Genomic DNA, 82,146 nt, shown 5'->3' with positions numbered 1-82,146 from the left:
CCCGGCACGGTGAGCATCTCTCCTTTTATGATCTTAGTGTAAGAGGTTATTTCTATTATGAGGATGAATAAATTCAGAAAAAATGTCCGATTTATAGAAAAAAGACCCCGTGTGGGGTCTTAAAAATTTTCTCTAACTGTAACATTGGTTGTTTGAGTGTCAGAGCTTTTAGTGATAATCAGTAAGTATTTAATATTTTTTTCTCTACTGATATTACCTTGTTGCTCTCGACTTCAGTTATTTCCCATCCCTCACCTTTGAGTTTTTCTTGATATGAAGCACTAAAATTTTCAAAGGACTGAGGAATTTTATAGTTCTTTAAATCTCTAGCAGATTTTTCATCAATTTCGATGGCAGTGCTGGGAACAGGTAAATTGTTAAGTTCCTGAACATTTTCATATTCAGCGCTAACCTCCTTGGTCGAACTGTCTGTTACATTTGAGCATGATGCAAGGATTATTAATAATACTAAACAAATCAAGCGCATAAAACACCTCAGTCATTTGGGCTTCTTTTTGCAGTACTCATTTTCCACGCATAAACCTTGTAGCCATTTGAATACCAAGTAGATAGGGGAGCGTCTTTTCTATCTGTTGTATGCTGAGTCAAAAAGAAACGGCCATTCGTAAACTCAGTTATAATAGCTGTATGATCGATGTCACCATCATTATTGAAGTCAGCATTTACTGGGTCTCCCATTGACATATCATTTGTAATAGATGCTAATTTAGCTCTATACTTCCAGTGATTATAGAAATTATGTGCACCCCCCCAGCTATGAGATGGTTTAAAGGGGACGCCATTTCTAAAGTACCAAGCATCATCACCAGTTAAATATAAACCATCCCATTCCAGTATACCACCAGCGTATAATGCCTGTGAAACAAAGTTGGTGCAATCATTCCAACATGCTCTACTTACAGAACAACCAAAATAATCGGCGTAGTACTTAGAGTAAGTTGGATTACGGTCATCCCACCATTGGTGTTTGCTAAATCCTTTAATGCATCCAGTTGATCAATCTCATCCAAGCGATCAATAAAAGGCTGAAACTCAATAGCTGCTTGATAGTTTTGCTCTTGGTTATCTCCCTGTCTTGCCATAAATAAACGATACTGACATAAAGCTAGTCGTTCCGAGTGTTGACTTTTCTCACTTAAAGCCACACCTTCATAAAGGATAGCCGCAATTGCATATTTGCCATCTTTGAAAAATTCCTCCGCAAGATCAAACAAACATGAGGAATACATCAATTTGTCCAATAGCAGACCGATTACCTGCTGGATGCATCCCTGCTTGTCCAACTCTGCACAACGGTACAAGAAAGGTTTAATTCTGCGCCAATTTAGAGCGATTTGCGCCAAATATTCTTCAATATATTGCTCGTAAAAATATCCTTTAATGTATCCCATGGCTGTCGTAATTCGGTCTAATTGTTCAACGGATAGCGCACGATTGCCATTTACCATGGTACTGATCGAGCCTGCATTTAAACCTGTTATCTTACTTAATTGGTTAATGTTTAGATCATTGTGTTTCATGAAATTTAACAGTTCTGTGCGAATCGTGGTTGTATGGTTCACAATAAACAACCCCTTTAACGTTAACGTTTGTTATGTAGTCAGTCAGATACCGACTCATCGGAACATTACATGTTACAATCTAATGTTAAAATAAAGGGTCCTTTTGACACAGAGTATACCATCTTTTGGGATATATATGTATACTTTTCAATCAATTACTTTATCTAAGAGATACTATGTAAAAAAGGTTGACCAACGGCCAACCTCATCACTGGAGCACTAAATAAAAGGTATTCGATTATTTCTTTTTAACTGTAATTGTTTCTTTTTCTCCATTCCATTGGATCAGGACTGTGTAACAAAAGAATTTTCCTCATCGAAACATTCCTTATATGTCTACTCAGCCCAGTATAATATGCAAAAAGACCGTTAATAGTAACGGTCCATGTCAATTATTCAGTACTTTCTTTGGCATTCGGTATGTACTCCAGAAGATCACCGGTAGTAACACCTAATCCGCGACACAATGCACCGAGTGTATCGTAATCTATACGTTTGGTGGCATTGCCAGCAAGCGAGGTAATTGTGTTTCGACTCACGCCTGTTAACTCCACTACATCTTTGTTTTGTAATCCACGTTCTCTCATCATTTCTCCAAGGCGACAACGTATATTCAAAGGTTCCATAGAAATCCATCCAAAAAAATAAGCACTACATGTTGACTTACTCTGTTTTTTTCGTTTCCATAAGCTCATACCGCAGACGCTGTCCAGATCGTTCAGAGTTGCTTGAGTAATACGTATGCAAGCAACTCCGGATCGCTAATCATGACGTCATGGGCCGCGTCTATTTCAATATAGCGCCAGCCTGAGTCACTCCGCACGCGCGACATTGATCGCTCAAGCAGGTCTCCAGGTGCCTGAGCACAACGTATATAGGATTTTCGTTGAATATCGAACGGGATTTCAAAACGCGTTCGCTCGAAATATGTATTCACTGGTTGCGGCGTCAACTGAGCGTCAACCCATGGCTGATCCGGCTCTCCGACCCCGAACAGGGTTGATGGAAGTGGAGGAATGTTCCAGCTTTCATCTGCGGCTGCCTGTGCCCCATATTCCTCCATGAATGCTGGAGCATGGTCCAGCAGCATCTCACCATCGTCCGGCAGAAAAGCATCGAGCAGCACAAGATGTGAGACGACATCGGGAAGCTGGAGCGCAGCGGCACTCGCAGGAAACCCGCCGTAGCTGTGGCCGACCAAAGTGACATCATCAAGATTCGCAGCCCGAATATGATCCACAATGTCATTGATATGTGTCGTTAGATTCACATCTCGCGAGCGTGCGGGTGCCCGTTCGGCAAGCCCAGTCAGCGTCGGCGCTGCGACAAAATGGCCTTCGGCTTCGAGCAGCGGAACCACACGCTCCCAGCACCATCCACCATGCCATGCGCCATGAACCAGCACGAAAGATGTCATCATCGAACCTCCTTATCTCTTGCAATATACTTATCTCGCAAAGGGGTCATCATTTTTATCGGAATTCCAGATGTATTCAATTTGATTAGCCATCTGTTGAGCTTTTTCAAGACCAAAGTGGTCGGAAACAAAGCCTAAGGACATATCTATTCCAGCGGATACACCCGATGAAGTATAGAACTTTCCATCTACTACCCATCTTGCCTTTGGAATCCACTCAACCTCTGTGTCGATGGATTTCACCCAATCAAAGGCTAATTTATTGGATGTGGCGCGCCTGTTTTTTAACAAGCCTGTTTTGGCAAGCAGCGCAGAACCTGTACAGACGGTTATACAAAAACAGGACTGTTCCGCAATCTCTTTGACCTGTTTCATAAATTGATCGTCATGGATTAAACTTCTTGTCCCCTGTCCGCCCGGGATCATGAATATGCCATCGTGCTTTGCTTGTGCAATAGGTTCTGTAACAATCTTGGTTTTTTGCCGACTCTCAATAATTCCCCCGTTCATAGAGAAATATTTTAAGTCATACTCTTCAGGCAGGCGGCCAAAAATCTCAACGGGTCCGAATACATCCAGTGTTTCAAAATCATCGAACAAGCATATGTTAAAGTCCATACGACTCACCTCCCTCAAAGATTAATCATACTATACACCCTGTTTCCTGGATTAAACAATATAAAAAGCGCCTTTTCAAAGGCAAAGCCGTCTTCAGAAAATTCTGAAGGGCTTTTTTTCCCAGCGATGAGTTAGGTGTTATTTGCGAAGAAAAGGAGGGGCGTGATTAAGAGGAAAGTGTGCAAATTCAACGATTAGCCTCGTCTTTTTCACGTGCTGATTAGAAATTTCATTTTTAACAGAAAATTCATTTTATGATCATGATTTTCAGAAAAATCGAGAAATTAACAGAAAACATTAGAATGGCCTATCTATTTTGGAGTATATGGCTTTATAAACATCTGTATACAAATATATGTAAATATTTGAACATTGAGCAAAATCTGCATTGGGACTATGATGAAACTGGTTTTAATTTCCAATGGAAGAAGGAAGGCGATCGAACCGTCACACTCACCGTCTTAGGCACCATGATATGCCCGCATGTAAATGTATCTTGCAGTCGCTGTACTTCGTAAGGTAAGAGCGGAAATTACGAATGGAATTGCAGTAGTCATGGATGTATTGTGTCTTGAACACAGCGAAAGGAATGTGAATTTTTATGAAAAAAGTGGCTTTAGTAAGCCCGTTGAGAACAGCGGTCGGTTCTTTTAACAAAACCCTTGCGCCCCTAAGCGCTCCTGAATTGGGAGCAACCGTGATGACAGCATGCCTTCAGCAAAGTAAATTAGAGCCTGCTTTGATTGATCAAATTTATTTGGGAAATGTTCTTCAGGCGGGCAATGGCCAAAATCCTGCTAGACAGGCGGCACTAAAAGCCGATATCCCCATTGATGTACCCGAATCAACGATAAACACGGTTTGTGGTTCAGGACTTCATGCCGTTGCTTTAGCCTACGATTCCATATTAGCGGAACAAAGCAACATCGTCTTGGCTGGAGGCATGGAGAGCATGTCGAACGCCCCTTATCTGCTAAGGAATGCAAGAAACGGCTACAAGCTTGGCAACGGTGAATTGGTAGACTCCCTGGTGGCCGACGGCCTAACGTGCCCGATCAACAATTACCATATGGGAATTACCGCTGAAAATGTTGCCGAGAAATATGGAATTTCAAGACTTGAGCAGGATGAGTTCGCCTATGAAAGCCAATTAAAGGCTTTAGAAGCAAAAAACAACAAGGTTTTTGAAGAGCAGATTGTTCCTGTCATGATCAAAACCAAAAAAGAAACTATTTATTTCACGGAGGATGAACACATAAGAGGTAATACAACGAAAGAAAAGCTTTCTCAATTAAAAACTGCGTTTAAGGAGAACGGAACGGTTACCGCCGGAAATTCTTCGGGGATCAATGATGGCGCGGCAGCTATGCTTGTAGTGTCTGAAGACAAATGTAAGGAACATGCGTTAAAGCCGTTGGCATATATCAAGGGTTATTCACTTGTTGGCGTTGACCCTGCATATATGGGAATGGGACCGGTAAAAGCCATTTCGTCACTTCTTAAGCAACAGGGAATATCCATCAATGACATTGATCTTTTTGAAATTAATGAAGCGTTCGCCTCACAAGCATTAGCGGTATTGAAAGAGCTTGGGGTCAGTCCGGAGAAGGTGAATGTCAATGGCGGCGCGATCGCGATCGGACATCCTGTCGGAGCAAGCGGTGCCAGGATATTAGTAACGTTGGTTCATGAAATGGTGCGAAGATCCTCACGTTATGGCATAGCCTCGTTATGCATCGGAACCGGAATGGGAATAGCGATGCTGGTTGAAAATGCACTCATTTAAAATACGTGTTCAAAAGATGACTTTTGAGACTACCTCTCAAAAGGAAGGGAGATCGCTATGAATCAAAAAGATGTACTTTCACTCCAATCCATGCCTGCGGCCAGTGCCAGTTATGGACGCCCGCCATGCCGCTTCATCAACCGGGAATTTTTTATCATTACCTATGAATCCGATCCCGCTGCGATTAGACAAGCGGTTCCAGAACCTCTTCAGCCGGATGGAAGCAATACTGTTTCCTATGAATGGATCAAGATGCCCGATTCATCCGGTTTAGGAAGCTATGAGGAAAGCGGTATTGTCATTCCGTGTACTTTTCAAGGAGAACCCTGTAATTTTGTTGCCCAAATGTATTTGGATAACGCGCCTGCGATTCTTGGGGGACGTGAAATCTGGGGATTTCCGAAAAAATGGGCGAAGCCTCGCCTGAGCGTTGAGGATACAGAGACGCTGACGGGTACATTGCATTATAATAACGTCCTGGTGGCCATGGGAACCATCCCTTTCAAATATAATATTCTTGATGAACAGGAAACGGCTAAAGCCATTGCAAAAACACAAGTTAATTTAAAATTAATTCCTGATGTTGATGGTACCCCCAAAATTGCTCAGTTAGTGGCGTATAATCTCGAAGCCATCACTGTAAAAGGAGCCTGGTCAGGGCCTGCCAGATTAAGCCTGATCCCTCATGTCAATGCTCCTGTGGCAGATTTGCCGGTTAAAGCTTATGTTGGCGGAAAACATTTTATTGCCGATTTAACGCTTCCATATGGAAGAGTCCTCTACGATTATCTCCAATAAAGTTTACTTTCCTAAAAATATATATATAAGGAGAAGGAACCATGAATAACAAAGTAATTTCCGCTGAAGAAGCAGTTAAGAAGGTCAAAGACGGAGACACCGTGATGGTCGGAGGTTTTCTGGCAGGAGGCTTTCCAGAGGATCTGGTGCGTGCGCTTGTCGACACAAATTCCGCCAGTAATCTCACGATTATTTCCAATGACACAGGCACGCCGGAATTATCTATCTATAACCTTGTAAAAAGCGGCAGAGTAAAGCGGATTTTTGCATCCTATATCGGCTCTAATCCGGAAACGGGAAGGCTCCTTATGACGAAAGAAGCAGAGGTTCAGCTCTTCCCGCAAGGAACGCTCGCGGAAAAAATACGCGCAGGGGGAGCCGGTTTGGGCGGTGTTTTAACACCTGTAGGTGTAGGCACCATGGTAGAGGAAGGAAAACAGAAAATAGAAATTGACGAAAGGGAATATTTGCTCGAACTGCCGCTCAAAGCGGATGTGGCGCTAATCAGAGCCCATCAGGCTGATGAAGAGGGGAATCTTGTCATTAACGGCTCTTCACGCAACTTCAATTTGGTTATGGCTACAGCAGCAGAGTATGTAGTTGCTCAGACAGACGAATACGTAAAGGCGGGGGAAATTGACCCCAATCATGTCAACGTTCCCGGAATATTTGTCGACGCAATTGTAAAGGTGGGTGGACACGCATGAATAACAGAGAATTAATTGTTCGAAGAATAGCCCAGGAATTCAAGGATGGCGAAGTTGTCAACCTTGGTGTTGGAATGCCTACAATGGTGGTGGACTATATCCCCGAAAACATTCATATTATGCTGCAGGCGGAGAACGGAATCCTCGGTGTAGGTCCCAAAGCGGCTCAGGGAAAAGAAAGACTCGATTGTATCGATTCAGGCGGAAACTACGTTACATCTGTGGAAGGAGCTTGCTTTTTTGACAGTGCGCTTTCATTTTCCATCATCCGCGGAGGACATGTGGATATCACGGTTTTGGGCGCCCTGGAGGTCGATGAGAAAGGCAATCTTGCAAGCTGGATGATCCCGGGGAAAAAAGTACCCGGGATGGGAGGAGCCATGGATTTGGTGGTCGGAGCCAAGAGAGTGATTATAGCCATGGAGCATGTGAACAAAAATGGGGCGCCGAAAATACTCAAACAATGCAAGCTGCCCCTGACCGCTGTAAATGTTGTAAAGACCATAGTAACCGAAAAGGCTGTCATCGATGTTATTCCGGGTAGAGGGCTGATGCTAAAGGAAATTGCTCCGGGTTTGTCGGTAGAAGATGTTCAAATGGTGACAGAGGCTAAGCTGATGGTTTCACCACATTTGAAGGCCATTGCAGTATAAACATTTTTACAAGTAGGGTTCGCTAATTGCTCAATGAGCCATTGCGAGCCTTTTTTTGTAGATACCCCGTGTCAGCCCATCGTTAACCCTCTGTCCATCTCTTATTGCTCTTCCAGACGATCCACACGGACGGTTTGAGTATTACCCGGGTTGCTGCCCACCTGTACGGTAGCCATACCGTTTGCTTCATCCACATGCTCGATCCAGATTGGTCTACCCTCTAATTGCACGGCAATGTTTTCGGATGAATTGTAAATCGCTTTTGCTCGTTCCACGTTCATACTGATCCCCTCCTGATGATTTGTTTTGTGTACATGTGTTCAGTAATATAGGTTCACCTAGTCCTCATCTACGATCCGTTCGACGTCCAATGAAGGGATGCTATGAGAAGGCGAGGTTGAAACCACTGCCTCCAAATTCACATGACCCACAGCTACAGGAAAAGGCGGCTGGATTCCATGAGAAAGGGCAAACTCGGGCGGCAATGCATCCTGTTCGCCTCCGGCGGGTCCCCGAAAGGCGATATGGCTTTGACCCACGCGATGCCTGATTTGCCGAGGATATGATTTTCCGGGCATAAATTGTACCTCCTTTTGAATCGGATATCCCTTACTATGCACCACAAAAGCTGTAACCATGCGCAAGCGGATTTTTCGTGAGCTTAAACATAAAACAGCCCCAGCTTCTCACGAAGACCGGGGCTATCTATGGTTCCATTCCCATAAATGAGTTATTATTTTTATGCTTTAGCTGCCCAAATTTCAATTTCAATTTTTATTTCTGGCAATCCTAGAGCAGTAAGGTAGCCAATAGTCATTGCTGGATAATCATTCCCGAATAACTTTTCCCATTGGGCATACATGTAATCCCAATCTATCTGCTCCGTTGCCCATACATTTACTTTTATAATATTGTCAGCGGTTAATTGTTCGGCGTCCAAAACTGATTTAATGTTATTAAAAGTATTACTGATTTGTAGGTTAAGGCTTTCTGGGAATTGGCCATTCTGATCTACTCCAATTTGACCTGAAGTTACGAATAGCTCTGAATTTCTGGGAATTTTAGTTATATGTGTGTAATTCCCTACTGGTTTCGGCATACCTGCCGGGTTTTTTCTAGTTATTTTTTCATGTTTCATTGAATCGACCTCGTCACTTTAAAATTTTTCTACCGTTTCTCCTAACCATTTTTAGGCAGACTCCACCCATAAAAATGATTCTAGAAAAAAACAGCAGTAGAGTATCCATATCCAAAAGATATAAAGTTTAATGATCTTTTCTTCATGATATGAACACTCCTTCCTTATAAAATGGCAAGATTATTTATTATCCCTTATCTTAATATAACAAATGTAACTTAACAACCTCAAATCATGGTGGCTTGCTCTTTTCTTTACACCTCATACATTCCTTTCTCCGAAGCATACTAAGTGAAAAATGGATATGCTCACAGCCGAGCGTTGAAATCGAGAGATACAACATGCGGATTAAAGAAAAGGAGGACTGGCGGAATGCATACGGTCTGGAAAGGCGCGATCAGCTTTGGGCTGGTTCATGTGCCCGTTAAGATGTTTTCGGCTACAGAGGATAAGGATATTTCCATGCGTTATATTCACAAGGAATGCGGAAGTCCGCTCAGTTATGTACGAAAGTGTCCCGTTTGTGACAAGGAGGTCGAATGGGAGGAAATTGGAAAAGGCTATGAATACGAAAAAGGGAAGTTTGTCATGTTCGATAAGGAGGAACTGGAGCAAATCAGCGGACAAGCGGATAAAAATATCGTTATTTTGGATTTTGTGGACTTGCAGGAGATTGATCCGATTTATTTTCAAAAAACGTATTATTTGTCCCCGGATCAGGCAGGCTCCAATGCTTACAAGCTTCTTATGAATGCGATGAAGGATACCGGAAAAATTGGCATTGCTCAAATCTCGATCCGATCCAAAAGCAGTCTGGCGGCTATTCGTGTGCTGGATGAATGCTTGGCGGTGGAGACGATGTTTTACCCGGATGAAATTCGCCCAGTGTCCCAGGTTCCTAATCTGCCGGGGCAGGAGGAAGTTAAAGAGAAGGAACTGACCATGGCAAAAATGCTCATTGAGCAGCTATCTACACCTTTTGATGCAGCAAAATATACGGACCAGTACCGCGAGCGGCTGCTGGATCTCATTCAGCATAAAGTGGCTGGAGAAGAGATCCGAATCGCCCCGTCGCAGCCGCAGACCAATGTCGTGGACCTGATGGCTGCACTTCAGGCCAGCATCGAGGCAGTGAAGCCTGTCGTTACTGATCCCGGCCCTGACGTAAAAAAACGCCCTGCGCGTAAAACAGCAGCCACAACAACACAACAAGCAGTGGCAGGAGATGTCGTTTCCCCAACCCCAATCAAAAAGAAAAGAAGCACGGCCAAACGCAAGGAAACCTGAGACTGTGCCCATTCCATATCCAGTAGGGAGCTAAGCATGGTCAACAGAACAGGCAGCTATGGGGTGGAGATCACACTGCTTTGGTATGACAGCAGTTGACTGAACGCCCCACGCTCCTCCTGCACCAATTGACGGTAATTCCCCTGCTGTATAATCTCGCCCTGCTCCATAACGACAATCTGATCGGCATGACGGATGGTCGACAGTCGATGGGCAATGACGATCAGCGTCATTTGGCCTTTCATCCGCTCCAGCGCCGCCTGAATATCGGCTTCATGCTCTCCATCCAGCGCACTTGTTGCCTCATCCAGAATGAGAACCGGAGGGCGATGCAGGACAGCCCTTGCCAACACTAGCCGCTGACGTTCCCCTCCTGACAAACGAATGCCGCGATCCCCGATTACCGTGTCCAGCCCTTTGGGCAATCTGGCAACAAACCCGTCTGCGGCTGCAAAATGTAACGCTTCCCATAACTGCTGCTCACTCGCATCCGCATCCGCCAGCTTTAAATTTTCACGGACGGTGGCATGGAATAAAAAAGGGTCCTGTGACACATAGCCAAACGATTGCCGCCACTGTGGCAACAGCTCGTCGTCCAGTACATGTCCGTCTATTTTAATCTGGCCCTGAGTTGATCGTAAAAATCCCATCAGAACGTCAACCATTGTACTTTTGCCTGCGCCCGATTTCCCCACAATAGCCGTCATTCCCCGAGCAGGGATAAACAGATTTATTTGGTGTAATGCAAGCGCTGCTGTACCCTCATACCGATAATCCAGACCACTGCATTCAATGCCCGTACGTAGATACAAGGGTTGGCGTACAGATGCTGATACAGCTTCATGGGTTGCCGATAAATCGCTTGAAACGCGAGTCTCAAAGGTTGTAAGTGCCGTTAGCGACGGATCTGAGAAAGCTTCGCATTCCTGCTGTACCTTGGTCACACTTTCAAAGGCAGACAGCATGGACATGATATATTCCAGACTCGCTTGAATAAGGGCGAACCTTGGCCATAAGCGGGAAAATATAAGGATGAGCACAATCAGCTTTTCAGGAGAGACATGTAGCCATTGCAGTGACACAAACATGATGCAAGCAACAAATACGGCAGCCGCTGTGCGATGAAAAAATTGTGTGGTTGCATTTTGCCGGACAAACTGGGTTGTATTGTCCTCCATCCGTTGGGTCAAGGAGCGAAACCAGTCTATATTCGCGGCTTCCAGCAGATTGCTTTTAATATCCTTCATCCCGTTCATATGGTCGGTAATTCCGGCAAAATAAACCTGCGAAAGCTCGGTGGTACGGTCGCCCAGTTGTTTAGCGTTTTGAATGGATCTGCGAAACACGACAAACAGCCCCAATCCGCACAGAAACACCAGTCCGGTTAAAGAAGGAGACAGCCAAAAAGCCAGTGCAATCTGGATCAGCGTAAAAATAACGGCTGTGGTCAGCTGGAGAAGCAGGTTGGTTCCCTGACTGACACGCGCCAGCTCGGTTGTCATCACATGGCTGAAATCAGACTTCCGCTGACGCAAATAAAAAGTCCATTGGGCCTTCATAAAAGAGGTATATACCTCTATTCGAAGGGAACGCATGAACCGTTGCTGAATCCGCGAATTCAGAATGGACTGGTAACGCTGAAGCAGAGCCTGCCCTATGAGCAGCAACGCAAAAAGCAGCAGCATTCCCGGCAACAGCCAGCTTTTAGGGATGTTTAACAAGAAATGATCCCATCCGCCTGACAGGATGGCCATCCCTGCATGACCGCCAAATATGCCGATAGCCGCCAGCATGGGAACAAGCATGTAAATACCCAGCCCCTCCAGTACGCTGACGATGATCATACATCCAATATTGAGAAATAACGCACCGCCGTTCACGGCGTACAGCTTAGTCATATACAATCGCAGGTGGTACATAATGCACGCTCCTTATCAGGTCAGTGCTTTGAGAATCGCCGTTTTAGCCAGAAAAATGGACGTAGAGGGATGTACAGAAAATGAAGCTGGCGAGGCAGCGGTAAAACCGCCGGATCGCCCGTAGAAGGAAGCAAGCGGCTGATCAGGTACATCAATCGATGGCTCGGCCCCTTTAGGGAGAGCAAATAGGATCGACTGGTTGGCTGGTGGGTAGCTGGTTCGGCTACCGGGTACGCCGTGGGTACGCTGGCCTGAATGAAGTCCAGCGCGCTCAGCGCGAGCCTGTGCGCCAGCCGTGTAGCCGCTACCTGACGCAGCGGCTCCGGTATCGAGGTGCCCAGCAGCGCAGCGGCGAGCGCCCAAGCCTGCCCGCCCGCAGGCAGGCCCCCATATCGGCGCATCATCGGCAGAAGCGCCTCCCAATCGACGGCGCGTACCGCAAGCCTGTCGATGTCCACCAGCCAGCGCAGCCTGAACCAGCCGTGACGCGCCCCGTGTGCGCTAAGGTACAGAAACTGGTGCTCGCTGCCAAGCGTGTACACACAGGGTACTCCTGTGGCTGTGTCTTCACCGATTTGCCTGTGTTTCCACAGGTCCTCAAAAGAAGGTTCTCCGCCTGCATCCGGGTGGAGCCGCCAATGCAGCTCTATCTCTACCCGCTTATGCGGATGAAGAAAGGATGCATGATGGTCCTTCCATTTCCAACTGCCCAGGACACGCGCTTCTCCGCTTTTGGGTACATACCCGGCTTCCTGCATCCATTGCTCCGCCTGATCCATGTCGTCCGGGGCAATGAGTAAATCTACGTCCTTGGAGGTACGCAGGGAAACATCCCCGTACAATTGCTGCGCCAAGGCAGGACCCTTGAGCATAAGTACACGGATGCCTTGACTCATGAGTAGCCCGGTCACCCGCCCAGCTTCCGCTTGCAGGTGCAGCATACGTAAGGTGTTGCGGTGATATTGCGCTTGGAGGTTGCGCAGCAATTCAGCGGGGATGGCCGGATGATGTATTCTTTTCAGCTGGAGATATACCGCAGGTACCACCCGATGGTGTTCTGCCAGCCGCAGCAAGCGGGCCCAATCCAATCCATACAGATCAGCAGCAATGACTGTATCCAGCCTTGGCGTGGCGTCTTTTCGCAGTAAAAAGAGCAGCAGCGTTAATTCCTGATCCTCATTCCAGCGGTCAGGCTTCAGAACAGTATAGGTGGACTTGCTTTCAGCAATCTTCGTATTTGGGTCCGTCACAGCACGCCTGCCGAAGGTGCCCACCACGGTAAACGCCCCCATCTCCCGTTCGCCCGTAACATAAATCGATCCGCTCCGCACCCAGGCATGTGCCGCCAAACGTCCCGCAGCATTCTTGGCTGTGCCAAGATACAGTGTGCAGTCCAGCTTTCTGCGACCCAGTAATGTCATTGCGGCAGCAGCCTGCACAAGACAGCTACTGCGCCAAGGGGTATACCGGCTTGCCAGCTCCACCGCATGTGAAATATGCCGAACGGCTTGCTTCTGCCGGGCATCACACTCCCAAGAGGTTTCTTCCATCCGTATTCCCCAGCCGCGTGCATAATCTTCAAACGGACGATGCTGGTGAAGACGTGCCCAGCCCAGTTGCAGCCAGGCTTCCGGCAGGAGTCTCCTGACCTCCGGGGATAGACGACGAAGGCGTTGAAGCCACATTTTAAACCGTCTCCCGCAAAAGCTTGAGCAGTCCTTCCCGCTCCAGTTCGGCCACAAAGGTATGTACCTGCTGTCTGCACCGTTCCTCATCCACTTCATATTCATCCGTCAGAGTAGCCACGATCTCCCCGAGTGAAGGGCAGGATTCCACCAGCTCCCAGATTCGTCCTCCCGTGAAGCCGAGATTATAATATTTTCCTGTGTTGATGCTCATCATGACCTTTTCCCCGTCCATGTCACTGACATAGACTTCCTCACCGTGAATGACACGGTCATGATCCTTCATCGAATGAGTAGCTGCCATAGCTGTTTTCCTCCTTACGAATGATATCAAGTACCTGGTCTACAACCTCGGACGCGGTAAAAGCCGAGCTATCCCTCAGTAGTCGCCAGCCCTCCACCTGCCGGGCCATCCGGGCTGCCGTTCCAAAATGCCATTCACCCAGACTCATTCGCGGAATGATCACCCTGCGATATGTATGAAGCAATAACGTATGCAAGCACTCCAGCATGTTCAAAGGTTGCTCCGTAACCGCCGCCAACTCCCCTTGACGTTGGAACTCGCGATTTGGAGACTCTACCACCAACTCGAATATACCTCCTAAGGGAAGCGGTGTGTTGTGGAAGTAGTCCACTCTCGGCACGGCATATTTATTCAGCTCACCTGTAAGCTTACGCAAGTGTCCATATTGGAGCATCGCAGGATTGCCGTCCATTAAAACAAGCCCGTGATTGCTTTTGTGTGCATGCCTATTACCCTGTAAAGCCTCCAGTTGGAGCAAGCTTTCCAGACCCAATTTTTGCTGCGGGTAAGCCGGATAAACTATGGTTTCGGAAGCCGTAGCTTGCATAGCAATAACATCATCACTGACCATCCTATAGCCTGCCTGCGTAAAAGCAGCAGCCAGCGTCGATTTACCTGCTCCGGATTCGCCCACGAAAGCATAGGCCCTGCCTCCGATCACTATCGCACTCCCGTGAATAGGCAGTATCCGTCTCTGCATCAGAAGGACACCCATACATGTGCCCAGCACATACAACCGCACCGTGTCCGGATCAGCGCCAGAGTAAGAACATACTTCAATTTCCCTGCCTCCCCTGACGGCGTAAATGGCTGTGTCCGGTATATGGAACATAAAGCATTCATCCTGCATCACAAAATTAGTCTGCTCCAGCTGATCGCTCCATGCCGTCAAATCAGCCTGACGAATGACCACATCCTCCACCGCTCCCGGCGCTGCGGGTATCAATTCAGGCAGGTACAGCTCGCTGGCAAGCTTGAGTCCAAAGGCTGTATACATCGTCAGGTTAACATGGGTACTCCTGTCATGCACGATAGGACTCACTCCCTCTGCCCTTTAAAAATCCCGTCTTTATTTCTTCGAGCGAAGCCTCCAAGCCCCAAGAAATAAAGACGGCTGTGTATTGAATAATTACCATTTTCTAGCTTGGATTATACAGATCGGCATCGTGGTCAGATACCCAGTCAATCTGTTTCCAGCCCTTACCTGCCATCGTCTGGTTAATATCCAGCACCTCTATGGTTGGCTCTTGCCATTCTTTTTTACTCATGTCATCACCTCCCCTCCAACGAGCGACGTATCTGTCTGACCGGATAGGCTGGATCAGTTAAATCTGCGTATAAAACGATACACAATCAGACTGTGCATTAGCAGCCGTAGGCTGGGATCAGACGCCTGCTCCGGTCGCGGTTGACGAAACTTCGCCATGGCCGTTTTAATGACATCAATATTCAGAAATTCGGCGGCATGTAAATCATGGCACAGCAGCTGAAGCTCCCCCATAAACGTCTCCCAGCAGGGGAGCATACGGTGCAGCCAATCCGCAGGCTGTACACCGCGTACACGCTGGTTCAACCGGACATCATCGGGCAAATAATCCAGCATGGCTCCGCGAATGAGAGCGCGATCCCGACCCTTTTGTACGTATTGCTCAAAGGGCACCGACAGGCAAAAGCGGATCACCCGACTGTCTCCGGTCGGATCACGTTCCCACAGTCCGTAACGCAGCGACAGTTTGGTCGCAACCAAACCATTTTTGTTCGCAATCGCCAAGTTCGTGAACTTCTCTTTTCTCGCCTGATCTGCATTCTTCATCCACCCGGTTCCACTCAAAGTCGGAATGTCCTCTACATTCATCCGTTTGGCAAACTCCGGGTGAATGAGGGAAGGAACCGGACTCCGATTACCGCCGCGTAACCAGGAACGAGAATCGAGCGAGGTCGCTTTTTTCAGCATCACGGGTAATAAATGCGATACTCGCCTTCCGGTTAGCTTGCTGTACTGCCACAATCCCTGAAAGGATTGCAGCCAGTGCATACGACGAAGCTGACGGGCATAATAGTCCAGCGCAGGCCCCCACGAAATGGTAAAATTCCCTCGCGCTCCGGTTAGCAGCACACCCACATTTTGTTCCTGTGCTTTTTCATAAAAGCCTCTGATCCAGAACGAGTTTTCAAAGTATTTATAGGGAGCTTCCATCAATTCCAGCCAGATATCAATTTCTGAAAATGGGCTTTTCCCTTCAAAATCCAGGTAATTTTCGTGAATATTGCCCACATATCGAGCCGTGGATTGGATATAAGCCCGTTCATTTGCCAGCAGTGTCGATGGTGTCCAATCCGTAAAATCCTGAACGGGCACATAGCTGTACGCATGAAGAGGCTTTTGCTGCAAACGCAGCGACGGTGCGGCAAAGCTGGCAACCGCACCGGAATCCAGACCGCCACTCAAGGCCGCTCCCACGCCACGATGCGTGCGCAATCTGGCATTCACCGCCTGTGAGAATACCTCGCGAAAAGCCTCCACGTACTCGCCGCCGGTTTTGAGCCGCAACGGCTCCACATCATCCAAAGAAGCATATTTATGGATGATTGACTTTCCCTCCTCCATGGTGAACCAATGGGCGGGCGGGAGCTGGTTTATATGCTTGTAGCCAGTCGTCCCAATATCGACGGATTCCTGCATGGCGCGGATCGACAGAAATTCCGCCAGCCACGGCTCATGCAATTCTTTTCGCAGGGAAGACAGCGTCAGAAGAGGGGCTACTACTGTACTGAATGCAAACCCTCGGTCATGTTGGTATGTATACAGCGTGCGGCTTCCTGCCATATCACGAGCGCCATATAATCTGTGCCGCCCGGCATCCCAAATGACAAAGGCAAAATCGCCTATCAGATAGCGGGCCGCGTCGAGCGCCCATTTGTCGTATGCCAGCAAAATCAACTCGCTGTCCGTGATGTCTTGCCGCCGTTCCTGTCCCACCCCCAGCCGTTCAAACAGCTCGGTACGATTGTCAATAATCGCATCCGCCGTGATTGCCAAATTCCGTTCCTCGTCATAGAAAGGGAGACGCTCATGGACGGATTCCGGTGTCACATGCTGCGCGTGGCAGCCCAAGAATATGGCCCCCTCACACCAGGCGCAAACGCGGTCGGCGGGATATTTTCGCAGAGCTTGCATCATTTTACCGCCTTCTTCGGTGCATACGGGCTCATGTCCGAAGCTGTATATTCCGGCAATCGCACTCACGTTTTCCCCCCTTTTTCTTTTTCCATACCCGATAACGCTACGGATGCCCAGCGACCCAGCTGACGGGCAAAGGGAATACGAGATCGGAGCCGTCTATCATTTACAACCTGTACAGCATCATTCTGTCGAGAATCTTGAAGTACAGGAAGCTGTCCTACTTTTATTATAAATCCCCTGTTATCCGAATCCTGCTTTTCCAGCATCCTGTAAGCGTCCTTCCACTCAAAGTGATTCCAGTTCCCTCATAGGGATGTGCTTGCGACTGGGGAAGATCATACAGGCTGAACAGAAACCACATTTCCTGCGTGGCGAACAGGCGGGTGTGGCTTTGCAAAATGGTAGTCACTAGCGAGCTTCCACTTCGGGGGACACTAAGCAGGAAAACCAGTCCCTCGCCTTGCTTATCAATCAAGGAAACTCCTCCCCTATCTCTGCTCAATACATTTAATAGATACATTACGTATTTTATTATAAATTTATGATACATATTGTATCTTGTCAATCCCTAAGACGGATAATTTCTGCACATGACGCTCATGTTAATCCATAACTACATCTACAGGTGCACCATTCCGTCTACTCCGTTTCCAAGTGCATTTTTTCGAGTTCAGCTTATAAGAGGTTAAAAGAAGGAGCGTAACACTATGGGACAAGCTGTTAAAGGCATCATTACCATCGAAGGTCTGGAAATTCCTATCACCAATCCGGATAAACCGCTGTGGCCCGAAGCTGGTATCACCAAAGCGCTGTATCTTCGCAAGCTTGCGGTGCTGGCCCCATTTCTGCTCAAATATAGCCACAACCGTTTGCTGACCGTCATCCGTTGGCCGCACGGCATTCACGGGGATTTTTTTTACCAGAAAAATGCCCCGCAGCCTCGGCCGGACTACATCGAAACCTTCCAGCATGACGGCATTGAATATATGGTGCTTGGTGCGCTACCGCAACTGCTATGGCTCGGCAATCAGGCGGCGCTGGAGTTTCACCCATCCCTGCATCAAGCGGGCAGCACGCTACCGTGTGAATGGATGATTGACCTTGATCCTTCTAGAGAAGTGGACCCACGCATTATGGAGGCGGCATCCATCGTCGGTGAAGTGCTGTCTTCGCTTGGTTTGGAATCTGTACCCAAAACGTCCGGGGCCACGGGTGTACAAATTATCGTCCCGATCCGCACAGGCATCACCTTCGACGAGCTTCGCAGCATCGGTCTGCTGGTGGGAAAGTTCGTGACCGAAAAGCACCCTCACCTGTTCACACTGGAACGGTTAAAAAAGGATCGGGGAACCGCTATCTATTTTGATTATTTGCAGCATTATCAAGGAAAAACCCTGGCCGCTCCCTATACCCCGCGGGCACGCCCCGGCGCTACGGTATCCACCCCACTGACATGGAACGAGGTACGAGAAGATGTATCACCGCTTAACTATCATTTGCTGAATATTGAGGAACGGCTAAATCAGATGGGCGACTTGATCGCCATGGTCCCTCCACAGCCCATTGAGGATGTTCTCAAGCATATGCGCGCCAAATAAAAAAGGGGACGAACTCCACAGCCGTAAAATCGGCCGAGGAATCGTCCCCTTGCGCTAGTGTATTCCTTTTTTCTTAAAGCGTCCGCCCTTCACATCATGAATGTTACCAATTGCCACAAAGGCTTGCGGGTCCCAATCCTCAACGATGTTCTTCAGCTTCGCTTCTTCCAGACGGGTGATGACGACGAAAATGACCTTCTTGCTTTCGCCTGTAAAGCCGCCCTCACCTTCCAGATAGGTTACGCCCCGTCCAAGACGGTCCGTCAGGGCATCCCCGATGTCGCGGTATTTTTCACTAATAATCCAGACCGATTTGGACTGATCCAGACCTTCGATGGTAATATCAATCATTTTCATCGCAATATAATAAGCAATCATGGAATACAGGGCATTCGGCCAACCGAATACAAAGCCTGCGCTGCCCAGAATGAAGATGTTAACAAAAAGTACGATCTCACCGACCGAAAAAGGAGTTTTTTCACTGACGAGAATAGCTACGATCTCTGTTCCATCCAGCGAGCCGCCGGACCGGATGACGAGACCTACCCCAACGCCGAGAATGACACCGCCAAAGATCGCGCCGAGCAGCGGTTCGCCAGGGGTCAACGCATTCACACTGTGAAGTAACGTGGTTCCGATGGACATCACGATAATGCCGAATAATGTGGATAAAGCGAAGGTTTTACCGATTTGCTTGTAACCGATAACCAAAAAGGGAAGGTTCAACAGGGTCAGGAAAATGCCGAGCGGGTAGCCAGTAATCTTGGAGGCCATAATGGAAATACCTGTGACCCCACCGTCGATAACGCCGTTAGGAACCAGGAATATTTCGAGGCCCACTGCCATAAGCGCCGCACCGAAAATAATCATGGCCGCACGCTGAAACAGGCGTTTTGCTTTGTTTTTAGGATTGGCTGGAATTTTGCTGATCTTGGTCAACTCTCCGGTCACATCTGTGATCTCAGACAGATTGTGGACTTCCTTGCTTACTACACTCATATATAAATCCCCCCGGTACAGTATGGTATTATTGGACCGAAAAAGGGGCTGCGATCCGCAGTCCCTTCTTCTTTACCGCGCTTGTGTTATATGAATACTATACCATAAAACTGTGATTTTGCGCAAAAAAGTTAGCAAAAAGCACATAAATCTCAATAAAGCGGGATTATATTGATAAAAACGGCGAAAACCGCCTTTAAAGGAGCGGAGAGAGCATACGAGCCAGAATTTCAGCTGTTTTCTGTGATCGTGGCCGTCTGCAGAACACCTTTAAATCAATGTGCGAGGAGTTGGACAGGTCCTCTTCAAAATCGGCTGAAAGGTGTTCCAGCGCTGACCGTGCAAAGAGTACAGCGGTCAACTCAAAATTATAGAAAAAGCTGCGCATGTCCATATTGGCGGTCCCGACCGAGCCGAGTAAATCATCCACAATGATGACTTTAGCGTGAATAAATCCTTTACGGTATTGATAGAACTCCACACCCGCCTCCAGCAGCTCTTGCACATAGGACAGGGACGCCAGATGTACCAGCTTAGAATCCGATTTGTATGGAATAATAATTCGCACATCTACGCCGCTGACCGCCGCCAGCTTAAGCGCTTCATAAATCCCCAAATCGGGAATAAAATACGGTGTGGTTATCCAAATCCGCTTCTTGGCAACCGCCAGCGCACCAAAGCACATTTCCTGAATCGTATCCCATACCTGATCGGGACCGCTGCTCAAAATCTGTACTTCCTCATCCCCTTCACAGGAATGCGGTGGAAATAAATTCTCATCCATCAGCCGTTCCCCAGAGGCCAGCTTCCAGTCGCTCAAAAAAGCATTTTGCAGAAAATAGACGCTATCTCCCTCAATCTGCAAATGCGTATCCCGCCAAAATCCCACCTTGGGGTATTTGCCGAGATAATCGTCGCCCACATTGATTCCTCCAACAAACCCGAGCAGTCCGTCCACCACTACGATTTTACGGTGGTTACGGTAGTTAATCCGGCGATCCAGCGTCGCGAAAAACGGGGGCAGAAAATAATGAAACTCTACACCTGCCTCACTACAGGCACGAATAAAAGAATAGGGCAGATTGTAGCTCCCCACGCCGTCCAACACGAATCGAACCTTCACACCCTCGCGCGCCTTGCGGATCATGACCTCCTGAAGCCGGGTACCGATGTCGTCCGCCCGGAATATGTAAAACTCTACATGGATATGATGCTGCGCCCGTTCCAGCGCTGTCAGCATCGCCTCGAAGGTTTCCTCCCCATTCGTTAGCACGCGTGTGCGATTGCAACCGGTCAACGGATTTTCCGACATACGGATGAGCTGGTTAAAGAGACGCTCTTGTTGCTTGAAATGAGGATTATGCATTTGTTCCACATTCTCAATCACCCTCGATTGCGACCATAGGCGCTCGCGGAATTCACGAAACAGCTGTGATCCCCCTTTTCGCACCATTTTGCGCTTCTTATAATCCTGAGCAACAAAGTAGTACACGACAAAGCCGATCAGCGGGAAGCAGAACAAAATAAATAGCCAGGCTACCGCCTTGGACGGCTTGCGAAATTCAAAGAGCAGGATCGTCCCGGTCTGAAAAATAAAAACAATTAAAACCAACAGCAACCACAGCATGTTTAAGCCTCCTTATACATCTACGTTTTATACCAAGCTCCAATATTTTTGACATGTTTGCCCCTAAATCTGAATAGATAGTAACCAAGCACTATAGGATAGGAGCGATGTCCAGAAAGGAGCGATTATGAAAAAAGGAAGCCTAAATCGCCGGATGACCTTGCTCGTCATTCGAGATGCACAGCAACCGCCCAAGCAGCTACAATGTTCTACAGCCGCTGTCATTCTCGTCCCGACCCTTGTGATCGCGTCCATCTCTACACTCGTGATCGGGCTGCAAATCCGTTCTTCCCATATGATCTCCCAAATGGAAACGAATCTTGCTGTCCAGAGCTTGCAGATGGAGGTTACGGTAGCAGACAAGGATGCGGCAATCGGGCGACTGCGCCGCGAAGTCATGGAGCTGACGAATCAGGCCACCAGTATTCGCGAACGCCTCCAGCGTGTAACGGAGCTGGAGCAGCAAATGCAACAATTTATCCGTAAATACGGAAAATCCTCTGCCACCAGTAGCAGCAAAGCAGCCGTGACCCCACTCTCCTGGGATGCCTCTGGCTATACCGGGGGCGAATTGATTACAGTACATGAAAATACAGCCATGCTTACTCGTCAAGCCATGGATGATTTTCAGGAAATCGAATCCCTGCTGGACACGGTAGAGCGCACGGTTCCCCGCTCTATTCAGCAGGCGAACGCCATACAGCAGAACCTTGAGCAGAAGCAAGCCGCACAGTTGCTCCAGACCCGCAGACTGGCACTTGCCGAGCAAGGCAAGCCTTCAGCGTGGCCTGTCAGCTCACGTCAGTTGACCTCCAGCTTCGGCTATCGCAGTGATCCGTTTACGGGCAAATCGGCTTTCCATTCGGGCATGGATATTGCCGGACAAACGGGTGATTCCGTTTATGCGGCAGGAGCGGGCACCGTGCTGGAGGCTGCCTCCAGCGGGGCACGGGGCAAGTGTATTATCATCCAGCATCCTGATGGATTCCAGTCCTGGTATATGCACCTGAGCGGTATGCAGGTGACTCCGGGGGAACGAGTCCGTAAAGGACAGACCATCGGCCTTCTGGGAAGTACGGGAAGAAGCACGGGGCCTCATCTTCATTTTCAAATTGTCAAGCATAGTCAGCCTGTCGATCCATTACTGTATGTACAATAAAGGATTGGAGGAAAACAACATGTTCAAGGACTCCAAAAAAAAGCTGGCCGCTCCTACGACCGATACGCTGTTGGCTAACGGCACCAGCTTTGAAGGTACAATTGAGGCTGAGGCCAATATTCGGATTGATGGCCATTTTCAGGGCGATATCCGCAGTACTCGCGCCGTCGTGATCGGGGAATCTGCTGTTGTGCGTTCGGATATCATCGCACAAGACGTCATCCTGGCCGGCAAGGTATTCGGCAGCATCACCACAGAGGGACGGCTGACGATCACGCCTACGGGCGAACTGTACGGCAAAGTAGTCGCCGCCGCGCTGGTCATCTCCGAAGGCGGCTTACTGGACGGTACGAGTCAGATGATCCGCACGAAAGACGCGGAATCGTCTGCATCAACTGACGTTTCTGATCTTAAAACACAATCAGAGACGGGATAATTCCATTTACTCCATCCTATCACTGCTATCTACCTCTTTAAACGCAAACGGTCCCTATTGATTGATTTTTGCTGAAAACAGGCTGCAATATACCCCGGCACGCAGAATCTGTCGTGGTCATTGTATAGTTACAGCGCCCAACAGCGCAAAAAGGACGTGCAAATGGGTAGCCATTTAACACGTCCTCTTTGTTGCTTTTAGTATATTGTAAAATCCTCATGTTATAAAAATCAGATCAAAGCAGAATGCTTGGGTTTAGGTTGAAACATCACGTTTTACAAAAACCACCCAGGCAATCGCGATAAAAACTACATAATAGATGGCCAACACGGTGAGCGAAAAGGTCAAATCGGAGCTTACTGTACCCGGCGGCATATCGAGATATTTTTTCAGGTCCATATGCGTAAACAGCACGTATTTGGTCCATTCATAACGATCTGTACTAAACAAACCGATGGAATTATAGATTGTTTTGGTGAACATCATGAACAGAGACAGGCCGATCGCCAAGGCGCTGGAACGAAAAACAGCGGACAGCATAAAAGCAAAGGCCATGGTCACGAATAAAGCAATATAACTGTACAAGAAATTCAGCGTTACATAAGATATCGGATCACTGAACGGTGGAATCGAACCAGCTGGCGCAGCTTTGGATAACATCAACCAAGAGGACAGCGTAACCATCGCAACTAAAATGAACGTTCCGAGCAGACTGAACAGAATGACCGATATATATTTGGACAACAGAATTTTGCTACGAGTCCAAGGTCGGATAAGCAAAAGCTTAATCGTTCCCCATGTAAATTCACCCGCCACTGAATCAGCCGCTACAATGACCGTAAACGTCGTGTTGAGAAAAAATGTAAACATCACTGTCAACACGATACCATCCCACACGCTGACCTGATCGGAAACCAGAGCAATCAGCATCGGAATCACAGCCGTAATGACCGCCAGCATTCCTAGCATAATCCACGTCCGTACGCGCAAATAAATTTTAAGATTTTCGTTATGTACCAGCTTGAAGAAGTCAGTCAATGAACCCGCCTCCCGTCACTTCCAAGAATTGATCTTCCAACGTACGGGCCACCGGGCGAATCGCATATACCTTGACTCCGTTTGCAGCCAGAAGGCTGTTCATCTCTGCTATTTGCTCTCGCTCCAGATGCAGCAGCAGTTGGTTGCCTTCGACGCGCCCTGCACCGGCAAGCGCATAGGCTTGCTGGGCATCATTCACTTCAAAAGCAATTTCCGCCGTCTGGGCTTCTTCACCTGTGCTCTTCAGCTGCTTGATGTCAATCAGCCGTCCGCTTTGGATAATGGCGACACGGTCGCACATCAGCTCCATTTCAGACAACAAATGACTCGATACGAATACTGTAATTCCCTCGCTCCGGCTCAACTGTCGCAAATAATCCCGCAGTTCGCGGATACCCTGCGGATCCAGACCGTTGGTCGGCTCGTCCAGCACGAGCAGCTTCGGCCGATGCAAGATCGCCTGTGCTACCCCGAGTCTCTGCCGCATTCCGAGCGAGTAGGTTTTGACTTTATCGTGAATCCGGTTTCCGAGTCCTACCAGGCGTATCGCTTCATCTATGCGCTCCTTCGTCACCCCCGGTGACATTCTCGCAAAATGCTGCAAATTTTGATAGCCGGTCAGAAACTTGTACATTTCCGGGTTCTCCACAATCGCACCGACGTGGGAAACCGCCTTTTCAAAATCGGTTTTGATGCTGTCTCCACAAATATGGATATCGCCCTTGCTGATCGAAATTAGGCCAACTATCATACGGATGGTGGTTGTTTTTCCCGCACCGTTCGGTCCGAGGAATCCAAATACCTGCCCCGCTGGAACCTCCAGCGTCAGATCATCCACAATCGCTTTTGAGGAAATGATTTTACTCACACCCTCCATACGTATGACGGGAAGCTGTCCTGTCGCTTGCTGCATGCTATGAAACTCCTTCCATCCGGAGTGAAGCTCTATTCTATTTTTCTGTTCATTTCCGGTTTTGGAAGTATTGTACCATATTTAACCTGTTAGAAACACCGCGTCCTATCTATTCCTTATCCTTGTATATCCAGAGCACCCGCCACTCTTCACTTTCCTGCGTCACATAACAAGGCTGTACGATATCAAAATGACCAAACCGGGTCTTATAATGCTGGGTAACCGTAATACGGTAAACCTTCCCCAGCTCGTCTCCACTCTGCTCTGTGCGAATATCATATTCAGCCTGCGGCTCTCCCAGCTCGAATGTGAATGTATCTGTCCCCATATCCTGCATAAACACATGCGCACGCTGCTGCACATACGTGGATTTTTCGAATTTCTTCTTCATTTGCGAATGAAAAAGCTCCCAGGAGCCTCCAAAATTACCTGACTGCTCCATCGTATAGAACTCATTCAGCGCTTCAACCGCCTGATCGCCCTCACCCGTAGACGTCACCCCACGCAGACCCAGCCACAGCAACCATAACAGCCCACATATCAATGCAAAATACAGCAGCTTGCGGACGAACGCGGAAGCCGCTCTTCTTCTGAACAGCACAAATCGCTCCTCCCCTCAGTTGCACCTTCTACTGGATACTACAGATGTATGTGGGACAAGCCTAAGGTGATATGGCTGTGGTGAGCAAATGCTTCTCCATCAGTCCACGGATACGCTGGCGTTCCTGATCATCCACGATGTAATAATACACTCCGTTAATTTTGGTTCCATGGCCCCTCAACTCAACCATATCCGTCTGCCGTAGAGACGGGCCGATCCGGGTCAGAAAGGTCGTCATATCGTCAAAGGTCATATCCGTGCGGATCTGCTCCCCCGCTGCCTGCAATATCGGTTTTACCTTTAACAGTCCTTCCTTGCTGATCCCCTGTGCGACAATTTGCTTGAGCAGCTCCCGCTGACGGGCATTTCTTCCGAGGTCCCCGCGCGGATCATCAAAACGCATCCGGGCATTGGCCAACGCCTCAGTCCCGTTCAGCTTCAAGCTGCCCTGTGTAAAATGATGTCCTTCATATTGAAGATCGAGCGGATTGTTAACCGCGACTCCCCCCAAAAGATCTACCATTTTCGCAAACCCTTCCATGTTCATTTGCACATAGTAATCCATCGGATGATTCAAGAAATGCTCTACCGAACGAATCGACATGTCCACCCCGCCAAAGGCAAAGGTATGATTGATTTTGTCCTCACGTCCCCTGCCGATCAGCTCCGTTCGCGTATCGCGCGGAATGTTGAACATCAATACAGAGCCTTCGGCGGGATTAGCGGACAGGACGATCATCGTATCCGAACGCCCTCGATCATGGGGACGCTGGTCCACCCCCAACACAAGCACGGTGAACGGCTTGAATTGGGATATGGCCGCCGGATTGGGCATACCCGAACCGTTGCCTATAACTGCCGGGCGTCCCGCTCCGCCTGTTGCAAGGGTAGAAATCGCGGCGGGCTGCACGATACTGCGTGGATGGTACATGGCATTTGCCGCCGTTTGAACCGAATGATATACATAAGCGGTGTAAGCACCAGCACCTACCATCAATAATGCAGCGGCCCCTAATGTCATTTTCAGCCATCGTTTCATACAGAGCCTCCCCTTTACGGGTTCATTACAGACCGTTGACGAACCATATCCATATTGTTCATCTGCGGCCTGCCGACAGAATAGTATGCAAAGGCGGACTGTCTGATCTGCTCCTCACGGTACACATTGCGTCCGTCGATCATAATGGGATACTTCATAAGCTCGTTTAGCTCATCTAGCCCCACCTCACCAAATTCCTCCCACTCTGTCAGCAGACACAGCGCGTCGCATCCTTCTGCCGCTTCTCGTGCGCTATCCGCCCACGTTATTTCCGAGCTGTCCAGCATTCTGCGGAAGTTGGCGGTGGCGACTGGGTCATATGCACGTATTTGCGCCCCCGCTTCCAGAAGCGACTGCATAATATCCAGCGCTGGAGCATCTCTTACATCATCTGTATTTGGCTTGAACGCCAGCCCCCATATGCCTATCGTGGCTCCTTCCAGATCACCCAGCGCTTCTTCCAGCTTGCGTAGCACATTAAAGCGCTGCCCCTGATTCACTTCCACCACCGATTTCAGCAGCTTGAATTCATAATCCACATTGCCCGCAATCTGGATTAGCGCCTGTGTATCCTTAGGAAAACAAGATCCGCCATAGCCGATGCCTGCGGACAAAAAAGAAGAACCGATCCGCTGATCCAGCCCCATGCCGTGTGCCACGCGCGTAACGTCTGCACCCACTTTTTCACAGATATTTGCAATCTCATTAATAAACGAAATTTTAGTCGCCAAAAAAGCGTTCGACGCGTACTTGATCATCTCCGCTGAACGGATATCTGTGGTCAAAATATTTGTCGTCAGCGGCTCATGCAGCTTACATAGCACAGCGGCGACATGAGGGTCGGATGCCCCGATCACGATACGGTCCGGCTGGAGCGTATCTGCTACCGCCGAGCCTTCACGTAAAAATTCAGGAACCGAAGCCACGCCAAAAGAGTAGCTTGTGCGGCTCGCGATCAGGCTGTGAATACGATCATTGGTCCCGACAGGCACCGTGCTTTTGGTGACAATCACTTTGTAGCCGTTCATGGCGTCTGCCACCTCGCGTGCGGCTCCCTCAATATAGGACAGGTTCGCTTCCCCGCCCGGTAACGAAGGCGTTCCGACCGCCAAAATAACAATTTCCGCTCCCTCTACCGCAGATGCAGTATCTGTTGTAAAGGTCAGCCGACCTTGCTCGACATTATCCTGGATCAAGCCTTTTAAGCCCGGCTCATAAATCGGTACTTTTCCTTCATGAAGCTGGCTAATTTTGTCCTCATTCTGGTCAACACAGACGACCGTATTCCCGAGCGCGGCAAAACAGACTCCCGATACCAGTCCAACATACCCTGCACCAATTACACATAGCTTCAAAGCGGCTCCCCCTTTTACATACTGTCTCGCTGAATTACGCTTTTACCAGCTTCACTTCTCTATGCCTCTCCCTGCATGCCGATTATGATGGAGCGTAAGCCGTTTGTTCCGCCGATAGGATTTGAGAAATCGGTATACATACACCGGATTGTTATAGGCGTATCTCTTCCATAACCGTTTTGGCTCACTAATCAGGCGGTACAGCCATTCCAGCCCCAGCCTTTGTATCATTAGCGGCGGTCTGCGAACCTTTCCGGTGATATAATCAAAGGCCGCTCCTACACCAATCATCACGCCACGGATGCGGTCTTTGTTACGATACATCCATATTTCCTGCTTCGGGCAGCCCAAGCTGACAAAGATGATATGCGCGCCTGACGCATTGATGTCATGAACAATCTGCTCCTCCTCAGCGGGCCGAAGCTCCCGAAATGGCGGTGAAAACCCACCTGCAATTCGGATTCCTGGGTAGTCCTGCTTCATTCTTTCCTTCAGGCTGTCCAGCGCATCCGGCGTGCTGCCGTAAAAATAGATACTTAATCCTGTCTGCGGCGCGCGTTCGCACAGCTTGAGCATCAGACTGGGGCCGTCCACCCGGTCCTGATGCTCAAATCCATACAGCTTGAGCGCCCATACCAGCGGCATACCATCCGGGGTACACAAATCTGCACGCGCAAGTGCTTCATGGAACTCGGATTGATTTCCGGCTGTAACAATAGAATGCGTGTTGCAGATACATACATAGCTGTCCTTGCGTCCGACTGCCCATTGCTCCACCGTGTGTACGGTTTCCTGAAACGTAAGCGCCGCAATATCTGCGTCTGCAATCCTTCCGACTCTATACTGGGGCAGCTGCTTCATAATCACGCTCCTCTATCGCCTCGCTGTATATGGCCATCAGCTGCTCGTAATTCACTTCTTCCGTGTAGCGTGCAGCATATATTTCCGATACCTTCTGTCTCATAGCTGGATATTTTTCATAGGCTGTCGCACGACGGATTACGGCACTGATATGTTCCATATCATCCTGTTGAAAATGGAACCCGGTTACTCCATCCTCCACCACTTCCTCCAGCGCCCCGAGCCGACTGCACAACACCGGGGTTCCCACGGAATAGGACTCTACGATGGTCATGGGAAAGCCTTCATACCAAATGGAAGGAACCATGACATACATGGCCCGGCTCATGCAATCCAGCACCGTGTCTCCATCCTGCTTGCCGAGAAAACGGATGTCCTCCTGCGGATACGCGGCAGCCAGTTCAGCCTTTTCCGGGCCATCCCCGATGATGACCAGTCTCAAGTCGCCCCGATCTTCCACCTGTGTCCAGGCTTTCAGCAGATTACGCACCCCTTTTTCAGCCGAGATCCGCCCCACAAACAGCAAGTAACGATCATCCGGGTCATACACGGCTTTCACCTCTTTACGTTGGATGAAATTTGGCTTCACTGAGATACGATCCGGTGGAATGCCACTTTCAGCAAATTTCTCCCGCGCAAACTCGGTTAGCGCAATATAGCGACTTACTTTGTGCTGCCATGTGCCGATCAGATCGTTAAACTTGATCATCGCCGCCACTGGAATCGTCTGTAGCGGTGAGCCCCGGTAACACCCGTGGCGAATGGAATGCAGCAAGGTGCCATGCAGGCATTTTTCACAAACCTCATTCCCTCGCATAAAGGTCGCCGCCGGACAAATCAGCCTGTAGTTATGCAGCGTCTGGACGACCGGAATCCCCAGCCGTTCACAGGCATGATAGACGGAAGGAGAAATAACCGGAAAAAAGTTATGCACATGCACCACATCCGGCTTCACCCGCAGAAGCAGCTTTTTGATTCTTTTGAACTCCGGCAGGGACCAAGCCGCCTCCACCGCCAGCTTTGCCATGTTAGCCAGCCCTTTGCTTTGGATACTGTCGTTATGCACATAATAGTGTTCTGTCTCTATCCCTCTGGAGTGCAGCATAGCCAATTCCTGCTCGACAACCTTGTCTTCTCCCCCGCTTTGCTGATAAAAGTTGTGGATGACCAGCACCTTGCCCACCGTTTTTTGGTTATATTCACGTCGATGGACATGACTTGCTGTATCCGATGATGGTGATGATAGGTCGGACTGAGGGGCCTCTTTTTGAACATGATGATGATCTAGGTTTGAAGCCTGTAGATGTACTGGAGACCCCGACTGTATGTTGATCTGTTTGCTCACGTGGCGGTCCCTCGTTCCTGCGTAGATTGCATGGGGTGGTGCATGAGCTGCATCGGTTGTATCCGTGAGTGGCTTAGCATTTCCTCCGCAATACGATCCCACGACATACGCTCAACTGTAAGAAACGCCTGCTCCGCCATACTTTGTCTCAGCTCAGCATTGTCCAACAATTCAGAGACTCGACTCACCCATTCCTCCTCCGAAAAACTGCTCAGGATCACTCCGTTCACCCCGTCCTCGATCAAGGTAACCGAGCCGCCATTTACCGAAGAGATAATCGGGACGCGAAACAGCATACTTTCCAGCAGCACCATACCGAAAATATCGTAATGAGTCGGAAACAGCATCGCATCCGCTGCTCCGTAAACCTGCCATAGATGCCGCTGCTCCACTCTTGTAAAATGCAAAATACTGTCCGTCAGCCCAAGCTCACGGGCATAGGCCCAATAGCGATCCGTATCCGCCTTACGTCCATCCCCGACCATTAACAAAAGGCAACTGGGATGCTTTTGAAGTACCTTTTTGAACACGCCTAGCATAAAACGTATATTTCTCCGCTCCTCCAGCACGCCGACATACAGTAGCACCGGACGACCCCCAAGCCGCCTCAGCTCATCCGTGACCTCAGGATTTTTCTCCCGGCCTTCGCTTGCGTCGTTGCCCCGGTTGCCGCTGTTGTCATTGTTGAACGTTCCCTCCACCTTGCTGCGGTCCAGTCCGACTCCAAGGGTGACGACGTTGTGAAAGCCTTTATCCTCCAGATAGCGCTTGGCAAGATCGGATTTGACAAAGGTACAGCGTTGAGACTTTGTCACCTTCGGCAGTAGCAGGGTATCGTACAATCTTCGGATCAGCGCGTGTGTATCATCGCGGTACGGGCCGTGATACAGCACCAGCTTTTCCGGACATTTGCGAGAAAGCAGATAAGTCATGATCTGGTTGTATTCTGTGGAAATGACCCAATCATAAGCAGCCAAAAACGAATCCTCAAGGACATCCCTGTAGATGCTGTTGCTCAGGAACTTCAATCCGTGGAGCCAGATGATGCGCAATGTGCAGCCTTCGTGACGGTATACCTGCTCCAGATGGGTTTCCTTGTGGTCGTTGTAGTAGACAATGTCGCAATCGAAGCCTTTCCGAACGAGTGCCTTGCCCAAGCCGACTTCCTGCAAATTGTATGAGTCCCCGTTCACCTTGCTAGCAAAATTGCGAAGATACAATATTTTTTGAATCATCATTAGGCTCCTGCCATTTCATATTGGGTGAGTTATGGCGGGCGGAGGGTTTAGAGACCGCTGCGCGTTCCATTTGATCTTCCGATCGCTGTTGCCACTGAATTTTTGGATTAATATAAAACCTAATAAGGTTAAAATTCAGTGGCAAAGGCGAACGCTAGCGCTTCTTCAGATTCAAATGGACCGCTTCGCTGCTGACCGCCGTTTCCATAAAGTCACCCTAATTTTAAAAAAGAGAACTCAGGGCATGAAGTGCCCCGCTGCGCGGGTTACGCGGGCGGATGCACGCAGCCGTAGACTACGCTGGGATGCGTGTCCGAGAGAAGTTCACGGCGATAGGCGAAGCTATCGCCGGGCGGGCTCTACCTTCCCCCACCCTATGGGCTGGGGGAAATTCCTTTTGGCGGCGGCGGGAAGTAGCGGAGGATAGGATTTGAATCTGTAGAAGCGAAGCGTTCGCCTTTGACGTGGGATTCCGCCCCCTATAGGGGCTTATTCAATCAGGGAATCCCGCGTCAACAGCGATCGGAGGATCAAATCCGTCCCGAAGCGGCCTCCCCCCTCCAAACCGAATGCTCCCCCTGCCTCTGCTTTTCTTCCATCATCTGCATATTAAAATGATCTGCTCCTTTAAGCTGGGCAGCCGCCATATCCGCCACCAAGGTCACGCTCGACTCCATCGGGACAAAGCGGTATTTATAAGCCGTAAGCCGATGGTCCGTTTCGTGAAATAAAATATCCTGCGCGTAGTTGCCCCAACGATCCTTGGGCATCAAGTCAATCGTCATGCCGGCATGTGCGGAGGGCAGCAGCATATTGGAGCCGTGAATGCCGATCACCAATCGGCTGGCTGCATACACCTCGCATACCAGCAGCTCACTTTCCCGGTCGAAGCGTGCGACACGTTCGTCCGTAATCCATGCCGGGAAGCTCCCAGTGCGACCCAATCCGGCAACCGTAAAACGGTAATCCGGAAAGGATTCCTGCAACCTGCGAAACAACCGGATGATTTTGCGACGCTGATGATAAATCAGCGGTTTAAGCCAACGCTTGAGCTGCGGAAATTTCTGTACCGCTCGTGCGATATGATGGCTGCCGCTCCACAAGCGGTCTTCCCTCCATACGAAGGTAATGCGCGGCTCCGACTCACGGCCATCCTCATAACGCGGGACACCCGTAAACTGCTCAATATCGAACTGACTAGGGTGTGAATACGCCGGACTGACATAGACCTCATCAAAGCGTACCAGTTCCTCTATCATTCGATGATGCAGCACCGGATAAAAGTTGCGGGCCTTGCTGAATGGCACATCGACTGTCCAGATTTCAGCCACACCTGCGGGAACCATCCACTCCAGCGATTTTTGCACAATAACGACGATGCCCAGCTCCGGCAATTGTTTGTATTCCCGCTGCACATTCAGCAGCTTAAGCAAAGCGTGACCATACAAATAATCAATCGTATTGACGATGATGATGCGCTTAAAGGGTTTCATTTTATGCACAGTCATGCCAACTGCCAAATCATAGGAAGGACTGAGCAACGCTTGCCGCAAGGGCTCTCCGAGCCATTTTATCGATTTCGCATCTCCGGTTAGTGTATAGTTAGGCATTTCTACCCGATAGGGTGAATACGTGGCATGCCCGACCCGCATATCCTCGATATATTCACGTCCACAGCCCTCACACCAAGTGCTGACACATACATGAATTCCCTGCCACAGCACCTCTCCGCCCCGTACCTTACCTCCACAATGCGGACATTGTCCCTCATGCTGAACAAACGGTTTAATGGGTATCATGATTGTTCTCTCCAACTTTCGGTACTGTAATATGAACACGCCAGAAGGTCAGGATCGACTTCATCATCCAGCTCAAATTGGCTTTGACTTCCTTAAACAGCAAATCTAATAAAAATACAGATATCGTAAAAGACAAGATGGTCGCCACCAGCGAGCCTCGAACACCAAATAACGGGATAAGCGCATAATTTAAAGCCACATTCGTCACTGCACCTACGATTGAGGTCAACAGCGTATATTTAAACAAATTTTCATTCGTGATAAACAAGCTTTTAGCAACACTGAAATTAGTAAAAAACAGACGAATCGCAAACAGCGACAGCAACGAGCCTGCCTCGGTAAATTCCCGCCCATACAGCACGACCACCACCCATTGGGACAGAAAAAATAACGGTATTGAGGTCACCAGAAAGCAAATAAACATTAGCCGATATACGTTGGACAACGTCTGTCTGTATTCATCGCTCCCTTTCATCTTGGAACGGGTCACCACTGGGGCATATGCTGTGGTAAGAACGACCGGAATGAAGCCCAGCACTTCAATAAGACGGAGCGCAACAGAATATTGCCCCACCGCCGCATCCCCCAGCATCTCGCCGATAATGACCTGATCAATCCGTGCCTGTACATATACAGCGGAGGATGACAAAATAAGCGGCCAGCTGTGATTCATGATTCGTCGTGCTGTGGTTAGGCTGAACGTCCACTTGTGCATACGCCGTCCTTCCTTACGGAAGAAATACAGCAGAATCAGACTTCCGAGCAGAAACTCGCCATGAGCGCACAGCGCCACCACCCAGATGGGGACACCGGACAGCAATAAAATGATTTTAATGGTGGAGCTGAGGACAAAGGCTGTGTTCTTGGCAATGACGGTGTATTTGGACAACATTTGCGCCCGGAACCAGTAGTCGATGATATCAAACAACTGAAACACTGAGGCCATTGCCAGGATCAGATTGATCAATCGTACGGAACTATCCTCCGGTCTAAGCAGCGAAATGAAGGAGCATGACAAGACAATGGCTACCAAAGTACCCGCCAGCTTCAGCAGAATCGCCGTACCCAATAACTCCTGCTCATCCTTGGGGTCCTTGACGAGATCGCGCACCAATATGGAATCAAAGCCAAGCGTCGTGAAAATCAGAAACATTCCGAAAAAAGATTCCGCATAATTCCACTTCCCCAGTTCCTCCGGTCCGAGCACTCTCGCCATGATAATGCTGACCGCCAGACCAAACACCATGCGGATCATTTTGTCGCCGAATAGCCAAGACGTATTCACCAGCAGACTTCTGCGCGATTTGGCGTGATTTTTGACTAATGTCATAAGCTCTACTCCATCTTGAAAAATGACCTTTCGCACGGCTCCATAGCATGCTGTTCTGCCGATGCGACTACAATAATGTACAGCGAAGAGACCTCCCGGCAAGCGGGTGGCCCCTCCATGTCTTATACGACGACGGAAGCTTCGACCGCAGCCTGCCTTTTTACCCGCTCCAAGTCTGTGTCCACCATCATATGAATGAGCTGTTCGAAGCCTACTTCTACTTGCCAGTCCAGCTTTTCCTTCGCCTTGGCGCAATCGCCGAGCAGTAAATCCACCTCTGCCGGACGGACGAACTGAGGATCAATGACGACATAATCCTCATAGTTCAGACCTACATGGGAAAAGGCGATTTGCAGCAGTTCGCGGACGGAATGCATTTCTCCCGTAGAAATGACGTAATCATCCGGTTGATCCTGCTGGAGCATCATCCACATCGCCTTCACGTAATCCCCCGCAAAACCCCAATCCCGCAGCGAATCCAGATTCCCCATGCGCAGCTCCTGCTGCAAACCCAGCTTGATACGGGCTACAGCGTCCGTCACTTTGCGTGTTACAAACTCCAGCCCACGGCGGGGCGATTCATGATTGAACAAAATGCCGGAGCATGCAAACATATCAAAGCTCTCACGGTAGTTCACCGTGATCCAATGACCATACACTTTGGCGACACCGTAAGGGCTGCGCGGGTAAAATGGGGTCGTTTCTGTCTGTGGCGTCTCCAACACCTTGCCGAACATCTCACTACTCGACGCCTGATAAAAGCGCGTGTTCGGCTTGGCAATCCGAACCGCCTCCAGCATATTGGTGACGGATAGCGCTGTAATCTGCCCAGTAGCCAAGGGCTGCGGCCATGAGGCCGCGACGAAGGATTGGGCAGCCAGGTTATAGACCTCATCCGGGTCAGACTGACGCACGGCTTCGATGAGCGAGGCCAGATCGGTCATATCGCCGGAAAGCCAATGAATGTCATTCTGGATATGTGCCACATTTTCAAAGTTCGGCGTACTGGTGCGTCTGCGTACCCCGTACACCTCATAATCTTTGGACAGCAGCAACTCGGCCAGATAAGATCCGTCCTGTCCAGTAATCCCTGTGATCAGCGCTTTTTTCATTCCTATTCCCCCACCGTTTTTTATTGTTCAACCAGATCCAGACCTTGAAATGCCTGATACACAGACGTTAATCCCTCTTCCAGTGAAATGCGCGCCGACCAGCCCAGCCCGGAAATTCGGGACACATCCACCAGCTTGCGCGGTGTGCCATCGGGAGCGGACGTATTAAAGGTAATTTCCCCCTCATAACCGACGACTTCCTTCACCCGTTCAGCCAGCTCCCGGATGGAAATATCCTCCCCAACGCCGATGTTCACAATCTCATTTCCCTCATAGCTATTCATCAGGAACAGACAGGCTTCCGCCAAATCATCCGAATGAAGAAATTCACGACGTGGTGTGCCGGAGCCCCATACTTCGACTGTCGGGGACTGATTCAGCTTGGCTTCGTGAAACTTGCGGATGAGCGCAGGCAGCACATGAGAGGTCTGGAGATCAAAATTATCGCCTGGACCGTACAAATTCGTAGGCATCACCGAAATATAACGGGTTCCATATTGACGGTTGTAGGACTGGCACATTTTAATCCCGGCGATTTTAGCGATAGCATAGGCTTCATTCGTAGGCTCCAGCTCACCTGTAAGCAGATATTCCTCCCGCAATGGCTGTGGGGCAAATTTGGGATAAATACAGGTGGACCCAAGGAATAGCAGCTTGCTTATATTCGCCCGGTATGCCGCGTCTATCACATTCGTCTGGATGAGCAGGTTGTCACGGATAAAATCGGCCGGGTAATCGTTGTTCGCCAGAATCCCACCAACCTTGGCTGCTGCCAAAAATACATAGTCCACCGACTCAGTTTCGAAAAAGCGGTCTACAGCCTCCTTGTTGCGCAGATCCAGCTCGCTGCTTGTGCGGGTGATCAGGTTACGGTAGCCTTCTTTGCTCAACGCCCGAACAATGGCGGAACCCACCAGTCCGTTGTGTCCTGCTACATATATGTTGGAATGAAGATCCATGCTTTCCCCTACCCTTCCTGTTGGAGTGAATTTAATATGCATCGTTGGAGCCCAATAGCACCCGGAACGTTTTCAGCATGATGATAATATCCGTGCGTAAACTGCGTCTGGATATGTACTCCAGATCCAGCTCTACCATCTGGTTAAAGCTCAGATGATTACGACCGCTGACCTGCCATAGGCCGGTGCAGCCTGGCGTAACCGTCAGACGCAGCTTATCCCTAACCGTATAATCATCGACTTCTCTGGGCAGCGGGGGTCTGGGCCCTACCAGACTCATCTGCCCACGTAGTACATTCAGCAGTTGCGGCAGCTCATCAATGCTCGTTCTGCGGAGGAGGCGCCCAATACGGGTGATGCGTGGATCATCCCGCATTTTGAACATCGCACCTTCGATTTCATTTTCCAACAGCAGCGTGGACAATCTGTCCTCGGCATCGGACACCATGGAGCGAAATTTGATCATGCGAAACGGCCGTTCATTTTTACCAATACGAACTTGATAAAATAAAGCGCTTCCTCTCGGGTCTTCCAGCTTAATCAGCAAAATCACGAGCAGAAATACCGGGCACAGCACGATTAAACCAATGAACGACAGCACGATGTCCATACTTCGCTTCACGAACGGATATACGCTCAATCCTTGCCGGCGTTCAAGCCCATGAGCGGCCGAATACACTTCCACTGATGTACTCAAAGCTTCAGCCTCGTTCGAGTGGGAAGAAGACACTGCTCATCACCTCAGCTTCCGATTGATAAGTATTATTTATTCATTGTTAAGAGAATTTTTTTAACTCCCATTTCCCTCCTTTCTGTTCATGTCAGGTTGCGTTCCTCCATGCCGCGCTCCGCACGAGTATCCGACCGTTTCACGTTGTTGAGCACCACGCCCAAAATACGTGCCTTTACTCTTTCCAAATTGGCTTTCGCTTTCTTGACGAGATCCTTTTTGACCTTCCCTGCCTGCACCACCAAAATCACTCCGTCACACATGGCGCTTATAATGAGGCCATCTGGAAAGGACAACAATGGCGGCGTATCCATTAAAATCACATCATAATGCTCCTTCAGCTCAGACATTAGAGCGTTCATTCTGCGGGAGCTGAGCATCTCGGACGGATTCGGCGGAGTCGGTCCGGCTGTAATGGCATACAGATGATCGATCCCTGTTTCCTGAACCACTTCCTGCCATGGCTGCTGGTTGGCAAGGACACGTGTCAGACCCGTATGATTACGCAAGCCGAACATGTGGTGCAAGGAAGAGCGGCGCAAATCCATGTCCATAACCAGCACCTTCTTCCCCTCTTGCGCATACGTTACAGCCAAATTGCTAATCGTGACCGTCCTACCTTCACCCGCCTGAGCTGATGCTACCATCATAACCTCAATCGGCTCATCTATAGAAGAAAACTGGATGTTCGTGCGAAGCATACGGTACTCCTCCGAGACAGGAGATTGGGCATGCAGGGATGTGACGAGCTGGTTATTGATTAGTCGCGGCATATTGGCCTTCACCTACCTGTTTGGGAGTTGTAGCTGAACCGTCGGAGCGTTTGTCTTCTTTTTTCATTTTCGTAATCAGGGACAGGGTAGGCAGGCCGAGTTCTTTTTCAACATCCTCTTCATTTTTAAAGGTATCATCCAGCACTTCCAGCAAAAACGCCAAGCCTATACCCAGCAACAAGGAGGTGAAAAAAGCAATAAGCATCTGTATAGCGGGATTACTGTTCACAGGAACAGCCGGTTCAGTCAGACTGGCTTCGCTTAGAATCGTGACGTTGTCCATTTTCATGATAGAGGGAATTTGTCGTTTGAATACTTTAGCTATCGCATTTACGGTTTTGACAGCCTTCGTATACGATAAATCACGGATTGTTAAATCCATGACCTGTGAATCACCTGCGGTGTTTACTCTTAGTTTTTGCGCCAGAACTGACGGAGTGACCTTGAGATCGGGGAAGCTGGCGACCACCTGGTCCATAATTGCCGAGGACATCATAATTTGCTTATAGGAGTTCGTTAAAGCTATATTCGTTTGAACGACACTGTAATCGACGACACCCGCACGATCCGGCCTTGGCGTTTGGTTGATAATAAGCTTCGCTGTCGCTTCATAAATCTGAAGGGTAAAATATACATTTTTCACGCCTACCACAGCACATACCAACAATACGATACCGCTAATCAACCATATTCTTTTTCGGATCATACGGATGTACTCTTTCAACTGCACAAGACCAGTCCTCTCTGATTGACTTGTTTTCGATGCAATGACGCTTGTACTGATCCTCTGCATAGCATGACCATATAATCTATAGTAAAATGTTGTATAATAGCGCATAGAAGGTCTAGCCAGCGAATTTGCACAAGTGCTAAACCATCCGTGGCCTCCCAGGGTATATGAACGATAGCATCTGGATAAAACTATAAAATAACGATACGTTATGTATCCTACATAACTAATTTATGATACAACTCGTATCTTGTCAAGCTTAAAATTGCTTTTTTTTACTTTCTCAACCTTGCATTCAGGAGGAAAATCAGATGAATTATGGCACCCGCATCGCTGAATTACGGGAATATAAGGGATTAAAACAAGAGGAACTAGCGCAATCCCTCGGAATTACGCGGGCGGCTCTTTCTCACTATGAAAAAAACCGGCGCAAGCCAGATTTTGAGATACTGACCAAACTTGCAGACATTTTCGGGGTATCCATTGATTACTTGGTAGGACGCACTAGCCATCCGGCAGCAATTTTGGATTCAGATGTGAGGGAATTTGTGGACCAGTTGGAGCTGTCCGATGAAGATATCCTGCAACGTTTTAATTTGACCATTGATGGACGAACTTTGTCTGAGGAAGAAGCCAAGCGTTTTATCGCGTTTGTCCGCATGGAACGAATGATGGAATAAAGAAGGGTGGGAGCCGGTTCACTCCTAATTTTAAGCAGTGCCGGCAACCGATATTTTACAAGCTCTTATCCTTTCGGTCCTTGGTTCCGTCAGCTTCGCTCTGTAGACAATGTGGCATCACAATGCCACATTGAAGCAAAATATCCCGGATGTCCAGGTGGACGACAGGTTTGTCTGCTTTCCGTTCGTTGTTTCGTAGAAGAGAGTTGTCCATCCCTGATTCAGTCTCCTTGTTCATTCGGCACTTACCTCACTTTATCATTCTTGGTCACCGGAAAGAGAATCTCCACAAACCATGTATGTATAGTTATGAGCAAAACCATTATATATGAATACATACCTGTAATGTTGTCGTCTTATGGCGAGGAAATTAAAGGATTTTTGGATTTTCTTCTGAAATATACGCAATGAACTGCCAAATCAGAACCATTTACAGATAAAAAAGAACCTGTCAGGTCCTAATTTCTCCTGATAGGTTCTTTGGCATTCTATTTTCGGTTGCATGTAAGGTATTCTTCAACGCTGGTCCTACTCTGTATCTGTCCTCATTAAGCGACCTCGGCTGCCGGGGACACTTGAGTGCCCCCAGTCGCTCGGACTTTGTAGGCGTAGTGACTTCCTGCCTTCACCGTGTGGTCCGTATACGTGCTTCCCGCTACTTCCGAGGCAATCACCTGATACGCCCCGTTTGTCCCGTCCGCACGCAGTACATCATAGGCGGATACGCCTTCTGCCTGAAGCCAATTGATCTTTACCGCGTCTTCCTGAACAGAGGCGGCCTTCACCTCTGTAGGGGCCGAAGCTGCGGTCTGATCTGTACTTTTCAGTTCCAGAATGTATTGTACCGACTCGCCAGGACCCAGCTTTTCTTCAAAATCAAGGGCAGGCGAAGCCTTGAGTCCGGATATGGAACGCTGTGCCTGGCTGTACGTAGAGCCAGCTCCGAAGCGTTCACCCGTGTACAAACCGGCTTTCGGCATCGTCACCCGTACGCGGATCGTCTGTGCTGTGGATTCGAAATTCACCAGATTCACCAGCAATTTGTCCGAGGTGGCCCCACTGCCAGCCAGCGGTTTCAGTTTAGCCGTATCCACTGCACGGACATAGACCATCTTATCCTTCGTTTCCTCCGGATTCAGGACCGTATAAGTCAATGGTTTCCCGTGTGTGGCATAAGCCAGACTCAAGCGTCTCATGATGTTTACACGGCTGTCCTGCCCTTGTCCGAACGGATACATTTCCGTATTCGCCGGATTGTGATTTTGCAGGTCAAAGCCGGTTTTAAACAGCGTGTAGTCCTTATAGAAAGCAGCATGCTGAATAAACATATCGGCAAAACCAATCTGCGAACGCATAATCCGGTCGAATGCGGCTGCCTGTGGCTGACTGGCCCCGTACTCAGGGTTGTCCCGATGCGTATCGTTCGTACCAAACTCCGTATTCAGCATCTTCTTCTCCAGCCCGTTACTTGAACCGCCGAACGTTTTCAGATTTTGAACAAAGCTGCCTCCTCCCTCTTCGTTATACGATTCGCCATAGGCATGTCCATTGGTCAGGTCAGTGACATCCTCCAGCTGTTTACGTTGTGCCGGGTCCCGCTCCCATCCATCCGGATCGCCGCATTTGGGCGTACCTCCGGTTTGGTTTTTGCATGCCTTGGTTGAATATGTCGGCCAGTAGGCCCAACCCGGCGCAACCGTTTTGAGATGCGGCGCCAATTGCTTACCTTCCGTATTCAGCCATTTGGCGACGGCCAAATTGACCGCTTTTGAGCGGTTAAACAATCCAGGTTCATTATCTACTTCGTAATAATGCAGGTATGAACCATATTTTTTTACATAATCGCGCAATTTCTGCTTAGCCGTCTCCGGCAGGGAGCCGTCTTTTTGCAGCTTGATATCGCCTGTATACAAATACAAAGCTGACGATTGCATATTATACTGCTTCAATGTTTGGTAGTAATCTCCCACGTCTGTGCAGGCCTTGTTTACATTACTGGCACAAGTGACTCTCATGACATTGCCGCTATACGCAATTCCCAGCCATTTGAGAACATATGGTAAATGTTTAACTGCACCCTCATCATAATAAAATTCTTTATTATTGACATTCGTTCCGGTCAATATATATTTACCGTGTATCGGCTCGGTTGCAGGTGAAGCTAACGTCTCCAAGCTCAAGTCATCCCAAGTCCACCACACATTTTTATCTTCAACAGAGGAGCAGTATAGGCAGCGCGCTGTCTTTAGCTTGAGTACGTTAACACCGCTTTGCAATTGCTCTTTGGGGATATATAGCTCGTAATTGCTTTTGAAATTATATGCACTGCCTGTGCCGGCAACCCCGGCAATCTGGATGATACCGGACAGCTGATGATTTGAAAATACAGCCATCTGGGGAACGGCTTTGCCCGCATCCAAAATTCGTACACGGAATATCATCCCGTTGGGAGGAACCTGATCCAGCTTGTACTGGAGGGACAGTTCAGGATTCGTGGACGCATTTAATCCGGAAGGGATATCTCCACTGCTGAGCAATATCGGAGCCGTTGTACTCCCCGCTATGGACATCGCTGACGATGTTCCTTTAGCAGACGACTCGGTAGAGGCCACCGAAATATTGACATTGTCCTTACCGACCACACCTCTAAATTCTACTGAAGAGTCATCCCGCTGACCAAGCTTCCATACCGGACTCGCCGCCGCTACTTTAATCGTCTGAAGTTCTTCACTCTTGGGAGGCGTATGAATAAACCAGGCAATCAGCGCTATAGCTGCGACCCCTAGCAGCCCGGCCAATACCACTATATACTTTTGGGTCAACCATTTTTTCATCATTGTGCTCCACCCTCTCTCTCCTCAAAATTTTTGGCGGGGAAAGAGTATATATCAAGGAAGAAACAAAGCGTTGCCGGGAATTACCGCTTTCGCTTCATGCTGACTTTCCCACATCAGACGTGCCATTGCGTCGCCCTTTTCATCATAATATTCAACCTTCAAATCTGCCATTTTGCCTGCTTGCAAGGAAATGCTGCCCTTGCGTTCTGTCCAGCTTTGTTTGAACCAGCTATCAATAATCAGCTTGCCATCTACCCATACACGAATGCCATCATCGGATATCGTGGTAAACGTATAGGCCTCACTATATTGCGGCTTGATTTTGCCCGTCCAACGGACTGAGAACTGATCAGCCTCCACCTTTGGATCAGGCGTGGCGGCACGCCAGTTATAATCCAGCTTACTGTCTGTGCGAACCAAAACAGCAGTGCCATCCAGATTCATGTCGTTAAAATATTCGCCCCGCAGCCCGTTTGCGTAGACCATATCCGGAACGGAAGGCGGGACTGGTTTACTTACCACTGGCGGAGCTGGAGTCGAGCCATTTTGTCCCGTGTCCGGTACGGTTGGTAGCTCCGTGTCAGGTTTTTTCATCGCAGCCAGCCCTTTTTTCACATCATCCCGCGTCAAGCTTGTCGAATCATTCATATAATCATGAATCTGATCCGTCGTGTTATTTTCGGTCAGCATCTTGCCCCAGGTCATGGAATACACCCATTTAGGCTGAGCCTTCATCACCTCGGGACTGGGCACCTCACCATGTTCCCCAATGGCAATCGGTTTATTTCGTGCCAGTCCGAGCAATCCTTCGTAATGGCTTTGCTTAAAATCATGGTTGTAAATGTCTACAGCCAAAATATCCACTTTGTCATCCCCCGGATATTTCGGGGTATATGGAGCAGTGTACGAATTAGGCGCATTCGGACTCCATACCCACAGCAGATTGTTCAGCTGATGCGTATTTACAAAACGGTCATACATGATATTCCATAGCTGATTGAAATTGTTTTTGTTTCCCCACCAGAACCAGTCGCCGTTCATTTCGTGGTAAGGTCTCCATAATACCGGAACCCCTGCATCACGAAGCTGCTTTAACGATACAGCGACCTTATCCAGATCGGCAATGAGAAGATTATACTGCGTAGTACCCGGCGTCACATATTTATTGAACTCCGCCTGGCTTACTTTCGCCTGCACATTGGCCCAAGTCAGTGGCTTACCCGGCAACGGTTCATGATAAGTCATCGTAACCATGCCGCCAGCTCTACTCCAACGTATGGCGCTATCGACGACATTTTTACGTTGTGCTGCCTCCGTAGCGGCGGACTGGCCGGAGATGGCTCCCATCTCGTAGCCATGTACACCAGCATACGCCTTACTGATTTTTTGGACCTTGTTGCTTAATTCATCCGGACTTTCCAAATAATCATGTTGACCTGTGACCATCTTTTTTCCCGAGATGCTGATCAAATAGTTGTATAGTTCACGGGCCTCAGCAGAAGCGTCCGAATTAACAGGCTGTAGTGTGGCAGCATTCGCCACGGACAGAGATTCACCAAAACCGACGGGCAACAAAGAAAAAAGCATAACAACGGGGAGTACACTGCGTATCCATCGATTCACAGGGGTAAAATAGGGGCTCACTCTCGCTCTTCCTTTCGGTAGCCAGGCTGCCATCCTCACGGAAGGCCCTTTAGCTTTGCGTACCTGCCTTTCAACAGGGCTGCGTTTATCGTGGAAGGAGTTTGGATTCCTTCTTACCCTAAGTATCGACTTTTTTTTACCAAAATTTAATAGGTCATGTTCATGAATTTACAGATTTTCGCGTATTTTCGACAGTTCGGGATAAAAACTTCATAAATGAGTCATTTTTCATCCTTCAGGAATGTTGCATGATGCTCATTTATGAAATAAACTGGTGACGGGAAATTTCATCCCAATCCATGCAAAAACGGACAATATCCTCTTCGATCAACTCAGAACCTGTCTGTACCTCGATCAATTCCACATCGGTCACGGCTAAAATGCTATGCTTCGTCCCTTCTGGAATGCGAACCACATCACCCGCCTTCACCTTATGCAGCTTTTCATTCAAAATAATTTCCGCTTCACCGCTAATAATGGTCCAAATTTCACTCCGTTTGAAATGAAGCTGGTAGCTGATATTTTTGCCTTGCAGCACACGGATTCGCTTGGTCAATACCTCGTTGCCCTCGTCATACTTCACATAGTCCACTACCCGATAATGCCCCCAACGTCGCTCTTCGTACATTGGACGCTGATTATGAGCCTTGAGCACTTCCTTGATGCGCGGACTTTCCGCCTTATTGGTCACAAGGATGCCATCCGGGCTGACAGCTACGATCAGATCATTCGTTCCAATGATTGCCACGGGGATATCCAGTTCGTTGATAAGGCTCGTATTGACGCAATCCTCCGTAACTACGCCTCTGCCCACTTGCTGATGGGACATTTCTTCCGTTAAGGTGTTCCAGGTGCCCAAATCCTTCCAAAATCCATCATACGGAAGAACAACGATGTCCTGCTCCTTCTCGACTACCTCATAGTCAAAGCTGATTTTTTCCAGAGAAGAATATTGCTTTTGCATTTCTTCATAGTTCAGCGGCAAACCTTTGGATGCCAAGATATCGAGCAAGTAACCCAATTGGAATGCAAAAACCCCGCAGTTCCATAGAGCATTGCGTTCCATCAGACGCTCCGCCTGCTCCCGGTCGGGTTTCTCTTGAAAATGGCTCACTTCGCGGTAGCCTGTGCTACCTTGTGTGGCATCATTTTTCGGTATAATGTAACCATATTTCTCAGAAGGATAGGAAGGGACAACTCCGATTAACGCAAGCTTGCCTTCACTCTCCTGAAGAGTATGTTCCAACTGGGTAACTGTAGCAAAGAAAGCATCCTCTACATAGGGATCTACCGGCAATATTGCAACGATTTCATCGGGGGAAACTCCAACAATGGAATATAGATAAGTCGCTGTCAGCGCAATGGCAGGAAACGTATCTCTTCGTTCCGGCTCAACAATGATGCGCGTATCCTGCCCAACCTGACTCTGAATCATTTCAACCTGCGCTCTCCCTGTTGCAATAAACGAGGATTCGGACAAGCCGTTATCCCCCAGTTGTCTCCACACCCGCTGCACCATAGATTCCGAATTCCCCTCCGGACTCTCCAGCACCTTCAAAAATTGTTTGGAACGGGAATCGTTGGACAAAGGCCATAATCTCTTACCGGAACCACCAGACAAAAGTACGAGCTTCATAACTCTCCACTTCCTCTCTAATTTGGGTAGGTGATCGGATGGAGCACGGTTGAGTAGCCCGCTACGGGATGGATTTGATCTTACGATCGCTGTTGGACCGGGATTCACTCGATTGTATAAAATCGTGTAAAGGTTTGAATCCCGTTCCAAAGGCGAGCGCTATCGCTTCTCCAGATTCAAATCCATCCCTGCGCTACTCAAAAATGCATCATGCCGATCATACCGTGTATTGCAAAAGGCACGACCGGACGATTCATGTCCGGTCAGCCTGTAAAGGTGCTCGCGCGCCCGGCGCATGGCGCTTTGATCCGAAGGAGCGGTATCACCGCGCCGCTCCTTCCGATACGCCCTTCCTACCTCCCCCCCATAAGGTGGGAGGTTAAAAATCGTGACTCCACGGCGGAAAGCAGCGGAGCGGGCAGAATTGTTCTGAAGAAGCGGCAGCGTTTGCCTTTATCCCCGGATTTTAACCTTTGAATGTTTTATACAATCAAGAAAATCCGGGGGTAACAGCAATCGGAAGAACAATCTGCACGCGCAGCGCCTCCAACCCCACCACAGTCACTTTTTAAGCTTCCACTTTTATACCCGTCACTTTTTAGGCTTCCACCTTGTCTCTATTCCACCCACTCATCCGCGGACGACCCACAGAATAGTATTCCAGCCCAGAGCCTTGAATCTGCTCCTCCGTAAATACGTTACGACCGTCAATCAGGACTGGCTTGTGCAGAATGGAAGACAATTGTACGAGGTTGACGTTTTTGAACTCTTCCCAATCGGTCAGCAGGCAGACCGCATCACTTCCTTCGGCAGCTTGCTGCGGGGATGAGCACCATACAATATTCGGATGATCCACGCGCTCCTTGAATTTTTCCATTGCAATCGGATCATACAGCTTCACAATAGCACCTGCCTGAACCAGCGTTTCAACGATTTCCAGTGCCGGAGCCTCGCGGATATCGTCTGTATTCGGCTTGAAGGCCAAGCCCCAAATGCCAATCGGCACGCCGTGCAGCTGACCCAGCGATTCGCGCAGCTTGGATACGATCATGAAACGCTGGTCGGTGTTCACCTCGACCACCGATTTTAACAGCTTAAATTCATAGTCCACATTACCCGCAATTTGGATGAGCGCATTCGTGTCTTTCGGGAAGCAAGAACCACCGTACCCGATCCCAGCTTGCAGAAAATAGGACCCGATTCGTTTGTCCATCCCCATACCGTCAGCCACACAGGTAACGTCCGCGCCTACCTTTTCGCAAATATTGGCGATTTCGTTGATAAACGAGATTTTGGTCGCCAGAAATGCGTTGGACGCGTATTTGATCATCTCTGCACTGCGGATATCCGTTACATAAATTTTATCCGTGAACACCTGATGCAGCGAAACCATCGTTTCACGCAGCCCTGTGTTGTCCAAGCCGATAATGATGCGATCTGGATGGAGTGTATCATTGATAGCAGAGCCTTCTCTCAGAAATTCCGGAGCGGATACAATATCGAAGGACAAACTCGTATGATGAGCCAGCACGTCCTTGATCTTTTCGTTCGTTCCGACAGGCACCGTGCTCTTGGTCATTATAATTTTATACCCGTTCATGGCCTTCCCGACATCAGCAGCAGCCTGCTCAATGTAGGACAGATTCGCTTCACCGTTAGCCAGAGACGGCGTACCCACCGCCAAAATAATGATATCCGAGCGGCGAACTGCGTCGGCCAAATCCGAAGTAAACTCCAAACGACCCGCTTCCAGATTTAGCGCGATCAGTTCCTCAATGCCAGGCTCATAAATAGGAGATTCCGCCCGGTTCAGCATATCGATTTTATGCTGCTCCAGATCGACACAAATCACCTCATTACCTTTATGTGCAAAACACACGCCCGAGACGAGTCCAACGTATCCAGTACCGATTACAGCCAGCTTCATTCCGTTCATCCTCCTTTTAGAAAGTTCACATAGGCTTGCTCTATATACTTTTTGAAATGATCCTTGAATGTATCTTCATCAAATTTGCGTGCATGGCTAATGATACCGTCCACATCCCATGCATGCTGCTCGACCTTGGCAACCGCCTCCAGCACATCCTCTACCTGATGTCTGCGGAAAAATACACCATTCACATGAGGAACGATGGTATCCAGCGCTCCCCCGCCCTGATAAGCGATAACAGGCCGTCCGGCTGCGTTCGCCTCCAGAGGCGTGATACCGAAATCCTCTTCCCCCGGAAAAACGAGCGCCCGGCATTCTGCCATCAGCTTGTTGACCTCTTCGTCTTCAAGTCTGCCAAGAAACTCAATGTTCGGGGAGGCCATGCCTTCCAGTCTTTTACGATCCGGTCCTTCACCGACAATGCGCAGCTTGAGACCATTGCGCTTGAATGCTTCAATCGCCAGATCCACGCGCTTGTAGGACACTAACCGGGATACGATCAGGTAATAGTCTCCGATGCTTGTAGCGCGTTGGAAACGGGAGGTATTCACAGGAGGGAAAATGACATCCGACTCCCGTTGGTAATAGTGCAGAATTCTCCGTTGGACGACCGAGGAATTGGCAACAAATTGGTTTACATTGCGAGAAGTTTTGGCATCCCATGTTTTCAACCGATTCATGTACAGCTTTAGCATGCTTTTGAGCAGGTTGGATTTGGACTGCCGGGCCATATATGTATCGTAATCCCAGGCAAACCGCATCGGTGTGTGACAGTAACAAATGTGAAACGTATGTTTAGGTACCTGGATGCTTTTCATAAATGCGCTGCTAGAGCTTAAAACAATGTCGAAATCCCTAAAATCAAAATCACGGATAGCGATGGGGTACAGCGGAAGCACTCCTTTGAAATTGTCCTTCACTCCCGGGATGTGCTGTAGCCAGGTGGCTCTAATATCTGCATCCTTCAAGTTATTCGACAGGCGGTCGTCGCTGAACACCGTTGTGAAGATTGGAGCCTCCGGGTACATATCGTGGAATACCTCTACCACCCTTTCCGCTCCGCCCATTTGGATTAAGTAATCGTGTGCTATCGCTATTTTCATCTGAATCATCCTTTAACGCGAATGTCGGTCAGACTCCTGCCAACAAACCCTTATAGTAATGAACTATATCCTTAACCGTGTTCTCGATAACAAAATGCTTCCTGACCCGTTCCATTCCTTTATCGCCCATGTGCTGGCGTTCCTGCGGATGCTCCAGCATCCAGCGGATGGCTTCTTCCAGCTTGGCCGGATCACCCGGTTCAATAAGTAGTCCGGTTTCGTTCGGTACGACGGTTTCCCTGGGTCCACCCTCATTCGAAGCAATCACCGGCAGCCCTGCGGCCATGCCTTCAATAATGACCTGCCCGAACGGCTCCGGTGTGATGGAGGTGTGAATCAGCAGATCACAACGCTGCATCAGGCCCTGAATGTCATCGACGTGTCCAAGTAAATTGACGTTGTCTAATCCGTATTCGCGCATCGTGGATTCCAGACGGCGTTTGTATTCCTCTTCGCCGAAGAGCGCATCTCCAGCCAGCCAAAATTTCACACGCTTATCCGGTAAAAAAGAGCGCGCCGCTTCCAGTAAAATGTGCTGTCCCTTCCACTCTGCCAGTCTGCCGACCAACACGACATTAAACGAGTCATCGTCACGTGAATTTGCGGTCACATCACGAGCCGTAATCGCTTTGGCAAATGCCGAGTAGACGACGAGTGTCTTTTTGTCCGGGGGCAGCTCCAGCGCACTCAGCGTGGACTTGGAATTGGCAATGACGCCGTTAGGCAAAAAGCGGGACATCAGCCGTATGCCTTTGGCCACAATCGGCTTCAGGTACGGCGGACCGATATGGTCACGGATATGCCAGATCAATGGCACCTTCGCTGACTTCGCGGCTACTGCGCCGTAGAACGCCGACTTGAGCGAGTTTGTGTGAACACACACGACCTTTTCCTCGCGCAGCAAAGGCGCAAGCTTTTTCCCATAAGCCAACAGCCGGTAGGCTGCCGCAGGCGCACCCAGATTGACGGCATTCCGCCCCCGATTGCGAATGGAATCATCCAGCGGAACGATACGCACATCAATGTTGCGCTGCCGAAGACGATCGGCCAAATCGCCTTCCTCCGCCAAAATCACGAGCGGGTCGATATGTTCCCCGATGTTCGTCAGTATGTTATACAACGCGACTTCGCCACCGCTCCATCTTGCCGTGTGGTCAATATAAGCTATTCTCAGCATTTTGCAGCCGCCTTTCTGTCAAGGACCTGCCGGAACACATCTTCCACCTGCTCCGCCACATGTCCCCACGTATATTTGCTCAGGACATGGTCCCTGCATTCCCGTGCGTCGGGAAGGGCTTCGCGGTTATCCAGCACACGCAGCAGTCCTTCCGCAATGGCTTCGCTGTCCGTTCCCCGGAACAACAGCTCCGGACGGAATCCACTTAAAATTTCCCTGTTGCCGCCTACAGGAGTCGCCATCACTGGCAAACCCGAGGCCATCGCCTCCACCGTAATCAGGCCGAAGCCCTCCAGTGCCTGTGTCGGCACCACGAACATATTCGATGCCTGATGATACAGGGGGAGTTCCTCATCCGATACATATCCAAGCAATCTTACATGATTATGAAGATTGTATTCTACCACCTTGGAAGCCAGTTCCTCCATTAGAGGTCCCTTCCCCCCGATCAGCAGCAGATGATCAGGATGACGATCAATTACCCGCCGCCATGCTTCCAGCAGCTGTAGCAGTCCCATTCGGTTAACAAGACGACGGACGGTCAGCACAATCGTCGCATTCTGTGGCAAATTCAGCCGTTCCCGCACCGTCCCCCGATCCTCTGCCGGATGGAACCTCTCTACATTCGCCGCACCGGGAATGATATGGATTTTGCTGAGTGGAACCTTATAATGCTCATGCAGAATATCCCGAAAGGTTTCGCTCAGCACTACAAATTTGTCCGCCAGACCATAAGCCTTCATTTCAATGGATTTGGCCAACGTTGTTTTCAGCAGATGCTTGAGGCCTTGCCCTTCAATCTTCATTTCCTCCGTCCATGGGCCGTGGAAGGTGGTGACTACCGGAATTCCCCGTTTTTTCGCCTCCAGCGCCGGGCCGACACCATAGGGGGCAAAATGGGAGTACAGCACATCTATCGGCTGCTTGTCGAACAGCGTTGCTGCATATTTTTGCATCAGCTCTCGACGCTTCCAGATGGATTGCTGCTTGCTGCCAATCGAATGAATTCGGATATTTTCAGGTACTTGCGGCTTCTCATCGCTACAGATTAAAGCATCCAGCGTATTTTGTTCCGCCAGTTGCTCACAGATGGATTTGAAGTACGTGTTTAATCCGCCGGGCTGCAAGGACGGCCAGCTAAGCCCTGTTGCTGCAATGCGAAATCCGTTATTGTACGACATAGCTGGTTTCTCCTTTCTGCTCGGTCTGTCCGTCTTCCACAATCTCTATTTTTTTTCGCCGCTTCGTCAGCTCATAATGCTTGAAGCAGACCAGAAACTCGTACATCACCCAAAAGACCGCTACTGCAAAACCTGCCAATCCCTTGCGGTATAAGCCTTGGACAAAATACTTCTGCACAAAGCGGGCCGGAGGTCGCAACAACAGCCTGGAAATCCGAAAGGATCTGCCTTTGTTAAAGGCCGTCTCAGCTTCGAGGTCCGTATACTTGTTAAAACGGGTCATATGATCACTGATACTGCGGAAGCCGTAGTGCCATAACACACCCTCCAGTTTAATGATCTGGGAAGAGGCTACATCCGGCATTTCATGAACAAGACTATTCGTAATGCCGTAAATACGCCGATTGTACAGACGAACCAAATGCTCGCCTTTGTTCATCCATTTGCCCAAAAAATCACCAATTCGAAACACAGAGTATGCTTTGGCCGGATCATGGAGCGTTTCCTTGATCTTCAACAAATCTCCAAGAAGCTCCGCATCTACCACCTCGTCCGTATCGATCAGGAAAATCCAATCAAATTCAGCTTTTTCAACACCAAACATGCGCTGCTTCGCATAACCGGGCCACGGGTTGGAAAACACCCGACAGCCCAATGATTCAGCTACCTGAATTGTATTGTCCTTGCTCCCTCCGTCAATGACGACGATATCGTCCGCAAAGGGCTTGCAGGATTTAATGGCGGCTGTGATTCGAGTGCCATCATCCTGAGCGATAATAACTACGGATATCCGGTTGTCCGCGGGAACGCTAGACATGTGGTTCATTAGGGGGTGCCTCCTTCTTTATCTAACCGTTAGCTGGCTTTTTCCGGATGTAGTGTGACATCGTTGATCGGAGCCATTGAATATCTTGTTTGGAAATAAGCAGTCTCGGAATTTTCATTTTCAGAACGAATTTAACATTGCATAAAATGAAAACGAACCGTAGAATCCCCGAAGACAGCATTGCTATCCCTGCACCCGTCAAGCCATACTTCGGAACGAGTATAGACAACAATGGTACGACGAGCGCCAATCCGACACCCTGTAGGATGGTAACCAGCTTGGGCTTACCCAGCGCCATGAATTGCTGTGCCAGCACCATGGTTCCTCCGCTGATAGCAACCTCAAGCACCAATAACCGGAACACCGTAAGCGCTTGTTTAAACTCCTGACCATATAGCAATGTAAATACGAACGGAGCAATCAGCATCAGCATCATGGCAGCCAGAATCGTTGCTGTTGAAGTCACTCGAAACGCCCGGAATGTTATTGCAACCGCGTCCTCCTTGTTTAACCCAGAGGCTTTGGGAAAGAGCACGACGATAATCGAGGTTGAAAATACATTCACCATCCGGGCCAAGCTGACCGCTACTGCATATAAACCGAGATCAGCCGGTCTGAGCAGACCCGCAATCAGGATCTGATCAATGTAAGTAGAAACCTGCCCCATGAGATCGTTGCCGTATGAACCCATACCGTAGGTAAAGAGATTTTTGAATTGCGTCCAGCTGTTCTTCACCTTCGGTTTGTACAGCCGAACCATTCGAATCGTGACACCGATATAAATCGGCAAGCCTGGCAGCAAATAGGCCAGGGCTGAGGTGTACGGATTCATATGACCCGTCAGGATCAGGATCGCCAGACCCAGCAGCGTACTTAGCGGCACCAGATACCGGAACAAATTGTACTGCTTGTATTCCGACCGGACCTGAAGCAATGCATTATTGATCTGCGAGATCGCGATAAGCGGACACATCATCATGGAGCATTGCGCGAACAGTATGACCGATGAAGAAAAGGAGCGCAGCCAATAAGGAATCAGGAACACGCCGATGAGTGTCGCCAAGCCCCCGAACATCGTCGCCAGTAGCAAGGCGAGGCCATACAGCTTGCCTGTTTCCTCCGGGTTCTTTTTCGCATTGTAAATCAACGCAGACGGGACACCGAAGCTCATGCAGAAGGCGAGAAATTGGGACCAGTTCACCATCGCGGTCTGTTCCCCGCGTCCGGTAGGACCCAGGAATCGGGCCGTGAGCACGCCAGTCAGCATGTTCACGACGAGAATCAGCATGCTGAATATCATCGTTTTGACTGCTGCCGAGCTGCTATCCTTGCTTTTGGCAAAGCGAACCACCGTGGACCATAGTGTCCGGACAGGTGCGGATAATGTTTGTAAGTTTTGCACAGCCTTTACCTTCTTTCCACGATGACATCTTTCGCCCACAGTCCTATACCGATCATCATCCAGATCAGATAGCCGCGCATACCGGGAAAACCGTTATCCGATATGAGACTGGCTACAGCTCCGGCCCACGTAGCCAACGCCAGTCTAATATAAGGCTGGCTGGAATCTCGCTCGGCAATGCGGACAAGGAGGCGCTTGACGATAACGAACAGACCACCGAAGAAAAAGAATGCTCCGAAAATACCGAAGGTGAGAAAAATGGCAATATAGCCATTATCCATAATCCCAAGTTCACCGAGATCGCCGCCGTTATCTAGCTTGGTTCCAATTCCTACACTCCCGATCCCCTGCCCTACCGGATTACCGACAATGGCCGGAAGCATCGTATGCAACAGATCCAGGCGTTCATTGTACGAATGATCCTGTTGAATATCCGTCAACGTTTGCATACGGGCCACCAGACCTTCTGCTCCCGGCAGCTTCGGAACAATGATGTAGAGAAGGAGGCCAACGACAGCAAGTTGAAACAAGGTTTTCCACTTTCCCTTGGAGGATGAAGTGAGGATATATGCCAGTAGCATAACGAATGCAATCAACCAGGCTGAACGTACCAGCGTGATCAAAAGACAAACGACCGTCAGCAGGATTCCGATCCATCCCAAGGTGCCGCGCCACCGTTTTTCCATCAGCATGGGTACAAGCGCCATTGCCAGGAAAATAGCACAGGGACCAGGCGAGTTCATCAATGAGAAAACTCTGATTTGAAGCGGCTCTGGTATACCAATGGAATTCATCTCTACGTTATTCATCCAAAACGCATCCCATGGAGGCACCGTCAAATACTGAATAATGCCGTAAATCGCCACGAGAACGGCAATGTTGGCATAGGAATACAGCAGACGGTCCAGCTCCTTCGCTTTCATGGGCTTAATCGCAAAATAAGGCAGCAATAGCAAAGGAATCACATAGTTGGCCAAATCATAAGCAAAAACGATACCATTTTTGAACAAGCCGACTACACTTCCGTAGGCCAATTCAATACCAAAAAAAACAGCAATTCGGGTTAATGGCTTTTCCGCCTGATGAATGCCACGCAGCACGGGAATAATCAACATGCTGCTGACCAGCAACGGTGCCAAGCTCAATAAGGACACCGAGTGATATGTTCCCTCCAGCCAGTCTGCAATGCGCCGGATTTCCGGTCCTACTGCCCACACCATCAGTGTGTACGGAATCAGCATCCGCGATTGGATGATCGCCAGCAAAAAGGCTGGAAAAACGAGTGCCAGCAATATGGCTCCCTGCTGGCTCATGGTGGGATTCATCTTGGCGCTGACAAATCCGATGGCGAGTGGTAGCATACAAGCCAGCACTCCCATGCCGATCATGCCGATTCCACGCCGATTTCCTAACCAAAAGGAAATCTGCTGATCTGCCAGCCGAGTCATATTTCTCACCCCTGACCTCCCTTCACCCGGTTCCGCTTGAATATTTCCTTAAACAGCAGAACGAGAAACTGGGAATCCTCAATCAAGTACCTTTTCCACAAACGTTTAGGCTCCTGAGACAACCGCCAAAACCATTCAAATCCCGTCTTCTGCATCAGCTCCGGGGCACGTTTCACATTTCCCGACAGAAAATCAAACGTAGCTCCTACCCCTATCGAAATCGGAGCGCGATATGTCTCGTAATATCTGTAAATCCATTTTTCCTGTTTAGGTGCGCCTACGCCGACAAAAACGATGTCCGGACGAGCCTCTTGCAGCAATTGGACAATGTGTCTGTTCTCTTCCTCATTTTTCTCAAAGCCATAGGAAGGAGAGTAGCAGCCCACTATATTCATGTTTGGGTACAACTCCTGAAGATTGAGCATCGCCTTCTCGGGAATACCGTCCGCCGCCCCCAGAAAAAACAACCGATAGCCTCGATCCTCAAAAGCCTCCCCCAGCCGGGTGAACAGATCGGAGCCTGACACCTTTTGCTTGAGGGGCTTTTTCAGCAATCTGGACGCCCATATAATGGGCATTCCATCGGCCACCACAGCTCCTGCATCGGAATATACCTTGCGGAATTCATCATCCTTGCGAAGCTTGATCACATGATCGACATTACAGGTTAAAATGTAGGAATGACGCTGATGCTCAATAGAAGTATCTATAAATTCGAGTAGATCGTTAAAATCATAATTATCAAAGTTGACATCGAACATGTTCACTCTGCTCATCGTATCACTTCTCTTTGCGAAAATCGGTTTGAGTAGATGTCTGGTATAAAGCGTTCAAATACCAGCAAAATGGAATAATCATCTGAACCGTCGACAACGTGTTATCTGAAAACGAATAAATCAGAAAGCCCGCAATCAAGCTTGCAAAATAAGGTTTGATTGGCTTGGCAAGCGACCGGTAAATGAGAACGAACACGACCAGCAATGAAAGCATCAATAACCCACAGCCGATATATCCCGTGTCAAAATAAAAGCGTATATACTCGTTATGCGGCACGACAAAGCCTTTGAATAACGTCCCGTCGTTCGCAACCGTCACCGCGCCAAGACCCCTGCCTGACCACGGATAATCCTGTACTCTGTTCAAGAAATATTCCCATGCCTCCGAGCGTCCCGACAGATCAATTCCCGTATCGGTCTCCCGCTCGAAGGAGCGTTTTTTTAAATTGTTCCATTGCAGGGCCACCGCCCCCAGAGCAATCAAAAACGATCCGGCCAGCGGTAGCAAATAATTGACTTTCCCCTTGAGATACTGCCTGGCGATATCGAACAGATACACAGCAAACATGAGCAACAGTGCCAGAATCGGGCCGCGTGTGCCGGTGGCAATCAGAATCAAAAAATTCAGCGCCAGCACTGTATAATAAAAGGCAGCTTGCTGCGGCTTGCGTTTGACCTCAATCAGCGAGACGGCAATCCCGAGAAAGGAGAGCATCGCCAGATGCGGCGGAATGTTCGCCCCCTGTACTCTCACTGCTCCCGTAAATTCCACATCGGTAAACGAATGCAGCCCTACGACCTGTAAACCGAGTCCAACGACCACACTAATGATCGGCAGCAGGCTGATCAACCGGATATGCTTTTCCGCCACCTCCTTCTTCCACTGGATCAGTAAAAAAAAGAAGGGCAACGATAGTCCGACGAACGCCTTCACTGCAATCGAGTTCGTCAGCGTAGGCAGCCATGCTGAAAATCCAAATGTAATCCCCAGCATGATCACCAATGCCCAGATCGGATAGCTAAATTTAAGGCGTATGCCGTAAACGAGCATGCACGGTACCAGCAAGGCCAAAATCCCCAATTTGTATAATGACAAAATCTCGATACCGAATACGCCACCCTGATACAAGGAATCCACCGATACCGCCGTGCTCAGCAGAACTGCGTAGCTGATGCGCTCCGGATGATGGATAGAAACGGCCAGCAGAAGCAGTAAGCATACCGCCGCAATGCTGGCCACCGGCTGATAAGTAGCCGCAATTCCTACAGCAAGAGCGCCCAGAAGAAAAATGAAAACATGCTGTATTGTGTTTATTCTCGAAGTCCAAGGATAGTTGCTCATGATCAATCTTCACCCCGCAGCTGACTCGCTTTTCCGGTTGCGCAGCGTATCCAGGGTTCCCCGTATACTTTCAAATCTGCACCGGTTTAACAGCTTTCTGCCCTCAGTACGTGCCAGCAGGGAGTCCACCGTGTTGTATAGCCATTTGGCTGCCGTCTTCGCCATCAGCATCACGTTGCCGTGCAGGCCTGCGGCCTGAACTGCGTGAGACATGCCCTGACAGTAGTAACGATTCATGATCCATTCCTTCGTCAACCGTGCAGCCGGAACAAAATGCTTCACAGCCATGTGAGGATGATACATGATCGTTCCGCCATTTTTACGAATCTGCTCGAATACCCACGACTCTTCACCAGATAAGAGAATGTCTCCCTTTCTTCCCAAATGAAGCGGGAACATCACGGCAGCAAAAGCCGTTTTGCGCATGGCCATATTCGCTCCGAACGGATTCAGTCCCGCCGGATATTCGCGGATGGCTTTTCCCAAGTCAATAATCGTGTAAGGCAGCTCAAGCGGCCCTGTCAGCCAGCCCGGTCGTTCCGTTTCAAACAAAGGATCTATCTTCCCGCCCATGGCCGTCAGCTCGGGATTGTTCCCGAAGGTCGACATAATCGTTTGCAGCCATGTAACACACGGGATCGCATCATCATCCAGAAAAGCAATGACTTCTGCCCTCGATAACGTAATGCCCGCATTACGAGCGGCTGATAACCCTTGCTCGCGCTCAAAATGATACCGAAGGTGAATATCCTGACCGTGCTCGACATTAAATCTTTTGATCGTCGCCGCCGTATGATCGGTGGAGCGATTATCGACCACAATGATCTCAGCCAGCGCAAGGTCGTTCAGCTCCAGCAGGGACATTAGCGTTTTTTCCAGCAGGTCCGCCCGGTTATAGGTGCAAATAACGACGGACACTGCGGGACACCGCTTGAATGAATCCATCAGTAAGCATCCTTGGAGAACAGCATTTTAATGCCTGTTTTCATGATGATTTTCAGATCGAGCCACGTATTCCGAACATGGATATACTTCAAATCCATCTGCACCATTTCTTCGAAGCCTACACTGTTACGTGCGCTCACCTGCCAGTAGCCGGTACATCCCGGTGTGACAATCAGGCGTTGCTTGTCATAATCGGAGTATTGCTCAACCTCGCTCGGCAATGGCGGACGCGGACCCACTAACGTCATATCCCCGACCAGCACATTCCACAGCTGCGGAATCTCATCAATACTCGTCTTGCGCAAAAAGCTGCCAATCTTCGTAATCCGCGGATCGTTTTTAATTTTGAACATGGCGCCGCTCACTTCATTCAGCTCCATCAAGTCCTTTTTTAGCTCCTCGGCATTGGACACCATCGAACGGAATTTATACATGTTGAATAGCTTCTCGTTCTTGCCCACCCGAATTTGCTTGAAAAACACGCTTCCCTTCGGATCCTCGAGCCTGATCAAAACACCCACCACGATAAAAAGCGGCAGTAATACGATCAAACCCACGAAAGACAGCAACATGTCGAGCAATCGCTTGGTTACCAGGTAAGACGTTTTATCCTGAATTTGTGTATTTCCGTATGGCATGTAAAACGCTTTACCTGACATGACAGCCTCGCCGTCCTCCGGTAAATTTTCCATGCTCATGCTGACGTACCCCCTCTCAACCTGCCGTGGTTGCTTTCTCGGTCTTTTTCAGCCACTCGTGCATGGCCTCTATAACCGGATACTTCAAATCATCGCTAGCAAGTGCAAATTCAAGTGTGGTCAAAATATAACCAAGACGCTCACCCACGTCGTAGCGTGTTCCTTCAAAATCGTAGGCGTACACGCGCTCGCTTTGATTCAGCTTTTGGATGGCATCGGTCAACTGGATTTCGCCGCCCGCCCCTTTTTCCTGAAGATCAAGATATTTGAAAATTTTAGGTGAGAATACATAACGGCCCATAATAGCCAGATCGGAAGGCGCTGTGCCTGGAGCCGGTTTTTCTATAAAATTATTTACCCGATACAGACGTCCGTCCTGTTGATCCGGTTCAATGATGCCGTAGCGATTCGTGAATTCCTGCGGTACCCGCTGTACACCGATGACGGAATTTTGAGTTTCCTCATACTGATCCATCAGCTGACGCAGGCAAGGCTTCTGACCTGTTACGATATCATCACCCAGCAGTACGCCAAACGGCTCGTCCCCGATAAAGCGCCTTGCGCACCATACCGCATGTCCCAGACCTTTGGGTTCTTTCTGGCGAATGTAGTGAATTTCTACTCCCGAAGAACGCTGAACCTCTTCCAGAAGCTTCAGCTTGCCGTCCTCCAGCAGCTTCGATTCCAACTCAAATGCGTTGTCAAAGTGATCCTCAATCGCACGCTTGCCTTTGCCCGTTACGATAATAATGTCCTCAATACCGGAAGCAATTGCTTCTTCCACGATATATTGAATTGTGGGCTTATTGATAATCGGAAGCATTTCCTTAGGCATTGCCTTGGTCGCAGGAAGGAAGCGCGTACCCAACCCTGCTGCTGGAATAATGGCCTTTTTCACTCTTTTCGTCATCGCACTCATTCTCCTTGCTTCATCGAATTTTGGTGTTGCTTACTTCACCTGATTCATCACAATTCCAACCAGTGTCGCACCGGCCTGATCCATGAGTTGCTTTGTTTTGCGTAAATCTTCCCGTTTGGTCCGGGCGTGTCTGGCGACGAGAATCACACCATCCGTCAAGCTTGCGACCAGCCGGGCATCCGTGTAGTTCAGCGCCGGAGCCGAGTCGAGCAGTATGATGTCATATTCGCGTTTTAGCTCCTCAAGCAGCTCCACCATGCGTTCACTGCCGAGCAAGTCAGCCGCATTGTACAAGGTGTCTCCGCCGGGAATAATAGACAGCTCCGGCACGCCATGTCTGACGATGGACTTGGAAGCAGCTCCACCGCGCAAATAAGCCGTTAAACCTCCGGTATTCTCCAATCCGAATATCTCGTGCAACGCTGGTGTATGGAGATTGCAATCCACCAGAGCCACCCTCCTGCCTTCTTGTGCAAAGGAAACGCCGATGTTGGCGAGCAGCGTTGTTTTGCCCGCTCCACTTTCTGGCGAGGTCAGCAGCAGAACCGTCCCGCGGTCCGTCTGCGTGATGACCTGCTGCCGAATGTATGTACGGAGGGAACGGAAGGATTCCGAGACATACGATGAAGGGTTGCTTTCTGTAATCAACATGTCATTCAATCGCAGCATATTTACGCTCCCCTACCCGTTCTTTGGAATTTCCGGCTGCGCCGTCGATGTCCTTCTTACGAATGACCGGGATGGATGCAATCACCGGAATACCGATGTCCGCATCTGCCTCTTTATCCGTGCGCAGCGTACCGTTGATGCTTTCCAGAAACACAATCGTGCCCAGTGCAATCATCAGCGATACGAGAAAGCTAATCGCAATATTCATGAGCGGATTGCCATTGATCGGGTCAGGATTGGCCCGCGGGTCCGCCTCATTCAAGATTTTCACATTATTCAATTCCATCAGTCCCGGAACCGTCTGCACGAATTTCTGGGTTACCGCATTGACAACAGCGGCGGCCTGTGGATAACTCCCTGCCTCAAACGTCAAGCCGATGACCTGACTTTTATCCGAGGTTTTGACCTGTAGCTTTTCTGCCAGCTTTTGCTGCGTCAAGCCGAATTCGGGATGAGCCGTTACGACAGCCTCCATAATTTTGGGTGAAGTGAGAATTTGCTTGTAGCTTTCCACCAAATTAAGACTTGTGTTGACGTCGTTCAGATTGTTGCTTCCCTGCTTACCGGAAATATGGTTAACCAGCAGCTGACTTGAGGCGGAATAGACCGGCTTCACGACATTGTTGCTCACAAAGTAAGTCGTTACGCATGAGAGAATGACAAAAATCGCAATCAGCCACAATCTTTTTTTGATTAGGACCAGATAATCCAAAATGGTTTTCTCCACAAAAATCCTCCCTCCCATACTATTTTTCTTCTTATTTTAATGATGATCTAATTGTAACAAGCTGCTGTGGGAACGACATGGACCCGGACGGCACTTTCTCCATCACTACAGGGGGATGAGTTTGTATACTTTTGGCTACGGCATGGTATACTTTTGTACCAGTCTTAGTTGATTATGGAAAAATAAATCGAAAAAAAGCCCCAAAACCACCGAAGCTGGTGATTTTGAGGCTTCTTCTGTTACTCGGTATATAAACTGAACTGGAAAGCTACATGGGCGCACTGTCCAGTCGGACAGGCATTCCATCGCCACCTCCTTCAGCGGTTCACACGCTAGATGTCCTTGGCTCGTACTTCGCCAGCCCAATCGCATTGGCATACAACGCTGCCTGCGTCCGATCCGCCAGCCGCAGCTTGGCCAAAATCTGACTGACATGCTTTTTGACTGTAAATTCGCTGATGAATAACCGGGATGCAATTTCACGGTTGCAGGCTCCCTGTCCCAGCTCGACCAATACTTCCTTTTCCTTAGGTGTCAGGTCGTCTGTCAGATTGCCAGCATCCTCCCGCAGCTTGTTCTCCAGAATAGCAGGATCATAATATTTGCGTCCTTTGTTGACAAGATGAATCGCGTAAATTAGTTCCTCAGGCAAAGCCTCCTTGAGTACGTAGCCGTCCACAGAAGCTTCCTCCGCTTTCAGGAAGTCTTCTCGTGTGGCCGAGGATGTCAGCAAGATAAATTTGCTTCTGAACCCGCGTCCGCGTGCTATTTTGATAATATCCAGACCTGATTCGTCGGCAAGCTTCAAGTCCAGCAGCACCAGATCCGGGTCGGTTTCCTCGATAACCAGAAGTGCTTCCTGTTGATTCTGGGCCTCTCCCGCAAACTGAACATTGGGCTGCATGGATATAACCGCAGCGAGTCCTTTCCGTACTAAAGGATGATCATCGACAATGACAATTTTCATGATTCGGCCTCCTGTCTACAGTTCAGGATTTGCATAATCCCTATGTATCCGATTGTTACCGCAGATTTTTTGTATTGCAGGATGTTCACACATCTTTATTCATAAGCATTTACCGGAATGGACAATCGGATCTGTGTTCCCTCACCGATTCGACTAGAAATATCAAATTCACCTCCCATTGATTGAGCTAAATATTCCATATTCATCATGCCCAGGCCACTGCCTGCGCTGACCACCTCACCCCCTGCAACCATTCTCCCCGTCTCGAACCCTACACCATCATCATGAATAGACAGTCTAATCACTTGGGGCGTCAATTTTAACTTTACATCAATCCGTTTCGCCAGCCCATGCCGGATTGCGTTACCTGCGGCTTCGGATATGATACGAAATAAAGCCTTTTGATACAAGTACGGCAGTGAAAAATGATCCCCATGAATATCAAAGTCAATCTGTACATGATTCAGCTTGGACAGCGTATGCAGATGGCTTTTCACTGTTCCTAACCAAGTCGGGCCCCCGCTCTTTTTCGAGCTTAAGCTATGAATGGCCCCTTTTAGCTCTCTTACTGCCTGATTGGCGGATTGCTGAATCAGCTCAATTTGTTCCTCCACCTGCTCCTTCGACTGATCATGCCATGTCTGCCGAAGTGAATGCGTCGCGTACACAATGCCAAAAAGACTCTGTGATACATTATCATGCATTTCATTCGCAATCCGGTTCTGCTCATTCGTCACAATCAACTGATTTTCGATACGCTCCAGCTCATAGCGCTCCAAAAACACGGCGCTCAGCTCAGCGAGGAATATCAGTTGCTGAACGAGCCAGCGCCTTCCCGTCAGACTTTGATCCGGGCCCAGCTTGAGTCCGATGGTCGCTACAAAACGAGTCGTCATCGGTACCGTGATCATGAGAAAATCGCCCCATTCCGGCAGATGCCTGAAAAATGGCTCCCGCTCTTCCCTGAATTCCTCACGATAATTCCCCAGCTCCTCGAATAGCTGCTCCTCTTCCTCCACCGTCCAACCTGTCTGACTGCTCTCCGGCGCATCCTCCTCCTGACTGTCCAACCAGAAAAACGCGCGGCTCTGCTTCGTCAGCTTAACCGTGTAGTCCGAGATGACCTGCCCCAGATTCAATGCCTCGTTGTGGCTGGTCGTCTCCATGATGTGGTAAATCGACTTAATATGCTCCATCGTCTCATTAGCTTGCTCCTTCGCCATCTTCAACTCATTCTTCATGACACCGATCACCTGCATCGCCATCGTGGTCACAATCAGCACCAGAAATAAATTCGCATTTTGTAACACCATATCCCACAAAAAATATTGACCTGGTGTAAAAAAGATATAACAAAATGTGAGTACCAGGCCGATATAGGAAAGAAGGAGCGTCCAACTGTACCTCATAGAAAGATGAGCACAAGCCACCAACATAGGAGTAATCACATACCATTTGAACGGACTATCCATCCCTCCCGTCGGGAGCAGCAACAAAATGATCCCTGCGGTTTCCAGAGCAATGCAACATTTCAGTACCATATCATGAAGTCTGTACTTGCGGTAAATCCACGTAAATAATGTAACAGATAAAAATAGAAACACAATGAGTAATAACTTCTGCCACACGATTAATCCGGATGATTCGAACAGAAATACAAGCGACGTTAAAGATACTGATACATACCTGTACAAAAAAATCATTTGGTCTTCTGCTGACTTCTTCAACTTCATCCTGTCACCCTATTCTGTGTTTTGAAGTGACGATGGGCATACTAGATTTGCATGTGTACTCTAAAAAAATCATAACCAATCCAAAAATAAATAACAAGACATAAACTCTAACGTAAACGGTTACATTCCAAAAAAAATGACACTTTTTATAACATATTTACCGTTTCAGGAAAACATTTTGGGGGTAATGTCAGAAACTATAACGTTTGTCAAGGACATAAATCATGTTTTCAAGGAACTAAAAAAGGGACTTGCTGGTACTACCGTGATCTTAACAACGGTATTCAGCAAGTCCTTTTTTAGTGAATTTGGTGAGGGGCTTCATTAACCCCCGGCACGCGCCAGTTCACGCATATTGGCTTCAAATGCAGCCAGCAGAGCCTCATCCCCGCTCAAGCCGGTCGCCTCTTCTTTTTGTATCTGTTCTACCATACGCTTGTAATCCTTTGGAATCACCCGTACAAACTGCTGAATCGCAGTCTGCCAGTCATCCAAAATACGTTGTCCAGCTTCACTGCCTGTGTACGTGACGTGGCGCTGAATCAGACCGCGCAGATCCGCTGCTTCCGCAGGGTCTTCCACGCCTTCCAGCAACACCATTTCCAGGTTACAACGGCTCAGGAACGTCCCCTGAGGGTCATAGACGTATGCAATGCCTCCAGACATCCCGGCTCCAAAATTACGTCCAGTCTCGCCAAGTACAGCTACACGTCCGCCTGTCATATACTCACAGCCATGATCGCCGACACCCTCGACGACGATACGTGCGCCGGAGTTCCGAACGGCAAAGCGCTCTCCTGCAATTCCGCTAATATAAGCTTCCCCGCTGGTCGCTCCATACAAAGCCGTATTTCCGATAATAATGTTCTCTTCTGCCTTAAAGGTCGCTTTGTGAGATTTCTTCACAATAACCTTACCACCGGATAGCCCTTTACCTACATAGTCATTGCTGTCGCCTTCAACGCTCAGCGTGATGCCCTTCGGAATAAAAGCTCCGAAGCTCTGACCTGCTGATCCGATGAAGCTAAAGCGAATCGTATCCTCAGGCAAACCCGCCGCTCCGTACTTGCGGGTGACCTCGCTGCCCAGAATCGTGCCTACGGCCCGATTCACGTTCGTTATAGGCATGGTGGCCTCTACAGCTGTTCCGTTCTCCAACGCCCCAGCAGCCATCGGTACGAGCCTCTGCATATCGAGTGTTTCTTCCAGCCCGTGGTTTTGGCGTTGTACGCGGTAACGTACACTGCCGTCTTCCAGCTCAGGAACATGCAGCAGCAAGCTCAGATCGACGCCTTTCTTCTTCCAGTGCGAATCGGCGTTCACGGTATCCAGACAGTCCGTACGTCCGATCATTTCCTGAATCGTGCGGAAGCCCAGCTCCGCCATAATTTCGCGGACATCTTCTGCGATGAAACGCATAAAATTCACCACATGGGCAGGATCGCCCATATAATTTTTGCGCAGCTCCGGATTCTGTGTAGCCACACCAACCGGACAGGTGTCCATTTGGCATACCCGCATCATAATACAGCCTAACGCCACAAGCGGCGCTGTAGAGAAGCCATATTCTTCTGCACCCAGCAGGGCAGCTACCACCAGATCGCGGCCGGACAGCATCTTGCCGTCTGTCTCCAGCACTACACGGTCGCGCAGGTTGTTCAGCATCAGCGTCTGATGCGTTTCGGCCAGACCCAGCTCCCAAGGCATACCCGCATGGCGAATGGAGCCTTGCGGAGAAGCCCCTGTACCTCCGTCATAGCCGCTGACCAGAATAATGTCAGCACGGCCTTTAGCCACTCCTGTTGCAATCGTACCTACGCCCACCTCTGACACCAGCTTCACGTTAATGTCAGCACGCGGGTTGGCGTTTTTGAGATCGTAGATCAGCTCTGCCAAATCCTCGATAGAATAAATATCGTGATGCGGTGGCGGCGAAATCAGTCCCACGCCCGGCGTAGAACCACGTACCTCAGCCACCCAAGGATACACCTTGCGTCCTGGCAGCTGTCCGCCTTCGCCCGGCTTCGCGCCTTGCGCCATTTTGATCTGAATTTCGTCAGCGTTCACCAAATAATTCGACGTTACACCAAATCGACCTGATGCCACCTGCTTGATCGAGCTGCGGCGAGAATCGCCATTGGCATCCGGAATGAAACGTGCAGGGTTTTCCCCACCTTCACCTGTGTTGCTCTTGCCGCCGATACGGTTCATCGCAATCGCCATATCCTCATGCGCTTCCTGACTGATTGAGCCGAAGGACATAGCCCCCGTCTTAAAACGACGCATAATCGATGCAGCAGATTCCACTTCTTCCAGTGGCACAGACTTACCCGCAGGCTTCAACTGAAGCATGGAGCGGATCGTCAAATGCTGTTCCGTTTCACCCTGCACCAGCTTGGCGTATTTCTTGTACAGCTTATAGTCCCCCGAGCGAACCGACTGCTGGAGCAAATGTACCGTCTGCGGATTAAACAAATGCTCTTCTCCATCGTTACGCCATTGATATTCGCCACCTGAATCCAGCACCTTGTCGTTACCGTCCTTGTCAGTAAAAGCACGATTGTGGTGAGCCAGCGCTTCCACCGTGACTTCCTCCAGACCGATACCGCCAATGCGGGAAGGTGTCCAGGTGAAGTAGCGATCAACGAAATCCTGTTGGAGACCTACGGCCTCAAAAATTTGTGCTCCACGGTACGACTGAATCGTGGAAATACCCATTTTGGACAATATTTTAACGACACCCTTAGTGGCCGCTTTAATATAATTTTTAATTGCTTTTTCATGCGAGACACCGCGCAGCAAGCCCTGCTGAATCATGACATCCAGCGTTTCGAAAGCCAGATACGGATTAACCGCACTCACGCCGTAACCAAGCAGCACCGCGTAATGATGAATATCCCTCGGCTCACCGGACTCCAGCAAAATACTTACACGTGTGCGTGTACCCTGCTTGATCAAGTGGTGATGCAGGCTGGAGACAGCCAGCAACGCCGGAATGGCTGCATTCTCTGCATCCACTCCACGGTCGGACAGAATCAGGATGTTATGACCCTTGTCAATGACACGATCAGCCGCCTCAAACAGTCCTTCGAGTGCCTTACGCAAGCCTTCTGCGCCCTCCTTCGCTTCAAAGAAGATCGGAATCGTCATCGACTTAAAGCCTGGACGGTGTACGTGACGAATTTTGGCAAATTCCTCATTCGACAGCACCGGTGAATCCAGACGAATCTGACGGCAGCTTTCCGGTTCTGGATGCAGCAGATTGCGCTCAGGTCCAATCGTAGTTGCCGTGGACGTTACAATCTCTTCCCGAATGGCATCAATCGGCGGATTCGTGACTTGCGCAAACATTTGTTTAAAATAGTTGTACAAACGCTGCGGACGGTCAGACAGCACCGCCAGTGGAGCGTCATACCCCATCGAGCCAATCGGTTCCGCACCTGTGAGCGCCATCGGCTCCAGTATCTTGCGCAGCTCTTCAAACGTATAGCCAAAAGCGAGCTGAAGCTGGTTCACATTCTCATGCTTTGGCTCCGGCTGCTCCAGCGCTTCCGGCAACTCATCCAGATTGACCAGATGCTCATCCAGCCATTCCTGGTAAGGCTCCTCGGAAGCGATACGCTCCTTCAACTCTTCGTCGGAAATGATGCGGCCCTCCTGGGTATCGACCAGCAGCATCCGTCCCGGACGAAGACGATCCTTGTACAGTACATTTTCAGGAGCAATATCGAGTACACCCGCTTCTGAAGACAACGCGATCAGGTCATCCTTGGTTACATAGTAACGTGCAGGACGCAGGCCATTACGATCCAGAATCGCCCCGATCTGAACACCGTCTGTAAACGCCATCGCAGCCGGTCCGTCCCATGGCTCCATCATCGTGCTGTGATACTCATAAAATGCCCGTTTCTTCCCGTCCATCGTCTCGTGCTTGTTCCAAGGCTCCGGCACCATCATCATGGCTACATGAGGCAGGGAACGTCCACTTAGATACAGAAATTCCAGCGTATTATCAAACATGGCTGTATCTGAGCCATCCGGGTTAATGACCGGTTTTACCTTGCCGATATCTTCGCCAAACGCTTCACTTTCAAACTGGGCCTGACGTGCATGCATCCAGTTCACGTTGCCGCGCATCGTGTTAATTTCACCGTTGTGAATCATAAAACGATAAGGATGCGCACGATCCCAGCTCGGGAACGTGTTGGTACTGAAACGGGAATGGATCAGCGCAATCGCCGATGTCACCCGCTCATCCTGCAAATCCAGATAAAATTTGCCTACCTGCTCGGTTGTAAGCATACCCTTGTACACCACTTTGCGGCATGACAAACTTGGGATATAAAACGACTCACGGTTCTGGTCCTCTTCGTTATAGCGAATGGCAAGCTCCGCCCGTTTGCGAATAACATACAGTTTCCGTTCAAAATCCAGCTCTTCGTTCAAATCGCTGCTGCGACCGATGAACACCTGACGTACGCCCGGTTTGGCCGCTTTCGCCGATTTGCCCAGCATTTCGTCATAGGTCGGAACATCACGGAAGCCCAGACAGTTCTGACCCTCATCTACGATAATATCTCTCAGCTTCTGCTCATGAACTTCACGAACCTTTGGATCATTGGATACAAAAAGCATACCCACGCCGTAATGTCCGGCCTTTGGCAGCTTGAAGCCCAGTCGCTCCGCTTCCTCTTGAAAAAACTGATGCGGCACCTGAATCATAATCCCCGCTCCGTCACCGGAGTTCGGTTCACTTCCCTGACCGCCCCGGTGCTCCATATTGACGAGCATGGTCAAAGCCTGACTTACGATATCGTGCGATGGTTTTCCCTTGATGTGAGCAACAAAGCCCATGCCGCAGGCGTCTTTCTCGAATTGGGGATCGTATAATCCCTGTTTGGGTGGTAAACCTGTCTGTCTCATGGAACGCAACCTTTCTGTTATAAAGTCATGCTGGCCTGAAATACAGGCGACCGAATAGAAGACAGTGGCAACAAGAGGTAACTCAAAGAAAAAACTACGAGGATTGGAGGACAAAACATGTGACGTATTCAAGGCGGTACGGTCCGCCGAATGCGAATGCTTTTCAATAATTATGCACTAGCTTGACTTGAAAAACACGTCGGATCTACTGATGAATCTAATTAGTTCTATCATTTTATCATCGACCTACCATGTTAGCAATTCAAAGTTTTTATGATTGTGATAATAAATCTTTTACATTACAGCTTCAACGTGAAGTTGCAAGAATATACCGTTTTTATGTATAAATATTCACTTCAAAAAAATCCAGCCTTTCCCATTCCCAAAGGAATAGAAAAGGCTGACAGAGGATATCTATTGAACATTCTGGCGCTCCGACATTTGCTCGCAATTTGGCAATGCGGGTTAAAATTCGAGGCTTTCGCCGGGATTCAGGGCTGTTCCCTTAATCCCTTCTTTGTTAAGACGGTCACAGAAGGCGTTACCGTCCTGCTCGATCCCCGGAAATGTATTGTAATGCACAGGTATTACGCGGCTTGCCCGGAGCCATTTGGCTGCCAGCAGTGCATCCTCCGGTCCCATGGTATAGCCGTCACCAATCGGTAATACCGCAGCATCTATCGAGTTGGTTTCACCAATGAGACGCATATCGCCAAACAGGGCCGTATCGCCAGCATGGAAAAATGTTTTGCCACCTATGGTCAATAAAATGCCCGCAGGCTCACCCATATATATCGTTTGTCCATCCACCGTTAAAGAGGAGCTGTGGAACGCAAGTGTGAATTTTACATGGAAGCCGTCAAATTGGTGACCGCCGCCCAGGTTCATACCGTGAGCCTTGGCTCCCTGAGATGAACAATAGTTAGCCAATTCCGCCACCGCGATTACAGGGCAATCGTTGTGCTTGGCAATTTCGATAGCATCACCAAAATGATCCGCATGACCATGCGTCAACAGCACTGCATCCACCTGAATATCCTCAGCTTTTACTACCGCTTTAGGATTCCCGGTCAAAAAAGGATCAATAATAATCCGTCTGCCCTCTTCCTCCACCAGCACAGCTGAATGCCCGTAATATGTGATTTTCATATCATCTGCCACCTCCATTTTCACTTTCAGAACCTAGGTACCTTTCCATTACCCATTATACCTCTTTTTGCATACAAGCTTCACCTGTACACGAAAAAATACGTTCACCAAGCTGAACCCAGTTGTTAGAAAGGGCTGTTATTCGTAGAAGTATTCCTTTATTTGTAAAAGGTATGATGACCGATTGTTTTCACCTTGGTACGCGAATGATGAACCGTAAGATCCTGAGCCAACGTCAGCGACAGGAAAAAACAGGTATTATCAGGCACGGCTTTATGGCCATTCAAAGCAGCCGTAACCGCACGAATGCTGTCCTGATTGGGCTGAACACGACGAAGACGCCCGTTCGCAACCGGACTAAATTGTGCTTTTTGATAAATCACTGCCTGAATCGTATCGGGAAATGGGGCTGACCGCAGCCGGTTTAAGACAACATTGGCAACTGCCACTTTGCCTTCGTACGGTTCGCCTTCTGCTTCTGCCATGACTATTTTTTGTAGCAGAAGCAGTTCTTTAGCGGAGACAGGGTAGCTCCAGGTAGACAACGCCTTGTCATCCTGAGAGAGCATCTGTGTCTTCGTAAAGTAGATGGTTGTAGGAGGGGTAAGAATTGCGGACTTGCTATGCTGGACTTCAGGCTTTTTCACACCGGTTGCAACATTGCTCCGGGCTTGTCCCGCCTGCTTCATCTGGGAAGCGGGTAACGGAGTCGGCATGATTTGTTTCCAGCTCGGCTGTCCATGAGCCTCAACAAAGATGGGACTTGTCCTGTTTGACCCCTTATGGGTCCCCATCCTGTCCCCGTGTGAAGAAGCCGAAAAATTCCCTGACCAGCTCAGAGATTGCATAGGTGCATTTTTATGATTTTTTTGTGTTTGTTGAACCTCAGCGTAGAGGCCTACCCCCAATATACAAACAAGCAGCACACTCAAAAGAGGTGCAAACCAACGATGTTCTTTAACAATTTCCATAATGTTCCTCCTGTTAACTTTAGGCACATTCTCAGATATGTAACCCAAAACGCGCCTTTTGAATAGCGCTGAAATACTATATCACTAAATTTGCTGATAGATCAAGGGTTTCACCTTAATAATGGGATCGTTTGAATTATTTGGTACATCGGTTTTTGGCCCATTCGGGTCGCGTACAAAACAAATTCTCCCACTTCCCACGGCTCGCCTATCCGGTCATTGGACTGAAACATAGACGCCGGAATAGGCTCCTGCCCTGTATACGAACGTGCTACTGTGATATGGGGCCTGTAAGGCCGTTCCTCGGGCTTAAAACCAAGTGGTTCGGTAGCCTCAACTATGGATTGATGGAGCTGGTTCAAAGAATCCTTCTGCCCCGTAACTCCCCTCCATAGCACACGCGGAAATCCATCTCGTCCAAAAGTCCCCGGTTCGCCAATGCCGAGAGTGAACGCGGAATGTGCAGCCGCCGCCTGAAATAAAGCCTGTTCCAGTTCCGATATATCTTTGGTCGCCACATCCCCCAGGAACTGAAGTGTCACGTGGTAATCCCTGAAATCGGTCCATTTGCGAAAAGAAAGCTCGTTAATATCCTGTTCCACCCAGCGGCTCAGCTCCTTCTTATGCTCGCTCGGGAGAGCAATCGCGGTAAAAAGTCTCTGTGTTTGTGCTATTTGTGGTACTACCGGCGGTACTCCATTCATCGTCATCGTCTTCCTTTCTCCCTAATCAGAGCTATAGTCATTTGTTGTTATCTATGGTGACACAGCAAACTCGTCTTTGCCCACATTTATGCAATCTTTCCGCCAATCTGTTATCCTTGAAGGGATGATTCATCAGAATATATTGGAAAGCTCCAAAGAATCAAAAGCCGAGGAGGTAATGAATCATGGGAAACATCGTCAGTTTACACCAGCTTACCGCAGAGCAAGAAAGGCAAGTTCGTGCAGCGGCTCCGGGCTATGAGCTGATCATTGGTAAAGCCCAAGAGCTGGAGCCTGAACAAATCCGACAGGCAGAGGTCATTTTAGGCTGGTCCAAGCATATTTCCGAAGCGGCTTTGCAGCCAGACAGCAAGCTGAAATGGATACAGACCTGGTCGGCGGGTATTGATAAGCTGCCACTAGCAGAGCTGGAAAAGCGTCATATTTTACTCACCAATACAAGCGGCGTTCATGCCATTCCGATTACGGAGCAAATCTTTGGGATGCTGCTGTCGCATACACGGTATTTGCAGCAAGCAGCTCTCTTGCAGCGTCAGAAAACATGGCAGCCACCGGAAGGCGACCTGACGGAATTACGCGGAAAAACGCTGCTGATTACGGGCGTGGGTGAAATCGGACGTGAAACGGCGCGGATTGCAGAAGCCTTCGGCATGCGAGTGATCGGGGTCCGGCGTACCGGCAAGGATGCCCCTCATGTGAAGCGCATGTATACAACTGAGCAATTACATGAAGCGCTGGGAGCAGCGGATATCGTGGTGAATATTTTGCCGTTCACCGAGGAAACCCGTCATTTCTTTGACGAAAAGGCATTTGCAGCCATGCGTAAGGGAGCCTTCTTCATTAATGTAGGTCGTGGCGGCACTGTCCATACGGATGCACTTGTACGCTCTCTGGAGCAAAAGCATATTGCCTTTGCCGGACTGGATGTATTCGAGGAAGAACCGCTACCCGTGTCGCACCCCCTGTGGAGTCTGGAAAATGTCCTGATCACGCCGCATATTGCAGGCGACACGGACCGCTACGCTGAACGGGCGGTAGATATTTTCCTCACCAATTTTAAAGCCTATGCAGCCGATCAGGAGCTGCCGCTGAATTTGGTCAACTATAAAACTCAGTATTAATAAACCAATTACTCACAGATCCATATTTCCCGGCTCATACCTGTCTTGTGTATACGGCATTGCTCCGTGAGGGTCCAGCCTGACTCGGACAGCAATGCTGCCATCGGCTCCGTGCTTACGACTACCGCTCGTGCGGCCAAGCGCCTCAGGCTGCGCAGCATCTGCTTTTGCTCATCGGCAGGGAGCACGGAGCACAGGTTATAGGGCATATCCAATATGGCCGCATCATAGGTTCCCTCCAGCAGATTCATATCTCCCAGCTTCACCAGATCCTCTTCATATCCAAAATGACGCAAATTCACGCGTGCCCCGCGTACCGCCAGCGGATTGATATCACAACCGCGAATATCTTTTCCCATGCTCAATGCTTCAATCATCACATTACCCATGCCACAGCACGGGTCCAGCAACTTCAATCGGCCCCCATCTATATCCTGTGCTGCTATGTCATTCACTGCTAAATTCACAAGCGCTTTGGCTACCAGCACGGGGAGTCCGGTGGAATAGTTTTGCGGCTTATGACGGCGCTCCAGCCACGATCTGTCGCTGTATATGCACTTGCCGAGCAGCCACCGCTCTCCTACCCGTATGACACCCAGGGTGACATCCGGTTCCTTCATTTGCGCCTGTCCTCGAATACGTGCGCCAATGCGTCTTTCTATACCGCGACGCTCGTCATAGTCGACCACGTTGTCGCCTTCCTTGAGGCACAGGACCTTGAAGGTCTTCCCTTCTTCAAGATGAATTGCGGAAGCTGCTTCGCATAGCTCATCCAACGTACCCGCATCTGCGGTCACATCCAGCCGAAGATGGATGAACGGGCTGGTGCCCGGCTCCAACCGCCGATGGGACAGCAGCATGGAATCATGTGCAGGCGGCTGGCCGAACAAGCTTTTCAACTCCAAAAGACACAGCTCTCGCTCGGTTTCATGACACGCGTAGGTATATATGTATCTTTGCATATTCATAGCAGAACTATTTATTTCATATTTGTTCATGTCAGATCTCTTTTCATTTGGAATCGCAGCTAGATTTTACGGCCTCCGCTATAAGACGGTAGGATTGAAGCCGTTGCTCATAATCGGGAATGGGTGTGACCAACAAAAATTCATCATTATCGTACTCAACCTGCAAGCCGCGCAACCGTTCGGCAACATCCGATGGTGTTCCCACCAGCCAATTAGCCCGCATCGTCGGGTCACCCATCGTAATCTGTGCAGCCCACCGCTGCGCCTGTTCATCCGTAGGGGCACATATGGCCCCTACAGCAACCATCGTACGAGGCTTATTCATTCGTTTGGACGACTGAAAGTCGGAACGGTACATGCTCAGCATTTCACCTGTATCCTGCTCACTCATAAATTGACCGAACACATAACCAGTTGAATACCGGGCGGCGTATTCGGCACTTTTACGATTTGTACCCAGCATCCACAGCGCAGGTGGCTGTTCAGGCATCGGGCGGGCAAACACGCGCACCTGCTCATACTCGTAGGTACCTTCCAGCAAAGCCAGCAGCGCTTCCATCGTCTGTGGCAGTTCAGCCACATGCTGGAGAAAGTTGCCGCTCAGCGCCATCGAAGCATGTGGTCCTCCACCGGGTGCTCTCCCGAGACCCAGCTCGACTCTGCCCGGATATAGAGCCGCCAGCAGATGAAACCATTCTGCGACCTTGGCCGGACTATAATGCGGAAGCAAAATAGCCCCTGCCCCCAGCTTGATTTTCCGGGTCACTGCCCCGATGTGAGCTAGCAGCACTTCCGGACTGGAGGAAGACAGCCCCTCCATATCATGATGCTCCGAGGTCCAGTAGCGCGTATAGCCCCACGCTTCCGCACGTCTCGCCAGCTCTCTCGCCCATTGAACGGCCTGCTCCGGTCGGTTTCCGGGCAATAACGGCACCATATCCAGTACCCCCAAATTCAGTGATTGGGCAGATACAGACTGAAAACCCATAGATATTCCCCCCTTCTTTTCCATACTTAAAAACCAGTTTCTTCTACTATATAGGGTTATGCATGAAATGTTAGTCCAGATCGTAAATGGAACCCACCTTCAAACCATACAGCTCATTATAGATTTTCTCGGCAAAAGCATCGGTCATCCCTGCAATATAATCAATGACCATATGCTCCCATGTCCAGATCGGCTTTGCCTTGCCCTGATCACGTTCAAAGCGTTGAAGCCAATCACTCGGAATAATGGACTTGGATGTCACTGGATCTAGAAAAGCCAGCCACAGCCGTCTGAGCATCCATTCACTCCGTTTTTGCAGCCGCTGCACGCGCAGATCACGAATCATCGTGACCCAGGCAAAGCTTTTCAGCACACTCACGGTGCGAAGCATGTCGAGATCCTCGCTTCCATCCCGTACAAAAGTAACCTTTTTCCAATTGCCTACATCAATTACACCCAGGCTGCTGACGAACAAACTAACCCAGTATGCTTTCACCTCACGCCGGGTGCGGGAATAATCGTGTTCACACATCGGCATCTTTCCATTCCATACCTTCAAAAATTCGCTAAGCACAGCCGCCACCTTCTGTTCGATCTGAGCCAGCTGCCAGCCTTGCCAGAAGCTATCCTCCAACGTGGTGATTTTTTCTGTAATTAGACGGATCAAGTACGGATCATACAAAAAATGCTCGTGCACCTCAATTTTCCCTGCCTTAATTCCGTCCTCCAGATCATGCGCGGAATAGGCAATATCGTCGCACAGGTCCATAAGCTGGGCCTCCAGCGTCTTTTGACCATCAGGAATTCCCCAATCCTCGCGAATGGAACGAATGTATTCCCACTCATGCAGATACATCCCTTTTTTATTCCAAATCCCCGGATACGGGTACTTGTTGATCCCCAGTAAAACAGCGTCCGACAAATTCAAGCCATCTACGTTCTCACGCTTCTCCAAAAACATAATGAGTCGGAAATTGTGTGCGTTCCCCTCAAAATGCTCATAGATTTGCCGCTCGCGTGCATATGCCTCCAGCCCCTGCTTGGAATCAGGCGTGAAGCCTCCAGCGGCCGCTATCTTTTCCACCTTCGTCTTAATCAACTGATCCAAAATGCCGTCCAGCACCTCTTCGCCCTTGTGTCCGAACGGTGGATGACCAAAATCATGTGCAATGGATGCACATTCCACCACCTCGGGATCAATAATCAGCCCGGCGTTATCCGCCTGCTCCAGCTCAACCTCGGGATGCCGCCGCAGTAAGCTGCGTGCCGCTTCCCGTGCAATCTGCGCCACCTCCAGCGAATGCGTCAGCCGTGTGCGATAATAATCGCCCGTGCCTGCGCCAAATACCTGAGATTTGCCTTGCAGCCGACGAAAGGTCGGTGAATGGATCAATCGGGAGTAATCCCGTTCATATGCTGCCCGTGAAGCGTCGCTTCGTATCTGTTCCGGAAACTGCCGATGCTCTCTCTTGTTTTGCCGTGTCATAAAGCCCACTCCCAACGTACTCAATTGGAGTGATTATACATTTTTTTCACGTCTTAGGAAAGGTGACATGACTTTAATGGAAAATATTGTATGTGATAGTTGAATGAATCGAGTTCATAACACGAAAAATGTCATATGAAAAAGGTGTTCCTCCAGCCATTAGGATTCAGGCCGGGGAACACCTTTTTTATTAATATTAGAAGCATATAAGCTAAACTACTTTTGTTCTAACGCTTCGCCCTCGGGTCCAGCACATCGCGCAAGCCGTCCCCCATCAGGTTAAAGCCCAATACGGTCAGCATAATGGATATACCGGGAAAAATAACAGTCCATGGCGCGTTCTGAATATATTGGCGTGAATCCGACAGCATTTTCCCCCACTCCGGCTGAGGAGGCTGTGCGCCCAAGCCGAGAAATCCAAGCGCTGCCGCTTCAATGATCGCCGTTCCAATTCCCAGCGTGCCCTGTACGATGATTGGTGTCAGGCTGTTCGGCAAAATATACCGGAGTATGATTCGCACATTATTCGCCCCAAGCGCTCTGGCAGAAGTGATGTATTCCTCGGTTTTGACACTAAGCACTTTGGAGCGGACCAACCGTCCGTATGTCGGCACGTTGACGATAGCAATAGCATACAGTGCATTTTCCAGGGAAGGTCCTAAAATAGCAACGATAGCAATCGCCAGCAGAATCCCCGGAAACGCCAGTAAAATGTCGAACAGCCGCGAGATGATCATATCTGCCCATTTTCCATAAAATCCCGCAACTAAACCTAAAGCCGTTCCTACGATCATCGAACCAATGACGGACAAAAAACCGACCCACAACGAGATTCTGGCCCCATACAGCGTACGAGTCAGCAGATCCCGGCCGAGATCGTCCGTCCCGAACCAATGCTCTGCGGAAGGAGGCTGCAAGCGCCCCACTAAATTCTGCGCTTTATAGTCAAACGGAGCAATCCACGGCGCGATCAAAGCGATAATGACAAAGAAGATAATAATGCTGAGGCCGACAAGCGCCATTTTATTGTGTTGGAAAGCCCTCCACGCGTCTCTCCAAGGGCCGGAAACGACAGGAACATGCGCCAGCGTATGGCGTGTCGTCGGTATATTGTTGGGTTCCATCGAAAATTGTGACATCGGACAAGCTCCCCCTTGACCCATTGACGACTTGATTACTGATAACGGATACGCCGATCCAGAACCGCGTACAGCAAATCGACAATCAGATTAATGATGACGAACAGGAACGCAATGATCAGAATCCCGCTTTGAATGACAGGATAGTCACGCGAGCTGATCGCTTCAAAAATGTACCGTCCGATGCCGGGCCATGCAAAAATGGTCTCTGTCAGCACCGCGCCACCCAGTAGCGAGCCGGTCTGAAGACCGATGACGGTAAGCACGGGGATGGCGGCATTTTTAAGTGCATGCTTGTACACGACTTGAAAAGATGCCAATCCCTTCGCCCGCGCCGTAAGGATATAATCCGAATCCATAACCTCCAGCATGCTGGAACGGGTAATACGCGCAATGACCGCCATCGGGATGGTTCCCAGTGCGATGCTGGGCAAAATTAAATGCTTGATGACCGTCCATACCTGCTCCATACGTCCACCAATCATTGCATCAATAACCGCCAAATGTGTCACCGCCTCCACCGGATCACGGGAATTCATGCGCCCGATGGAAGGTAGCCAATGCAGCTTATTGGCAAAAATCCACTGCTCCATCAAGCCCAGCCAAAAAATCGGCATCGACACCCCGACAAGGGCAATGACCATGCTGACATAGTCGAACCAGGAATTTCGCTTCCAGGCGCTCACGATACCCGCGTTCATTCCAACAACAATGGCAAAAAACATACTCGCCACCGTCAATTCCAATGTAGCCGCCAGATAAGGCAGCATTTCCCGGGCAATCGGTTGTCTGGTACGGATCGAATCACCCAAATCGCCATGGGCCAGCTCGCCCAGGTAAGTTCCATATTGCTGCAACCACGGCTTGTCCAGACCCAACTGCTCACGTAGGGCCTGCTTGGACTGCTCTGTGGCCTTGTCTCCCAGTATCGTTTCCGCCGGATCACCCGGAATGGCATGAATAATCGAAAAAACGATGAGCGTCATGCCCAGCAATACCGGAATCAATACGACCAGTCTTTTTACAATATATGAGTTCATACCAGAATCACCGCCTGCTTGCGCTTGAGCTATTTGGACTATTCAAAATAAACGCTGCTATACGATTCAATACCTCCCGGAGCAGGCACGAAGCCCTTGAGATTTACTTTACCTGCCATCAACGGTGTACTGTGAACCAGTGGAATCCATGGCGCATCCTGTTTAATAATGACCTGCGCTTGCTTGTACAGCTCAGCACGCTTGTCCTGATCGACCTCAACCTGTGCTTTTACCAATACTCTGTGCAGCTCCTCATTGACATAAAAGCTACGGTTATTGCCCGGAATCGTATCCTTGTCCAGCAGGGTGTACAGGAAGTTATCCGGGTCGCCATTATCCCCGTTCCATCCCAGCATATACAAATCATCTTTCTGGCCCGCCTTGACATCATCCAGATAAGTGGCCCATTCCGGCGATTGGATGTTCACTTTCACACCTATTTTTTCAAAATCAGCTTGAATGGCCTCCGCTACCTTTTTACCGTCAGGCATATACGGACGAGATACAGGCATCGCGTAAAAAGTTAACGGCTCGGTAAGTCCGTTAGGGTAGCCCGCTTCTGCCAGCAAGGATTTAGCCTTATCCAGATCGTAGGTATAATCCTGAATGCTATCGTTATACCCCCATAATGTAGGCGGCATTGGATTGACCGCAGGCTTGGCCTCTCCCGCAAACAATGCATCAATAATGGCCTGCTTGTTCACCGCATGATTAAGCGCCTGCCGCACCTTGGGATTATTGAATACCTTTTTCTTCAAATTAAATCCGATATACGCCACATTAAAGGATGGGCGTTCTATTTTTTGCAGTTCATTATTGCCTTCCAGCTGCTTCGCATCGTCCGGGTTCAGATCCTCCATCAGGTCAATTTCTCCATTTTGCAAAGCATTAAATCGCGCGGTATTGTCGGGAATAGAACGAACAATGATCTTGGCCAGCTTCGGCTGTCCCTCTTTCCAATAGTTTGGATTTTTCTCCAGCGTGATGGTATCGTTCCGCTTCCATTCCTTAAATATAAAGGGTCCCGTACCGACCGGATTGCTCTTGAAATCAGCCTTTTTTTCCTGAATAGCCTTAGGGCTGGCGATACTAAAGGATGGCATAGCGATATTTTGTAAAAAAGGCGCCTGCGGCTTGGTCAGTGTAAATTGAACCGTATTCGCATCTACCGCTTTGACCTCCTTGATCACCCGACTCCCTTCTGGGCCGAACATGGAATCATAATAATCATACGAGTCCCCTTCAAATTTGTATGGACTTTTCGGATCAGACCAACGGTTAAAGTTAAATGCAACGGCTTCTGCATTAAAGTCGCTTCCATCATGGAATTTTACACCTTGACGCAGCTTGAACGTATAAACTAGTCCGTCCGGTGATACTTCCCAGCTCTCTGCAAGCCCCGGCTGAATCTCCGTAGTGCTCTCCTTGTATTCCAGCAGGGTATCGAACACCTGCATCCCGATTTTTAGCGATTCACTTTCGGTCACAATCGCAGGGTCCAGCGCCACGGAATCGCCACCGCGTCCATAAATTAATGTATCCTGCGCGCCCTCTCCTGCGCCGCCTGGCGTTTTTCCTGCCTCCGGTTTTGCGCCTTCATTGGAACCTCCACAGCCGGAAAGTGCCAAAACAGCCCCCAATGCAAGCACCAGCAGGACGGTCCAGGCTTTGTTTTTTGCGTACTTTTTGCTCATACAGCAGACCCCTTTCACACCTCGTATATTGTTAGTTCGTTGATACCAGATGGATGTTTAGAAAACCTTTATGATCTAATGGACACAGCGTCCACATTAAACCTCATGACACACAGATACGTAAGCTGATACAGCAAATAGCTATCACCAATCGTAAGGTATAAGCGAATGATGGCGCTGTACAGCTAAAACGAATAATCCCTTTATATTCAGCAGAAAAAACTGCTTCCGGGTGGCATATGCATTATTTCGAGTAAGTCTAACGGAATCAATCTGATTTTCATCCTATTACCGAGTGATATCATTTTCTTGATGGAAGTTAATTCATTAGTTAGCATTTTGAATCATTCGATTCCCAACGCTCGAAAGTACAATAGATAGACGAACTAAACCGTTTCGATCTATATAGTGCTGATTTGAAATCGCTCATGGGATTGTTGCAAAATGCTCAAGTAGGAGGTGTGTAAGGTAATTTTATATGTAGAAGTAGATATCAACACCCTGTGGTTCAATTCAATCGGCCTCCGTGATGTATGCCTAAAGTCTCGTACCCGATGCGATGGTCTGTGAGGTTATGAGGAAGATTGCTATCTCCAAGCATTCAGCTTTTGTTGAATCATAGTGAAAAATGTCATATATACTCACAGTATATACAAGTGATTACATGAATGGAGAGTGATTACTGGATACTTTACTATAAAATGAGATGGTAGACAAGAGCGTTTTCATAGATCTTTTTAAATTTCCGAACGTTTTCGGAGAGTAATGTTAGTTAATATCACAGGGAAATATCTACAAATATACAAAAAAGAACGCCGCTGTAACAGCTGCTCGCGTCCTTTTTGTAAGATCCAATTCTCCTACTTAGTTCCTGTTTGTTCAGTAGTTTACGACGATTTCTTAAACACACCCAGACGGTTCAAGACTACGAGCAGGCGATAAAAATCATAGCTGCTCGGCTGCTTGGCATCCACAATCGGACTCGACGGATTAAAAGCAACGGCTGCGGCTACGGCTTCCTTTGCCCAAGCTGGCACTGGCATAGCCTGACGCGCCTCCAGGTCAGCTACTTGCTGATCCACTTTTTTAATATAAGCGGTCTGTTCGTTCAATGTCTGTTTGAGCACATCCTTGCTGTTTTCAAGTGCGGCAACCTGCTGCTGCAAGGCTTTAAATGCCGCTTTTTCCTCTGCTGTCATCGGCTCATCCCCCTCTTCTCCTGCAAAAGCTTGGCGCAGCTCTGCCTCAGTTCCGGCGTATACATTCAGGTCAACTGGCCCTTGAATCCCATCAACTCGTCCACTGTCGCTGTATTGCCAGAAGTCCCACAGCTTCCATGCTGTGGTATCATTGGGCACTCGTGTGCTATAGCGCGCAATCCACAGCTTATAAGCTACCAGCGGCGCTTTAAAATGGGCCGCAAAAGCGTTGCCCGTATATACCATCGGCTTGCGACCACTTACCCTTTCAAATTCCGTCAAAAACGCCATGGCTACGTCATGGATCGCGGCAGAGCTAAGTCCACCCGGATTGTTCTCATAATCCATTACTGCTGGAAAGTCCAGCGCTTTTGCACCTCCAACCCGATCCAGCACCTCGGCAAAATGTCTGGCCTCCGCTTTGGCCGCGTCAACGCTGGTTGCATCTACAAAATGGTAAGCTCCCAGCAATACCCCAGCTGCCTTGGCCCCTTTGGCGTTGGTGATAAATGTCGGATCGACGTAACGCTGTCCCTGACTCGCTTTTATAAAGGCAAACGATTTGCCATCGGCTCGTACACGTTTCCAATCAATATTTCCCTGGTATCGGGACACGTCAATGCCCTCGGCAGCGTTAGGACTGCGATCTTGCATAAGTCGATCCCTCCTTGTCATTCATAATGTTGTAACCGATGATGTTACTGTTATAACTATGCTTGGACCATTGACGTGGTCCGGGCTTTTCCAACTTGGTGCTGAAAATGGGGCAAAGGTGCATTCTGCTCACCTTATGAAGCTTTATTTCTTTTGTCGGAGGGGTCTGTTGGCTTTTTCTTTTCCCCGACCGACTTGGATTCAAAAATGGCTACCGCATTTCGCAAAATATCCGGCATTGGCACTCCCATTCGGCCCACATTTTCAATAATCGACAATAGCTCGTTCGCCAAATAAAAGAAAACAACGGCATCCCGGAAATAATGTGCATCCCCCAGAATACCGTCGATCAGATGAGCTACCGTAATCATCAAAAACACTGTAACCTTGCGAAAAATACCGTAATAGCCCTCTCGGCTTTTCAATGCTCCATTAATCCAGGCCGCCGCCCAGCCTGTGAAAAAATCAATAATGACCATCCATAACAACAACGTCAACATCGTCGTCCACCCCCCGAAAAAATAACCGATCAAGGTCCCCGTGGAAAACCCCAGCCAAATCTGATCGACCTTTTCATGCATGCTTGTTCCCCCTTTTGAACCAACTTATCTAATGGATGCCCTTGGTTGGTCCAAGGGCATCATAGTATCACCTGCTGTGCGCTATGCTTTTCACTTTCTCTATAAAACCGAAATTTTTACAACGATGTCCTATAACGTCACCAGCAC

At 49.1% G+C, this 82,146-nt stretch carries 76 protein-coding genes, 1 pseudogene and 1 riboswitch; of the genes and pseudogenes, 11 read left to right on the top strand and 66 right to left on the bottom strand.

What is annotated here, in order from left to right; genetic code table 11:
• Positions 1–178: 178 nt before the first annotated feature.
• The 6 genes from ACIFO6_RS01705 to ACIFO6_RS01680 form a co-directional block, all read right to left on the bottom strand.
• Positions 179–487: a hypothetical protein gene (locus tag ACIFO6_RS01705; RefSeq protein WP_430037380.1), complete on the bottom strand. Its 309-nt coding sequence runs from the start codon at positions 485–487 to the stop codon at positions 179–181.
• Positions 488–495: 8 nt separating this feature from the next.
• Entirely contained in the window at positions 496–1,005 is a 510-nt protein-coding gene (locus ACIFO6_RS01700; protein ID WP_430037416.1) for an amidase domain-containing protein, read from the bottom strand.
• A complete protein-coding gene (locus tag ACIFO6_RS01695) occupies positions 918–1,583 on the bottom strand; it encodes a helix-turn-helix domain-containing protein (RefSeq protein ID WP_430037376.1) in 666 nt (221 codons plus the stop codon). The genes ACIFO6_RS01700 and ACIFO6_RS01695 overlap by 88 nt, the downstream gene beginning before the upstream one ends.
• 392 nt (positions 1,584–1,975) lie before the next feature.
• Positions 1,976–2,209: a helix-turn-helix domain-containing protein gene (locus ACIFO6_RS01690; protein WP_430037373.1), complete on the bottom strand. Its 234-nt coding sequence runs from the start codon at positions 2,207–2,209 to the stop codon at positions 1,976–1,978.
• A 92-nt stretch (positions 2,210–2,301) separates the two neighbouring features.
• Positions 2,302–3,000 (bottom strand): alpha/beta fold hydrolase, encoded by a 699-nt coding sequence (locus ACIFO6_RS01685; RefSeq protein ID WP_430037370.1) that lies wholly within the window; start codon positions 2,998–3,000, stop codon positions 2,302–2,304.
• Positions 3,001–3,030: 30 nt separating this feature from the next.
• The gene (locus tag ACIFO6_RS01680; RefSeq protein WP_430037367.1) at positions 3,031–3,618 is read right to left on the bottom strand and encodes a DJ-1/PfpI family protein; all 588 of its coding nucleotides are present in this window, start codon (positions 3,616–3,618) and stop codon (positions 3,031–3,033) included.
• A 601-nt stretch (positions 3,619–4,219) separates the two neighbouring features.
• Between ACIFO6_RS01680 and ACIFO6_RS01675 the strand changes: the two genes are divergently transcribed.
• The 4 genes from ACIFO6_RS01675 to ACIFO6_RS01660 are packed head-to-tail and all read left to right on the top strand — an operon-like array spanning position 4,220 to position 7,562.
• Complete coding sequence (locus ACIFO6_RS01675) at positions 4,220–5,404, top strand: acetyl-CoA C-acetyltransferase (protein WP_430037364.1); 1,185 nt, start codon at positions 4,220–4,222, stop codon at positions 5,402–5,404.
• Between the two features lie 57 nt (positions 5,405–5,461).
• Positions 5,462–6,202, top strand: a complete 741-nt coding sequence (locus tag ACIFO6_RS01670) for an acetoacetate decarboxylase (protein ID WP_430037361.1) — start codon at positions 5,462–5,464, stop codon at positions 6,200–6,202.
• A 41-nt stretch (positions 6,203–6,243) separates the two neighbouring features.
• Complete coding sequence (locus ACIFO6_RS01665; RefSeq protein WP_430037359.1) at positions 6,244–6,909, top strand: CoA transferase subunit A; 666 nt, start codon at positions 6,244–6,246, stop codon at positions 6,907–6,909.
• Positions 6,906–7,562 (top strand): 3-oxoacid CoA-transferase subunit B, encoded by a 657-nt coding sequence (locus ACIFO6_RS01660; RefSeq protein ID WP_430037356.1) that lies wholly within the window; start codon positions 6,906–6,908, stop codon positions 7,560–7,562. The genes ACIFO6_RS01665 and ACIFO6_RS01660 overlap by 4 nt, the downstream gene beginning before the upstream one ends.
• A 101-nt stretch (positions 7,563–7,663) precedes the next feature.
• Here the strand turns inward: ACIFO6_RS01660 and ACIFO6_RS01655 are convergent, their stop codons facing one another.
• The 3 genes from ACIFO6_RS01655 to ACIFO6_RS01645 form a co-directional block, all read right to left on the bottom strand.
• A complete protein-coding gene (locus tag ACIFO6_RS01655) occupies positions 7,664–7,843 on the bottom strand; it encodes an H-type small acid-soluble spore protein (protein WP_430037353.1) in 180 nt (59 codons plus the stop codon).
• 57 nt (positions 7,844–7,900) lie between these two features.
• The gene (locus tag ACIFO6_RS01650) at positions 7,901–8,140 is read right to left on the bottom strand and encodes a hypothetical protein (protein ID WP_430037351.1); all 240 of its coding nucleotides are present in this window, start codon (positions 8,138–8,140) and stop codon (positions 7,901–7,903) included.
• Between the two features lie 161 nt (positions 8,141–8,301).
• Positions 8,302–8,700 (bottom strand): RidA family protein, encoded by a 399-nt coding sequence (locus tag ACIFO6_RS01645; protein ID WP_430037349.1) that lies wholly within the window; start codon positions 8,698–8,700, stop codon positions 8,302–8,304.
• Between the two features lie 372 nt (positions 8,701–9,072).
• Between ACIFO6_RS01645 and ACIFO6_RS01640 the strand changes: the two genes are divergently transcribed.
• The gene (locus ACIFO6_RS01640; protein WP_430037347.1) at positions 9,073–9,987 is read left to right on the top strand and encodes a Ku protein; all 915 of its coding nucleotides are present in this window, start codon (positions 9,073–9,075) and stop codon (positions 9,985–9,987) included.
• Positions 9,988–10,043: 56 nt separating this feature from the next.
• On the opposite strand, the gene ACIFO6_RS01635 is transcribed toward ACIFO6_RS01640, so the two are convergent.
• From ACIFO6_RS01635 to ACIFO6_RS01600, 8 genes and pseudogenes are all read right to left on the bottom strand, one after another.
• The gene (locus ACIFO6_RS01635) at positions 10,044–11,906 is read right to left on the bottom strand and encodes an ABC transporter ATP-binding protein (RefSeq protein WP_430037345.1); all 1,863 of its coding nucleotides are present in this window, start codon (positions 11,904–11,906) and stop codon (positions 10,044–10,046) included.
• A 20-nt stretch (positions 11,907–11,926) separates the two neighbouring features.
• Entirely contained in the window at positions 11,927–13,156 is a 1,230-nt protein-coding gene (locus tag ACIFO6_RS01630) for a nucleotidyltransferase domain-containing protein (protein ID WP_430037414.1), read from the bottom strand.
• Positions 13,130–13,591 (bottom strand): annotated as a pseudogene (locus ACIFO6_RS01625) (lasso peptide biosynthesis B2 protein); the annotation flags it as partial. The pseudogene ACIFO6_RS01625 and the gene ACIFO6_RS01630, both read right to left, overlap by 27 nt.
• A gap of 1 nt (position 13,592) precedes the next feature.
• On the bottom strand, positions 13,593–13,895 hold the full coding sequence (locus ACIFO6_RS01620) for a lasso peptide biosynthesis PqqD family chaperone (RefSeq protein WP_430037342.1): 303 nt from the start codon (positions 13,893–13,895) through the stop codon (positions 13,593–13,595).
• Positions 13,864–14,925 (bottom strand): serine kinase, encoded by a 1,062-nt coding sequence (locus tag ACIFO6_RS01615; protein ID WP_430037340.1) that lies wholly within the window; start codon positions 14,923–14,925, stop codon positions 13,864–13,866. The genes ACIFO6_RS01620 and ACIFO6_RS01615 overlap by 32 nt, the downstream gene beginning before the upstream one ends.
• A 109-nt stretch (positions 14,926–15,034) precedes the next feature.
• Positions 15,035–15,163, bottom strand: a complete 129-nt coding sequence (locus tag ACIFO6_RS01610) for a paeninodin family lasso peptide (protein WP_013369856.1) — start codon at positions 15,161–15,163, stop codon at positions 15,035–15,037.
• 53 nt (positions 15,164–15,216) lie between these two features.
• The gene (locus tag ACIFO6_RS01605) at positions 15,217–17,142 is read right to left on the bottom strand and encodes an asparagine synthase-related protein (protein ID WP_430037338.1); all 1,926 of its coding nucleotides are present in this window, start codon (positions 17,140–17,142) and stop codon (positions 15,217–15,219) included.
• A gap of 163 nt (positions 17,143–17,305) precedes the next feature.
• Positions 17,306–17,554 carry a sulfotransferase gene (locus ACIFO6_RS01600; protein ID WP_430037336.1) on the bottom strand — a complete coding sequence of 83 codons (249 nt, stop codon included), beginning with the start codon at positions 17,552–17,554 and terminating at the stop codon, positions 17,306–17,308.
• A 232-nt stretch (positions 17,555–17,786) separates the two neighbouring features.
• On the opposite strand from ACIFO6_RS01600, the gene ligD reads away from it, so the two are divergent.
• Positions 17,787–18,677 (top strand): non-homologous end-joining DNA ligase, encoded by an 891-nt coding sequence (gene ligD, locus ACIFO6_RS01595; protein WP_430037334.1) that lies wholly within the window; start codon positions 17,787–17,789, stop codon positions 18,675–18,677.
• 54 nt (positions 18,678–18,731) lie between these two features.
• Here the strand turns inward: ligD and ACIFO6_RS01590 are convergent, their stop codons facing one another.
• Positions 18,732–19,676, bottom strand: coding sequence for a YitT family protein (locus ACIFO6_RS01590; RefSeq protein ID WP_430037332.1), 945 nt, complete (start codon positions 19,674–19,676; stop codon positions 18,732–18,734).
• Positions 19,677–19,872: 196 nt separating this feature from the next.
• Complete coding sequence (cls, locus tag ACIFO6_RS01585; protein WP_430037330.1) at positions 19,873–21,303, bottom strand: cardiolipin synthase; 1,431 nt, start codon at positions 21,301–21,303, stop codon at positions 19,873–19,875.
• Between the two features lie 127 nt (positions 21,304–21,430).
• Here cls and ACIFO6_RS01580 point away from each other — a divergent pair, with 127 nt between their 5' ends.
• The gene (locus ACIFO6_RS01580; RefSeq protein ID WP_430037328.1) at positions 21,431–22,462 is read left to right on the top strand and encodes a M23 family metallopeptidase; all 1,032 of its coding nucleotides are present in this window, start codon (positions 21,431–21,433) and stop codon (positions 22,460–22,462) included.
• A 19-nt stretch (positions 22,463–22,481) separates the two neighbouring features.
• Positions 22,482–22,898 (top strand): bactofilin family protein, encoded by a 417-nt coding sequence (locus ACIFO6_RS01575; RefSeq protein ID WP_430037326.1) that lies wholly within the window; start codon positions 22,482–22,484, stop codon positions 22,896–22,898.
• Between the two features lie 255 nt (positions 22,899–23,153).
• On the opposite strand, the gene ACIFO6_RS01570 is transcribed toward ACIFO6_RS01575, so the two are convergent.
• The 8 genes from ACIFO6_RS01570 to ACIFO6_RS01535 form a co-directional block, all read right to left on the bottom strand.
• Entirely contained in the window at positions 23,154–23,936 is a 783-nt protein-coding gene (locus ACIFO6_RS01570) for an ABC transporter permease (protein WP_430037323.1), read from the bottom strand.
• Entirely contained in the window at positions 23,929–24,849 is a 921-nt protein-coding gene (locus tag ACIFO6_RS01565; protein WP_430037320.1) for an ABC transporter ATP-binding protein, read from the bottom strand. The genes ACIFO6_RS01570 and ACIFO6_RS01565 overlap by 8 nt, the downstream gene beginning before the upstream one ends.
• A 109-nt stretch (positions 24,850–24,958) precedes the next feature.
• A complete protein-coding gene (locus tag ACIFO6_RS01560) occupies positions 24,959–25,450 on the bottom strand; it encodes a hypothetical protein (RefSeq protein ID WP_430037317.1) in 492 nt (163 codons plus the stop codon).
• Between the two features lie 61 nt (positions 25,451–25,511).
• Positions 25,512–26,489 (bottom strand): LCP family protein, encoded by a 978-nt coding sequence (locus ACIFO6_RS01555; RefSeq protein WP_430037314.1) that lies wholly within the window; start codon positions 26,487–26,489, stop codon positions 25,512–25,514.
• Positions 26,490–26,503: 14 nt separating this feature from the next.
• Entirely contained in the window at positions 26,504–27,844 is a 1,341-nt protein-coding gene (locus tag ACIFO6_RS01550; RefSeq protein ID WP_430037311.1) for a UDP-glucose dehydrogenase family protein, read from the bottom strand.
• Between the two features lie 51 nt (positions 27,845–27,895).
• Complete coding sequence (locus ACIFO6_RS01545) at positions 27,896–28,705, bottom strand: WecB/TagA/CpsF family glycosyltransferase (protein WP_430037308.1); 810 nt, start codon at positions 28,703–28,705, stop codon at positions 27,896–27,898.
• The gene (locus tag ACIFO6_RS01540; protein WP_430037411.1) at positions 28,683–29,888 is read right to left on the bottom strand and encodes a glycosyltransferase family 4 protein; all 1,206 of its coding nucleotides are present in this window, start codon (positions 29,886–29,888) and stop codon (positions 28,683–28,685) included. The genes ACIFO6_RS01545 and ACIFO6_RS01540 overlap by 23 nt, the downstream gene beginning before the upstream one ends.
• A 158-nt stretch (positions 29,889–30,046) precedes the next feature.
• Positions 30,047–31,285 (bottom strand): glycosyltransferase family 4 protein, encoded by a 1,239-nt coding sequence (locus ACIFO6_RS01535; protein ID WP_430037305.1) that lies wholly within the window; start codon positions 31,283–31,285, stop codon positions 30,047–30,049.
• A gap of 247 nt (positions 31,286–31,532) precedes the next feature.
• Between ACIFO6_RS01535 and ACIFO6_RS01530 the strand changes: the two genes are divergently transcribed.
• On the top strand, positions 31,533–31,715 hold the full coding sequence (locus tag ACIFO6_RS01530; RefSeq protein WP_430037302.1) for a hypothetical protein: 183 nt from the start codon (positions 31,533–31,535) through the stop codon (positions 31,713–31,715).
• A 103-nt stretch (positions 31,716–31,818) separates the two neighbouring features.
• Here ACIFO6_RS01530 and ACIFO6_RS01525 read toward each other — a convergent pair whose 3' ends face one another.
• The 7 genes from ACIFO6_RS01525 to ACIFO6_RS01495 form a co-directional block, all read right to left on the bottom strand.
• Entirely contained in the window at positions 31,819–33,087 is a 1,269-nt protein-coding gene (locus tag ACIFO6_RS01525; RefSeq protein WP_430037299.1) for a hypothetical protein, read from the bottom strand.
• Positions 33,074–34,417 carry a flippase gene (locus ACIFO6_RS01520; protein WP_430037296.1) on the bottom strand — a complete coding sequence of 448 codons (1,344 nt, stop codon included), beginning with the start codon at positions 34,415–34,417 and terminating at the stop codon, positions 33,074–33,076. The genes ACIFO6_RS01525 and ACIFO6_RS01520 overlap by 14 nt, the downstream gene beginning before the upstream one ends.
• Positions 34,418–34,539: 122 nt before the next feature.
• On the bottom strand, positions 34,540–35,529 hold the full coding sequence (gmd, locus tag ACIFO6_RS01515) for a GDP-mannose 4,6-dehydratase (protein WP_430037293.1): 990 nt from the start codon (positions 35,527–35,529) through the stop codon (positions 34,540–34,542).
• A gap of 20 nt (positions 35,530–35,549) precedes the next feature.
• Entirely contained in the window at positions 35,550–36,488 is a 939-nt protein-coding gene (gene fcl / locus ACIFO6_RS01510) for a GDP-L-fucose synthase (RefSeq protein ID WP_430037291.1), read from the bottom strand.
• Between the two features lie 31 nt (positions 36,489–36,519).
• Positions 36,520–37,218 carry a sugar transferase gene (locus tag ACIFO6_RS01505; protein WP_430037288.1) on the bottom strand — a complete coding sequence of 233 codons (699 nt, stop codon included), beginning with the start codon at positions 37,216–37,218 and terminating at the stop codon, positions 36,520–36,522.
• Between the two features lie 86 nt (positions 37,219–37,304).
• Positions 37,305–37,991: a CpsD/CapB family tyrosine-protein kinase gene (locus ACIFO6_RS01500; RefSeq protein WP_430037285.1), complete on the bottom strand. Its 687-nt coding sequence runs from the start codon at positions 37,989–37,991 to the stop codon at positions 37,305–37,307.
• Entirely contained in the window at positions 37,972–38,721 is a 750-nt protein-coding gene (locus tag ACIFO6_RS01495) for a YveK family protein (protein ID WP_430037282.1), read from the bottom strand. Before ACIFO6_RS01495 ends, ACIFO6_RS01500 begins: the two co-directional genes overlap by 20 nt.
• A gap of 311 nt (positions 38,722–39,032) precedes the next feature.
• On the opposite strand from ACIFO6_RS01495, the gene ACIFO6_RS01490 reads away from it, so the two are divergent.
• The gene (locus tag ACIFO6_RS01490; protein WP_430037279.1) at positions 39,033–39,401 is read left to right on the top strand and encodes a helix-turn-helix domain-containing protein; all 369 of its coding nucleotides are present in this window, start codon (positions 39,033–39,035) and stop codon (positions 39,399–39,401) included.
• 55 nt (positions 39,402–39,456) lie between these two features.
• Here ACIFO6_RS01490 and ACIFO6_RS01485 read toward each other — a convergent pair whose 3' ends face one another.
• The 24 genes from ACIFO6_RS01485 to thpR all read right to left on the bottom strand — a co-directional run bounded on the left by ACIFO6_RS01485 (position 39,457) and on the right by thpR (position 71,108).
• A complete protein-coding gene (locus tag ACIFO6_RS01485) occupies positions 39,457–39,639 on the bottom strand; it encodes a hypothetical protein (RefSeq protein WP_430037276.1) in 183 nt (60 codons plus the stop codon).
• 310 nt (positions 39,640–39,949) lie between these two features.
• Complete coding sequence (locus tag ACIFO6_RS01480) at positions 39,950–42,238, bottom strand: hypothetical protein (RefSeq protein WP_430037273.1); 2,289 nt, start codon at positions 42,236–42,238, stop codon at positions 39,950–39,952.
• A 51-nt stretch (positions 42,239–42,289) separates the two neighbouring features.
• Positions 42,290–43,915, bottom strand: a complete 1,626-nt coding sequence (locus tag ACIFO6_RS01475) for a glycosyl hydrolase (protein WP_430037270.1) — start codon at positions 43,913–43,915, stop codon at positions 42,290–42,292.
• Positions 43,896–43,976, bottom strand: a riboswitch (cyclic di-GMP riboswitch). It overlaps the preceding gene by 20 nt.
• Before the next feature lie 165 nt (positions 43,977–44,141).
• A complete protein-coding gene (locus ACIFO6_RS01470) occupies positions 44,142–45,518 on the bottom strand; it encodes a sugar phosphate nucleotidyltransferase (protein ID WP_430037267.1) in 1,377 nt (458 codons plus the stop codon).
• 598 nt (positions 45,519–46,116) lie between these two features.
• Positions 46,117–47,445, bottom strand: a complete 1,329-nt coding sequence (locus ACIFO6_RS01465) for a UDP-glucose dehydrogenase family protein (protein WP_430037264.1) — start codon at positions 47,443–47,445, stop codon at positions 46,117–46,119.
• Between the two features lie 5 nt (positions 47,446–47,450).
• Complete coding sequence (locus ACIFO6_RS01460; RefSeq protein ID WP_430037261.1) at positions 47,451–48,551, bottom strand: glycosyltransferase; 1,101 nt, start codon at positions 48,549–48,551, stop codon at positions 47,451–47,453.
• A gap of 28 nt (positions 48,552–48,579) precedes the next feature.
• Entirely contained in the window at positions 48,580–49,728 is a 1,149-nt protein-coding gene (locus ACIFO6_RS01455; RefSeq protein WP_430037258.1) for a glycosyltransferase family 4 protein, read from the bottom strand.
• Positions 49,722–50,909: a glycosyltransferase family 4 protein gene (locus ACIFO6_RS01450; RefSeq protein ID WP_430037255.1), complete on the bottom strand. Its 1,188-nt coding sequence runs from the start codon at positions 50,907–50,909 to the stop codon at positions 49,722–49,724. Before ACIFO6_RS01450 ends, ACIFO6_RS01455 begins: the two co-directional genes overlap by 7 nt.
• The gene (locus tag ACIFO6_RS01445; protein ID WP_430037252.1) at positions 50,896–51,735 is read right to left on the bottom strand and encodes a glycosyltransferase family 2 protein; all 840 of its coding nucleotides are present in this window, start codon (positions 51,733–51,735) and stop codon (positions 50,896–50,898) included. The genes ACIFO6_RS01450 and ACIFO6_RS01445 overlap by 14 nt, the downstream gene beginning before the upstream one ends.
• Before the next feature lie 22 nt (positions 51,736–51,757).
• The gene (locus tag ACIFO6_RS01440) at positions 51,758–53,137 is read right to left on the bottom strand and encodes a lipopolysaccharide biosynthesis protein (RefSeq protein WP_430037249.1); all 1,380 of its coding nucleotides are present in this window, start codon (positions 53,135–53,137) and stop codon (positions 51,758–51,760) included.
• Positions 53,138–53,142: 5 nt separating this feature from the next.
• Positions 53,143–54,585, bottom strand: a complete 1,443-nt coding sequence (locus ACIFO6_RS01435; RefSeq protein WP_430037409.1) for an O-antigen ligase family protein — start codon at positions 54,583–54,585, stop codon at positions 53,143–53,145.
• A 5-nt stretch (positions 54,586–54,590) separates the two neighbouring features.
• Positions 54,591–55,361 (bottom strand): WecB/TagA/CpsF family glycosyltransferase, encoded by a 771-nt coding sequence (locus tag ACIFO6_RS01430; RefSeq protein ID WP_430037246.1) that lies wholly within the window; start codon positions 55,359–55,361, stop codon positions 54,591–54,593.
• Between the two features lie 4 nt (positions 55,362–55,365).
• Positions 55,366–56,703 carry an O-antigen ligase family protein gene (locus ACIFO6_RS01425; protein WP_430037245.1) on the bottom strand — a complete coding sequence of 446 codons (1,338 nt, stop codon included), beginning with the start codon at positions 56,701–56,703 and terminating at the stop codon, positions 55,366–55,368.
• A gap of 9 nt (positions 56,704–56,712) precedes the next feature.
• Entirely contained in the window at positions 56,713–57,648 is a 936-nt protein-coding gene (locus ACIFO6_RS01420) for a glycosyltransferase (protein ID WP_430037243.1), read from the bottom strand.
• Complete coding sequence (locus tag ACIFO6_RS01415) at positions 57,648–58,346, bottom strand: sugar transferase (RefSeq protein ID WP_430037240.1); 699 nt, start codon at positions 58,344–58,346, stop codon at positions 57,648–57,650. Before ACIFO6_RS01415 ends, ACIFO6_RS01420 begins: the two co-directional genes overlap by 1 nt.
• Before the next feature lie 16 nt (positions 58,347–58,362).
• Positions 58,363–59,256, bottom strand: coding sequence for a UTP--glucose-1-phosphate uridylyltransferase GalU (gene galU, locus ACIFO6_RS01410; RefSeq protein WP_014280252.1), 894 nt, complete (start codon positions 59,254–59,256; stop codon positions 58,363–58,365).
• A gap of 39 nt (positions 59,257–59,295) precedes the next feature.
• Positions 59,296–59,934, bottom strand: a complete 639-nt coding sequence (locus ACIFO6_RS01405; RefSeq protein WP_430037238.1) for a CpsD/CapB family tyrosine-protein kinase — start codon at positions 59,932–59,934, stop codon at positions 59,296–59,298.
• Complete coding sequence (locus ACIFO6_RS01400) at positions 59,918–60,661, bottom strand: YveK family protein (RefSeq protein WP_430037235.1); 744 nt, start codon at positions 60,659–60,661, stop codon at positions 59,918–59,920. Before ACIFO6_RS01400 ends, ACIFO6_RS01405 begins: the two co-directional genes overlap by 17 nt.
• 325 nt (positions 60,662–60,986) lie before the next feature.
• The gene (locus ACIFO6_RS01395; RefSeq protein ID WP_430037233.1) at positions 60,987–61,628 is read right to left on the bottom strand and encodes a response regulator; all 642 of its coding nucleotides are present in this window, start codon (positions 61,626–61,628) and stop codon (positions 60,987–60,989) included.
• 95 nt (positions 61,629–61,723) lie between these two features.
• Entirely contained in the window at positions 61,724–63,361 is a 1,638-nt protein-coding gene (locus ACIFO6_RS01390) for a sensor histidine kinase (protein ID WP_430037231.1), read from the bottom strand.
• Positions 63,362–63,685: 324 nt separating this feature from the next.
• Complete coding sequence (gene gltB, locus ACIFO6_RS01385) at positions 63,686–68,284, bottom strand: glutamate synthase large subunit (protein ID WP_430037228.1); 4,599 nt, start codon at positions 68,282–68,284, stop codon at positions 63,686–63,688.
• A gap of 465 nt (positions 68,285–68,749) precedes the next feature.
• Entirely contained in the window at positions 68,750–69,433 is a 684-nt protein-coding gene (locus ACIFO6_RS01380; protein WP_430037226.1) for a metal-dependent hydrolase, read from the bottom strand.
• Positions 69,434–69,591: 158 nt separating this feature from the next.
• Positions 69,592–70,404 carry a cell wall hydrolase gene (locus ACIFO6_RS01375; RefSeq protein ID WP_430037224.1) on the bottom strand — a complete coding sequence of 271 codons (813 nt, stop codon included), beginning with the start codon at positions 70,402–70,404 and terminating at the stop codon, positions 69,592–69,594.
• A gap of 110 nt (positions 70,405–70,514) precedes the next feature.
• Positions 70,515–71,108 carry an RNA 2',3'-cyclic phosphodiesterase gene (gene thpR / locus ACIFO6_RS01370; protein ID WP_430037405.1) on the bottom strand — a complete coding sequence of 198 codons (594 nt, stop codon included), beginning with the start codon at positions 71,106–71,108 and terminating at the stop codon, positions 70,515–70,517.
• A 185-nt stretch (positions 71,109–71,293) separates the two neighbouring features.
• On the opposite strand from thpR, the gene ACIFO6_RS01365 reads away from it, so the two are divergent.
• Entirely contained in the window at positions 71,294–72,250 is a 957-nt protein-coding gene (locus ACIFO6_RS01365) for a D-2-hydroxyacid dehydrogenase (RefSeq protein WP_430037221.1), read from the top strand.
• A gap of 8 nt (positions 72,251–72,258) precedes the next feature.
• On the opposite strand, the gene ACIFO6_RS01360 is transcribed toward ACIFO6_RS01365, so the two are convergent.
• From ACIFO6_RS01360 to ACIFO6_RS01325, 8 genes are all read right to left on the bottom strand, one after another.
• Positions 72,259–73,248 (bottom strand): RNA methyltransferase, encoded by a 990-nt coding sequence (locus ACIFO6_RS01360; protein WP_430037218.1) that lies wholly within the window; start codon positions 73,246–73,248, stop codon positions 72,259–72,261.
• 13 nt (positions 73,249–73,261) lie between these two features.
• Positions 73,262–74,206, bottom strand: a complete 945-nt coding sequence (locus ACIFO6_RS01355; protein WP_430037216.1) for an MsnO8 family LLM class oxidoreductase — start codon at positions 74,204–74,206, stop codon at positions 73,262–73,264.
• A gap of 70 nt (positions 74,207–74,276) precedes the next feature.
• Positions 74,277–75,692, bottom strand: a complete 1,416-nt coding sequence (locus tag ACIFO6_RS01350; RefSeq protein ID WP_430037213.1) for a deoxyguanosinetriphosphate triphosphohydrolase family protein — start codon at positions 75,690–75,692, stop codon at positions 74,277–74,279.
• Positions 75,693–75,919: 227 nt separating this feature from the next.
• Complete coding sequence (nikC, locus tag ACIFO6_RS01345) at positions 75,920–76,831, bottom strand: nickel transporter permease (protein WP_430037211.1); 912 nt, start codon at positions 76,829–76,831, stop codon at positions 75,920–75,922.
• Between the two features lie 35 nt (positions 76,832–76,866).
• Entirely contained in the window at positions 76,867–77,871 is a 1,005-nt protein-coding gene (locus ACIFO6_RS01340) for an ABC transporter permease (RefSeq protein WP_430037210.1), read from the bottom strand.
• A gap of 38 nt (positions 77,872–77,909) precedes the next feature.
• Entirely contained in the window at positions 77,910–79,565 is a 1,656-nt protein-coding gene (locus ACIFO6_RS01335; RefSeq protein WP_430037208.1) for an ABC transporter substrate-binding protein, read from the bottom strand.
• An 887-nt stretch (positions 79,566–80,452) separates the two neighbouring features.
• The gene (locus tag ACIFO6_RS01330; RefSeq protein WP_430037205.1) at positions 80,453–81,418 is read right to left on the bottom strand and encodes a glycoside hydrolase family 25 protein; all 966 of its coding nucleotides are present in this window, start codon (positions 81,416–81,418) and stop codon (positions 80,453–80,455) included.
• A gap of 134 nt (positions 81,419–81,552) precedes the next feature.
• A complete protein-coding gene (locus tag ACIFO6_RS01325; RefSeq protein WP_283654940.1) occupies positions 81,553–81,999 on the bottom strand; it encodes a phage holin family protein in 447 nt (148 codons plus the stop codon).
• Between the last annotated feature and the right edge of the window lie 147 nt (positions 82,000–82,146).

The organism is Paenibacillus sp. NRS-1781 (assembly GCF_050467745.1).
GTDB classification, from domain to species: Bacteria; Bacillota; Bacilli; order Paenibacillales; family Paenibacillaceae; genus Paenibacillus; species Paenibacillus terrae_A.
This window is presented reverse-complemented; position numbering and strand designations above follow the sequence as displayed.

What these genes read in the sequence shown, in the direction of transcription:
- ACIFO6_RS01705 (WP_430037380.1), bottom strand. Translation starts at nt 487, where the DNA reads ATGCGCTTGATTTGTTTAGTATTATTAATAATCCTTGCATCATGCTCA.
- ACIFO6_RS01690 (WP_430037373.1), bottom strand. Translation starts at nt 2,209, where the DNA reads ATGGAACCTTTGAATATACGTTGTCGCCTTGGAGAAATGATGAGAGAA.
- ACIFO6_RS01685 (WP_430037370.1), bottom strand. Translation starts at nt 3,000, where the DNA reads ATGACATCTTTCGTGCTGGTTCATGGCGCATGGCATGGTGGATGGTGC.
- ACIFO6_RS01680 (WP_430037367.1), bottom strand. Translation starts at nt 3,618, where the DNA reads ATGGACTTTAACATATGCTTGTTCGATGATTTTGAAACACTGGATGTA.
- ACIFO6_RS01675 (WP_430037364.1), top strand. Translation starts at nt 4,220, where the DNA reads ATGAAAAAAGTGGCTTTAGTAAGCCCGTTGAGAACAGCGGTCGGTTCT.
- ACIFO6_RS01670 (WP_430037361.1), top strand. Translation starts at nt 5,462, where the DNA reads ATGAATCAAAAAGATGTACTTTCACTCCAATCCATGCCTGCGGCCAGT.
- ACIFO6_RS01665 (WP_430037359.1), top strand. Translation starts at nt 6,244, where the DNA reads ATGAATAACAAAGTAATTTCCGCTGAAGAAGCAGTTAAGAAGGTCAAA.
- ACIFO6_RS01660 (WP_430037356.1), top strand. Translation starts at nt 6,906, where the DNA reads ATGAATAACAGAGAATTAATTGTTCGAAGAATAGCCCAGGAATTCAAG.
- ACIFO6_RS01655 (WP_430037353.1), bottom strand. Translation starts at nt 7,843, where the DNA reads ATGAACGTGGAACGAGCAAAAGCGATTTACAATTCATCCGAAAACATT.
- ACIFO6_RS01650 (WP_430037351.1), bottom strand. Translation starts at nt 8,140, where the DNA reads ATGCCCGGAAAATCATATCCTCGGCAAATCAGGCATCGCGTGGGTCAA.
- ACIFO6_RS01645 (WP_430037349.1), bottom strand. Translation starts at nt 8,700, where the DNA reads ATGAAACATGAAAAAATAACTAGAAAAAACCCGGCAGGTATGCCGAAA.
- ACIFO6_RS01640 (WP_430037347.1), top strand. Translation starts at nt 9,073, where the DNA reads ATGCATACGGTCTGGAAAGGCGCGATCAGCTTTGGGCTGGTTCATGTG.
- ACIFO6_RS01635 (WP_430037345.1), bottom strand. Translation starts at nt 11,906, where the DNA reads ATGTACCACCTGCGATTGTATATGACTAAGCTGTACGCCGTGAACGGC.
- ACIFO6_RS01620 (WP_430037342.1), bottom strand. Translation starts at nt 13,895, where the DNA reads ATGGCAGCTACTCATTCGATGAAGGATCATGACCGTGTCATTCACGGT.
- ACIFO6_RS01610 (WP_013369856.1), bottom strand. Translation starts at nt 15,163, where the DNA reads ATGAGTAAAAAAGAATGGCAAGAGCCAACCATAGAGGTGCTGGATATT.
- ligD (WP_430037334.1), top strand. Translation starts at nt 17,787, where the DNA reads ATGGGACAAGCTGTTAAAGGCATCATTACCATCGAAGGTCTGGAAATT.
- ACIFO6_RS01590 (WP_430037332.1), bottom strand. Translation starts at nt 19,676, where the DNA reads ATGAGTGTAGTAAGCAAGGAAGTCCACAATCTGTCTGAGATCACAGAT.
- cls (WP_430037330.1), bottom strand. Translation starts at nt 21,303, where the DNA reads ATGCTGTGGTTGCTGTTGGTTTTAATTGTTTTTATTTTTCAGACCGGG.
- ACIFO6_RS01580 (WP_430037328.1), top strand. Translation starts at nt 21,431, where the DNA reads ATGAAAAAAGGAAGCCTAAATCGCCGGATGACCTTGCTCGTCATTCGA.
- ACIFO6_RS01575 (WP_430037326.1), top strand. Translation starts at nt 22,482, where the DNA reads ATGTTCAAGGACTCCAAAAAAAAGCTGGCCGCTCCTACGACCGATACG.
- ACIFO6_RS01565 (WP_430037320.1), bottom strand. Translation starts at nt 24,849, where the DNA reads ATGCAGCAAGCGACAGGACAGCTTCCCGTCATACGTATGGAGGGTGTG.
- ACIFO6_RS01555 (WP_430037314.1), bottom strand. Translation starts at nt 26,489, where the DNA reads ATGAAACGATGGCTGAAAATGACATTAGGGGCCGCTGCATTATTGATG.
- ACIFO6_RS01545 (WP_430037308.1), bottom strand. Translation starts at nt 28,705, where the DNA reads ATGAAGCAGCTGCCCCAGTATAGAGTCGGAAGGATTGCAGACGCAGAT.
- ACIFO6_RS01535 (WP_430037305.1), bottom strand. Translation starts at nt 31,285, where the DNA reads ATGATTCAAAAAATATTGTATCTTCGCAATTTTGCTAGCAAGGTGAAC.
- ACIFO6_RS01530 (WP_430037302.1), top strand. Translation starts at nt 31,533, where the DNA reads ATGAAGTGCCCCGCTGCGCGGGTTACGCGGGCGGATGCACGCAGCCGT.
- ACIFO6_RS01525 (WP_430037299.1), bottom strand. Translation starts at nt 33,087, where the DNA reads ATGATACCCATTAAACCGTTTGTTCAGCATGAGGGACAATGTCCGCAT.
- ACIFO6_RS01520 (WP_430037296.1), bottom strand. Translation starts at nt 34,417, where the DNA reads ATGACATTAGTCAAAAATCACGCCAAATCGCGCAGAAGTCTGCTGGTG.
- gmd (WP_430037293.1), bottom strand. Translation starts at nt 35,529, where the DNA reads ATGAAAAAAGCGCTGATCACAGGGATTACTGGACAGGACGGATCTTAT.
- fcl (WP_430037291.1), bottom strand. Translation starts at nt 36,488, where the DNA reads ATGGATCTTCATTCCAACATATATGTAGCAGGACACAACGGACTGGTG.
- ACIFO6_RS01500 (WP_430037285.1), bottom strand. Translation starts at nt 37,991, where the DNA reads ATGCCGCGACTAATCAATAACCAGCTCGTCACATCCCTGCATGCCCAA.
- ACIFO6_RS01490 (WP_430037279.1), top strand. Translation starts at nt 39,033, where the DNA reads ATGAATTATGGCACCCGCATCGCTGAATTACGGGAATATAAGGGATTA.
- ACIFO6_RS01485 (WP_430037276.1), bottom strand. Translation starts at nt 39,639, where the DNA reads ATGAACAAGGAGACTGAATCAGGGATGGACAACTCTCTTCTACGAAAC.
- ACIFO6_RS01480 (WP_430037273.1), bottom strand. Translation starts at nt 42,238, where the DNA reads ATGATGAAAAAATGGTTGACCCAAAAGTATATAGTGGTATTGGCCGGG.
- ACIFO6_RS01475 (WP_430037270.1), bottom strand. Translation starts at nt 43,915, where the DNA reads ATGGCAGCCTGGCTACCGAAAGGAAGAGCGAGAGTGAGCCCCTATTTT.
- ACIFO6_RS01470 (WP_430037267.1), bottom strand. Translation starts at nt 45,518, where the DNA reads ATGAAGCTCGTACTTTTGTCTGGTGGTTCCGGTAAGAGATTATGGCCT.
- ACIFO6_RS01465 (WP_430037264.1), bottom strand. Translation starts at nt 47,445, where the DNA reads ATGAAGCTGGCTGTAATCGGTACTGGATACGTTGGACTCGTCTCGGGC.
- ACIFO6_RS01460 (WP_430037261.1), bottom strand. Translation starts at nt 48,551, where the DNA reads ATGAAAATAGCGATAGCACACGATTACTTAATCCAAATGGGCGGAGCG.
- ACIFO6_RS01455 (WP_430037258.1), bottom strand. Translation starts at nt 49,728, where the DNA reads ATGCTGAGAATAGCTTATATTGACCACACGGCAAGATGGAGCGGTGGC.
- ACIFO6_RS01450 (WP_430037255.1), bottom strand. Translation starts at nt 50,909, where the DNA reads ATGTCGTACAATAACGGATTTCGCATTGCAGCAACAGGGCTTAGCTGG.
- ACIFO6_RS01445 (WP_430037252.1), bottom strand. Translation starts at nt 51,735, where the DNA reads ATGAACCACATGTCTAGCGTTCCCGCGGACAACCGGATATCCGTAGTT.
- ACIFO6_RS01435 (WP_430037409.1), bottom strand. Translation starts at nt 54,585, where the DNA reads ATGACTCGGCTGGCAGATCAGCAGATTTCCTTTTGGTTAGGAAATCGG.
- ACIFO6_RS01430 (WP_430037246.1), bottom strand. Translation starts at nt 55,361, where the DNA reads ATGAGCAGAGTGAACATGTTCGATGTCAACTTTGATAATTATGATTTT.
- ACIFO6_RS01425 (WP_430037245.1), bottom strand. Translation starts at nt 56,703, where the DNA reads ATGAGCAACTATCCTTGGACTTCGAGAATAAACACAATACAGCATGTT.
- ACIFO6_RS01420 (WP_430037243.1), bottom strand. Translation starts at nt 57,648, where the DNA reads ATGGATTCATTCAAGCGGTGTCCCGCAGTGTCCGTCGTTATTTGCACC.
- ACIFO6_RS01415 (WP_430037240.1), bottom strand. Translation starts at nt 58,346, where the DNA reads ATGAGCATGGAAAATTTACCGGAGGACGGCGAGGCTGTCATGTCAGGT.
- galU (WP_014280252.1), bottom strand. Translation starts at nt 59,256, where the DNA reads ATGACGAAAAGAGTGAAAAAGGCCATTATTCCAGCAGCAGGGTTGGGT.
- ACIFO6_RS01405 (WP_430037238.1), bottom strand. Translation starts at nt 59,934, where the DNA reads ATGCTGCGATTGAATGACATGTTGATTACAGAAAGCAACCCTTCATCG.
- ACIFO6_RS01395 (WP_430037233.1), bottom strand. Translation starts at nt 61,628, where the DNA reads ATGAAAATTGTCATTGTCGATGATCATCCTTTAGTACGGAAAGGACTC.
- ACIFO6_RS01390 (WP_430037231.1), bottom strand. Translation starts at nt 63,361, where the DNA reads ATGAAGTTGAAGAAGTCAGCAGAAGACCAAATGATTTTTTTGTACAGG.
- gltB (WP_430037228.1), bottom strand. Translation starts at nt 68,284, where the DNA reads ATGAGACAGACAGGTTTACCACCCAAACAGGGATTATACGATCCCCAA.
- ACIFO6_RS01380 (WP_430037226.1), bottom strand. Translation starts at nt 69,433, where the DNA reads ATGAAAATCACATATTACGGGCATTCAGCTGTGCTGGTGGAGGAAGAG.
- ACIFO6_RS01375 (WP_430037224.1), bottom strand. Translation starts at nt 70,404, where the DNA reads ATGGAAATTGTTAAAGAACATCGTTGGTTTGCACCTCTTTTGAGTGTG.
- thpR (WP_430037405.1), bottom strand. Translation starts at nt 71,108, where the DNA reads ATGAATGGAGTACCGCCGGTAGTACCACAAATAGCACAAACACAGAGA.
- ACIFO6_RS01365 (WP_430037221.1), top strand. Translation starts at nt 71,294, where the DNA reads ATGGGAAACATCGTCAGTTTACACCAGCTTACCGCAGAGCAAGAAAGG.
- ACIFO6_RS01360 (WP_430037218.1), bottom strand. Translation starts at nt 73,248, where the DNA reads ATGAACAAATATGAAATAAATAGTTCTGCTATGAATATGCAAAGATAC.
- ACIFO6_RS01355 (WP_430037216.1), bottom strand. Translation starts at nt 74,206, where the DNA reads ATGGGTTTTCAGTCTGTATCTGCCCAATCACTGAATTTGGGGGTACTG.
- ACIFO6_RS01350 (WP_430037213.1), bottom strand. Translation starts at nt 75,692, where the DNA reads ATGACACGGCAAAACAAGAGAGAGCATCGGCAGTTTCCGGAACAGATA.
- nikC (WP_430037211.1), bottom strand. Translation starts at nt 76,831, where the DNA reads ATGTCACAATTTTCGATGGAACCCAACAATATACCGACGACACGCCAT.
- ACIFO6_RS01340 (WP_430037210.1), bottom strand. Translation starts at nt 77,871, where the DNA reads ATGAACTCATATATTGTAAAAAGACTGGTCGTATTGATTCCGGTATTG.
- ACIFO6_RS01335 (WP_430037208.1), bottom strand. Translation starts at nt 79,565, where the DNA reads ATGAGCAAAAAGTACGCAAAAAACAAAGCCTGGACCGTCCTGCTGGTG.
- ACIFO6_RS01330 (WP_430037205.1), bottom strand. Translation starts at nt 81,418, where the DNA reads ATGCAAGATCGCAGTCCTAACGCTGCCGAGGGCATTGACGTGTCCCGA.
- ACIFO6_RS01325 (WP_283654940.1), bottom strand. Translation starts at nt 81,999, where the DNA reads ATGCATGAAAAGGTCGATCAGATTTGGCTGGGGTTTTCCACGGGGACC.